Source organism: Aquimarina algiphila (assembly GCF_007489275.1).
In the GTDB taxonomy this organism is placed as follows: domain Bacteria; phylum Bacteroidota; class Bacteroidia; order Flavobacteriales; family Flavobacteriaceae; genus Aquimarina; species Aquimarina algiphila.
Genome location: NZ_VLNR01000019.1, coordinates 1 through 87,193, shown reverse-complemented (window position 1 = coordinate 87,193; position 87,193 = coordinate 1). Strand labels below are relative to the sequence as shown.

71 protein-coding genes and 1 tRNA gene are annotated in these 87,193 nt (G+C 32.9%); 35 read left to right on the top strand and 37 right to left on the bottom strand.

Features of this window, described 5'->3' with window-relative positions:
- Nucleotides 1-285 precede the first annotated feature (285 nt).
- Nucleotides 286-2,670, top strand: coding sequence for a porin family protein (locus tag FOF46_RS11140; RefSeq protein WP_167571795.1), 2,385 nt, complete (start codon nt 286-288; stop codon nt 2,668-2,670).
- Between the two features lie 91 nt (nt 2,671-2,761).
- Here the strand turns inward: FOF46_RS11140 and FOF46_RS11135 are convergent, their stop codons facing one another.
- The 4 genes from FOF46_RS11135 to FOF46_RS11120 form a co-directional block, all read right to left on the bottom strand.
- Nucleotides 2,762-14,890 carry a LysM peptidoglycan-binding domain-containing protein gene (locus FOF46_RS11135; protein WP_143916508.1) on the bottom strand — a complete coding sequence of 4,043 codons (12,129 nt, stop codon included), beginning with the start codon at nt 14,888-14,890 and terminating at the stop codon, nt 2,762-2,764.
- Between the two features lie 35 nt (nt 14,891-14,925).
- Nucleotides 14,926-18,474, bottom strand: a complete 3,549-nt coding sequence (locus tag FOF46_RS11130; protein WP_143916507.1) for a hypothetical protein — start codon at nt 18,472-18,474, stop codon at nt 14,926-14,928.
- 191 nt (nt 18,475-18,665) lie between these two features.
- Nucleotides 18,666-19,361 (bottom strand): hypothetical protein, encoded by a 696-nt coding sequence (locus tag FOF46_RS11125; protein WP_109437767.1) that lies wholly within the window; start codon nt 19,359-19,361, stop codon nt 18,666-18,668.
- A 217-nt stretch (nt 19,362-19,578) separates the two neighbouring features.
- Nucleotides 19,579-20,313, bottom strand: a complete 735-nt coding sequence (locus tag FOF46_RS11120) for a hypothetical protein (RefSeq protein WP_143916506.1) — start codon at nt 20,311-20,313, stop codon at nt 19,579-19,581.
- A 271-nt stretch (nt 20,314-20,584) separates the two neighbouring features.
- Between FOF46_RS11120 and FOF46_RS11115 the strand changes: the two genes are divergently transcribed.
- Nucleotides 20,585-22,255, top strand: a complete 1,671-nt coding sequence (locus tag FOF46_RS11115) for an endonuclease/exonuclease/phosphatase family protein (protein ID WP_143916505.1) — start codon at nt 20,585-20,587, stop codon at nt 22,253-22,255.
- A gap of 279 nt (nt 22,256-22,534) precedes the next feature.
- Here the strand turns inward: FOF46_RS11115 and FOF46_RS11110 are convergent.
- Nucleotides 22,535-22,608, bottom strand: a tRNA-Met gene (locus FOF46_RS11110).
- A gap of 146 nt (nt 22,609-22,754) precedes the next feature.
- Here FOF46_RS11110 and FOF46_RS11105 point away from each other — a divergent pair.
- Both FOF46_RS11105 and FOF46_RS11100 read left to right on the top strand, forming a co-directional pair.
- Entirely contained in the window at nt 22,755-23,147 is a 393-nt protein-coding gene (locus FOF46_RS11105; RefSeq protein WP_109437764.1) for an START-like domain-containing protein, read from the top strand.
- A gap of 64 nt (nt 23,148-23,211) precedes the next feature.
- Nucleotides 23,212-24,060, top strand: coding sequence for an aminotransferase class IV (locus tag FOF46_RS11100; protein ID WP_109437763.1), 849 nt, complete (start codon nt 23,212-23,214; stop codon nt 24,058-24,060).
- On the opposite strand, the gene FOF46_RS11095 is transcribed toward FOF46_RS11100, so the two are convergent.
- From FOF46_RS11095 to FOF46_RS11075, 5 genes are all read right to left on the bottom strand, one after another.
- Nucleotides 24,057-24,617: a YqgE/AlgH family protein gene (locus FOF46_RS11095; RefSeq protein WP_109437762.1), complete on the bottom strand. Its 561-nt coding sequence runs from the start codon at nt 24,615-24,617 to the stop codon at nt 24,057-24,059. The two genes, FOF46_RS11100 and FOF46_RS11095, sit on opposite strands and share 4 nt — an antisense overlap.
- Before the next feature lie 141 nt (nt 24,618-24,758).
- A complete protein-coding gene (locus tag FOF46_RS11090) occupies nt 24,759-25,031 on the bottom strand; it encodes an HU family DNA-binding protein (RefSeq protein ID WP_027413194.1) in 273 nt (90 codons plus the stop codon).
- Nucleotides 25,032-25,219: 188 nt separating this feature from the next.
- Nucleotides 25,220-26,167, bottom strand: coding sequence for a methionyl-tRNA formyltransferase (gene fmt, locus FOF46_RS11085; RefSeq protein ID WP_143916504.1), 948 nt, complete (start codon nt 26,165-26,167; stop codon nt 25,220-25,222).
- Nucleotides 26,168-26,171: 4 nt separating this feature from the next.
- Entirely contained in the window at nt 26,172-28,073 is a 1,902-nt protein-coding gene (locus tag FOF46_RS11080; RefSeq protein WP_333924824.1) for a RecQ family ATP-dependent DNA helicase, read from the bottom strand.
- A 1-nt stretch (nt 28,074) separates the two neighbouring features.
- Complete coding sequence (locus FOF46_RS11075) at nt 28,075-28,632, bottom strand: AAA family ATPase (RefSeq protein ID WP_109437876.1); 558 nt, start codon at nt 28,630-28,632, stop codon at nt 28,075-28,077.
- Nucleotides 28,633-28,908: 276 nt separating this feature from the next.
- Here FOF46_RS11075 and FOF46_RS11070 point away from each other — a divergent pair, with 276 nt between their 5' ends.
- The 7 genes from FOF46_RS11070 to murA all read left to right on the top strand — a co-directional run bounded on the left by FOF46_RS11070 (nt 28,909) and on the right by murA (nt 35,860).
- On the top strand, nt 28,909-29,370 hold the full coding sequence (locus FOF46_RS11070; protein ID WP_109437760.1) for a (2Fe-2S)-binding protein: 462 nt from the start codon (nt 28,909-28,911) through the stop codon (nt 29,368-29,370).
- Between the two features lie 20 nt (nt 29,371-29,390).
- Nucleotides 29,391-31,544 (top strand): xanthine dehydrogenase family protein molybdopterin-binding subunit, encoded by a 2,154-nt coding sequence (locus FOF46_RS11065; protein ID WP_143916503.1) that lies wholly within the window; start codon nt 29,391-29,393, stop codon nt 31,542-31,544.
- Nucleotides 31,545-31,551: 7 nt separating this feature from the next.
- A complete protein-coding gene (locus FOF46_RS11060) occupies nt 31,552-32,613 on the top strand; it encodes an XdhC family protein (RefSeq protein ID WP_143916502.1) in 1,062 nt (353 codons plus the stop codon).
- A complete protein-coding gene (locus FOF46_RS11055; RefSeq protein ID WP_143916501.1) occupies nt 32,591-33,208 on the top strand; it encodes a nucleotidyltransferase family protein in 618 nt (205 codons plus the stop codon). Before FOF46_RS11060 ends, FOF46_RS11055 begins: the two co-directional genes overlap by 23 nt.
- 75 nt (nt 33,209-33,283) lie before the next feature.
- Nucleotides 33,284-33,568 (top strand): DUF493 family protein, encoded by a 285-nt coding sequence (locus FOF46_RS11050; RefSeq protein ID WP_109437756.1) that lies wholly within the window; start codon nt 33,284-33,286, stop codon nt 33,566-33,568.
- A 282-nt stretch (nt 33,569-33,850) separates the two neighbouring features.
- Complete coding sequence (locus FOF46_RS11045) at nt 33,851-34,501, top strand: DUF4290 domain-containing protein (RefSeq protein WP_109437755.1); 651 nt, start codon at nt 33,851-33,853, stop codon at nt 34,499-34,501.
- 45 nt (nt 34,502-34,546) lie between these two features.
- Nucleotides 34,547-35,860 (top strand): UDP-N-acetylglucosamine 1-carboxyvinyltransferase, encoded by a 1,314-nt coding sequence (murA, locus tag FOF46_RS11040; RefSeq protein ID WP_143916500.1) that lies wholly within the window; start codon nt 34,547-34,549, stop codon nt 35,858-35,860.
- A 112-nt stretch (nt 35,861-35,972) separates the two neighbouring features.
- On the opposite strand, the gene FOF46_RS11035 is transcribed toward murA, so the two are convergent.
- From FOF46_RS11035 to FOF46_RS11020, 4 genes are all read right to left on the bottom strand, one after another.
- Nucleotides 35,973-36,824: a hypothetical protein gene (locus FOF46_RS11035; protein WP_143916499.1), complete on the bottom strand. Its 852-nt coding sequence runs from the start codon at nt 36,822-36,824 to the stop codon at nt 35,973-35,975.
- Nucleotides 36,825-36,888: 64 nt separating this feature from the next.
- Nucleotides 36,889-39,492: a hypothetical protein gene (locus FOF46_RS11030; protein WP_208746770.1), complete on the bottom strand. Its 2,604-nt coding sequence runs from the start codon at nt 39,490-39,492 to the stop codon at nt 36,889-36,891.
- Nucleotides 39,493-39,592: 100 nt separating this feature from the next.
- The gene (locus FOF46_RS11025; RefSeq protein ID WP_109437751.1) at nt 39,593-40,378 is read right to left on the bottom strand and encodes a DUF805 domain-containing protein; all 786 of its coding nucleotides are present in this window, start codon (nt 40,376-40,378) and stop codon (nt 39,593-39,595) included.
- Nucleotides 40,379-40,697: 319 nt separating this feature from the next.
- Nucleotides 40,698-42,578, bottom strand: coding sequence for a sensor histidine kinase (locus FOF46_RS11020; RefSeq protein WP_143916497.1), 1,881 nt, complete (start codon nt 42,576-42,578; stop codon nt 40,698-40,700).
- A gap of 261 nt (nt 42,579-42,839) precedes the next feature.
- Between FOF46_RS11020 and FOF46_RS11015 the strand changes: the two genes are divergently transcribed.
- The 11 genes from FOF46_RS11015 (at nt 42,840) to FOF46_RS10965 (ending at nt 53,430) form a co-directional block, all read left to right on the top strand.
- Nucleotides 42,840-43,415 (top strand): Crp/Fnr family transcriptional regulator, encoded by a 576-nt coding sequence (locus FOF46_RS11015; protein WP_109437749.1) that lies wholly within the window; start codon nt 42,840-42,842, stop codon nt 43,413-43,415.
- Nucleotides 43,416-43,589: 174 nt separating this feature from the next.
- Nucleotides 43,590-45,404, top strand: a complete 1,815-nt coding sequence (locus FOF46_RS11010; protein WP_143916496.1) for an acyl-CoA dehydrogenase family protein — start codon at nt 43,590-43,592, stop codon at nt 45,402-45,404.
- Between the two features lie 34 nt (nt 45,405-45,438).
- Complete coding sequence (locus FOF46_RS11005) at nt 45,439-46,215, top strand: SDR family NAD(P)-dependent oxidoreductase (RefSeq protein ID WP_143916495.1); 777 nt, start codon at nt 45,439-45,441, stop codon at nt 46,213-46,215.
- A gap of 56 nt (nt 46,216-46,271) precedes the next feature.
- Nucleotides 46,272-47,495: an acyl-CoA dehydrogenase family protein gene (locus FOF46_RS11000; RefSeq protein WP_109437746.1), complete on the top strand. Its 1,224-nt coding sequence runs from the start codon at nt 46,272-46,274 to the stop codon at nt 47,493-47,495.
- A 79-nt stretch (nt 47,496-47,574) separates the two neighbouring features.
- Nucleotides 47,575-48,627, top strand: a complete 1,053-nt coding sequence (locus tag FOF46_RS10995; protein ID WP_143916494.1) for a phosphotransferase family protein — start codon at nt 47,575-47,577, stop codon at nt 48,625-48,627.
- Nucleotides 48,628-48,663: 36 nt separating this feature from the next.
- Nucleotides 48,664-49,323 carry a transglutaminase-like domain-containing protein gene (locus tag FOF46_RS10990; RefSeq protein ID WP_333968510.1) on the top strand — a complete coding sequence of 220 codons (660 nt, stop codon included), beginning with the start codon at nt 48,664-48,666 and terminating at the stop codon, nt 49,321-49,323.
- Between the two features lie 56 nt (nt 49,324-49,379).
- Nucleotides 49,380-50,135, top strand: a complete 756-nt coding sequence (locus tag FOF46_RS10985) for an SDR family NAD(P)-dependent oxidoreductase (protein ID WP_143916493.1) — start codon at nt 49,380-49,382, stop codon at nt 50,133-50,135.
- A gap of 30 nt (nt 50,136-50,165) precedes the next feature.
- Nucleotides 50,166-51,173, top strand: coding sequence for an NADP-dependent oxidoreductase (locus FOF46_RS10980; RefSeq protein WP_143916492.1), 1,008 nt, complete (start codon nt 50,166-50,168; stop codon nt 51,171-51,173).
- Between the two features lie 20 nt (nt 51,174-51,193).
- Nucleotides 51,194-52,171, top strand: coding sequence for an NADPH:quinone oxidoreductase family protein (locus FOF46_RS10975; RefSeq protein ID WP_109437742.1), 978 nt, complete (start codon nt 51,194-51,196; stop codon nt 52,169-52,171).
- Nucleotides 52,172-52,193: 22 nt separating this feature from the next.
- Complete coding sequence (fabG, locus tag FOF46_RS10970) at nt 52,194-52,931, top strand: 3-oxoacyl-ACP reductase FabG (protein ID WP_143916491.1); 738 nt, start codon at nt 52,194-52,196, stop codon at nt 52,929-52,931.
- A gap of 34 nt (nt 52,932-52,965) precedes the next feature.
- Complete coding sequence (locus FOF46_RS10965; RefSeq protein WP_143916490.1) at nt 52,966-53,430, top strand: MaoC family dehydratase; 465 nt, start codon at nt 52,966-52,968, stop codon at nt 53,428-53,430.
- 90 nt (nt 53,431-53,520) lie between these two features.
- On the opposite strand, the gene FOF46_RS10960 is transcribed toward FOF46_RS10965, so the two are convergent.
- From FOF46_RS10960 to hutH, 6 genes are all read right to left on the bottom strand, one after another.
- Entirely contained in the window at nt 53,521-53,712 is a 192-nt protein-coding gene (locus FOF46_RS10960; protein WP_103068606.1) for a cold-shock protein, read from the bottom strand.
- A 197-nt stretch (nt 53,713-53,909) separates the two neighbouring features.
- Nucleotides 53,910-54,386 (bottom strand): hypothetical protein, encoded by a 477-nt coding sequence (locus tag FOF46_RS10955; RefSeq protein WP_109437739.1) that lies wholly within the window; start codon nt 54,384-54,386, stop codon nt 53,910-53,912.
- A 771-nt stretch (nt 54,387-55,157) separates the two neighbouring features.
- On the bottom strand, nt 55,158-56,111 hold the full coding sequence (hutG, locus tag FOF46_RS10950; protein WP_143916489.1) for a formimidoylglutamase: 954 nt from the start codon (nt 56,109-56,111) through the stop codon (nt 55,158-55,160).
- Between the two features lie 30 nt (nt 56,112-56,141).
- A complete protein-coding gene (locus tag FOF46_RS10945) occupies nt 56,142-58,145 on the bottom strand; it encodes a urocanate hydratase (RefSeq protein WP_143916488.1) in 2,004 nt (667 codons plus the stop codon).
- Between the two features lie 111 nt (nt 58,146-58,256).
- Nucleotides 58,257-59,504: an imidazolonepropionase gene (hutI, locus tag FOF46_RS10940; RefSeq protein ID WP_143916487.1), complete on the bottom strand. Its 1,248-nt coding sequence runs from the start codon at nt 59,502-59,504 to the stop codon at nt 58,257-58,259.
- A gap of 62 nt (nt 59,505-59,566) precedes the next feature.
- On the bottom strand, nt 59,567-61,147 hold the full coding sequence (hutH, locus tag FOF46_RS10935) for a histidine ammonia-lyase (RefSeq protein WP_143916486.1): 1,581 nt from the start codon (nt 61,145-61,147) through the stop codon (nt 59,567-59,569).
- Nucleotides 61,148-61,239: 92 nt separating this feature from the next.
- Here hutH and FOF46_RS10930 point away from each other — a divergent pair, with 92 nt between their 5' ends.
- The gene (locus FOF46_RS10930; RefSeq protein WP_143916485.1) at nt 61,240-62,118 is read left to right on the top strand and encodes a LysR family transcriptional regulator; all 879 of its coding nucleotides are present in this window, start codon (nt 61,240-61,242) and stop codon (nt 62,116-62,118) included.
- 57 nt (nt 62,119-62,175) lie between these two features.
- Here FOF46_RS10930 and FOF46_RS10925 read toward each other — a convergent pair whose 3' ends face one another.
- The 6 genes from FOF46_RS10925 to FOF46_RS10900 form a co-directional block, all read right to left on the bottom strand.
- Complete coding sequence (locus tag FOF46_RS10925; RefSeq protein ID WP_109437734.1) at nt 62,176-62,541, bottom strand: SnoaL-like domain-containing protein; 366 nt, start codon at nt 62,539-62,541, stop codon at nt 62,176-62,178.
- 86 nt (nt 62,542-62,627) lie between these two features.
- A complete protein-coding gene (locus FOF46_RS10920; protein ID WP_143916484.1) occupies nt 62,628-63,935 on the bottom strand; it encodes a cryptochrome/photolyase family protein in 1,308 nt (435 codons plus the stop codon).
- 2 nt (nt 63,936-63,937) lie between these two features.
- Nucleotides 63,938-64,636, bottom strand: a complete 699-nt coding sequence (locus FOF46_RS10915) for an SDR family NAD(P)-dependent oxidoreductase (protein WP_109437732.1) — start codon at nt 64,634-64,636, stop codon at nt 63,938-63,940.
- 10 nt (nt 64,637-64,646) lie between these two features.
- A complete protein-coding gene (locus FOF46_RS10910; RefSeq protein WP_109437731.1) occupies nt 64,647-65,141 on the bottom strand; it encodes an SRPBCC family protein in 495 nt (164 codons plus the stop codon).
- A 78-nt stretch (nt 65,142-65,219) separates the two neighbouring features.
- On the bottom strand, nt 65,220-65,582 hold the full coding sequence (locus FOF46_RS10905) for a hypothetical protein (protein WP_109437730.1): 363 nt from the start codon (nt 65,580-65,582) through the stop codon (nt 65,220-65,222).
- A gap of 87 nt (nt 65,583-65,669) precedes the next feature.
- Nucleotides 65,670-66,329 carry an MIP/aquaporin family protein gene (locus FOF46_RS10900; protein ID WP_109437729.1) on the bottom strand — a complete coding sequence of 220 codons (660 nt, stop codon included), beginning with the start codon at nt 66,327-66,329 and terminating at the stop codon, nt 65,670-65,672.
- Between the two features lie 120 nt (nt 66,330-66,449).
- Between FOF46_RS10900 and FOF46_RS10895 the strand changes: the two genes are divergently transcribed.
- Entirely contained in the window at nt 66,450-67,292 is an 843-nt protein-coding gene (locus tag FOF46_RS10895) for a DUF2911 domain-containing protein (RefSeq protein ID WP_143916483.1), read from the top strand.
- A 162-nt stretch (nt 67,293-67,454) separates the two neighbouring features.
- Here FOF46_RS10895 and FOF46_RS10890 read toward each other — a convergent pair whose 3' ends face one another.
- Both FOF46_RS10890 and FOF46_RS10885 read right to left on the bottom strand, forming a co-directional pair.
- The gene (locus FOF46_RS10890; protein WP_143916482.1) at nt 67,455-68,444 is read right to left on the bottom strand and encodes a hypothetical protein; all 990 of its coding nucleotides are present in this window, start codon (nt 68,442-68,444) and stop codon (nt 67,455-67,457) included.
- Between the two features lie 156 nt (nt 68,445-68,600).
- On the bottom strand, nt 68,601-69,569 hold the full coding sequence (locus FOF46_RS10885; RefSeq protein WP_143916481.1) for a Gfo/Idh/MocA family protein: 969 nt from the start codon (nt 69,567-69,569) through the stop codon (nt 68,601-68,603).
- A 277-nt stretch (nt 69,570-69,846) separates the two neighbouring features.
- Here FOF46_RS10885 and FOF46_RS10880 point away from each other — a divergent pair, with 277 nt between their 5' ends.
- Nucleotides 69,847-70,182 carry a hypothetical protein gene (locus FOF46_RS10880; RefSeq protein WP_109437724.1) on the top strand — a complete coding sequence of 112 codons (336 nt, stop codon included), beginning with the start codon at nt 69,847-69,849 and terminating at the stop codon, nt 70,180-70,182.
- A gap of 15 nt (nt 70,183-70,197) precedes the next feature.
- Here the strand turns inward: FOF46_RS10880 and FOF46_RS10875 are convergent, their stop codons facing one another.
- The 3 genes from FOF46_RS10875 to FOF46_RS10865 all read right to left on the bottom strand — a co-directional run bounded on the left by FOF46_RS10875 (nt 70,198) and on the right by FOF46_RS10865 (nt 76,889).
- On the bottom strand, nt 70,198-71,898 hold the full coding sequence (locus tag FOF46_RS10875) for a sodium:solute symporter family protein (protein WP_143916480.1): 1,701 nt from the start codon (nt 71,896-71,898) through the stop codon (nt 70,198-70,200).
- A gap of 205 nt (nt 71,899-72,103) precedes the next feature.
- Nucleotides 72,104-74,602 carry a PIG-L family deacetylase gene (locus tag FOF46_RS10870; RefSeq protein ID WP_143916479.1) on the bottom strand — a complete coding sequence of 833 codons (2,499 nt, stop codon included), beginning with the start codon at nt 74,600-74,602 and terminating at the stop codon, nt 72,104-72,106.
- Nucleotides 74,603-74,714: 112 nt separating this feature from the next.
- A complete protein-coding gene (locus tag FOF46_RS10865) occupies nt 74,715-76,889 on the bottom strand; it encodes an endonuclease MutS2 (protein ID WP_143916478.1) in 2,175 nt (724 codons plus the stop codon).
- An 88-nt stretch (nt 76,890-76,977) separates the two neighbouring features.
- Between FOF46_RS10865 and FOF46_RS10860 the strand changes: the two genes are divergently transcribed.
- A complete protein-coding gene (locus FOF46_RS10860) occupies nt 76,978-77,643 on the top strand; it encodes a uracil-DNA glycosylase (RefSeq protein WP_109437720.1) in 666 nt (221 codons plus the stop codon).
- A gap of 490 nt (nt 77,644-78,133) precedes the next feature.
- Here FOF46_RS10860 and FOF46_RS10855 read toward each other — a convergent pair whose 3' ends face one another.
- Nucleotides 78,134-78,985: a substrate-binding domain-containing protein gene (locus tag FOF46_RS10855; protein ID WP_109437718.1), complete on the bottom strand. Its 852-nt coding sequence runs from the start codon at nt 78,983-78,985 to the stop codon at nt 78,134-78,136.
- 149 nt (nt 78,986-79,134) lie between these two features.
- Between FOF46_RS10855 and FOF46_RS31485 the strand changes: the two genes are divergently transcribed.
- Nucleotides 79,135-79,281, top strand: a complete 147-nt coding sequence (locus tag FOF46_RS31485; protein WP_167571794.1) for a hypothetical protein — start codon at nt 79,135-79,137, stop codon at nt 79,279-79,281.
- Nucleotides 79,282-79,335: 54 nt separating this feature from the next.
- On the opposite strand, the gene FOF46_RS10850 is transcribed toward FOF46_RS31485, so the two are convergent.
- From FOF46_RS10850 to FOF46_RS10835, 4 genes are read right to left on the bottom strand one after another with little or no spacing between them, the layout of a single operon-like run.
- Nucleotides 79,336-80,208: a nucleoside phosphorylase gene (locus tag FOF46_RS10850; protein WP_143916477.1), complete on the bottom strand. Its 873-nt coding sequence runs from the start codon at nt 80,206-80,208 to the stop codon at nt 79,336-79,338.
- Nucleotide 80,209: 1 nt separating this feature from the next.
- On the bottom strand, nt 80,210-81,148 hold the full coding sequence (locus FOF46_RS10845) for a DUF1835 domain-containing protein (RefSeq protein WP_109437716.1): 939 nt from the start codon (nt 81,146-81,148) through the stop codon (nt 80,210-80,212).
- Nucleotides 81,149-81,167: 19 nt separating this feature from the next.
- On the bottom strand, nt 81,168-81,497 hold the full coding sequence (locus FOF46_RS10840; protein WP_109437715.1) for a translation initiation factor: 330 nt from the start codon (nt 81,495-81,497) through the stop codon (nt 81,168-81,170).
- Between the two features lie 9 nt (nt 81,498-81,506).
- Nucleotides 81,507-82,457: an isopenicillin N synthase family dioxygenase gene (locus FOF46_RS10835; RefSeq protein WP_109437714.1), complete on the bottom strand. Its 951-nt coding sequence runs from the start codon at nt 82,455-82,457 to the stop codon at nt 81,507-81,509.
- 294 nt (nt 82,458-82,751) lie between these two features.
- Between FOF46_RS10835 and FOF46_RS10830 the strand changes: the two genes are divergently transcribed.
- From FOF46_RS10830 to FOF46_RS10810, 6 genes are all read left to right on the top strand, one after another.
- Complete coding sequence (locus tag FOF46_RS10830) at nt 82,752-83,363, top strand: hypothetical protein (RefSeq protein WP_143916476.1); 612 nt, start codon at nt 82,752-82,754, stop codon at nt 83,361-83,363.
- 67 nt (nt 83,364-83,430) lie between these two features.
- A complete protein-coding gene (locus tag FOF46_RS10825) occupies nt 83,431-83,685 on the top strand; it encodes a hypothetical protein (RefSeq protein ID WP_143916475.1) in 255 nt (84 codons plus the stop codon).
- Complete coding sequence (locus tag FOF46_RS10820) at nt 83,660-83,956, top strand: type II toxin-antitoxin system RelE/ParE family toxin (protein WP_143916474.1); 297 nt, start codon at nt 83,660-83,662, stop codon at nt 83,954-83,956. Before FOF46_RS10825 ends, FOF46_RS10820 begins: the two co-directional genes overlap by 26 nt.
- A gap of 424 nt (nt 83,957-84,380) precedes the next feature.
- The gene (locus tag FOF46_RS31480) at nt 84,381-84,542 is read left to right on the top strand and encodes a hypothetical protein (protein ID WP_167571793.1); all 162 of its coding nucleotides are present in this window, start codon (nt 84,381-84,383) and stop codon (nt 84,540-84,542) included.
- Nucleotides 84,505-85,308, top strand: coding sequence for a hypothetical protein (locus FOF46_RS10815; protein WP_143916473.1), 804 nt, complete (start codon nt 84,505-84,507; stop codon nt 85,306-85,308). The genes FOF46_RS31480 and FOF46_RS10815 overlap by 38 nt, the downstream gene beginning before the upstream one ends.
- A gap of 30 nt (nt 85,309-85,338) precedes the next feature.
- Nucleotides 85,339-85,599, top strand: a complete 261-nt coding sequence (locus tag FOF46_RS10810; RefSeq protein WP_143916472.1) for a hypothetical protein — start codon at nt 85,339-85,341, stop codon at nt 85,597-85,599.
- On the opposite strand, the gene FOF46_RS10805 is transcribed toward FOF46_RS10810, so the two are convergent.
- Nucleotides 85,600-86,016: a hypothetical protein gene (locus FOF46_RS10805; RefSeq protein WP_143916471.1), complete on the bottom strand. Its 417-nt coding sequence runs from the start codon at nt 86,014-86,016 to the stop codon at nt 85,600-85,602.
- A gap of 244 nt (nt 86,017-86,260) precedes the next feature.
- On the opposite strand from FOF46_RS10805, the gene FOF46_RS10800 reads away from it, so the two are divergent.
- Nucleotides 86,261-86,533 (top strand): hypothetical protein, encoded by a 273-nt coding sequence (locus FOF46_RS10800; RefSeq protein WP_143916470.1) that lies wholly within the window; start codon nt 86,261-86,263, stop codon nt 86,531-86,533.
- Nucleotides 86,534-86,571: 38 nt separating this feature from the next.
- Nucleotides 86,572-86,925: a hypothetical protein gene (locus tag FOF46_RS10795; protein ID WP_143916469.1), complete on the top strand. Its 354-nt coding sequence runs from the start codon at nt 86,572-86,574 to the stop codon at nt 86,923-86,925.
- Nucleotides 86,926-87,193 lie beyond the last annotated feature (268 nt).

Sequence of the window (87,193 nt, the reverse complement as noted above, 5' to 3'; positions counted from 1 at the left end):
GTGGGGGAATCATTAAGAAAAGGAAAAATTAAAAAGGACTAATAACAAAATTTAACTATTATTGCAAGATCTCTCTTAGTGGCACCATTTGACCGAAATAGGTGGCACAGTCACTCCGAAATAGCCAATAGGCATTTAAGTTGAAAAAATCAATTATAAAAGCATAAGATTTTGTTATTATTATATGTTTTTTTTAGTAAATTCGCGCCTGCAATTTCTTTGTAATGAAGAGATTGAAGGGATTAAGCCTAAATTATTTTGAGTACACCTGCTAATGTTAAGTATTTGAAAAAACTACTACTAGTATTCTTCGGATTACCTTTTTTGACTATCGGTCAAACATTAGACTATGAATCTATAACTCAAAGTAAACCGCTTAAAGTTAGTGGACAAGTATCTGCTACAGGAGTGTATTATAATTCTAATCAAAATAATAACAGAGAACCTTTTACCTATTTTTTACAAGGAGCACTTAATATCAATATCTATAGCTTCTCTATTCCTATTTCCTATAGTTTCTCTAATCAAGGAGAAGATTTAGGATATCAAATACCTTTTGATTTTAATCGTATAAGTATACATCCAAAGTATAAATGGGTAACAGGACATATAGGTAATGTAAATATGACTTTTTCTCCTTATACATTAAGCGGTCATCAGTTTACAGGAGGTGGAGTGGACCTTACACCACCTGGCCCGTTAAAGGTTAGTGCCATGGCTGGTCGTTTGCTCAAAGCAACAAATGATGATGATGACCCCAGAACCATCCCGGCTTTTAATCGAATGGGTTATGGATTGAAAACAAGCTTTGAAAAGGAACGATATAAAATTGGAGTAATAGGGTTTTATGCAAAAGATGATCAAAATTCTATTGATTCAATACCAGAAGTTAAAGGAGTTTTACCACAAGAAAACCTGGTGATAAGTCTGGAAGGAGAGGTTAAACTAGGAAAAAGTTTTAGCCTACAGGCAGAATATGCATCTACAGCGATAACCAAAGATACCAGAGCAGAAGAAGCAGATAATTCAGGGATTTCACCAATAGCAGCAATTTTTAATAACCGTGCCTCTACAGAATATTATAATGCGGTAAAAACTCGCTTAGGATATGCTTTTGGCCGGGTAAATCTAGGTGTGGGATATGAGCGAATCGATCCAGGTTATGAGACGCTTGGAGCATATTTTTTCAATAATGATTTCGAAAATATCACTTTGGATGCTTCTAATACTTTTTTTAGAGATAGATTAACCTTGGCTCTTAATATAGGCTACCAAAGAGATGATCTAGATAATTTAAAAGCTAATAATACAAATCGTACTGTAGGATCATTAAATGCTACACTCTCAGTATCAGAACGATTAAATATTTCTGGATCGTATTCTAATTTTAGTACGTTTACTAATATTAAACCCAATCAATTTGATGAGATTAATGATGGAGATCTTCTAGACGAACAGATTGAAGAGTTGGATTATAAACAGTTGTCTCAAACTGCTACCCTTACCGTTAGTTATGTCCTTTCAAATAAGAAAACCTCACGACAAAACCTTATTACTAATTATACGTTAAATGATGTATCTAATGAACAAGGAGGGATTGTAAGACTTGGAGATGCTTCTACTTTTCATAATATGAATATAGGGCATACCATAGATTTTTCAGAAAGAAACCTTAATATTAGTACTTCTGTAAATGGTACATATAATACCATTGGTAGAGAAGAATCTACTACGTGGGGGCCTACCATAAGTGTTGGGAAAAGGTATTTTGAAAAAACTTTAAACACCAGACTTTCTGCAGGATACAATAGTTCAAATAGTGCAACAGCAAATACTAATGTCACCAATTTTAGGGGATCGGTAACTTATACTTTGAAAGAAAGGCACAATTTTAATCTTAACGCTGTTCAACTGTTTAGAAATGGCGGGAATAGTGGTGGTTTAAGTGAGTTTACTGCTACTTTTGGATACAACTATGCTTTCGGACTTAAGAAACCAAAAATTAACTTCAAGAAGAGAGAAAAGAAGGAGAAAAAACCGAAGGAAGATAATGATTCGATTAAAATTCAATATAGAAAATATCGCTACGAAGGTTTACCAAAAGATATTACCCCTCAACTGTTAAATTTACCAGAAAAAGAGGGATTTGCACATATTATTAAAGATAAAAAAGGAAGGCTAAGTGAATTAGGAGAGCAACTTAAAGAAACTGAAGAAAAAGATAAAAGAGTATATAAAGAAATAGCTATTAGTTATCTTAAAGCGATGGACGAATATCTTGATTTTGCAGAATTTTATAATAAAAAAATCTATGAATCTTACGTTAAACTGGTTAATGAAGCAAGAGAAATAGATCGCCAAATACGAGATGAGTTTACAGTATTGAGTGCCAGAATTAATAGTGCAGAAGAGAAAGATCCAGAAGATCTTGAAAAACAGAAAATACTCGAAAAACGATATGAATCGCATACAGAACTTTTACAATCGTTGTTAAAATGGAATTTGAAGCTTGAGGATATCGAGAACCCAGAAGGTGATATTAAACTGCTCAAAAAGCGTAATGCTTCAAAAGTGTTTACAATGTATCAGAATGAAGTTTCCGAAGAAAAGATCATAAAATTTATTGAAATACGATTAGCGGATTTATTTCATAAAGTGCTCAAAGAATAAGAGTAATTATAATTACTTCAAGATGATCGATATACTGTATTGAAGCAAATACCCTATGCGCTTATTAGCATAGGGTGTTTTTATGTTCAGGTTATCCTAATGCTGGTTTGATATAGTTTAAATTTAAAACCAAATTCGTCAAATGTAATAATGGATATGGTTGTTGAGTCAAATTAGAAAAAATAACTAAATCAAAGTTTAGAATACCACTTACTCTGCTAGGGTTATTGGATTTAAACCAATCATTAATGGCATCTGCCCAACTTTGTAACATTGGATCTAATTCACTTGTCAATTCTACCAAAATAAGGGATTGCATTAATATTGGTAAATTAATCGGGTTTAATCCACTATTAATTTGATAATCATAACTACAAGTCATCTGAAACCGTAAAGATGGTTCTGTGTTTTCTTTTAATAGTGCTTGCATTAATACCTGTAATTGCTCGTATAATGATCTTACCGTAGGAGAACCTTGGTTATTAGGTAAATTAGCAATCTTAATAGTTTGCATATTCGTTATTGTGGGTAACAATGGATTAGAGAATGATAATTCTCCTGTAGTATATACAAACTGTGAATTAATGGTTTTACCAGGAATTAACCCCTCATTACGTGTTAAATACATAGATGTCATCGCATCCTGACGTTGTAAGATATTTAGTTTTGGTAATATAACAGTTCGTTTCTGTATACTTTGTGCCTCATCACTTAATAGCGGTTTCCCATCAGAATCAGTATAATAATAACAAACAATACCATCACAAGTACCTTGTGTCCATAGATGCATAGTGTAATTATCAATATGTATCTCAGGAATACCGACACCACTAGGTGGTTTACCATATACTGTAATGACCTGTACCTGCTCTATGTTTTCTCCAACTTTTAGGCTTTGGCCGGCTTCTCGGATCTGGAAGTCATAAGATAAATCCTCATTTCCTGCTTTGTAGATACGATTGGTGTTGTTAATTAACAATCCACCAGCTTTATTAGCAGATTGAGTGACATTATCGATGAGTTCTGTGAATGAACTAATGGCGATACCGGCATTTGTAAAGAGTTCCTCAGAACTTGAGTTGCTCTCATTATATACCTGGGCATCAATCTTGGTAACCAAAGATTTTAGATCTTTATCTACAGAAGGGTATACCATAATAAACTCTGCAAGAGCATCAAATATATCCATTTCTAGTGCCATTGCCCTGAGATCATTTGTTTTTATATTGAATGCTACGGTACAATAAAGCGTATCCTGGGGATAGTGGAATGGTTGGGAATATTCGAATTCATAATTCCATTCTAACAATTTACTAATATCGGTTGATTCTGGGTTGTTGGCCTCACCTAATTGGTTTACTAAAGAAGGATTTTGAGGGAAAGCTCTTAAAATCATTGGCACTTCAAACCCTCCTAATTCATTTTCTAATGGCATATTTTTGTCTGGTATGACAAAATTTAACCAGGTAGAAGGTGTAAATCCATTAATAGGAGTTGCAATCTGATGTTCTATATTCGTTCCCTTATAATTCAGGTTCAGGTTTATTTTGGATAATACCTCTCCACCTTCACTACGTACAATTTCCGGAGTATTCAATAGAAAAGCTAATGATTGATCATCATTATTCAGCTCAATTTTTGCTGAAGTTATGGTTAACTGGTCTGGTTTGGAGTAACTTACGAAATTAGTTGTTATAGTTAAGGTTTTAGTTCCTTCGATGGGTCTTAAATTAACATCAAGTAAACCATCGCCAATAGTTACGCTGGTATTATTTAGTACAACATTACCAGAAATGGTTAGTACCACACTCTTGGCATCATCATCAAGAATTGCTGATTTTACTGTTAATGGATCTGTAATTGTATAGTTGACGATATTGGTTGCACTAGTTTTATCCAATGGAGCACTAAAATACAAGCTTACTATAGTCAATTTATCTTCAGAAGAAACTGCACCTTCAAACACAGTATTTTGAATGACATTACCAAATAAGTTAGGTGCAGTGTCCACAGGTTTATCTGCCTTAACATTAACATCAAACTGGATACCAGAACTGGTATTGTATAAATTTGATAATTGTGATAGTAATGATTGTAAGAAAGCTTCTTGTATAGCAGAAGCGCTTCCTGTTTCATCTTTGAAAACATGGACCATTAGCATTTTTGTAATTTCTGCCAACGATTCCTTTGTATCTTGTATATTTTTTAGGTTAGTAGCGCCTAATTTTTTATCAATTAACTGTATTGGACCGGTAAATTCGGGTGTGAGAATATCATCAATCGCAGTAAATAACTGACTTACCCACTGATCCATATCAATCTCTGTGAAATCCTTTTGAGAATCTGGTTCAGTACTGATTCCTTTTCCGGTAGTATAGTTATAGATTGAAACTCCATTTCTACTTTCAAGCTTATTAGAAACAGGTCTTGGCGCAAATAACTGAGGTACTCCAGGAGTATTTACCTGATATGAAATAGGTTGTTTATGATCTATTCCTAATCGTACCGCCCATATGGTTCGATCTGATTTTTGTTGGTTGTTGTTCTCTCTATTGGCTCCTGTTGCTATTTTTAGATAATATTGGTTGTCTATAGTCATTATCTCTTCAAAAGCCTCTGCAAATGCATTCAATGCTCTAGAGTTATTGTTACTATCATTAGATGATGGTGCAATTTCAGTTATTACTTTTTTGATACCTCCGGTAGTTTCAAATTCACCCATAACTGCACCTCCAACTCTAGAAATGCTCATATCAAGTGTCAATTCTATAATTTGATCACTAATTACCTGAGCGGGGTCAATAGCAAATTTGAATGTAAAGACCGGAGATGGAGGAGCAACGCTTGTTCCTCCTTGTTTTCGATCTTGTAAGAAATTATAAATAGATGCAATCCAGTCATATACCAAATCAGAATACATAGCATCCCCAACTTCAAAAATCGAATCAAACAAACTGGTTCGCATATTTATAATTATCCCGTTGGGATCTGTAAGTTGATATGCTAATTTTTCATAAACTATAAAGTCGTTTGTTGCTCGTGACAATACTGTAGAGCTAGATTCTTCGCTCATATCAGGGTAGCTGTATGTAGCTTGACCATTAAACGTGGTTTTCTTTGATTCGTTTTGAATGTTTCCTATACCCAAGGTATATTTTACACCTTCAGACATCTCATCTACAGTGAGTACTACCGTTTTTGTATCAGCACCTAATTTTGCATTGTTGATGACCAGATTTGGACTGATTTCATAATTACCTAAAGAAGTTGCTGTAGTAGCATCTAAAGTTTCTGTGAAGGTCAATAGTATCGTGGTATTATCTGTTGCCTTTGCAGAAAGTAATCCATTATACGCAGAGATATCAAAAGTCAACGGAATCTGAATTTCTGCAGTAGTATCTTTGGCTACGATCCATTGCGAAGATACCGAAGGCCATTGGTTAATTCCTAAAATAGCATCAGTATACCCTGTTAATATTGGAGTTTTGTTACTAATATCATCCGACGTACGGGGTGGTTCTGAAATAGTAGTTAATGCAGTATTTCCATAAATATCCATCCACATGAAGTCTGGTTGTACAAGATATCCAATGCCTTTATATGGGCTATTAGAAGTATCTGGTAATCCATTCCTTCCTTTATTTTGCAGTGTATTGGCAAATTTGCTGTATGGCACGGATTGCTGGAACATCCATTTTCCACTAGTATCGGGTTGTTTACCACAACTGTCACCATTATTTGATTTAGGAGCTGTTGGTCCAGTTGGTAAACTTGGTTTACTGGCTTTGAACCAATCATTGTTGATCAATTGAAAACTCAATATAGAAAAATCATTTTGCAAGAAGATTTTTGCATAATCAGGGTCACTATACTTATCTGGTACTTCAGCCGGTTCTATACGTTTACCTTCTAGAGATACTACTCCTGCAGGTACAGCGGCAACACGTGTAATAGGACCACCAATCATTGTTAATTGAGTACCATTAGAAAATAAGTTAACCAATGTACTGTTATAATGTGCCAGAGCAGCTAAATCCATACCATAATACGTAGCAATATCTAGTAATGTTTTACTATTGTCTTCGCCCGAAGTTATTGTTAATAAAGGTAACCTAAGTCCAAAATATAAGGGTAGTACATCCGGCCAGTTAGTCACTAAAGGATTTGCTTTTTTGATAGCATCTGTTGTAGTTCCAAACTTAATTGCAATAGCCTCTAGAGATTCCCCTTGTCCACTACCATCTTGTCCAACCTGATAAGTTCCTTCAGGCACGTCTATTGATAATCCTGCCGTTAGTATAGCGGTCAAATTGTCTTCTACGACGTCTGCAATATTAGTATAGTATTGGTACGCCAAATCACTTAGCGTATCTCCCGTATTAAAAACTACTGTTTTACTTACCGGGTTAGCCTTGGCGTATACAGAACTATTATTAACATTAATAGCTTCTCCTGTAACAAAGGTATTCATATATGGTTGTAATATATTCTGCTCGTCACTTAGTACAGGAGCAGTATACAATACTATCAATGATAGACTGGCCTCTCCTTTATCATTAAAAATATGATCTGGTAAACCGGTACCATTTTCACTATTGTAATAGTATAAATAATATCCTCCATCCCTAGTAATACTGGCTTGCCATAACAAAGTAATCAAGTCTGTTGGTTTGTTTAAAAGATTACTAGCCTCACTATCAATTTGTAATGTTTTCAAAAAAGCTTGTATTGTTGCTGTATCTGGTCTTGTAAAGGTAGATAAATTGGCCTGTGCAACACCTATTGTCAGATCATTTATTGGATCTGTTTGAACACCCGGATTATCGCCATTAGACTGGTTTGGAATATATCCAAAAGCTAATTGATTGATCAGGTTATCATTGTTCTCTAAATAAGTAACCATTTGTTCTAACAATAAAGCATTATTACCATCTGCACCACTAATCTCATAGGTAGTTAATGAAGCTGGACTGTTGTCTACCGGAGGTACTTTTTTGATTGTAAAAGTTACTTGTGTTCCCCAACCATAATTAGTAACTGGCGTCGATTTCATCGCATTCGTTGTAGGATCTACAGCACCTGTTACTACTTCAAATCGAGGTTGCACAGCTCTTCCTGATGGATTTGCGATCTCCATCAAGTTTGCTGGTAATGACCAAATATTTAAAATTTGTGATTCATTTGTCGATCCGTTATAGGGTAACGCAATGGCCGAACCAGCTTTCCATGGACTTACCGTACTAAAGGTATAATGTCCACAGCTATTACTAAACATATCACCTAATCCCAGATGTTGAATTTCCAAATCCAGATAATTCTTAGTTGCATAACTTCTAACCGTATTGATTTGTTCGTAAGATGAAGAATCATCAGTAATCTCTATGATTAAGGTATCTCCCGTTTTCTCAAAACTTATCCATGTAATATCAGATGGGATTGTAAAGGTAATATCATAAGATTCTTTATCAGCTAACGTAGGTAGAGGGAATTGCTGCCCTGTCAAGGCAAATAAACCTGCAGTATCTTGTTCATAAACCAATGTGTCATCTAACCACATCCCCTGATATTTTGGTGTAATACCCGAAGTTGGTAATCGTAAACCTGAAAGATAATAACGTGATGCCATACCAGATAATTGTTGTAATCCACTATCAGCTTGAATCTCTGCAATCAATTTACCAACTTCAAACTGCGGCAGGTCATTTAAGACTAATTGTCCATTATTATCACTACTATTAAATAAATCAATGATAGTATCATTACTTGTAATTGCCAAAGAAATAATACTTACTCCGTATCTTGCAGAGAAAGTAATCAAGGTATCTCCGTCTTGAGTCATCCCTTTAAAATCTGATACTGTTAATACCGAAGATGGCATTAACAACCCTTCTTTTGTTAATATATCTGTGTTCGTTAGTAATTCATCTAAAGTAACATCAAAGTCTTTTGCTAAACTATTCAATGAATTACCGGACTGCACGACAATAGAATCTTTGCCTGCATAATCAACGATAATACCTTCCTGAAGAATTGTGGTATCATTGGCATTTGTGGTTGCCAAAGCTGATGCCGTAACTTGATCGTTATACATCGATTTTTTACTAATATCATCAAAAGTATCACCGGCAATGGTACCATAGGTCGCTTTGTTTACTTCAATTAATTTTCCGGGATTTAAGGTATGTGATTTATTGCTTTCAAATAAATAATCTATTGTGTACCTATAACCAGAACTGAACTGCCCATGAGTATTGATCCAACTTATTATCTCGGCAATGGTTTGCCCTTCCAGGATTTGGTATTGGAATGCACGTAATGCATTTTGCGCATTTTCTACCATTTGTTTAGCTAGTAAAAGGAAATAATCCGAATATATAAAAGTAGCCATCGATTCGGTATCGTTAGTTACAGCGAGAGCATTCTCGAGAGAGAAGTCGTTACTTTGCTTCAACTGAACTGCCAAATCATCAAAATAAATACGTAATTCATCTATATACGTATCACTTAAACTATTATAATCGGCAAAAGCATATTCTAACGATTTATGGCCTTCAAAGGCAGGTAATGTAATAGATAGTTGTGGAATCATAGGAAAGTACGCTGCGTCAGATTCTGTTTCTTGATCAGAAGGATGAGATACAGTCATACTTACTTGTGTATTCAATAGACTATTGATTGCATCTAATGGTATAGGTGCGGTATTATTAGCATTATTTAGATAATCATAAATTTCTTGTAAACGTGTTTCGCTAATAGCTAATTTATCCACATCTTCGGCACTAATACTTCCATTATAGAAAGCTGCAATTACCCATCTAAATACCAATTTCCCAATATATTCAAACGAGGTATCAGGAGTAGTACCCATTGCTTTTTGTTTAGCCGAGTTTGGATCATCTACTGCAGATGCTGTAGATTCTAGGAATAGCATAGCTGAATATACAGCTAATTGATCTGATGGTTTCTTGGCTAAATCACCAGCGATACTAAGTCCAAACCCAATATAACCTGTTAATGGTTGTTTCGTAGCCGGAGCGGTCAAATTGCTCCAGTCTGGATGATCGTTGAAGTTGTCTGTAATAGAGATCAGGAAGGCGTCTGCATTGAATCTAGCCATACGTCTCGGCGATGCATTCATTTTGAGCATGGTCATACTTTCTTTGGTGCCTTCGGTAACCACATGCCATGGTGATGATCCACCTCCGACTTTGATTTCGAATGATTCTCTTAAAGTGAGATCGAAACTGAAACTGATCTTGATTTTGAACAATCCTAAATTAATCTTCACAGAAACAGCTACACTTACTCTGGCAGTAATTCCTAGTAATATGGGTTCGTATGCAGTAATGGTAATATCGGCCAAAATACTCAATAAGACATTTACTTCGGCTTTGATAATCTTGAAGTCAACATAACCATATAGTTTCCCTTGAATACCTACTACTCCTTTAATGCTATAATAATAAGCAGGTGCAATATCAGCTTGATTTCCGTTCTCGGTATTTTCCTCTTGATAAGGATTGAATTTGGCCAAGACTCCTTCTATGATTGTAACTATGGTCAAACTGAATCCAGCAGATAAAATTCCTGCATTAAAATCGTACCCCAATCCAAACTGAATTCCAACACCCAATAATATTACAGGATTGAATGTCCCATTGTCTATTTGGGGCACTTCTGTTGAAGTTGCACTTGATTTTTTACCAAAATACAATCCAGCAGATCCCATTACCGGAATTGGAAACGGAACATAAATAATGGTTTGTAAGGTGAATGATCTTGTAAAATCGGCATCGTACGGAAATCCTAAATCAGCTAGAAAATCACCATTGGTATAGATTTCCATACCAAACACGGGCAAAGTAATATTTACTTGTCCTAACTGTATTTTTCTCATAGCATCAGGAAGCGTAATCTGTGCTTGATATACTCCGACCGAATCACTTATTTTCCTATATAAAATCTGAAAATCCAATCCTTTGAAAATTCTCGCAGGTCCTCCGTTTAATGCTATACGTAAAGCATACAAATTAGGATCATTAAACACGATTTGCATGTCTATAAAATAATCTTTACCCGAATCATCTACCTTGACTACTTCTTTTCCTGAACTTTTCTTATCATCAGATTGTAATTTTAATATTCCAAAATCCATGCCTATCAGCCAAGAACTATTGGGATCAAAAACAATGTTTGGAATTTCTCCAGATTTTGTATCTGGTAGGTCAGCCATTAATTTGATCGCATCCTGAACACTACTCACGTCATTAATACCTGGTATTGTGACATGTTGCCCCATGGCTAGCAATCTAAGGTCGAGGTAGTTGTTCCCTTGCCCTGATGGCGATGGCGTATCTTCAGGTTTGGCAGCATCCCATTTGATTTGATTTGGTGATAATCCTTCTGCTTTATTCTCATTAGTAATCCAGAAGAAATTACCGTCTATAGTGATAAAAACACCATTCTCTGCGGCATCTTTTTTTCCTGCCTGATAATTCAATCCAATTTTTTTGATCTTACAGAATCCGAGATTAATTTCCCCAATATCTATAGCAAAAGAAACTGTTTCGGCTGTAAAATCATATATCAATTCTAGTTTGTTGAGTGGTAAACTGTTTAACAAACTCCAAGGAGCACCTAGTCCAAATTTATATCCTGTTGCCCAACTGATAGCATCTTCAATAATAGATCCCAGACTTACTGATTCGGTAAACTTTAAAGTACCTATCCAATGTTTGGGCTTACCTTTTTCAACTTCTTTTTCGACAATAGTACCTGTAAGATAACCCCATGTAAAACCAAATGTGAGTACATCTGGATTATAATCATAGAATAGCTTCATTTTTATACCGATCCATTCGATGTCGGCATTAAGAGTACAATAATAGCCTACTTTATCATCTGTAGCATCAATGGTAGTAATTGCTTTTTGGGAGCTGATCAATTGTTCGGTTTTCGAATCCGCATTGTTATCACCATAAATTCCATAACCAAATTTTAAATCGGCTTTTATGTTAAGGTTTATAAATGGGATTTTCCAATACCCATCTGTTGCACCACCTATTTCATAATATTTTTTGGTTTCTGAGAAAGAGAAGTTTAACCCTACTAATGAATAATTGTATTCACTTGGAATCTGCCAGTTTGATGGTAATAACTGGTTGGCTAAAGCAGTAAGCTGTAATGGTGTTTCGGTATTCTGCTCTCCTTTAAATATCCACCCACCATCGCTACTGTAATTCGCTGATAATGAGATGGAAAAAGCAGTAGCTCCTTCTCCAAAAGTAAATCCACCAGATAATCCTCCTTGTAATTGAGTGTTTTCGCTTTGTACTTGTACTCCTACCTCGTTAATGGTAATAGATGGTGCACCAGATATAATCTGGAACGTCCAGTCAAAGTTTAAATTAGAAGTTACACTATAATTACCAGTGGTTCCTTCAAAAGAAGCATTAAATTCTGTAATTTCTGGACTATATCCCTGCGGATTGAATACTGTGCCGGGTAAGAACAAGTTAAATAGATCGGTTACTTTGATTACTCCACTGGCAAGTTGTCCTCGGAAAATAGTGTCTGGATAATTCATACTCGTAATAATTACTCCAGCATTGTCACCCGTACCAATAGTAAACTTCCCTTTAGTACTCCATGATGTACTTCGTTTAGCCAATATACCTGGTTCTTGAATTAATACGTTTAGTGTAACACTATCCATATCCAAGCCAGTCATTAATGTTACTTTTTCTGCAGTAGCCATTACAAAACTGACATACTGTATTTTGTTTTCTTTGGTGTTATAAGCCAATTGTAAGTCGGTAACACCAATAGCTGTAAAAGCGTTGAATGGACTAGGTAATGACTGAACAAGATTTACGCCACCTGCCAATTGATAGAATTTTGAAATACTTGCTGGTTCGTCGAAGTGACCTGTTAATTGCCATAATCCATCATTAATAGGTAGTGTAATATCCAAATCCAGATCAAGGCCTTGTAGCATTCCGCCAACACTACCTTGAGCAGGAAGTAAAGAATCTGCTACCTGTAAGGAAATGTAAGGGTTTTCAAATTGTAACCATGGCAATTGTTCTGTTAGCCAATCACCGGTATATTTCATTTTCCAATCAGACACCACATTACCTTCAGGAGCAGTGAATGTTATGGTAAATTCTAATGGAGTATCCTCTAATACACTACTTTTACCATTAACAATGATTTCTGTTGGATTTACAGTCCCTTTGGCTGGAGTTATTGTTGTATTCGTTAAGGTCACTTTTACACCTAATAACCCAGAGATAAAATCAAAGATTGGTCCGGCACTATATACTCCCGGAAACAAATTAAGAATCGTATCAGCATCCAGATTTTCATATAATTTAGTTAATAACGTATCCAAAGGTGTCGAGTCATCCCCATTTTTATTACCAATACTATCATTATTATCGTAAGAACCCTGTTCTAATTGGCTTACACCAGTTGCATATGCTGACTTTGCTATTGCTGAAGCCTTAAGAGAGCTGTTAGCTTCAATAATGCCTTCTGCTTGCAAAATATACCCCAAATAACTACTTGCAATTCTAAACTTATCATTAGCAGGGTTCTGGTAAAAACTTTTAATAGTATTATAATAGGTTTGATATTCGCCTTCTGCCGATTCTTTATATTCTCGAATAAACGCTCCAATAATTTCAGAAGGGTTTTCATTGATTTTGCTTGGCCATGTATAAATTGGAAAATTAATTTTATTGGCAATTTGTTGCATTTTATATACAATAGTAGGGACATACACCACTGGCATATAAATATTGCTATAATCTTCGTATACATCAAAATCAGAATAGCCCAAAAGTGTTGTTGGGTATTGTACATTCCCAGAGTTAGGACGTGCAACATGAAAATAAGGTTGTCCAAATTGTAAGGCCAGATTCCCGGTATTTTGCCCTTCAAAAACAGGAGGCATAGCAGATTTATAAAGTAAATAATTAAATATTGGAGCTGGGACTCTTCCTAGTTGCACAAATAATATTCTGTTTTTGGCACCATTTAGCCATGAATACTTAGCCTTAACATTTATGTCATTGGCTTCCCATACATATTCTATACGTTCACTGGCCTTAACAGAACTTAGATAATTTGAGCGATAAGTATGTGGTTTTAATAATTGTATGATTTGATTACGTTCTTTATCAGATAAGGTTTCGGGTTTGATATTGAACTTTTTGAGCCTATCTAAATCTGGATTTAACTGTGAATTCCAAGTGCTTTCCTGAAAACTAAAATCACCTTCAATCAATTGTGATATTGGAGTTTCTCCTCCACCTGTTCGGTTAGAGAAATTATCCATCGATAATACTACAATTGGTTTTGCCCCTGAACGAATAGAAGTACCTTTCATTTGTGAGGCCATATACCCTGTAATTACTTCAAACATGCGCTCTTCTGGAGGTGGTGCCAGTTCATAATTTCCTTTAGTTCGTATGCTATAGACAGCACCTAAATCATAATTGTCCGTTTTTGAAAGTAAACTTTGCAAGACAGCCACTTGATTAGCATAACCATTTTCCTTATAATAGTTCCAGTCTGGTTCTGGTACGGGTATTTCTTCCCAATATGCTCGTTGCTTAAATGCCCCATAATTCAATAATTTCTGATGGGTTAAGTTGACTGTTTTTTTAGTACTATTCAGAAATTGAATTTCTTCGGGAGTGGTCCATAAATAAGGTTCAAGTCTTAAAAAATAGTTGGTATTTAAGCGTTTTGCTAATTCTGGTGATTTGATGGTACCGTTATCATCTATTTGATCTTCTGCTCCAGTGAAACCTAAATTCACCACAGGATTAGGTGGTGTTTCTTCAGGTTTCCATTCAATAAGTTTTACGGTTGCATTATTAACCTCTCCTTCTGGTTTATTATCCAGTTCTGGTAGTAATTGATATAGTTTTGTAAGTACAGTTTTATCTTTGTCTTCCAGATAATAAACTTCAATTGATCCCTGATATCCATAACCGTTTTTTTCACTACTATTTGTTAATTGATATAATAGGTTTACAGTATTGGTTTGATGCCCATAACCAGGAGCATCTGAAACCCACATCCTAATAGTTGTATTATCCGAACCGTTAAGGTATTTGGTAAACAGTGATAATGAACCTGATAACTGATCTTCTTGCTCGGCTGTTGTGAAGTAGTCTATAATTGCCTTAAATATACTTGAGAAACCCATTAGTGTTGCGTTAAGATGAAACAATCAGTCTTTTATTATTTTGAATCTTTATTATACATTGCATACCAACCCAATCCGGATGCTTTACCATTTGATTTTGGATTACCAAAAAGATAGAATAGTGAGGATCCGTTAGGTGGTATTTTTAACAATCCTAAAAACTTCAGTGCGATTTCTGTAAACATCAATAAGAAGGAGGATTTATTAGTGTCATATGTTAGGCGTATTTGCCCGATAGATAATTTTAGTACTGTTTGCAGACTTATTAATTTAGCACCTCCGCCTGTTCCGGGTAGTGTAATTCCCATAAGTACTGCAGGAGCTGACCCATCGTTTGTAGCTGTGGGATTCCATGCAATGAGTAAGGTAGAAGTTAAACCCACATTACCTGCTAGTTCTCCTGGAGTTCCCATATTGAGTTTATATGTTAACCCTACCCATGAAGAGCCATCGATTGGACTAACTTTTAAATCTGTAATTACGGTAAGGTATCCATTTTGAGAAGGTGGTGAATCCGAACTTCCTTGGGTAAGCCCTTGCAGATTGAGTGCAAAATTCACATAAATGCTATTTGAACGTGGTGTACTTCGCCCTTGATCAAAAGTTATTTGAGAAGTAACAAATGTCATTGTTTTTGGTAATTGCTCTGTTTGTCCTGGAACATACGGTGGAGACACCATATTGATTAATAGATTGTTAAAAATCAATCCCTTATTTGATACATCAGCCCCTTCTACATTTCCAAAAGACAAAATATCAAAATCGGTTGCAGGGTCATCATCACTTGCAGGAATCATCAATTCTTTAAAATCCCAATAACCATTAATAGAAAAATTACTAATAATATTTCCACTAGGATCATTTTGTAGGGTACTGAAATTGACATTTGATATTTCAATTTTATTAATCGCAGGATTATCAAAATAGAATGTATTTACACCATCAGTATTTAGACTGTACAAAGCTTCATTTCCTTTGAACTGAAGAGATCCTTTGAGAATCATGGTGTTGTATTTGTTTCCTCCCGTACCCATATGGTCTACTGGAGTTCCAAAATAATTATTAGTGGTTAACTGTGCATAACTTTGAAAGCTTTTGACAGCTGTATTTTCAAAAAGTACTTTTAGGTTGAGTAAAACAAAATCGTAAGTTTCAGATAAATTAGGCTGTATGGGTTGAGGTGATTCTTGTTGGATAAAATCTGGATCGTTATAATAAATAAGTCCGAACATAGAACTCGGATTATTAATTTCTGGACCGTTACTACCTTTCTCAACAGGTGTAATATTGATTCCTAAATGATGTGCTCTAAATCCAGCCGGATCTCGTACCCCAGATAAGATCCCGGTAAGGTTATCTGGTAATCCCGAAATATCCATTCGCAATACCAGAATACCAGTCCAATTTTCATCCTGAGCTATAGTATTAAAATTACCGAAATATGCTGTGTCTGTTTGATTATAAGCATCTTCGAAATAAGACTGTATCCATTGTGAAACAATGACCAGTTGAGCGTCATCGGGTGGTAAAAGGGTGCCATTATTATCAAGTGTTGATGGTGCGGCAAATGTATCCTTGGCAGTCCATTTTTGCCAGTTTGTAACTAAACTATTTTCAATATCGTTTGGATCATAAAGTTTTCCTTTCTTTCCTTTGACAATAATGATGTTATTATAATCATTATATTTATTTTCTGTACCTGTGTTAGCTTCCATAGTCCAATCTCCTATGAACATTTTATTATGAAATTTAGCACCGGTAGCATCAACATCTGTTGTGCCTAGTTTTTCATTATTGGTAACAACCAAAAACAAATCACTGGTTTGAAAAGCCTGAACTAGGTCTTCAACAGGATCTTCAAAATACATTTTCTCAAAAGAACTTTGGGAAGTTTTTTGATTTTGTGCCAGATAAATAGCGTTCCATATAGGATTATTATTTGACCCTAATAAATTGGCAATAAGACCAGATGGTGTAGTTACATTATTACCGATATCGCTAGCTGCATCTGTTGATTTTAGATACTCTTGTTTAGCTTTAATCTGAGCATCAATAAGTATAGAATTAATATTTTGTTTTCTAATCTGAGAGACAAATAGTTTTTCAAAATTTTCAATTTCTGTTTTACTGAACCCTTCATTACCATCATCAGGCTGAATCGCAGCATATGGGAGCATAGGAAACAACACTGCATCATTGGATTCAAAAGTAAAATTTGGTGTACTATGCTCTAAAAGAGTTGACGCAGCTATTTGCGTATTAGAAAATAACGCTGATCCCTTAGGTTGTGCTACATATGATGGAGTATTGTTTTGATCTCCCGGAGTTATGGTACACCAGGATGTTTGATAATTTGTATTTAGTAAAGAAGCATTTGGGTCTACAGGAGCGGTAACGGGAGAAGATATGGGTAATGGATATACTGGTGCATACGCTGGCTGATTTGTGATGAATCGCAGTCTGTCACCCATATTCCCATTAACCCTAGGTTGCACATTAAAAAATTCTGTCCCTTGTAATCCGCATTGTAAAGGAATGGCAGTATCTGAAGAGGCTCCATCAATAGTAACAATAAAATCACCTTCGGGAGCAAAATGTTTTTGATGTGCATTGGCACTATACAATTCACCATTGGTAAAGGTAAGTCTTGCCTGTAACGATCCGTTATTATTATTTCCTACTGGAATTAACTGAATAGTACTTCCCAAAGTAGTAAAATAAAATGCATTTAAAACAGTTTCACTTTGATCTTTATTTGTTCCTGTAAAATTAAATACTGTTCTTCTTGAGTTATATTGTTCTATTATAGAATGAGAATCTATACGATTGAAAGCCTGATTAAAAACATCGGTAGGATCAATAAAAATATCAAAGCCTATTTGATCTGTTGTTGAAGGGAATTGTCCACTTGCAAAAGGAAAATATTCTGATTTAGCAGTTTGGTTAGGGTTGTTTTCTAATGGAATCAGCATCTGAAACCCCCAGTTAAAATCATTGGATAAAGATCCTCGCTCTATAAATGATGAAAAATTGATATCCCCACGATATTTTCCCGTGAGTGGAATGTTTCCCTCTATAGCATAGGTTATATTTGAATCGGGAGCATCTGGTCCAACAAACAAAATTTTAGCGCTTCCATCTTTAATTCCCAAACTAATAGAGTCATCTGTAGCTGTTAGTTTCATTCCACTTTGAATCTGTAATGAAATGTTGTGAACCAAAGGAATTGGAACCCCTTTAATAATAGAAGAACCATCACCCGCAATAGTCATGAAAATAGTATTTTCAATATAACTAAAGTCGGTAATATCTAATATCCAAATAATATACCGACCAGTTCCCAATAACTTTAAAGCTTCTTTGACAAATTCATCTGTTTTCTCCTTAGTCTCCAGATCAGGAGTATAAGCAGAAAGGATAAAACTTCCATTTAAAGTACTATCTGTTAAGGCTTGAGAAATATCATATCCTTCTAGTTGATTTGAAGGTGGTTGTGGTAGCAAAAATGCAGCAAAACCTTGGTCTGTGTCAGTTGTTTCGGCAACATATAATTGATCATTCAAAGTTGCATTAAAAAAAGCCATATATGCTATTTATATCGGTGAGAAGAGTTCTTAAGGAGATGACAATATGTATTGAACATAATATATCCAATGGATTGCGAATAAAAATTTATTTCACAACATCATAAAACTTTATTGATATTGAGTGCAAAAAGGTGTTGATATTAGATAACACCTTTTTGACTCATTATTATATGTATAATAATATAATATCAGGTAGTTATAGTAGCAGTACAAGACATTGCTGTTTGTACATTTGTCCCACCAGGTCCTGCTTTCCAACCACTTGTGAATAACGCAACAGTGTATATTTGGCCTATTAATATTTGAACACCGTTAATTGCTGCACCTCCTTGACTACTAGGGTTCTGTATAGAGTTTGCAGCGATCGGTGCTTGATCATAAGAAGCATTTCCTGTTTGCCAAATTCCAACCCAAGCTCCATTTTCTTTAGGACTTGCTCCACTTGGTAATTTATAGTTCATAGTTACAGAATCTGTTGCTGCTACCAAATCAGTTAATTCTGGAGTTATGTAAGAAGTCTTTTGATCTGTTGTGATAAAACAAGTAGTACATACATTACCCCATTCTTGACCAGGAGATAATTTGGGACCAACTGCATACCCAACTACATAAGTAACTCCTGGTTGTACAGTAATATTCTCAAATACTTGTGAACCCTGAGAAGTATCTCCTGTAATTTCAACAAAACCATCTGGATTGGGATCATTGTAAGGAATTGAATTTTGATTTCTCCATACAACAAGATAATTTCCATAAGTATCTGGTCGATTACCGGGTAAACCTGTATATTGAACAGAAAGTTGATTACCTACTATTGCATTAATTTCAATTTGTGTTGTTGGATTTTGCACTGCTGTAGCGTTTTGTGCTTCTTTTGTTGACATAATTTATGGTTTTTAGAATATTAATTTGAAGTTAATCGTCTCATTTTCAGTGATTATTCACGTGAAAATAGGGGTAGGAGTTGTTTGCTTTTCAGGCTATTGATCTTTAACTGTATTAAATTTATCAATATGATATGAAAAAAAATATTTCATCATATTTCATCAGATAAAATTGATGCTAAGCATATACTAAAAAAAGTTTTGATGTACAATTGGTTTACCGCATTGTAAATCTAATGATAGAAGCCGCTTGTGATTCTTCACTGCCAACAAAATAGATGAATGTATAGGTCTGACCAATATCCATGGATAAGTTCGTAAGACTTCCCTGATTGATATTAGAATCATCACTTGGTGTTCCTTTTGCTAATGCTTTAGTTAGGTTATATGGAGAGGCTTCACCTTCCCATACACCAAACCAATTATTATAAGTTTTTGGAAGATATCCAGAGAGAGTTTCATACGTAAAACTTATAGAATTCTGATTTACCTCTATCAATTTGATGGAGACCCATCGTTTTTCGAGGGATTTGGTATTTCCATCTAGAGTAGTGCAAGTACAGATTTGTGTTACTTCGGCGCCTACAGAATAACAAACTATATATTTTGTATCAATTGCTATCTTCAAATTTTCTATAACATATGATCCACTTTCTGTAGCATCCTTGGGTAGAAATTGTTCTGCCATTGGAGCGTATTTCCATGGTACTTCAGAGGCTCTCCAAACCCATAATTTGTTTTGAAGCTGTCCAGACTGATTACCTGGTAAGGTTTTGTAAGTAACGGATAAAAGATTGCCTGAGATTTCTGTGATGTCAAGAGATGTGTGATAAGTAGTGTCAGATATTATATTTTTTAATAGTTTTTCTTGAGCGCTTCCTTCTATATTCAATAATAAAAATATCGAAACCAATACTCTATACAATTTTTTATATCGAAGGAAATACTTCACTGATAATGGTATTACTAGTTAGTTATATTGGTAATCGTTTATTCAATAAGAAGCATTGAAGTGTTACTAAAATACTAAAAGATTATATATAGTCTTGTTTGTTTTCTTTTTTAAATACTATACGAATGGTATCGGTATGCCACAATTAAAACAATTTTAACTTAACATAAGCTTAATTGAAGCTTAGTATGTATAAGAATTAAATAAAATAATTTCACTTCAATATAACAGAAAAACTGTTATGCTTAAAACCTAATTAACAATAACAAAAATGAAAAAAAACTATCTATTATTTGGTTTAATAGCATTCTGCTTTTTAGGAGTAGTGGAAGCACAGAATACATTAAAAGTAATGACTTTTAACAAATTGTTTACTACTAGTAACAATGCTGTGTTAGATGTTATACAATCTTCTGGAGCAGATATTATTGGTATACAAGAATCGTATGGAGCTGCACAAAGTGTAGCTAACTCTTTAGGGTTTTATTATTATAGTTATAGCCGTAGTGAGGTTATTATTTCTCGTTACCCTATTACATCTACAAATTCTTCTGGTATCCAGGTAACATTACCCAGCGGTTTAAAAATTTATGTGTTTAATGCACATTTGACATCTTATCCATACGGACCTTATGATATTCGAGATAGAGAAATTACATCAGAATCACAAGCTATTAACTCATCTAATAGAGCTCGTTCTTCTGAAATGATCGGGATAATCAATACTATTCAAAGTTGGGTACCTGCGGGGGCTCCTGTTTTTTTTACTGGTGATTTTAATGAGCCAAGTCATTTGGATTGGACTCAACGTGCTGTAGATGCTGGAATTCATGCGATGAAAATAGCTTGGCCTACGAGTAAACGAGCGACTATTATTGGAATGAAAGATTCATGGCGCTCATTGTACCCAAATGAAGTGTCGAAACCAGGAAATACTTGGACTCCAAACAAGTCTTCTAATGAGGTATATGACCGAATTGATATCATTTACCACCGAGGGAACGATATTACAGTTACAAAAGCTGTGCGATTTGGTCCAACAGGGGATGAGGCAGAATTAAATTTAAATGGTTATGCTAGTGACCATCGTGCAATGATGGCGACATATACCTTGCCAGAACCAGTCGGAAGCGATGTGAGTTATGGTGATAATCTACTTCAGCAGTCTAGCGCTGAACAAAATAGCCTAGATGCCTGGACTCAGGTATCAGGTAATCAAAAACGTGTTCAAGGTGGACAAAATGGTTATCCAAATGCTAAGAATGGAAGCTATATCTTTTGGTTAGGTAATTCAAGTACAGGGGAAATCTATCAAGATGTTAATGTAGAACAATATGCAGATTCTATAGATGCTGGTAGACAGTTTTTCTTATTCAATGGTTTTGTGAGGTCATATAGTGGCAATGATATAAGCAGAATTAAAGTAGAATATAGAAATGATAATAATAAAGTATTAAGTTTTTTTGATAGTGATTGGAAAAGGAATAGCAATAACTGGGAGCAAATAAATGAAGAAAGAATTGCTCCTTCTGGTACACGTAAAGTTAGAGTGATTTTATTGAGTCAACGAAATAGTGGAAGGTCAAATGATGGTTATTTTGATGATTTAAGTCTTAAAACAGGAACTAATAATAGTAATACTTTTGCCATTTTAAATAATAAACAGGATAATCAAAAAGGAGATGTTGTAAATTCTCAGGAAAAAATAATATATAACTTTTGGCCTAACCCAACCACCGATTATATTTATTTGACCTCAAAGGAAAAAATTAGTGGAGAACTGTCAATTACAAATATGAACGGTAGAATTATGAAAAAAGCTTATTTAGGTACTGAATCAAATTTTAAGATACCAATTTTAGATCTTCCAAAAGGACTTTATATGCTTCAATTGAAAGATAAAACAAGCTCTATTTATACGAAGCGAATCATGATTGAATAACGATATGAAGCACACAAACTGACTTTTATTTACAAACAGTCTCATTTGAGACTGCTATTTTTTGTAATAGTATAACAAAATTGATAGGTAGATTTTTAATAAATTCTTCTTTATTGCAAGAATTTCTACAAAGAATTCTTCCTGTTTTGATTTATTAGAATGTTTAAAAATATAGAAAAACCACACTTAATTGATTAAAACTCTTTTGGTGGCATTGAGTATAAAAAGTGTTTGAAAAAAAATAAGCCCTTTAAAATAAAGGGCTTAAGTGAATTAGTGTAGCGAGAGGGGGGCACGATCCCCCGACCTCTGGGTTATGAATCCAACGCTCTAACCAGCTGAGCTACCTCGCCAAATAGATGCTACATCATTTTAATTCGGGTGCAAATATAAAAACAAAAAACATTGGTGCAAACAATTATGCATAATTAATTTTTTTTTCAATGTACTTTTAAAGTCGACAATTAATCTATATATTGGCTTACCAACAATTAATGATATGTCTGAAAAAACAAAATATGAAATTGAATTTGTGGTACAGTCATCACCGCAACTATTATATCAATATATATCTACACCTTCTGGACTTTCAGAGTGGTTTGCTGATAATGTAAATTCCAGAGGAGAACTATTTACATTTATTTGGGATGATTCTGAAGAAGAAGCAAAACTTTTAAGTAGAAAAAGTGGCGAAAGAATTAAATTTAGGTGGGTAGAAGATGAAGAGGAAGGAAATGATTATTTTTTTGAATTACGAATTCAAGTAGATGAAATAACCAAAGATGTTTCCCTAATGGTTACTGATTATTCTGAAGATGATGAAATGGATGAAAATAAGATGCTTTGGGATAACATGATCGGTAATTTAAAACATGTTTTAGGTTCTGCATAAATCTTTATTTTTATAATACAAATTTTATACACCCATAAAAAATCAAATTTATGGGACTTTTTTTATGGTTAATATAGACGGACAATTGGTAGAGGATGATAAGGCCGTATTGGCTATTAGTAATAGAGGGTATGCGTATGGAGATGCTCTATTTGAAACCATTAGGGTTAATTCTGGAGTAATTTTATTTTGGGAAGATCACTATTTTAGATTAATGGCTTCAATGCGCATCTTGAGAATGCAAATACCAATGCAGTTTACCCCAGAATTTCTAGAAAAAGAAATTATTAATCTGGTGACAGAAAATGGATTAATGAATTCTTCTGTAAGAGTGAAACTTATTGTAAATAGAGTTTCTGGAGGGTTATATACTCCTTCATCCAATGAGATAGAATATAATATTTCTGTAGTTAAGTTAAACTCCAATTTTTATACTTTAGCTGATCAGACATATGAAGTTACACTTTTTAAAGATCACCATGTAGTAACAGATCTTCTCTCAACGTTAAAATCAAATAATAAATTGGTTAATATTCTTGGCGGAATTTTTGCGGAAGAGAACGGTTTTGATAATTGTTTATTAATAAATTCTAATAAAATGATTATTGAAGCTTTAAATGGAAATTTATTTTTGGTAAAAGGAAATGTGATAAAGACACCTCCTTTATCTGATGGATGCTTAAGAGGAATTCTTAGGACTCAACTAATACGTATCCTTGAAAAATTACCAGAATATACTGTAGAAGAATCTTCTATTTCACCTTTTGAACTTCAAAAAGCAGATGAATTATTTATTACTAATGTAATTACAGGAATTTTACCAATAACGAAGTTCAGAAAAAAAGAGTATGATTCAAAGATTAGTAAAAGATTATTGGGGATATTAAATACCAGAATTAGATTAGGAGATTAATTATAGGTAGGATTTTCTGGAGCATTAGACCAAAGCATATACTCCCCACCAAGTTCAATCATTTTTTCTTTCCAGAAAGTGTCATAAGATTTTCCGAAAATATTTTTCTGATAACTATTCTCAACAATTACCCATGAATTAGCTTCAAGTTCTTGATTAAGTTGTTTAGAATCCCAACCAGAATATCCTAGAAAAAATCGAATTTCATTAGGTGTAATTTTGTCTTTGGCGATAAGTTCAGACACAATGGTAAAATCCCCTCCCCAATAAATACCACAGGATATCTCAACACTGTTAGGAATTAAGTCGGGTACTTTATGAATAAAATATAGATTATCTTGTTCTACAGGACCTCCATTATAGATCTTAAAATCTACTTCGATCTCTGGAACGAGATCGGCAAGTAAATAATCAAGAGGTTTATTCATTATAAAACCAATTGATCCTTGCTCACTATGATCCGCTAAAAGTACAACCGAACGGTTAAAGGAAACATCTCCAATAATAGAAGGCTCAGCAATTAATAAATGTCCTTTAGAGGGTTGAAGGGATATCATACAATAGATTTTCTTTATCTTAAAGCTAAATAATTATTTCTAATAATCAAAGTAGTTATGTCTTTTTTGCCAAAAAAAACTTAAAAAAAGCATAAAAAAAGCCCCCATGTGGGAGCTTTTAAATGATATCGAAAGAACTGATTAGTTAACTGAACTTGATAAATCAGCACCAGCCTTAAACTTCACAACGTTTTTAGCAGCGATTTTGATAGTTTTACCAGTTTGAGGATTTCTACCTTCTCTTGCAGCTCTTTTAGAAACTGACCAAGATCCAAATCCAACTAAAGAAACACGTCCTCCTTTTTTAAGAGTACCTTCAACGTTTCCTAAGAAAGATTCTAAGGCTTTTTTAGCCGCTGCTTTAGTGATTCCAGCATCAGCTGCCATTGCATCGATTAATTCTGTTTTGTTCATAATTCTGTTTTTAAATTAATTGTTGGTTAAACCAATCTTTTATGTTAAACGCTCTACAAATTTATACGGATTTATGATTCATGCAAGGATTAGCCCAGTAAATACAGGGATTTGTTGATAACTAAGGGTGATTGTTAATAAACAATGTTGTTTTCTATGAATTTTCAAACCCTTACTATACTTAGGCTCTAGCACATTTTTGCATCTCTATAAAAAACATAACCATTTAATAGTGCTTTAGATTCCATTGCTTTTTTACCAGGAAGTTGAAGTTTATTTATAATAATATAACCTCCTTTTACAGATACTTTAATATCAGAATCTTCTACAATGATTTTTCCTATATCATTATTGTGAACCTCTTCTACAGGATTTGCATCGTATATTTTTATGTTTTCAGAAATTCCTTTATTATATAGTTGACACCAGGCAGAAGGATAAGGACTTAATCCTCTTATAAGGTTATTAATGGTGTATATATCTTTTTCCCAGTTAATCTTTGTGTTTTCTCGATTTAGTTTATAAGCGGTCTTAAAAGCGGTGTCTTTAGGTTGTGGTTTTACAATTATTGTATCACTTTCTATTGCTTTTATAGTAGTTAATACCAATTTAGCTCCCTTTGTCATCAACTTATCATGTAGTGATCCCGCAGAATCATTATTTTTTATTGTTACCTCCTCTTGAAAAATAACATGACCTGTATCTATCTTTTCATCAATAAAAAAAGTAGTTATCCCTGTTTTTTTCTCTCCATTAATAATTGCCCAATTAATCGGAGCAGCTCCTCTATAATCGGGAAGAAGGGATGCGTGTAAATTAAAAGTGCCATATTCTGGCATATTCCACACGACTTTTGGTAACATCCTAAAAGCTACCACAATATTTAGGTTGGCATTTAATGATTTTAATTCTTCAATAAAATGCTCGTCTTTTAAATTAGTTGGTTGCAATACCTTTAAGTTTTTTGATATGGCATATTCTTTCACCGCAGAAGCTTTAAGTTTTCTTCCTCGTCCGGCAGGTCTATCAGGAGCGGTAATAACTCCAACGACATCATATTCGTTTTCTATAATAGTTTTTAAGGTTTCAACGGCAAAATCCGGTGTCCCCATAAATAGGATTCGTAAGTTTCTCATTATTTTATACTAATTGATAGTTGTTATCGTGGTTGATTTTTATAATACTATGTTCATTCATTTCCCGCAATACTTGTAAAATTAATTTTTCGGGATATGTTAAATGGGATATCAAATCTCTTGAAGATAAGTCTTTTCCTTGTAAAAGAAGGATAATATCATCTTGTATTTTCTTAACATTTATAGGTGATACATTCTTTTTCTTATTGGTACAGAAGTTACATAATCCACAATCTACAGTATTTTCTTCTCCAAAATAACTTAATAACAGCCGACTACTACATTTACTTTTATTTTCTGTAAACTTTAATATAGCTTCTACTTTTTTAATTTTAGAAGTATTTTGATCAATAAGATGTTTGCTAACTCTATTGATTGTGCGATCATCTTCTCTGGGTACTAAAAAAATAATTTCTGCATCAGAAAGAGTATGAGTAAATTCAATTAATTCAGCATCTTTTAGCTTATTTAGAGTTTCGATAACTACTGTTTCTGAAGTATTTACTTTTGAAGAAATTAATGGTATGTTAATAGCTATTTCTTCATCAAAAATACCGCCATACGTTCTTAAGATTGCTTTAGTAATGTATTCATATTCTGTATTGTTTTTTAAAAAATCCAGAAGATAATTCCCTGTAGTAAGAACCTGAACACTGCTTTTTTTGGTAAATCTTTGTGTGAATCTTATTACTCCGCAACGATCCAGGAATTGTAATGCGTTATACGTGATTAGTGTATGAAGTTCATATGTTTTGCAGAATGTGTTAAAATCAAAATCATGAACAGTTTGCTCACCTTCTCCGTAAGGAATTCGGAAATAACTACAGAGTTTTCGATATACAAGCTTAACTGCATTGACATCGGGTAATATTTTTATAAATTGATTGTGTAAACGATGAGTGTCATTTTCGTTTTTTAAAAGAAATGCTAATGAAGGTAAGCCATCACGACCAGCTCTTCCAGCTTCTTGAAAATAACTCTCTATACTTTCTGGGACCGTATAATGAATTACGGTTCGTACATTTGGTTTGTCAATTCCCATACCAAATGCATTTGTAGCTACCATTACTCTGATTTCCTCATTCAACCATTGATTAAAACGTTTTGTTTTCTCTGTAGCGTCTACACCACCATGATAATATGTTGAAGAAAAACCGCTAGCATTAAGAAAATCACTAATCTCAATTGCAGATTTTCGATTTCTTACATAGACTATAGATGTTCCAGGATGTTTTTTAAGAATCTGAGTAAGTTTAAAATTCTTGTCTAATACATGCTCTATTAGATATCCCAGATTAGATCTAAAAAAAGATTGTTTAAATATCTTTGGTTGAAAAAGATCCAATGAAGTAATGATATCATCAACAACTTCTACTGTTGCAGAGGCTGTTAAAGCTATCATAGGTACAGCAGGATGAATTGTTCTAAGAATCTCTATTTTTTTATATGAAGGTCTAAAATCATTTCCCCATTGTGAAATACAATGAGCCTCATCTACAGCAATGAGGTTTATATTCATTTGTTTTAATCGTTCTTGGACGATATCTTGTTGAAGACGCTCTGGGGACAGATATAAAAATTTATAATTGCCATAAATACAGTTATCAAGCAAAGTGTCAAGTTCAGAATATTTAATTCCGCTGGTTAACGCTATTGACTTAATGCCTTTTTTCTGAAGATGTTGTACCTGATCTTGCATCAATGCAATTAAAGGAGAAATTACAACACAAATACCTTCTTTTAGTAGGGCAGGTATTTGAAAACAAATTGATTTTCCTCCTCCGGTAGGTAATAAAGCAAATGTATCGTGACCTTCTAGTACCGAATTGATAATCTTTTCCTGAAGAGGTTTAAAAGTATCATATTTCCAGTATTGTTGTAATATTTGAAGAGGAGATTTTATCAATCTATATGCTTTTTTTAAGAATAAAGTCTAAACGTTCTTTAACACTTCCAAAAGGAACTTCTATACAATCATACCCTAATCGATTATAAACATCTTTTAAATGATGATGAATTTCTTGTGCTTGCTCATAACTTTCATATCGTTCATCATCAGAGATATAAATTTCTTTCCATGGAGGTAATAGAAAAATAATATCATACATGTGATGTTTACATGCATTAACGAAATCGTCATTATAGGATTGATCAAAATAATCCATATAGGCTAAAACATCTGGTATTCCTCTATCATAAAAAAGAATATCATCTTTTTTTGATGTTGCATCTGTGAATTGTTGTATTCTGCCTTTAAGAATTTGCAGGTTAAACTCATGAGGGTCAGATACAGATACAATTGGATTTGAAGCAAAGGTAGTTGATTGATCTTTTTCTTTTGCTTCTTGGGTCATTGCTCTTATAACTTCATGAAAGCAAAAATAATTAGCTTCTTCCAGTTTAACGATAACAGAAGTTTTTCCTGTACCCGGACCTCCGGTAATTACAATTCTTTTTTTAGCCAAATCAATATTTTTATACAAATTTCGGAATTATAAAAGGATTTTTAAAAGAAGTTCTTCAAAGTTTTTGTAGTTGTATGTAACCGTACTTTATAATAAATGGATAAAACACATCATTCCAAACCGATATTAAGATCCAAATCTTTAAGGTTATTAATATTAATATAAAGGTCTGTTAAAGTTGATTTTGTCAAAGCTAATTTTTAGTACTTTCAATAGCAATTCATGTAATATTGCTTTATTTAGACTAGTTAAAAACAAATCCTAAAACTTAAACTCATGCCAGTTTATAATTTAAAAGTAAATGGTCAGTCTCATACTGTTGAGGCAGATCAAGATACACCTCTTTTATGGGTGTTAAGAGATCACCTGGATATGGTTGGAACCAAATTTGGCTGTGGTATTGGCCAATGTGGAGCATGTACCATACATGTCGATGGATCTGCAACAAGAAGTTGTTTGCTTCAGGTTTCGATGGTTGAAGATATGGAAATTACTACAATTGAAGGGCTATCTGATGATGCTTCACATCCAGTGCAACAGGCATGGAAAGAAGTTGATGTTCCACAATGCGGTTATTGTCAGGCGGGACAAATGATGTCTGCCGCAGCTTTTCTATCTCAGAATTCTAACCCAAATAAATCTGAAATAAGAGATGCTATGAGTGGTAATATTTGTAGGTGTGCATCATACAATAGAATTGAAAAAGCCGTAGAGGTTGCTGCTAGTAAACTGAGTTAACCCATTTAAATCTTCACAAAATGAAAAATAATATATCACCTTCCTTTAGTAGAAGGTCTTTTATAAAGACTTCAGCATTAGCTGGAGGCGGAATGTTAATTGGGTTTAATCTATTTCAGTCATGCAAACCTGAAGCAACTCCACCAGTAGATATTTCTCAGCTAAATTTTAATGACTTTAATGCCTTTATCAAAATAGCAGATAATGGTATGGTTACTATTTTTTCTCCAAATCCAGAAATAGGTCAAGGAGTTAAAACATCCATGCCGATGCTTATTGCAGAAGAATTGGATGTTTCTTGGGAGAATGTTCATGTTGAGCAAGGAGCTCTGGATACCAAGAATTTTACTCGACAAGTGGCTGGAGGAAGCCAATCCATACGACATGGATGGGAACCATTGCGCCAAACAGGAGCAACGGCAAGACAGATGTTAATTAATGCAGCTGCAGCACAATGGGGAGTTAATGCATCAGAATGTAAAACAGAAAATGGAGTAATTAGTAATGCAAATGGTGATAAATTGGGCTATGGAGAAGTAGTTAAAGTTGCTGCTACTCTCGAAGTGCCAGAAAATGTCACGCTAAAAGATCCTAAGAATTTTAGTGTAATAGGAAAAGATACTCCTAATGTAGATATTGATAAGATTACTACAGGAAAACCACTTTATGGATTAGACTATAAGGAAGAAGGAATGGTATATGCTTCTGTATTAAGACCTCCTTCTTTTGGCAAAAAGCTTGTAGATTTTGATGATACTAATACCAAAGCGGTATCAGGAGTGCAGGATGTAGTTAAATTTGGGGATAAAATTGCTGTTTTAGCAACTTCTACCTGGGCAGCGATGAAAGGTAAAAAAGCTTTGGAAGCAAATTGGACATCTGATTCAAAATTAGAAAGCACAGAAGAGCATGATAAAATCTTAAAGAGCCTTTTAGAAGGTTCTGAGTTTAATACATTAAGGGCGGATGGAGATGTGAAAAAAGCATTTGCAGAAGCTGACCAAGTAATTGAACGAACTTACGAATCTCCATTTTTACCACATAATTGTATGGAACCTATGAATTTCTTTGCAGATGTTACTCCAGAGAAAGTTCGCTTGGTAGGACCTATACAAACTCCTGCAGGAACGGCAAAAAGAGTTGCAGATTTGTTAGAGCGAGATGTAGAAGATGTTTCTGTAGAAATGACTAGAATGGGAGGTGGTTTTGGTAGAAGATTATATGGCGATTTTGCACTGGAAGCAGCAGAAATATCTAAAATTTCTCAAAAACCTGTTAAAGTAGTATACTCCAGAGAAGATGATATGTCAGCTGGGATATATAGACCTGCCATAAAATATAAAATCAGTGCATCTGTTAAGGATAATAAAATTACAGGTTATCACCTTAAAGAAGCCTCTATTAATTCGAATATGTATGGACTGATACCTAATTTTTTCCCTGCTGGAGCTGTTGAAAATTATCAGGTAGATGTAGCAAATTATGATAGTAAAATTACTACGGGAGCGTGGCGTGCACCGTATACTAACTTTTTATCTTTTGCAGAGCAAAGTTTCTTTGATGAATTGGCAGAAGTATTAGAAGTTGATCGTATACAACTTCGTTTGGATTTATTACAAAAAGTAAAAGGAACCACAGATGAAAGGATTCAATATTCTCCAGAACGATTAGAAAATGTAATTAAAGTTGCTGTAGATAAATCAGGATGGGGCAATAAAAAGGAAGGTGTTTATCAAGGGTTTAGTGCGTATTATTGTCACAATACACATGTTGCAGAAGTAGCAGATGTTGTATTGGAGAATGATATTCCGGTAGTCAAAAAAGTTACTTGCGTAGTAGATTGTGGCATTGTGGTTAATCCTCTAGGAGCAAAAAACCAAATAGAAGGTGGAGTAATTGATGGAGTAGGTCATGCCATGTATGGAGACTTTTCTTTCAAAGACGGAACTCCCCAGGATACGAACTTTAATACATATCGTTTAATTCGTATTAATGAAACTCCAGTAGTTGAAACTCATTTTATAGAAAGTGATATTGCACCAACAGGATTAGGAGAACCTACGTTACCTCCTGCAGGAGCAGCAGTTGCGAATGCAATAAAAGCAGCTAAGGGAATACGTTTATATAAGCAACCTTTCATTAAGAATATGAATACCAAAGCTCCTTTGGGATAGTACTTTTATGACACACGAATTTAAAGAAATAATAGAATGCTACTATAAAGCCAGGCAGCAGGGTATTCCTGCTGTTATGGCAACTGTAGTTGATGTAGAAGGCTCTTCATATAGAAGGCCAGGGGTTGGGATGCTTATACTCGAAAACGGTACAGTGACTGGAGCTGTAAGTGGTGGATGTGTGGAGAAAGAAGTATTGCGACAAGCACAATCTGTATTTAAAACAGGATCTCCCAAAGTAATGACTTATGACGGGAAATATCGTTTAGGTTGTGAGGGTTTGTTGTATATTTTGATAGAACGTTTTGAGATGGACAATTTTGGTATAGAAGCTGTTCAAAAACATTTAAAATCCAGAACGCCTTTTGAAATAAAATCAAGGTATTCAAAAGCAGAAAAAAATCTCTCTATGATGGGATCTGTTGTTTTGTTTAAAGAAAATCAAGAATTTGTTTTTTCAAATAAAGTAAATACGAGAATAGATGCATCTTTTGATTTTTTTCAAAGAGAAATACAACCATGTTTCAGGTTAGTGATTATTGGTACAGAGCATGATGCGGTTAAATTAGGTCAATTAGCATCTATGACAGGATGGGAGGTTGAAATTATAGGTTCTCCACATCATCCTAAACATCTTAAAGATTTTCCTGGTGTGACACGAGTAATTAATGCTACACCAGAAGAGTTGTGTCTTGATAATATAGATGATCAAACAGCTATTGTCTTAATGACTCATAACTTTGCTAAAGATTTGTTATACCTTCAAGCGATAAAAGATACTCAACCAGTATATATTGGATTATTGGGTCCTGCAAGACGTCGGGAGAAATTACTTTCTGCATTTATAGAATATTTTCCAGAAGTTGCTGATGAATTTCTGGATTCGATCCATGGGCCAGCTGGTTTAAATCTGGGAGCAGAGACACCACAAGAAATAGCAATTTCAATTATTGCTGAAGTTTTAGCTACAATAAGAAATCAAACTCCAATTCCATTACAAGAAAAAAAAGGAGCAATTCATGATGATCCTAAAAGGAAAAGTATAAATGTCGTTTCTACTCGAATCTAAAATAGCTCATGTTATACTTGCTGCAGGATCTTCTAGTAGGATGGGAGAACCAAAACAATTATTAGCTTGGGGAGAGACCACATTGATTGGGCATGCTATACAGCAAGGAATGATGTTGGAAAACGTAAAAACATATGTTGTTTTAGGAGCACATTATGATCAAATCTACCCAACGGTTAAAGAATTTCCGATAACTATACTTAAAAATGAAAATTGGCAATTAGGGATGGGGAGCTCTATTCGTTTGGTAATTGAAGCTCTCGAACGAGACATTTTGACATATTCAGCCATTTTAATTTCCCTAGTTGATCAGCCTTTACTTGATGCAAAACATCTTAATAGATTGATCATAGAATCTAATCAAAACCCTAATATGATTATAGCTACAGATCTAAATGAAATAATAGGAGTCCCAGCGATTATCACAAAACAATATTTTAAAGAATTATTACAGTTAAAAGAGGATTTTGGAGCACGATATATAATCAAAAAACATATCAATAATGTACAAACTATTTCTGCTCGTGGTAAAGGGTATGATGTTGATACTCAAGAAGAATATAACACCTTGTTGAAAAGTAACTTCCCTTCTTAAAAATGAAGTGGAAGAGTATTCTTTTTGTATGTGATAAACTGTATCTTTGGCCTGAATTTTGCATTTAAGCAGCATATGAAAGATCAAGAAGAATTTTACAAAAAATTGAAAGTGCAATTGGCGGATACAGCACTTTGGCCAACCGCTTATTTATATAAGTTCATTGTACCAACTGACACTATAAAAATAGGACAAATTGAAACCATTTTTGATAACCTTGGAGCTGTAATTACTACAAAAAAATCTAAAAATGGAAAATATACAAGTGTATCGATTAATGTACGAATGAAAAACCCAGATCAGGTAATTACTAAATATAAAGAAGTTGCTGTTAAAGTAGAAGGTGTAATTTCACTTTAAGAAATATGGTTTCCTGTTAAGTTTAAATTAAAAAGGAGATAAAAATTCTTAAAGTAGATTATAGAGCCTGTTATCGGTAAATAAATTTAGTATTGACCATAACTTACTTGTTTTATTTTAGTATTTTGCGGAACAAAATATAGAATAGTCTATAAAATAATCAATTGTCAAATAGAAGTTTATATGTGTATTACATATAATTACTCTTCAGGAAATCTAGATGATATCACTTATACATATTGATTTTTAAAACTATTTCTACACAATTTTTACATACATTTTATGGATATTAACACTTTAGAATATAACACCGAGCGCGAAAAGCTCATTATACCAGAATATGGTCGTCATTTACAAAAAATGATCAATCATGCAATTGCTATTGAGGATAGAGAAGAACGTAATAAGGTCGCTAAGTCTATTATAGCAGTAATGGGAAACCTACAACCACATCTTAGAGATGTACCAGATTTCCAACATAAATTATGGGATCAATTATTTATAATGAGTGATTTTAAACTTGATGTTGATACTCCTTTTCCTGTACTAACAAAAGAAAAATTACAAGAGAGACCAGAACCTCTTAAGTATCCTCAAAATTTCCCTAAGTATCGTTTTTACGGAAATAATATAAAAAGAATGATCGATGTTGCGAATGGCTGGGAAGAAGGAGATTTAAAAAATGCTCTTACCATGACTATTGCGAATCATATGAAAAAATGCTACTTGAACTGGAATAAGGATACTGTCGAAGATAGCGCGATTTTTAACCATCTTTTCGAATTAAGCGAAGGTAAAATCAATTTAAAAGGAAGTAATGAAGATTTAACAGATTCATCTAATCTTTTAAGAGGGAAAAAGAAAAAACATAATACCAATAGCGGTGGTAAAAAGAATTATCGAGGCAATAATCGCGGAAAGAAACGCTACTAAATCTTTACCAACTACCAATTATTAACCACTAATTATTACAAGTACATGGGGACTTTTCAGATCGAAGGAGGCCATCAGCTTAAAGGGGAAATTACACCTCAAGGAGCAAAAAATGAAGCCTTACAAATTCTTTGTGCAGTATTATTAACTCCAGAAGAAGTTATAATTTCTAATATACCTGATATACGAGATGTCAATAAACTTATTGAAATCCTAAGAAATCTTGGTGTAAAAATCAAAAAACTGGGAAAAGGAGAATACTCCTTTAAGAGTGATGAACTTAAACTTGAATATCTAGAGAGTGAACGCTTTAAAAAAGAAGGAAGTGGGCTAAGAGGATCTATTATGATTGTTGGACCTTTATTAGCTAGGTTTGGTAAAGGATATATTCCTAGGCCAGGTGGTGATAAAATAGGGAGAAGACGATTAGATACTCATTTTGAAGGGTTTATTAACCTCGGGGCAGAGTTTAGATATAATAAAGAAGAACGATTTTATGGTGTAGAAGCGCCAGAAGGTTTAACAGGGACGTATATGTTACTTGATGAAGCTTCTGTAACCGGGACAGCAAATATTGTAATGGCAGCTGTTTTGGCTAAAGGAACGACAACGATCTATAATGCTGCTTGCGAACCTTATTTGCAACAATTGTGTAAAATGCTGAATAGCATGGGAGCAAAAATCGAAGGAGTAGGTTCGAACTTACTAACCATCGAAGGTGTTACAGAAATGGTTGGATGTACCCATAGAATATTACCAGATATGATTGAAATTGGATCTTGGATAGGTTTAGCAGCAATGACCAAAAGTGAGATTACAATTAAAAATGTAAGTTGGGATAATCTTGGATTGATACCGAATACGTTTAGAAAATTGGGTATTACATTAGAACAAGTAGGAGATGATATTTATATTCCGGCACATAACAATGGATATCAGATAGAAAGTTATATAGATGGATCATTTATGACAATTGCTGATGCACCATGGCCTGGATTTACACCCGATTTATTAAGTATTGTATTGGTTGTAGCTACACAGGCTAGAGGAGAGGTAATGGTACATCAAAAGATGTTTGAAAGTCGTTTGTTCTTTGTTGATAAGTTAATCGATATGGGAGCAAAAATTATATTATGTGACCCTCATAGAGCGACAATTATTGGTCATGATTTTAAGTCCACATTAAAAGCTACAACTATGGTTTCTCCAGATATTAGAGCTGGAATTTCTTTGTTGATTGCAGCGCTGAGCGCAAAGGGAACATCAATAATTCATAATATTGAGCAAATAGATAGAGGGTATGAGAATATTGATGAACGTTTAAGAGCAATTGGTGCAAAAATCACCCGAATGGAATAATAAATTATAGTTCAAAAGATAATAAACAACATATCCCTTTTTTATAGCATTTAAAAAAGGGATATGTCGTTTTATCCAAATGCTGGAAATCTATAGAATATTCTTGAAAAGTTTAGTTTTCATATTTGTGTATGAAATGATATTCTTCTCCATTGGTATATGAACCATATATAGCATTAAAACTACCATTAGAAACCCCTTTTTCCTCGGCTAACCTATTTTTATCATCATAAGTAGAAAGATAAAATTCAATTAAATGATTGTTTGCTGCTCTAACTTCCATTTTTATCAGGTTTTTATTAAAATCATATTCTCTTGAGATGTTATATTCACTTTCTCCTGCTCTAAAATCTCTATGTACCTCTTTAAGAGTTAGTCCTTTTTCAATCTCATAAGTATGTTCAGATAATAGATTACCATTTTCATTAACATCTTCAATATTTACAACTTCATCGGCATGATTATAGGTTTCTTTTCTAATGACAATTAAATTGTTGTCACCGTCATAGATTTTGATTTCATTACATTTGTTAACCGTATCATATTCAGAAAATTGGCTCTCAATGAGTTTTTCGTTTTGATAAAATTTACTCACATAATTTTTTCCCTTAGTTTCAGTTACCAATCTATTTACTTCTTCTCCGTCTTGATAGGTTGTTTTTACATGTCCAGATTCTGAGTATTCTGTGATAACTTTTTCATATAGATCAGTTCCAAAGAAGAAATTTCTTTCAGTATTTCTTCCATTTTTATCATATATAAGTTCTAATCTGTTTAATTCATTACCATCACTAAGATCAATTTCTTCGACAAGTAGACCTAAATCGTTAAACGTTATTTTTTTCTCTGCATGTGGATTAGCTTGGTAATCTTTGTAATAGATAACTTCATTCTTGGAGTTGTATACTTCTTCGTAAACGAGAGTTTGTTCATCTTCTATAACTTTGTATGTGAGTTTTTTCATTAGATTTTTGATTATGATGAGTAACTTAAATTAAGTGTTTCTTTGATTATAGGTTGCTATAATTTTATTGATCTTTTTTTTCTGTTTGAGTCTCTTCTTCACTGCTAATTTCGTCCTCATTCTCTTTTTCAATGATTTCCTCTCCTTCAGCATTATATTTTTTATCTAAATAGTACAAACCATTCATATCTGGTTTATAGTGCAATTCGGCAGCGCCATCTGATGCTTCAATCGGTTCTTTATTTTCATCATAGTATTTAATACTATGAATAAGACCAGAAATAGCCCTGGTATATTCATATATAGCCACCCCATAACTATTAGATTTTAGTGCATTATCGGTTCCATACATACTTTCCTTGGTAATAAAATGTGAATCATCAAAGATATATTTGATACTATGGTATCCATCAGGTCCTATAACAGGCTTTTGATACTTGTTAAAGTAAGAGAATTTTGTAATATAACCAGCTTGATTTAAAACTCTTTGTTCTGAAAAAACACCTTGCCAATCGTTTGTAGGTCGATCATATTGATTGTAATTACGGTATCCAATGTATCGATGAAGATCATCATATAAATACTCAATTGCACTTACCCCATTATAATTATTTGTTCTTCTATTTTTGGAGTTATAGTAAATTCTTCGAATTTCTTTACCATACTCACTATACTTTGAAACTGTTTTTGACACACCATTAATAGGCTGATTTCTGATATTAAATCCTAGCACTAATGTGTCTTTACCTTTTTTATCATAATAAAATCTTGTTCTAAATACGTCGTCATAAAGAGCAGGTTTCATATGTTTATCGTAATTTAAACGCTCAACAAGCATATTGTCTTTGTTAAAATTGAAAAGCTTATAGGCAACATTTTGCTCTCCATTTGCTAATTGATCATTTACATTATAATAGGTGGTTTTTGTTCTATTATTTTGATTATCGTATTCCCAACGCACTATTGCTATATCTTTACTAAATGGTTTTAGATTACCAATAGAATCTAATCCTGCTTTTTTAATTAAATTTCCTCTATTATCATAAGAATAAGAAAGTGTTTCGATTCCTTCTTCAGAAGTAGCAAAACATTTTTGCGAATCCATAAAAACCTCTTTTATGGTATGACCGCCCTTATTTGTATGTCTTTTTGTTACGGCCACACCATGGCCATTGTTAAAAATATTATTAAATGCATCTGTATTGTAAGTATAGTAAATAGAGTCGTTATCATATTCATATTTTAAAGCTCCATTTTTAACATCGTCAAATACTAGTACATAATTAGGATGGTATTTAGCTTTAAACAGAATTCTATTTTTTGTATCATAATCGATTACTTCATGAAAATAATCATCATAGCCTGTAGTTGGTAACTCATTGGCATTATATCGTTTTACACTTGTGGTATTGTCATTTAAATCGTTTGTATATTCATAAGTACAAATACTATTTTTATTTTCAATAAGATCTCCATTTTGATCCAGGTTGACTGATTTTTCTAAATTCCCTCGTTCATCATATATATAATGTATGTTGTATTCATCAAGATGAGTTGCAAAGTTTCCTTCTTTATTGTATAATCTTACCCTTTTTATTTTATGATATTCATCAAGAACGTAATCATAAACAGAGATATAATCTTTGTCATTTATAGGATTGTTTTTATCATCAAAAGCCTCTATTTTTACCGTTCTTCCTTGAGTGTCAAATGCTCTTCTTTCGTGATGTGCTCCATCTCTATTTGTAATATGTTTACCATCAATATCATAATATGTAGCATATAAATTATTGTTTTTTGGGTTTCTTTTCCACAATATTTTATGTACAGCTTTATAAATGACAGGAGTGTTGTTTGAATCAAAATAGGAGATTGTCATATCCTTATTAATATTCCAATGTACCTTGCTAATGGTGCGTTTTAATTTAGTATTATAACTATGATCAGCATTATAATAATGCATCTCCAAAGAATTATCTGTTGGGCGAGTGATTTTGGTTATTGCAGTTTCAAAATATCCTCCATTGATTAATTTTCCATTACTGTAAAATTTTATAATTACTTCATTATCTTTTCTTATTACCTGGTAACATTTACCATATTTACGATTTATATCACTAACAGGATATGCAGTGAGAGTTTTATGTTCTAATGTATGGTATATGTGTTTAAAATACTCTGTGTCTTTTTTGATATAATTTTGATAGCTTAGGATATCTGGATTTTGATAATATGCTGTCTGACGAAGAAGGCCATCAATTTTTAACTCCCAATAGCGTTGCTGTTGTTGATTTGTGTTGTGTTCTGAGATACTATCATATACTTCTTGCATACTATCTCGTTTAATCTCATATTTTTCGTAGATATGATTTAACTCTGATTTTGATATTTTTTTTCGCCCTTTTTTTACAATTTCTTTACGCATTAATCGAGCATAATATTCTGTTATATTAAAATGATATTGCTCATGCTTTAACAATTGTTGGTCATATAAAGTATCTAATAGCCGTTCGGATTGATTGGGATCCATATATGCATATACTTTAGAATCTGTTGATGTAATTCGATTTGGACAATAAATCTCTGAATAGACAGAAGCATCAAAACCGTCCTGCATATCAGATACAATTTCAAAATCTGTCCATACCAAATTGCGATCAGACCACATAATTGATTCTTTTAAAACAATCCTGTTGATGTAGCCAAAAAAAATAATTAACCCAAGTAATAATAAAGAAGTATAAGAGTAGTATTTTGGTTTCAAATGTTCAATATTTTATAATTTCTGAATTGTTTCTTTCGTCATTACTAACTTCATTTTTAAAATATCGAGGATAGATCAAAAAAGGAATGTATGTGATTCCCGTAATTAGGAGTATAAGAAAGATTCCGGATACAATAGTATCAACACTGAAATCTAAATTTAGAAAGACCAAATTATATAGTTGAATAAGAACATAAATGATAATTGCGTACATCACTCTATGTCTAAAAAGATAAGGCTTTAAATTAGGTAAAGCACTTCTTTTATGACTAAGAACTAACAATAGGAAGTAACATGGTATAAAAGAGAATCCAATGAGTAATAACCGAATTCCTTCTAATTGTATGTAATTCTTAATAATAATAGCGAATAGAGTGTTAAGTAAAGCTATACATAATAATTCATTACCAATATCAAGGATAGTTCTGTTTTTGGGTAAGGCAACTTTAAATTGAAAAGGTTTTTTTGGAGTAGTAGGAATATGGTTTTCTTTTGGGTTATACCCATATCTATTATTTCCATCTTGTCCCTCTCCAAAAATCATGATCAGTCCATAAAAAGGAATTAATTGAAAAAAGCCACTACTACCGAGGTCATGACAACGTTTAGTTCCTTGTGCAATTATAAACCAATACCCAGGTAAAATAATTAAGAAGAATAAAGACTCTGCTTCATCAAAAACTTCAATTATCATTCCCATCATAAAAAAAGCAGCCAAAAATATAATATAACTCAAACCATATTCGAGTCTACGGATTCTTCCCGAGAAGGAAAAAGGATTTCTAAACATAAACTAAGGGCATTAGGTATATTGCGAATATAAAATTTTCTTTATAAACATAAAATCAACGAATTAGCTATTTACTTTTGATAAGGAGAACTTATAAAAGTATACAAGTATGTGTTGTAAAAGAATAAAATGTTACCATGCCTCTAATTTTATATGTACTGATTTTATAATTTTCTTTTCTAAAATATTTGAATTTCAATACATATGAATCTTTGTATTATGAAGTGACGGCTATAATATCCTTGAGTTATTACTTTTTTTGAAGGATAATTTAACCTAAAGTTTTTGAATTAAGTAGTACGGTTTTTTTAAGTATTATTCAATTTTTGGAAAAAGGGATAGTGAAGTAGAACGTAGAACCCATACCTTTTTTGCTTTCTAACCAAATTTTACCGTCCAACATTTCAACATAAGCTTTTGCAATTGATAATCCTATACCAGCACCTTCTAGAGCATAACGATCTTCTTCTATATCTGCTTGAACGAACCGATCAAAAATTGCTTTTTGACGATTTTTAGCAATACCAATACCCGTGTCTTTTACATAAAAAAGTAAATTTTCACCTTCTTTTTGGTATCCTAATTCGACACCACCTTCACTAGTATACTTTATTGCGTTCTTCATCAAATTGTTTAAAATTGTATGAAGTTTTTCATTATCTGTATTGATGCTGGCGTCTTCTGTCGATAGTCCATTGGATAGTGATAAAATAATACTTTTTTTATCTGTTAATGGTTTAAAGGCGGTATATAATTTATGAGTTTGTTCATTGATATTAATAGTATCAATAGATATTTTTACCTGACCGGCTTCTATTCTAGAAATATCAATAATATCTCTAATGATGTTTAGCATTCGGGCCCCACTTTCTTTGATTAAATCTAAGTAGAGTTGTTGTTCGTCACCAGATAATTTAGGTTCATTTAGTAGTTCTGCAAGACCGAGTATACCATTCATTGGTGTACGGATTTCATGGCTCATGTTTGCCAAAAAAGCAGATTTAAGCCTGTCACTTTCTTCTGCTTTATCTTTTAATCTGCTTAATTCGAGTTCATATAATTTAATCTCAGTGATATCGGTTATTGTTCCTACGTATCCAATAATTTGGTTATTCTCATTATATTCTGGAATCGCTTGGCCTAATACCCAAATAACAGAGCCGTCAGGTTTAAGAAATCTATATTCTGCGTCAGAAGCTTCTCTTTTATCAGCAGCGTTATACCAGCCTTTTTTTAATTTTTTTCGATCATCAGGATGAACGGCATTTAACCATCCATCATCCAATGCATCTTTTTCCGATATTCCAGAGATATCGCACCATTTTGGATTTACAAACGTAGTTTTACCATCAGCAAGAGTCATAAAAATACCTACAGGGACAAGATTAGTTAATGTGTGATACCTACTTTCTGTAAGTTGAACGGCTTTTTCGGCTACCTCAAATTTCTGTTTATAAGTTAGAGAATGAAAAATATCTTTGAAAGTTATATAATTAGTTTGATACTCTTCTTTTTCAAAATATTTTAAATAAATCGTAAAAATGATACTATAAAAAATTGCCATGAAATTTTTGGAGGCGAGTCCAGAATATAAAATCTTTTCAATATCCTTAAAAAACCTAAATGATCCCAAGGTGAAAAAGATAGCATCAAAACTTAAGACCAACACCATTGTTATTAATATCCGAAAGAACAGATTTGAAGTACGTTTAGAGATATATTCAAACAAAAAAATAATCAATATAGAATCTAGATAAAGTATACCTGTCCCAATGAATAGTACAAGCACACTGGTATAGAAAAAATCAGTAGAAACGTCAAAAGGATTATAATTGTTAGCGCCTTCAATATTCATTCTAAAGGAAAGTAAAAGAAAGCACAACACAGCATTGGCAATAACTAAAGCATATATTAATTTTCTGGCAGTAATAGCATCTTCTTTGATGTAAATTAGCAGTATTGAAAAAAGTGTAGCAGAAAATAAAACCGATGAACCCGGTGAAACTACAATAAGATCTGATATTTCAAAATAGAGTGTACTTGCCAGAAAAACTTGTATAAATTGAAATAATCCTAGTGAAGTAAATAAAATCCCTAAGCCAATCATAGTTCGTAACCGAAACAGAAGTAAAATAAGGAAAGCAACAACAAACCCTTGAAATAGAAAAATTAATATTTGATAAAAATTAAGTGTATCCATAGGGGGTAAGCACTACATGGGATGGGGTATTTGATATCCTTCCTTATGCTGGTGCATATAGGTTTTAATTAGCTACCCTAAAGCTACGAACAATTGTTAAGTTTTTTTTACGGTAAAACCGTAAAATTGACTACATGGATAGAGCGGTCTTATGTTAGGTTTTTAAACATTACTCTAATATTTAATTTATCTAATAGATTGGTAGTTTACTTTTGCAAATCAATAAATATTTTGTTCTTTCGTTGAAGAGATAATAATAATTTGGAAGACTTAAAAAAGAAAATAAGATCATTTACAGAGGTATGCGATTCTGATATGGAGTTTGGACTTCGGTTTTTTAGAAAGAAAACTTTTAAAAAAGGCGCGTTTCTATTAAAACCAGATCAATATATTGGAGATTTTTATTTTATGAAAGAAGGTTGTGTCTCTTATTATACAGTAGAACAGGGTACTACTAGAGTCATGGAGTTTTTTACCGAAGGCTATTTCTTTACTGATCTATATGCTTATATACAAGAAATTCCTTCTGTAGCTTATCTAGAAGCATTAGAAGATATCACGGTATATACCATTTCAAAAACAGATCAACAGAAGGTGTTTGATCATTCACATCAGCTAGAGCGTTTTGGTAGATTGTCAATGCAACGAACATTCGTAATTAATTTTCAGCGTATCAATCAACATAGAAACCTTACTAATCAGGAAAGATACTTGGAGTTATTAAAAAAACGCCCTACACTTTTCCAAAGAGTCCCACAATATTTAATTGCCTCATACCTTGGACTAACACCAGTTGGACTTTCAAAAATAAGAAAGCGATTAAGCGAGAAAGGATAATTTTTTAGTTCATGAGGATTAAGATGGTCTTATTCGTAATAAAATATTAGATATGGTATAAAAAGTTAAGAGTATCTAAAATTTGATATTTATTAAACAGGTTTAATTAGAATTTCTTAAATATTACCGAACTTTAGTGAAGAATTAGTATTCAATTTCTAAAAACTTCACACAATGGCTAATGAATATATTGATATAGAAACGCTTAAGTATCTTTTATATGATGTACATGAGTTAGAAGATGTAGTAAGACAAGATCGCTTTAAAGATCATGATAAAGAATCTCTAAATATGTTTATAGACTCGGTTAAAGAGTTTTCTGACAGAGAATTATTTCCATATATCAAAGAGATGGATGAACATCCTGCCTATTATGAAGATGGTAAAGTTATCGTTCATAAGCAGGTGGATGTTATAATGAAAAAAAGCGGAGAAATGGGACTTATCTCTGGGACTTTTGATTATGATGCAGGTGGGTTACAATTGCCAATGATGGTATATACAGCTTCGGCTTTTATTCAAGATGCTGCTAATAATCATTTACCAGGATATTTAGGTCTCACTATAGGCTCTGCTGAGTTAATTGTACATTTTGGGAATGCTAATCTTAATGAGATCTATGTACCTAAGATGCTTTCTGGAGCGTGGGGAGGAACCATGTGTCTTACAGAACCACAAGCTGGAAGTTCTTTATCTGATGTTGTGACTAAAGCCATACCATCTGATAAAGGTCATTATAAGATTTCTGGACAAAAAATATTTATCTCTGGAGGAGACCATCAATATGCAGAAAATATGGTGCATTTGGTGTTGGCTAGAATAGAAGGAGCTCCTCAGGGAACCAAAGGAATATCATTATTTGTTGTTCCTAAAAAACGACCAGACAAAAACGGTGACCTTACACCAAATGATGTAACGACAGTGGCAGATTTTCAGAAAATGGGTCAACGAGGATATTGTACAACTCATCTTGGTTTTGGTGATAAAGATGATTGTCACGGTTGGTTGGTTGGAGAAGCACATCAAGGATTAAAATATATGTTTATGATGATGAATGCAGCTCGAATAGCGGTCGGTAGAGGAGCTGCTGCGATTACAATGGCGGCATATCAAGCTTCATTACAATATGCAAAAGAGCGTCCGCAAGGAAGAAAATTAGCAAGCGATGGAAAGAAAAACCCAGAACAAGGACAAACCTTAATTATAAATCATCCAGATGTACGAAGGATGTTATTGTTACAAAAGGCTGTTGCAGAAGGTTCTCTAAGTTTGGTGCTTCTTGCTTCAAAGTATTTTGACCTTAAAGAAACACTTCAGGATAAAGACGAAAAAGAGAAATATGGATTACTATTAGAATTGATTATTCCTATGGTAAAGACATATCCATCAGAAATGGGAGCACAAGCCGTATCTAATGGAGTACAAGTATTAGGAGGATATGGATTTTGTTCAGATTTTATATTACAACAATACCATAGAGATATTCGTATATTTTCTATCTATGAAGGAACCACAGGAATTCAGTCACAAGATCTATTAGGTAGAAAACTACTTATGGAGAATGGTAAAGCCCTCAAATTATTAACTAATGAGATTATGCAAACCATAGAGCAGGCTTCTAAATATGATGAACTAAAGAAGTATGCTGCAAAACTTGGAGATAAATTACAATTGGCACAAAAAGTAATAGGGTTCTTAATAGGTTTTGCTCAAAAAGGAGATTATGAACGTTTCTTGTCTGATGCTACCCCCTTTATGGAATTCTTTAGTAATATAACAATGGGATGGGTATGGTTAGATATCGCATGTCATTCTAAAAATGCATTAATAACGGCTCAGAAAAAGTATACTGAGGAATTTTATGAAAGTAAGATTCATACTATGAAATTCTATTTTAAATATGAATTACCAAAAACTAATGGTCTTGCAGATATTCTTATGAATGAAGAAATTCTCACTATAGCAGGAGAGCAAGAAGTTTTTAATTAAGTCGTTTAATTTTTAAATACCATAATAACCCATAATGGATAGTATAAAAAAATCATTTCATCTAGAAGGGAAGGTAGCTATTATAACTGGTTCTAGTAAAGGAATAGGAAAAGCTATAGCACAAGGTTTGGCTGAGCATGGCGCTAAGGTCGTTATAAGTAGTAGAAGTCAGGATGCTGTAGATGAAGTTGCATCAGAATTTAAATCAGCAGGTTTAGAAGCAATAGGAATAGCATGTCATATAGGAAAAGCAGATCAAAGAGAGCATCTAATTCAAAAAACAACAGCGCATTTTGGAGGTGTTGATATTTTGGTAAATAATGCTGCTATAAATCCAATATATGGACCTATTGAAGATGCAGAGGAAGGTGTTTTTGATAAGATTATGGATATTAATGTTAAAGCGCCATGGGCATTATCCAATTTGACCTTACCTTCTATGAAAGAAAGAGGAGGAGGGAGTATTATCAATATAGCCTCGGTAGAGGCCTTACATCCGGGCGCAGGCCTAGGGTTGTATAGTACCAGTAAAGCAGCTTTATTAATGTTGACAAAGAATCAAGCAAAAGAATGGGGACAATATGGTGTTCGTGCAAATGTAATTTGTCCGGGACTGATTAAAACCAAATTTAGTGCAGCATTATGGCAAAATGAAAAATTGCTTCAAAAAATAGAAAAGACGTTACCTACTTCTCGGATGGGTATGCCAAATGAAATGTCGGGAATAGTATGTTTATTGGCTTCAGATGCTGGATCGTATATGACAGGTAGTGTTTATAATGCAGATGGAGGATACATGATAGCAGGCTGATTGCCAAATATTCTTTCCGAAAAAGAAGGATCTTACCCATTTAAATATTGTAAAGCATGAATTTCGAGTATTCAGAAAAAATAACCTCACTTCAACAAAAACTTACTGCTTTTTTTGAAGAGCACATTCTCCCAGTAGAAAAGGAAGTGAGCACTTTTGTTTATGACCCCAATAACCGTTGGCAACGTTGGTCAGGCATGAATGAATTAAAAATAAAGGCCAAGGAAGCTGGGTTATGGAATCTTTTTTTACCAAAAAATTATGGGAGCTTAAGTCCTGGTTTATCCAATTTAGAATATGCACCTTTGGCAGAAATCATGGGGCGCGTTCTATGGTCATCAGAAGTATTTAATTGTAATGCTCCTGATACAGGAAATATGGAAGTCTTGGCAAAATATGGTTCTTCTCATCAGCAAGAACAATGGTTAAAACCTTTAATGAACGGAGATATTCGCTCTGCTTTTCTGATGACAGAACCACAAGTGGCTTCTTCTGATGCTACAAATATTGAAACTTCAATCAGACGAGATGGAAATGATTATGTGATTAATGGTCGTAAATGGTGGTCCTCTGGGGGGATGGACCCTCACTGTAAGATCGCTATTGTAATGGGCAAAACAGATCCGGAAGCAGCAAGGCATCAACAACAGAGTATGATTTTGGTTCCTATGGATACTCCTGGATTAAAAATTATTCGACCTCTATCTGTATTTGGATTTTATGATTCTCCAGAAGGACATGCCGAAATTTTACTTGAGAATGTAAGAGTGCCTAAAGAAAACCTGATTCTTGGTGAAGGAAGAGGTTTTGAGATTGCCCAGGGGCGTTTAGGGCCAGGTAGAATTCATCATTGTATGAGGTTGATAGGAATGGCACAAAGAGCTTTGGAGTTGATGTCAAAAAGAGCTTCAGAACGTATTGCTTTTGGTAAGACATTTAAAGATTATAGTAGTATACGCCAAGAGATTGCACTATCACAATGTGAAGTAGAACAGGCAAGATTATTAACTCTTTCTGCAGCTGATAAAATGGATAAAGCAGGAAATAAAGTATCAAAAGACTTAATTGCAATGATCAAAATTGTAGCACCCAATATGGCATTAAAAGTTATAGATAGAGCTATGCAAATTCATGGTGGTATGGGAGTTGGGCCTGATACTCCATTAGCACATTTCTTTGTAGCAGCACGTATGCTTCGCCTTGCAGACGGCCCTGATGAGGTGCATATGTATCAACTGGGTAAAAGTGTGATCAATACCTATGCAGAAAAGAAGATATAGATTTAAAATGATATACAAATAAAAAACCAAATTGTTAGTCTAAAGCAGCATGTCGAATACCTTTAATTAATCTAACACAATGCAAAACGTACGTAAAGGAGAAGAATTAAACGAGAAAACGTTAAAAATGTTTCTTCAGAAAGAAGGGCTTATAGATAGTCATCAAAGCGATTGGCAAGTAACTCAATTTACACATGGGTATTCTAACCTTACTTATTTGCTACAAATTGAGAGTAAAGAATATGTACTACGTCGCCCTCCTTTTGGAGCCATAAAAAGAGGTCATGATATGGGACGTGAATTTAAAGTGCAATCGGGTATCTACGTGACTTTCCCCAAAGTTCCAAAAATGTTTGCATTTACTGATGATGAAAGTATTCTTGGAAGTCCATTCTATATTATGGAAAAAATAGATGGTATTATCCTTAATGTTAATGAAGCTAAAAAAAGAAATATTTCTCCAGATAGTTTTAAGACTATTGCAGATTCTTGGTTAGATACGTTTGTGGCACTTCATGCGATAGATTACAAAACTGTCGGACTTGAAGATCTTGGAAAACCTGATGGATATGTACAACGTCAGGTCTTGAATTGGGGGAAACAGTATCTAAAAGCAGCTACCGATGATGTTCCCGCAGCTGAAAAAGTAATGCGATGGATGGAGGAAAATCAGCCAAAAATATATCGACACAGTTTAGTTCATAATGATTTTAAGTATGATAATGTTGTTTTTAAAGATGATAGCTGGAAAGAAGTAATAGCAGTATTAGATTGGGAAATGGCTACCCTTGGTGACCCTTTAATGGACTTAGGAACGTCATTGGGGTATTGGACAATGGCAACAGATCATCCTTTTGTTCAGCAAGGAATTCCGTCACCAACAATTATGGATGGTAATCCAGGAAGAAGTGAGATTGTAGCACTATATATTCAAAAAAGTGGAAGAGATGTGGATCACTTAGTGTTTTACTATGTATTTGGCCTTTTTAAAATAGCAGTAATCGCACAACAGATTTATTACAGATATAACAAAGGTTTAACGACAGATCCTCGTTTTGCACAATTAAATAAGGCAGCCGAGTTACTTTGTAATCTAGCCTTACAAGCGATTCAGAAAAATAAAATAGATTAATAAGAATATTAACTTTATTGATGTTACAACCCTTAGATGAAGTTTAAAAAAGAAGAAAAAATGGATTATTTAGCTTCTACATATTATTTTGATTATGAAACTGATAAAATTCAGGAGCTAGTCAAAGAATTTAAAACTGATACGTTAACTCCAAAAGAAAAAGCTATTGGACTATATCTTAAAATAAGAGATGAATGGAGGTATGATCCATATCAGATAAGTCTTATAAAAGAAGGGTATATAGCAAGTAATATTGCACAAAGACCAAAAGGCCATTGTGTGGATAAATCTATCCTTTTGATAGCGTGTTTGAGAGCAGTAAAAATACCAGCAAGAATTCATCTGGCAAAAGTGAAAAACCATATCGGAGTAGAACGATTAATAGAAAAATTCGGGACAAATGAATTGACTCCTCACGGAATGGTAAATGTATTTCTTGATGGTAAATGGTTGAAAGTATCACCCGCTTTTAATAAAGCATTATGCAGAAAATGTAATGTAGCTCCTCTTGATTTTGATGGAGAAAATGACTCTATGTTTCAGGAATTCAATAACGCAGGAAATGTTTTTATGGAATATCTTGATGATTATGGCCATTTTGAAGATGTACCCCTTGATTTTATTTTTAATAATATGAAAGAACATTATCCTGCAATTATAGATCAATATGAAGGGTTAGAAGAGATTAAATTATAAAAGTATATTGCTGTAAATGTTTAAATAAAAAGACTATTGATTTTAATTTTAAGGATATGGAAGTAAAAGATAAAATAGTAATTGTGACCGGTGCTGGTTCTGGTATTGGTGCTGCAACGGCTAAACATTTTGCCAAACATCAAGCTATAGTCGTAGTTTCTGATATTAAGGAAGAAAAAGCACAAAAAATTGCCAAAGAGATCCTTGAACAAGGAAGTGATGCAACAGTAATAGCAGCTAATGTAACTCAGATTGATGAGGTAGAACAACTTATTACCAAAACCGTATCAAAATATGGGCGATTAGACATAATGGTAAATAACGCCGGGATTGGCCCAAAACATATGACGAGAACAGCAGATTATACCTTAGAAGATTGGGATAGCGTGATTGCTGTGAACCAAACTGGAGTTTTTTATTGTATGAAATCAGCATTAAAACAGATGGTAAAGCAAGGAGGGGGAAACATTGTAAATATAGCCTCTTTAGCAGGTTTAAAAGCTTCGCTTAATAACCTGTCATATTGTGCAAGTAAATTTGCAGTGGTTGGTATGACAAAATCTGCTGCCTTAGAATATGCAACAAAGAATATCCGTATTAATGCTGTATGTCCTGGGTATACAGAATCTGCTTTATTAGATAAATTGCTTTCTGTTCGACCAGATATGGATCAACGATTAAAAAGTGTAATTCCAATGAAACGATATGGTCAAGCAGAGGAAATTGCTGATGCCGTGGTTTGGTTAGCTTCGGATAACACAAAATTTATTACAGGACAAACAATAACCTTAGACGGAGGAACTTCATTATAAAAATATACTTGACTAACTACAAAAGAAAAAATTATGAATAGACAATTGATATTTAAGAAACGCCCAGTAGGTCTTCCTGCTTCTGATACTTGGGAATTACAATCTAATCCCATTCCAGAGCTTAAAGAAGGAGAAGTGCTTATTCAGCAACATTATGTATCGTTAGATCCGGCGATGCGTGGTTGGATGAATGATGCCAAATCATATATAGAACCTATACAAATTGATGATGTTATGAGAGCTGGCTCTGTGGGTAAAGTTATTAAAGTAAATAATCACCCAAAGTACAAAGAAGGAGATTATTTAACTGGTTGGGGTGGTGTACAGCAATATGTAGTAACGAATGGTGAGAATTGGTACCCTGTTGATCCAAATTTAGCTCCTTTGCCTATGTATATAGGGACGTTGGGAATGCCAGGAATGACAGCATATTTTGGAATTTTGGAGGCAGGGAAAATTAAAGAAGGTGATATTGTATTGGTTTCAGGAGCGGCAGGAGCTGTTGGAAGTATTGTTGGGCAGATTGCTAAAATAAAAGGATGCCGTGTTATTGGTATTGCAGGAGGTAAAGAAAAATGTAAATATCTTATTGATGAGTTGGGGTTTGATAGTGCTATTGATTATAAATCAGAGAATATATACGAAGCCCTAAAACGTGAATGTCCAAAAGGGCTTGATGTGTATTTTGATAATGTTGGAGGAGAAATTTTAGATGCAGCTTTAAGTCGATTACGTCTTAATGCTCGTGTTATTATCTGTGGGGCTATTTCGCAATATAATAATAAAGAAGCTATAAAAGGACCAGCGAATTATTTATCATTATTGGTTAATCGTGCAACTATGCAAGGGATATTAGTAATGGATTATGCTAAAGATTATGCTAAAGCCGCTATGCAAATGGGAGGATGGATTGCACAAGGAAAATTAAAAAGTAAAGAAGATATTTATGATGGTATAGAAAACTTTCATGAAACGTTTTTGCGATTGTTTTCTGGAGATAAGAAAGGGAAATTAGTATTAAAGGTAATTGAAGAATAGAGGTTATAAAAATAAACTAGATGAAAGCTATTGTTTGTAAACAATTCGGTCCTCCTTCAGCATTAGTGTTTGAAGAATTAGATGATTTAACTCCCAAAGAAAACGAAGTTATTGTTCAGGTAAAAGCTTGCGGAGTCAATTTTCCAGATACATTAATTATTCAAGGGTTATATCAATTTAAACCAGAGTTACCTTTCACTCCAGGAAGTGATATTGCAGGAATTGTAAAAGAAGTAGGAGCAAACATCACTCATGTAAAATCAGGAGATGAAGTTTTTGGATTTGTAATGCATGGTGGATATGCAGAAGAGGTAGCTGTTCCTGGAAATGCATGTTTTAAGAAGCCACCTATGATGGATTTCCCTATTGCCGCTTCTTTTATGATGGCATATGGCACCTCTTATCATGCATTAAAAGACAGAGCTGATCTTCAATCAGGAGAAACACTTTTGGTATTAGGAGCCTCAGGAGGTGTGGGTTTGGCAGCGGTAGAATTAGGGAAGCTTATGGGAGCAAAAGTAATTGCAGCGGCTTCTAATGATCAAAAACTACAGTTGTGTGCAGCATATGGAGCCGATGAAATTATAAATTATACAGATAAAGACCTGAAATTAAAAATTAAAGAATTAACAAACGGAAAAGGAGTTGATGTCATATATGATCCGGTTGGAGGAGAATATTCTGAAATGGCTATTCGCGGAATGGCTTGGGATGGGCGTTATTTGGTAGTAGGTTTTGCTGCAGGAAGTATCCCTAAGATACCGCTTAATCTTGCTCTTTTAAAAGGTTGCTCAATTGTCGGTGTTTTTTGGGGGAGTTTTGCTGTAAAAACCCCTAAAAAGAATATGCAAAATACTATGGAACTTATGCAGTGGCATGCAGAAGGTAAGCTAAAACCTCATATTCATAAAATTTACCCTTTAGAGGATTCGTCAAGTGCATTAAAAGCAATGATAAATAGAGAGGTTAAAGGTAAGATAGTTATACAATGCTCTTAGTATGAGTTAAAAGATAATAAAAATGAGATTAAAAAATAAAGTAGCAATAGTTACAGGAGGAGCTAGAGGAATAGGAAAGGCCGTTTCTGATTTATTTGCAAAACAAGGAGCAATAGTAATTATTTGGGATCTGTTGGCAGATGGTGAGAAAACGGCTAAAGAAATTAGCGAAAAAGGAAATACAGCCGAATTTACTAAAATTTCGGTAACAGATAAGGTTGCGATAGAAAAAGAAGCCGAAAGGATTTTTAAAGCTTATGGTAAGATTGATATTTTAATTAATAATGCTGGTATTACCAAGGATCGTACATTACATAATATAAGTGAATCAGAATGGGATGCTGTGATTGAGGTGAATTTAAAAGGCGTTTTTCTTTGTACTCAAGTCATCTCGAAGTATATGAAAGACACAAACTATGGTCGTATTGTTTCTGCTGCTTCTAATGTAGGTTTACGAGGTAATTTTGGACAAACAAATTATTCGGCTACAAAAGCAGGTGTCATTGCTATGTCCAAAACTTGGACTGTAGAGCTTGGAAAATATGGTATTACCGCCAATGCGTTAGCCCCGGGTTTTACACTCACAGAAATGACAGAACAAATTCCTGAAGAGCATCTGGAAGGAATTAAAAAGCAAATACCATTACAAAAAGCAGCTACTCCAATGGATATAGCGCATGGATATTTGTATTTGGCATCAGATGAAGCTTCTTATGTTTCAGGTATTTGTTTGACAATTGATGGGGGAGTTTCAAGATGATTTGAAACTAATGTTCTTCAAGTAATTCAATAATATGGGAAAATTAAAGTGTAAAAATTTCGAAGATTTTAAAAAGAATGAAGGCAAACCATTACCAACAGGTAATTGGGTACTAGTCACTCAAGAAATGATCAATACTTTTGCAGAAGCCACCCAGGATTTTCAATGGGTACATGTTGATGTTAAAAGAACAGCAAAAGAATCTCCTTTTAAGAAACCAATTGCCCATGGATTTCTATCTGTCTCTTTGCTTTCAAAAATGCTTATGGACCTTGTTATTGTAGAAAGTTTGGTTATGGGAGTAAACTATGGTCTAAATAAAGTACGTTTTCCTCACCCGGTGCCTGTTGATAGCCGTTTACGACTGCATAGTAAAATAACTAAAATTGAAGCGTATGGTACTAATGGGTTGAAAATCACATGGGGGTGTTCAGTCGAAATTGAGAATATAGAAAAACCAGCCTGTGTTGCCGAATTTGTATCACTTATGTTTGAATAAGTTAGGTATTTGATAGAAATAAATCATTTAGAATAAAAAAACCTGTCAAATCAGACAGGTTTAATACTTTAAAAAATCAAATAGTATATCTTATAATACTTTCACGTTTACCGCGTTCAATCCTTTTTTACCTTCTTGCAAATCAAATTCAACTGCGTCTCCTTCACGAATTTCGTCAATTAATCCTGAGATGTGTACAAAATGTTCTTTGTTTGAATCTTCTTCTGTAATGAATCCAAACCCTTTTGCATCATTGAAGAATTTTACTGTTCCTTTGTTCATTGTGATAATTTAAATTAGTTAATAAGAGACAAAGATAATACCAAATACTTAAATGATCATTACTTAATGCTCTTTAGTTGTTAATTCTAAACACAAATCTAGATCATTTATTATTTGTAACATGATAAAAATGAATCATTTTAGAAATAATTGATTATTACACTTAACAATTGTATGGTTAGTGCTCTGTGTAATATTTAGAAGTAAAGATTCTGCAATTCTAATTTATAATCATATTGAAGATCTTCATGTAATAAGGTTATTTTTTTTTTGATCGATGCTATTTCTCGGTTATGAATATTCATGAGAACAGAATTGCTTGTTATAGAAGGTTCGAAATCTTTGAGTTTTTTACAGAAATAAAGAAGTAGTTCTATTTCGGTTTCTTTATTCTTTGAGTATCGAATATATTTTTTAATTGTACGTAAAATTTTACGAACGCTTTTTTTGATAAAATAATATGATGTTATATTGATTATTGTGAATTGTTCATCTACCTCATTTTTCACATTCTCGATATATTGATCCTCATTTCCAGATTCAAATAATAAATAAGTAAGTAACTCTTTATTTTCTTTTTTAAATCTCGATAGCCTAAGACATAGTTCTATCAGATCTTGGTGAGAACATTCATTTAGTTCTGTTTTAATCTCTTTAACGGTGGCAGATTTCATGTTTGCAATTTAGACAAAAGTTTGAATTTGTTTATAAATGCTTTTTTACACTTTTTTGTTAACTGATTGATTTGTAAACCCTTGATGAGCAGTAGTTAACGGGGTTATCAACATAGTTATTAACATTAAAAGTGAGTTTTTACCTTCTAATATTTTTATTTTTGATAATAAAAATGTTTTTTATCGTTGTTTTATTTAATTTCAACAAATTATTAACAAATAATAAACATTTTTCTTGTATTATTGTTAATAAGTGATTATGTTAGTGCTAGTTAACCTTAAATCACATCGTCATGAATCACTTTTATTCAACATTCGGGCTCAATTTTATGAGTATCGTTAATTTTTTGAAAGAACTCCCCCAAGCTTCTAGCTATGCGATTCGTAAGTAATAATAAGAATAGATTTTTCTTAAATAAGCTTATCGTACTTTGCTTTGGTACCGTTTATAAGCATTTTTAAGATACAGTAGAAAGTTTTGTTTTTTTTGCCCTAAAAACCCTTCATCTCGCATATTTGAAGGGTTATTTTTATATGAAAAAGGAGTAGGTGGGAGAAGATTAATAGATGCCCTACTATTTGATTATATGGTAAACCAATCAATATCCCAATGCAGTATTGGTATCTTCTTTAAAAATTAGATATAAGGCATGTTTTTCTCCAATATATTTTATTTGAGTTCCTGAGATTTGAAATTCGGTATTAGAGAGTTGTTTGTGTAATTATTTCTCTTCGGTCTTTATTGCTTTTGGATAGTCTCTGTTGTAAAAATTATTCATCAATCATACACTCTATAATATGATTAACTAACCTGGATGCTAATCGAGCAGTACAATTATCAATGTCATATTTTGGATTAAATTCTACAATATCGGCACTAATTAGTTTTGTAGAGTTACAAATCCATTTTATAGTTTCCATTGCGATATCAACAGAAAAACCAAATGGAGAAGGTGCACTAACTCCAGGAGCAAGAGCAGAAGAAAAACCATCTAGATCTATAGTAAGATATATGTAATCCACTTTTGCAATAAAATTTTGAACTACTGTAGCTATGTTATTTTTGTTTTGAATTGTATATTCTGTGTTCTCTAGATATTGAACATTTAATTCGTTAGCAATTTTATAAAGCTCTTTGTTATTTGAGGCTTTTTGGATTCCCAGGCACAAATAATTGAATGAATCATTTTCTTTTGAAATTTGATAGAAAGGAGTTCCAGAAGTGCCTTGATTTGTAGTTTTTCTAAGATCGAAATGTGCGTCGAGATTTATGATTCCAATTTTTTTATTTGGAAATTGCTTTTTGATTCCATTATAGTGGGCATAAGCTAAATCATGACCTCCTCCCAAAATAATGGGAAAATTTTGATGTTGTAAAAGTGAAGCAATAATGTTTGAAGTCTCTAGTTGTGTATCTTCAAGATTTCCTTGTTCACAAGTAATATTGCCTACATCGAGAATATCTATTTGATCATTAAAATGATTAGAAAGTGTTGCCAACATCTTTCTTATATGATCAGGGCCTTTTACAGCGCCAATTCTTCCGTGATTTCTTTTGACACCTTCATCGCAAGTATATCCTAAAAGAGTAAAAGATTGTTTCTTGGGTTTTGATAGTATCTCGTTTTCAAGGTTAACACATTTTATTTTTTCATGTAGGTATAATTGATCATCAGAGATACGACCGGTCCAAAGTGTTGTATCAGTTTTTTTATAGTTTTTCATCTTAAATTCTATTATGATTTGATCAATCTTTTATATAATATCAGATAGTACTTCGTCTTCGACAATGTTGGGTAGTGTAACTTTCAGTTGTGGAGTACGTTTCATTTCTCTTTTTATAGCAAATAATGCTTCTTCGTTACGCGCCCAGCTTCTTCTTGAAATTCCGTTATTTACATCATAAAATAACATACGCTCTAATTTTTCTGAAGCTTCATTAGATCCATCCAGTAATAGTCCAAATCCTCCATTAATAACTTCTCCCCAGCCAACACCACCACCGTTATGAATAGAAACCCATGTGGCTCCTCTAAAACTATCTCCAATTACATTATGAATTGCCATATCTGCGGTAAATTTACTACCATCATAAATATTACTGGTTTCCCGATATGGGGAGTCTGTACCACTAACATCATGATGATCTCTTCCCAGAACTACAGGTGCTGATATTTCTCCAGTTTGTATTGCTGTATTAAAAGCTTGAGCTATTTTGATCCTACCTTCTGCATCTGCGTATAAAATACGAGCTTGAGACCCAACCACAAGTTTATTTTGTTTTGCTTCTCTTATCCATGTGATATTATCTTGCATTTGTTGTTGTATTTCTGGAGGAGAAACTTTTTTAATAGATTCCATTACAGTAAGTGCAATCTGATCAGTTTTGTCCAGATCTTCTGATTTGCCCGATGTACATACCCATCTAAATGGACCAAATCCATAATCAAAGCACATGGGGCCCAAAATATCCTGAACATAAGAAGGGTATTTAAAATCAATACCATTTTTTGCCATGACGTCAGAACCTGCTCTGGAGGCTTCAAGCAAGAATGCGTTACCATAATCAAAGAAATAAGTTCCTTTGGAGGTGTGTTTGTTTATAGCTTCAGTATGGCGACGTAATGATTTCTGAACTTCGGTTTTAAAAGCTTCAGGGTTAGTGCTAATCATCTCATTAGCATCGTTATAACTTAACCCCGCAGGATAGTATCCTCCAGACCATGGATTATGTAAAGACGTTTGATCTGAACCTAATTGGATATGAATGTTTTCTTCATAAAACCGTTCCCAAACATCAACAACATTGCCTTGATATGCAATAGAAACGATTTCTTGACTATGTATAGCTTTTCTTATTCTGGTTACTAAATCAGTCAGATCATCAATAATTTCATCTACCCAACCTTGTTCATGACGTTTTTTTGCAGCTTTTGGATTAACTTCGGCACAAATCGTAATACAACCTGCAATATTTCCTGCTTTAGGTTGAGCACCACTCATGCCTCCTAATCCTGAGGTCAAAAATATTTTGCCTGCGGGAGTTTCATTGGGTTGTAATGTTTTTCTAAATGCATTCATTACAGTAATGGTTGTACCGTGAACGATCCCTTGCGGACCAATGTACATATAGCTGCCTGCTGTCATTTGTCCATATTGAGTTACGCCAAGAGCATTATATTTTTCCCAATCATCGGGTTTAGAGTAATTAGGAATCATCATACCGTTAGTAACAACCACTCGGGGAGCATCTTTAGAAGAAGGGAATAATCCCATAGGGTGACCAGAATACATATGCAATGTTTGTTTCTCGGTCATGGTGGCGAGGTATTGCATAGTCAGTACATATTGAGCCCAATTTTGAAAAACAGCTCCATTACCACCATAAGTAATTAACTCATATGGATGTTGTGCTACTAAAGGGTCTAAGTTGTTTTGAATCATGAGCATGATTCCGCTTGCTTGTTTAGTTTGTGCGGGATATTCATCAATGGGACGGGCATGCATCGCATATTCGGGAATGAAGCGATACATATAGATACGACCAAATTCATTTAACTCTTCTAAAAACTCGTTTGCCAGTTCTTGATGCCAATGATTAGGGAAATATCGCAGCGCATTTTTAAGAGCTAGCTTTTTTTCTTCTTTAGATAGGATTTGCTTCCGTTTTGGAGCGCGACTAATGTTTTGATTAAAAGACTTTTTAGTAGGTAATATCTTTGGAATTCCTTGAAGTACTTGTTCTTTAAAAGTTGCCATGATGTATTCGAATTAGATGTGCCGTGATATTTATCAAAGTAGAAATATGATATGCTTTATTATAAGTATTCCTCAATTCTTCTAGATATCGACCTCACATAAAAATTAAATTTATTGTTGATATACCAAGTCTCCTTTTTTCCATACTTGAGATGGGGTTAGCTTACCTTGGTGGTAAAAAATTTCGTTAAAATGGTCTGTCTGAAATAGGTTAAAATCTGCCAACATACCAGGAACCAGTCTTCCTCGATCGGTTAGATTAAGTGCTGCTGCAGCTCTAGAAGTTATCCCAGCTAGAAGTTCAGCATTGCTCAATTTTTCAAAGGTGCCAAGAATACATGCCTGCATTAATAAATCCCCCATGGGTGCTGAACCAGGATTCCAATCACTGGCTATGGCCAAAGCTCCTCCCGCATTTAAAATCTTTCTTGCTGGAGTAAAATCGCACCCAAGACCTATAGAAGCTCCTGGTAAGGCTACAGAAATAACATCGCTTTTTGCTAACATATCAATTTCGTTTTGAGTACTTGCTTCGAGATGATCTGCACTAATAGCACCAGTTTTTATTGCGACTTCGCTACCCCCTGGAGTAAACTGATCTGCATGAACTGTAATATCAAAATTCATGGCTTTTGCTTTTTTAAAGTACGGATAGATATCAGAAGCCAGGAAAGCACTTTGTTCTACAAATGCATCAATACGATTTGTGAGTTTTTCTGATTTTAGTATGGGAAATAATGAATTACTAATTTCTTCAAGGTATGCAATATGATTACCATTAAAATCTTTTGGAAGTATGTGTGCGGCAAGACATGTAGAGATTAAATCAGCTTTAGTAGTATTATTAGCATTTTGTATAGCACGTAGCATTTTCAATTCTTCCTCTATAGATAATCCATATCCACTTTTCACTTCAACCGTGGTAATTCCATTTTTTAATAAACTATTTGCTCTTTGTACTACTCCTTCAGTGAGTTGTTCTTGTTTTGCTGATCTGGTTTGAGTTACGGTGTCCCATATACCACCACCAGTTTTGGCAATTTCCAAATATGACTTTCCAGAATTTCTCATAGCATAATCTCTGGCTCTAGACCCAGAAAAACAGATATGGGTATGACAATCTATAAATCCAGGAATGCAGGTATACTTTGAAGATAATGCTATAAGCTCTGTTTGTGATGGGTTGATTTCATTTTTGAGATCAGAAAATGCACCAATAGTATCAATTTTATCTCCTTTGATTAAGATTCCAGCTTCCTTTATAATCATAAGGTCTTCATCTTTTATTGAGCCCTTATGATTAGATTTTTCTAATGATACAAGCTGAGTAATTGGACCTATTAATTTGTATTCCTTCATGTTGTTTTTTTATTATATAACTTATTGTTTATCATGTGATAGAACAACAAGGTGATACATTTTTAATATACTTCAAATTCGTTAGAAAATTGAGTCTCTAATGATAATTTTTCTTTTTGCGAAACTTGATTAGCAACTTCGATGATGGTTTTGTTTTTAATCATTTCAATTCCTTTTTCAATATCATCGGCAAATACACGGTCTTTATCAGCAAAAGGCACTATCGTTCTTATTTTTTTATGAATTTCATCTAGGATTATTCCAGATTTTAGTGGTTTTCTAAATTCAAATGCTTGTGCGGCTGTTAACAATTCTATGGCTAATATTTTCTCTAGATTATCAAGTACCCGTAACGCTTTTCTTCCTCCAATTGATCCCATGCTTACATGATCTTCTTGCCCTAGAGAAGTAGGAATGCTATCTGCACTAGAGGGAAAACATAACCCTTTATTTTCACTTGCAAGAGCAGCTGTAGTATACTGTAGTATCATATATCCAGAATTGATTCCTGTATCTTCCATCAATAATTTAGGAACACCGGGGGAGTTGCCTTCTAAAGCCAGATATATTCTTCGATCAGAAATACTGCCAATTTCTGAGGTGGCTAAACAAGCATAATCGATTGCCATAGCAAGAGGTTGCCCATGAAAACTACCTCCGCTTATTGTGAGATCTTCATTTATAATTATTGGATTGTCAGTCACAGAATTTAACTCTACCTCGAGAAGTTCTTTTAGATGCAACCAAGCATTTCTGGAAGCTCCGTGTACCTGAGGTATGCATCGTAATGAATATGGATCCTGGACACGATCACAATCTGTATGATCTTCCATAATTTCTGAACCTTTAAGCATTGATTTTACTCTGGAAGCAACATGAATATTACCTTTAAAAGGTCTTAATTGATGTAATTCTTTATAAAAAGGTTTTATAGAACCTTGTAAGCCTTCTATCATCATTGCTCCGATAATATCGGCTTGTGAAAGACAGTTATGTAGTTTTGCTATAACCTGTACTGCATGGGCTGCAATAAATTGCGTTCCGTTTATTAAAGCTAAACCTTCCTTTGGACCTAAGTCAAGTGGTTGTTTTCCAGTTTTTTTAAATAATTCTGCTGTAGATATGATCTCTTTTTTATGCGATACTTTTCCTAAACCAATTAAAGGTAAAAATAGGTGAGAGAGCGGAGCAAGATCACCAGATGCCCCAACTGATCCCTGACTTGGGACAATAGGAATAATATCATTATCAATATGGTATAATATTCTATCCAAAGTTTCTTCTGCAATACCAGAATATCCTTTTGATAAAGACTGGACTTTTAAAATTAGCATGAGTTTAGCAATTTCTAAATCAATAGGTTCTCCAACGCCAACACTATGACTTTGTAGAATATTATTTTGCAGAATATTGGTCTCTTCTTTTGAAATTTTTGTCGTACATAAAGGACCAAAACCAGTGTTAATACCATAAACTGGATCTCCTTTTTCAACAATATTTTCGACTACACGTCTGCTTTGTTGGATTTTTGCACGAGATGATTGTGAGATTATACCTTTTATTTCTCCTTGAGCAATTTTTATTGCGATTCCTGCTGTTAGGTAATCTTCTCCGTATGAAAAATGGTGTTTTGTATCTGACATAGCTATATTTCTAAACGTTATAGATAGATACTACTAAATTAATATCTATTTTTGATAATTAGAAATACTTATTTAATCAATTATTAATAACCATGAGTTATCAATTAGAACTCCGTCATTTTACTTATTTTTTGGCTGTTGCCGAAGAATTACATTTCAGAAAAGCTGCTGATAGATTGTTTATTTCTCAGCCTGGACTGAGTAGACAGATCAAGCAAATGGAAGAAATCATTGGAGTTACTCTTTTTATTAGGAATAAAAGAAAAGTAAGTTTAACAGTTGCTGGTCAATATCTTAAAAAGGAACTAGATTATATTTTTAATCATATTGATTTTACGATTAAACAAACTCGTCTTATAGATAAAGGAAGTGATGGTGAAATACGTATTGGTTTTCTTGGTTCTGCTATGCAAACTGTAATTCCGGAGTTATTGATACGGGCTAATGCTACGTATCCGGATATACAATTTAGTTTAGAAGAAATGTCTAATCATTTTCAAGTGGATGCTATAGAAAAAGATCAATTAGATCTAGGTTTTGTTAGGCTGGCCAGGGTACCTAAAGATATAGAGATGAAAACAGTGCATACAGACACTTTTTCATTAGCTCTGCCAATACATCATAAATTAGATGCTAAAACGTTCACAAGTGTCAAGCAAGTATCAGATGAACACTTTATTCTATTCTCATCTGATTATAGTTCATTGTATTATGATAAGATCATGAGTATTTGTGAAGATAAAGGTTTTACGCCTAAAGTTTCTCATAAATCAGTGCACGCACAAACAATATTTAAGTTAGTAGAAAGTGGGCTAGGAGTAGCTATTGTTCCTACTTCATTACAGCAAGGTTTTAATTTTGAAGTGAAGTTTCTTGAAATTCCTAAGATATCACAACGAGCTGAACTTTCTATTATTTGGAAGAAAGATAACCGAAACCCAGCGTTAAAGCGTATTATGAAGTTTTTATAAATCAAAAAGGCCAAACTTGATCATGTATGACCTTTTTGATTATTGTAATGCGGTTGCTTAGTTTGGTATTGAATAAAAAAACTGTTCTTCTGTAATTTTGCCATTATCAACTTGATAAACACATACTTCTTCAATTTGCATACGCCCTTGTTCTTTAAAGGTGCAGTCCATTTTCATAGAACAACTAAAATGATTTTCTGCAACAAGAGGATCTGATATTTCTCCACCATGAAATTCTTCAACTGAAGCATACCAGTCTTCACTTTTTTTAAGTACTGCATCTATACCAGAGGTTATAGAGTTTGGCATTCCTTGCATTTCTTTACTCACAACATTTTGAGCATACAATTCATTAATAGCTTGCATATTTTCTCCTAGTCTACATAGTTCGACCAGACGAGTGGCTACTTGCTGAGTATTCATTGGTATAAAGTTTTAAGGTTATTAATAATAGAATAAAATACAAAAAACTTTTATCCAAAGGTTGTAAAGAAATGTTATATTTAGTTTTAGCCTACGGCTTCTTTGTAAATTTTTAAACAACGTTCACGAGCCACCTTATGATCTACTATAGGTGGTGGATAGCTAAATTCATTAAGATCTTTTACCCAGGTATTAATATACATAAGTTGTTTGTCAAATTTGGTAATCTGAGTAGTGGGATTAAAAATTCTAAAATAAGGAGCAGCATCTACGCCAGATCCCGCAGCCCATTGCCAATTCCCTACATTGGCAGACATATCATAATCCAATAGTTTTTCTGCAAAATATGCTTCTCCCCAACGCCAATCAATTAGCAAATGTTTGCATAAAAAACTAGCAACAACCATTCTAACCCGATTGTGCATATATCCAGTGGTGTTAAGTTGACGCATTCCTGCATCTACAAGAGGGTACCCTGTTTGTCCTAAAGTCCAACTTTTAAACTCTTGTTCATTATTTCTCCAATCAATTCGATCATATTTGGGTCTGAAAGCAGCATCTTTGGTATGAGGGTAGTGCCAAAGAATTTGCATAAAAAACTCTCTCCAAATTAATTCTGACCAAAAGATTTCATTCTCTTCTGCAATTGCTTTTTTTATAATAGTTCTAATTCCTACAGTTCCAAAACGTAAATGAGGACCTATTTTTGATGTCCCATTATGATTTGACGGGAAATTTCTGGTAGCTTCGTAGTTTTGAATTAAGTTTGAAGAAGTATCATAATCAGGTACTATGATTGATGATTTTATAAACCCCAATTCTTCTAGTGTTGTATTGGGAAGATTGGTATTCTTAATCAGATTATGAAGATAGTTTGTTGTATTATGAATTTTTAGTCTAACCGGGTCAAATACTTCTTTCCATTTGTTCTTATACGGGGTGTATACTACATATGGCTTACCATCAGCCTTTACAATTTCATCTTTTTCAAAAATTACCTGATCTTTATAATGGTAGAATTTGATATTGTTGCGCTGTAAAATATTTTTAACATCAGTGTCTCTTTTTTTTGCATAGGGTTCATAATCTTCATTAGAGAATACTTGTTGTATGTCATATTGAGCAATTAATTTTTCAAAAATGATTTTAGGAGTACCCATATAAATAGCCAAAGAACTTTTGTGTTTATCTTGAAGATCTTGTCGTATTTTTTGTAAAGTTTCAAAAATAAAGGTGACTCTAGCATCATTTTTTGGTAGTCGCTCTAATATATGTGTATCAAAAATGAAAATTGGTAAAACTGGATAATCACTTTTTAACGCTTTAAGAAGTCCAATATTATCATCTAATCTAAGATCACGTCTAAACCAAAAAACAGCAATTTTTTTGCTCATTATTAATGTATATTTAAAGTAGACATACCACCATCTACACCAATGACTTGACCAGTAATCCAGCTGCTATCATCGCTCAATAAAAACCCAGCGATATTTGCAATATCTTCAGCTTGACCAACACGTTTCATAGGATGCCTGTTATCCATTAACTCTTTCTTCTTTTCATTTCCTAATAATCGCTTAGCCAATGGAGTGTCTGTAAGAGAGGGAGCAATGACATTAACTCTAAATTGCGGAGCATATTCTGCGGCTAAAGCTTTTGCAAATCCCTCTATAGCCCCTTTTGCAGCAGCAATACTAGTATGAAAAGGCATACCAACTTTTACAGCTACGGTACTAAAGAATACTAAACTTGCCTGTTCAGAGTTTTTGAGTTTTGGAAGTATGGTATGTATGATTTTAACTAAAAACATGAAATTAATTTGCATATCCTCCTCAAAAACTTTTGGAGTAAGCATTTTAAAAGGTTTTAGGTTTATACTACCTGGGCAATATACAAATCCATCTATCCTATCAGGAAGAACGGTAATATCAATTTCATCGGATGAAGCGTCATATGGAATATGAGTTACCTCTAAATTCCCTAAGTTTTCTGAGGTTCTTGAAGCAATAAAAATGTTATGTTGATCATACAGTTTTAGAGCTATTTCGAAACCAATTCCATGACTTCCTCCAATAAGTAAAATATTTTTTCTCATTATTTTGGTTTTAAGCAAATAAGATTTGAGTAGTGTTTTCTGTTTTTAGAGATCCAAATAATTCAATTAATTTCTTTTCTCGATATTTAAAAATCTCTTCGAGTTTTGGTTTTACCAAAAATGGATGTACAAGTTGGCCTAGTATACCAAAAGGTACTTTGTAATCGATAATATCTTCCATTTCTACGCCACCAGGAATTTCTTTAAGAAAATGTTTGTGATGCCATAAAGCATAGGGACCAAAACGTTGTTCATCGACAAAGTATTGTTTGTCTTTTACATGAGTTATTTCTGTGACCCATTTATTTTTTATTCCAGAGATAGGAGTGACTATATATTGAATTATTTGCCCAGAATACATTTGGCGGTCGGCACCAGACAAAATTTCAAACCCCATGTAATCAGGAGTAATAGTTTTAAGATTTCGCGGATCTGATAAAAAATCCCAAGCTTGTTCTATAGAGATGGGAAGGTTTTGTTTTGCTTTTAGGGTATAAATTTTCATAGTAGTACAATTATTACATTGTAAAAGTACGATGATTTTGTTTAATAAAAAACCCTAAAAAGTTAAACAAAATTAAATTTAGTTTATAAAATAACCTTCAGCCCAAGATTTTGCTTCTTCTAAAGTGGTGAAAAAAGCAAATGATTTATCATATAACTTTTGTTGTATAAGTGCTATATCACGTTCAGTTTTTTCTTTAGATACAATTGCCAACCCTCTCATATTTGAAGGTTGCCCTTGCCGAAATACTTCATCAGAAACTTCATGACGAAACTTCCTATTAGTAATCATAATGAAATCTTTAGATTTATAATAAGATTTAATTTCTTCCCGAACAATATTTGCTTTGTCTAGGGTAAGGAGTACATCTTTAAAAATGGTAACAATCACAAAAGAATTGTAAAATTCCAGCTCATAAAACTTTTCACAATTTAAACTCATCTATATATTTACTTCACTTTTTGGTAAAGATATGCTAAAACGAATTAATTTGTGTTAGGTGGTATATGCTAAAATAATGATTAGAGCTTAACAATCACTACAACAATTATCGGGTTTTACTAATTTACAGGTTAAAACGGCAAGTAATGCGCCAAAAACGGGTGCTATAAAATAGAGCCATTGGTGCTCCCAATGTCCTGATAGTAAAGCAGGGGCTAATGATCTTGCTGGATTCATAGAAGCATTGGTTATTGGCCCTGCAAACATAGCCTCTAGTAAGACAACACCTCCAATTGCCATTCCGGCCATGGTTCCTGTTTCTTTTGAACCAGTAGAAACATTGATGATAACCACCATTAGAAAATAGGTAAGTAACAATTCTAAGATAAAAGCTCTAAAGTCATCTATTTTGGGTAAAGTGCCTCCAAGAAATTCACTTTCTGGAAATAGAAACGCCAAAATACTACTGGCTATTATGGCTCCTATACATTGTGCGATTATGTATTTTGGAACTTTTTTCCACTCAAATTTTTTAGCATAGGCAAAAGCGATAGTAACAGCAGGGTTAAAATGAGCACCAGATATCTCACCAAAAGCATATATCATAGCCATTACAATCAATCCCCATGTAATTGCTATACCTACATGTGATACATCTCCTCCTGTAACTTCATTAATAGTCATAGCTCCAGTACCGCAAAATACCATGCTAAAAGTTCCTATAGCTTCTGAAATATATTTTCTCATTCTGATCCAAAAATGAAGACAAATATACTATTCCTTATTTTAAGTTTTTGTTAACTTTTTATGTAGGTGTAATTCTTATTTTCGTTATCGGTAATTCTAAAACAAACTAAACTATACACAATGAAAAAGATTGTCTTATTTCTTTCTGCGGCTTTACTATCTTTAGGGATTGAAGCTCAGGTAAAAGCACCACAACCGAGTCCTACTTCTAAAATAGAACAGGTCATAGGATTAACAGATGTTGCTGTAGAATATTCACGCCCAAGTATGCGTGGAAGAGCTATTTTTGGAAATTTAGTACCTTATGACAAACTTTGGAGAACAGGGGCTAATAAAAATACTCAAATTACTTTTGGTGATGATGTAAAAGTTGGAGGTAAAGAACTTAAAAAAGGAACTTATGCCATTTTTACAAAACCAGGTAAAGAGACTTGGGAGGTAATTTTTTATAGTGATGCTAACAATTGGGGAACTCCTAGAAAATGGGATGATACAAAAGTAGCAGCAAAAACTTCAGTAAAAGCAAATACCATCCCGATGAATGTAGAGACATTTACAATCATGTTTAGTGATTTTAAAATGGATTCTGCAGTTATGAATTTTATTTGGGAAAATACAGAAGCTGCAATTACTATAGAAACTCCTGCAAAGGCACAAACAGTTGCTAGTATTGAGAAAACTATGGCTGGTCCTACTGATGGAGATCATTATCAGGCGGCTACTTTCTATAAAGAGACTGGAGATGTTGCTAAAGCTATAGAGCATATAGAGAAAGCAATTTCTATTCGTAAAGAGCCTGCTTTTTGGTATCATAGACAACAATCTTTGATCTATGCTAAAGGAGGAGATAAAGCGGGGGCAATAAAAGCAGCTAAAACTTCGTTAGAATTAGCAGAGAAGGCAGGAAATGCTGACTATGTAAAATTAAATAAAGACTCCCTTGCAGAGTGGGGAGCTAAATAAACACTCTTTTTCACACACAAATCATTTAAGAAGCGTTCCGTATTTTCGGAACGCTTTTTTAATCTATATGAACTATAAGAAGAGGATATCTTCCATATTTTTTTGAAGAGTTGGGACGTTTTTAGCACTAATTACTAAATTTGGTCTTTTTAGTTCCTGCTTTTATCTTATAAACTCCATATGAGCCATACGATTACCTTCAGAAATGATCATTTGTGTATTAGACACTTTATTTATTTTAAATGCAGCCAATTTTTGTTTTGTATTCTCTTTTTTTTCAAAAATTGTTATATTTTGAGTTTCTGCATTATATTCCCAAAAAGCTTTCTTTTCAGTTCCATTGATAACTAATTTTAAGGCTCCATTAGTTTCAAATTGATATTGTTCTCCTGAATGAGAAACTAATACTCGATTGTTTTCAATAATTTTTGTAACCTCCCAGGTGCCAACTATATTTGATTTGTTGATAGTTTTTGAGGGATCATTTTTAATGGATTGTTTAGGATGAGCTTCTCTTTCGAATAAAGCATGATATTCTTTGTTTTTAACACCTAATTGTGTTTTTACCCCTTTTTCTCCTCGATATAAAATAACATCAACTTTTTGGTTTTTTAGAAATGGTATGTTAATACTTAAGATATTACTTTGAGGATCGAATTTCCATTGACTTTTGTATAAAGTTTCTTGTTCACCTATGTTTCCAATACTAACATTGCCATTAATAGATAAATCCATCCATATGTTTGTAAATTCAGATTCTGATTCTTTAAGTATCTTCCAGTGACCGACGAACTCTTCTCTTTTTGTAATTCGGTTAAGAATCCACTTGCCTCGCTTTCCAGGTTTATTAAACTGCATTTGATTTTTAGATTGCTCCAGAATTTCATAATAATTTCCATCTTCTTTAGCATCCAACGATTCTTTAAAATATAATCGTTCTAATTTTGAATTGTACTCCCAAAACATTTCTTGACCATCAATAAAAACTTTTCCTGTGTCCAGGAAGAATAAAGTATTCCAAAATTTCATTTCTACTTCTTCATAGTCTTGAGGTAATGACATTTTCCATATCCCAGTAAAATTTTCTTTTTGTGAAAATATAGTTAATGATGTAAAGCAAATGAATAATGTGAGAATAGTCTTTTTTGACATGATATATTATTTTTTGATACGGACAGTTTGAATATATCCTTGTTTCAAACCGGTCAAACAAATATGAAATATTTTATCATGTCATTAATCACGATTTTCCGTAAAAAAAAATACCCTGAAAACAGGGTATTGATATGGTATAAATATATTTCTGTTTTAATCATAGTGTAATCCGATTTTGTTCCTGACACTGTCTAATAGTTTAATGAGTTGAAGACTTTTTTCAAAAGTCATTACTGTGCTTTCTATTCGATTTTGTGCTAACATTTCCTGTACATGTATAGCTTCAAAACTATAACCATTGGTATCTCCAGGAAATTCAATCGTTTTTGTAGTTCCATTTTTGGTGATAGAAACAGAAGAAGGTTCATGAAACCTGCTATTAATACTAATCGTTCCTTGTTCAAATTCTAAAATTGCTTCTGTGTTGGTTTGTTGTGTTATTGCACTGAATAAGGATGCGGTTACATTGTCTTTATAATGAAGTTGCATAGAACAGGTATCATCAACACCTGTTTCTCCAAAGGTTGCTTTGGCATCGATTTCTTCAGGATATCCTAAAATACTTAATGCGGCAAATAAAGGATAGATACCAACATCAAGAAGGCTTCCTCCTCCTAATTTTTTATTAAACATTCTACCATTAGGGTCAAAACTACTAACAAAACCAAAATCTGCTTTTAAGCTCTTAATAGCACCTAATTCTTTAGATTTTACAAGATCTAATACATATTGATAATGGGGAAGGAAGTAGGTCCAGAGTGCTTCCATAAGGAATACTTGATTTTCTTTTGCTACAGTAATCATCTCTGTTACTTGAGCAATATTCATGGCAAATGGTTTTTCACATAAAACCGCTTTTTTATGATGAAGACACATTAAAGTATTTTCAAAATGAAAAACATGAGGAGTGGCAATATATATAACGTCAACATCAGGGTTTAATACCAATTCCTCATAGCTTCCATAACAACTAAACGCACCATAGGTCTTTCCAAAGTCTTTGGCTTTTACCAGATCACGACTTGCAACAGCATGTAATACTGAATTAGGAATCGTGATTAAATCTTCTGCAAATTTATGTGCTATTTTTCCACAACCAATAATTCCCCATTTTATACTCATATCTTTACTTGTATGATTTTTATATTAATCTAATTAAGTTCAAAAATAATTAAAACACTTCACTTTATTTTTATTTATTGCGTATTGATTTTTAAGAATAAGAATTTGAAGATTTTGTATTAAAACTTGCACGAAACTTTCTTTTTTTTAATTTAGCGTAATTATGTTTTATTTTTTTTGAAGTAAATGTAAATATCTTATAATGAGGGTTTTTTGCTAGGTTTTTTAACTTCATTTCTCTATATTTAGAGAACTCTCTAATTAAAACCTGACCTTTATGAAAACCCAAAACTTTACAAAAACACGTTCAAGCAGACAACCACATTCTTCAAGATTAAATCTTTTAAAAAGTGAAGTGTCCAGAACACTTTCTAAATTACATTCTTATCGTTGTGAACCCTGTACTCCTGATATGCATGAGCAATATTTGGAACTCAATGACAGCGGAAATAAATTAAAGCAAGCAGTTGATAAAATCGAATTATTAGTTGAGGAATCTGCTGTACGTTTTTCAATAGAAATAGGTGATGAAATTAATAGTGTTATGAAAAAATACAACACTTTCGAAAAAAAATTCTCTTCGTATTTGACAGAGTCAGTTCTTCATCATTAATTTTTACTTTTTTAATTATTCGTGTGTAGGTGTATTATTTGTTGGAATAAATAATTGAAGTATTATGGCTAATAACATTACTATACCACAACCAAGGGCGTTAAGCCAGAGAAATGGAAGCCAATCTTGCCACCATACAAATATGATTACTATTTGGGTAATCAATGCGGCTATAAAGGTGGCGTTACTTTTTACGAATTTTATAAAGAATGCTAATAAGAATATTCCTAATACATTGCCATAAAATATAGAACCAATAATATTTACTAATTGAATTAGATTATCAAATAAGCTAGCAAAACATGCTACTATGATGGCTAAAAGACCCCAGGTTAGTGTGAAAAATTTTGAAGCAGATACATAATGTTGCTCGCTTTTTTCTTGCTTTACATTTCGCTTATACAGATCAATTGCCGTAGTAGAAGCTAAAGCATTGAGTTCTGAAGCTGTAGAAGACATAGCTGCTGATAGAATAACTGCAAGTAAGAGTCCTATTAACCCTCTAGGGAGGTTATTTAATATAAAATGAATAAAGACATAATCTTTATCATTTGTCTCAACCGTTACATCTGCTTTTTTTATTAGTTCTTTTGCGGCTTCACGAGTTTCTTTTTCTGAAATGTTAAGCTCTTGAATTAATTTTTTATGACCTGCATTTTTTGTGTTTCCAGATTCTTGATCTGCAAGATATCCTTTGATTATAGCATCTTTTGAATCATGAATTTCTGAAAGCTTATTTTCTAATTGAGTGTACTCCTCTGCATATTGAGAGTTTGTGATGGCTTCTTTACTTTTAGGATTAAAATTAAGAGGAGACGCATTAAACTGATAAAAAACAAATACCATAATACCAACAAGCAAAATGAAAAATTGCATTGGTACTTTTAAGAGGCCATTAAACAATAGTCCAAGTTGACTTTCTTTGATAGATTTACCGGTTAAATATCGTTGTACTTGACTTTGATCTGTCCCGAAGTAGGAGAGGGCCAAAAATGTTCCTCCAATAATTCCGCTCCAAAATGTATATCGATTATCAAGGTCGAAAGAAAAATCAAGAATTTCCATTTTACCACTGGCACCTGCAATATCAAGAGCATTAGAGAAGGTAATTCCTTCGGGGAGATAACTGATGATAATAAAAAAAGCAATCAGCATACCAATAAAAATAATACCCATCTGTTGTTTTTGAGTAATATTAACAGCCTTGGTTCCTCCAGAAACAGTATAAATAATAACTAAAATACCAATTATAATATTTAAAGTAGTGAGATCCCATCCTAATACAGATGATAATATGATGGCGGGAGCAAAAATAGTTATCCCTGCAGCTAAACCTCTTTGAATTAAAAATAAAATAGCAGTTAGACTTCTTGTTTTTAGGTCAAACCGACTTTCTAAATATTCATATGCTGTGTAAACATTTAATCTATGATAAATAGGAATAAAAACCATACAAATTACAATCATAGCAATAGGTACCCCAAAGTAAAATTGAACAAACCCCATACCATCATGAAAAGCTTGTCCAGGAGCAGAAAGAAAAGTAATAGCACTTGCTTGAGTGGCCATTACAGATAATCCTATGGTCCACCAGTGTGCATCATTACCACCGCGTATGTAATCTTTTACATTTTTACTGCCTTTTGTTTTCCAGGCTCCATATAATACAATGAATAATAAAGTTCCTAGTAGTACGATCCAATCGACGGTTTGCATAAAAATTGATTGATTAAATTAGTTTGAATTGATGAAGTTGCTCTTAATAGAGAATTATGATGAATACATATTTGTAATGAGATAGAACAGTATAATATAAATTGCATTAGCAATAAGTACTGCTGTATACAATTTTTTCCATTTTGCTTTTTTTGTTGTTTCCTCCATATCAATTTTTCTTAATTTTATGGTTGTAATTTGATGCTTATTTTCCTAATGATAACATATTAGCAAAAAGACGATATGCACCAGATACTCCTGCTGGAAATTCTCTAAAAAAGCTTAATCCAGTATATACATAATATCCCTTTCCGTATTTTGCAACTAATAAAGGGCCTTTCTTTTCTGACTCTCCTTTATCATTAGCCGAAAGGATTGCAGTATATTCTTTTGACCATTCATTAGGGAAGTATAATCCACGTTCCTGTACCCAACCATTAAAATCTTCGGAAGTAATTTTATTTGGTGAGTTTAAAACTTGATGATCTGGTGCTAAGAATGTAATTTTTGCATTTTCATCGGTTACCCGATCTCTAGATAATTTTAAAGGATAAGGACCTAGATTGTCAGTTACTTTTAATCTTCGGTTTGTATTATATTGAATAACAAGATTTCCTCCATTTTTTACATAATTTAATAAATGCTCTTGCTTGAATTTTAATTGATCTATAGTATTATAAGCTCTAATTCCCACAACAATGGCATCAAATGATTTTAATGCTTCTGCCGATATGGATTCAGGGTTTATAGTAGTCACTTTATACCCAATTTGTCTTAAACTCTCGGGAACAACATCACCTGCTCCTTCTATATATCCTATATTTTGCCCTTTCTTTTGTATATCTAAACGAACAACTTTAGTCTCAGAAGGCATTACAACAGTTTGTTCAGGAATATGTTCATATGATATAGTAACTATTTCATTACTATATGTGGTTCCATTTACCTTAACTTTTGGTGAAATATATCCCTCGCTTTGATTTTTAGGAGCAGTTAATGTAAAAACAACGGTTTTTTCCTCTCCTTTTTGGGTTAAACTAAAGTTTATTGTTTCAGGTGATACTTGCCAACCTTCGGGGTAAGAAAGAGAAACGACACCACTAATATTAGGCGCTCCTGTTTTTATAGCTACAGGAATTTGTTTTGAAGGTCCATTTGCATAAATGATAACTTTATCCTTAATACTTGCAGAAACCGCAGGGATAATTTCAAAAGGTTTGTATACTTCACCTTTTACAGGATCATTAGTTTTAAAAACGATATCCTTCTCATATGCGATAGCAACTCCATTAATTTCAATGTTGAAAACTGCCTTAATTTGATGATTCGTTTCTGGTGTACCAATTAATTTTTGGTCAGTAACAGTATACATTCCCAATGAACCTTTTTCTTTCAACCAATACGCACTGGTGTATTTGGCATCTGCAGTAACTTTTCCATCTAATTTGTACGTTTTTCTTATATTGTTTTCTAAACTGATTCCGGGAGTTTCTGTAATCCCTAATGTTGCAATTTTTATAGATTTTAATGCAATTGGAGCCGAACTACGATTAATAGCCTCAATGTCTATTGTTATCTTACTGTTTCTTGTAGCATTAGATTCTTTTGAAACTGCCTCTAGATAGAGACCAGAAACACCTGCTATAATATCCTTTATTTCTTTGGATTTAATTGATTTCCAATGAGTATCTTCTAATTGTTCTATTAATTGATATGCTTTTACTAATTGTGAAATTGAAGCAGAAGGGTTATTAAAATCAAACCTGTTTTCAACTTCATATAGAATATCACCTATAGCTTTGCCTCCCTTAACGCGATTCCAGGAAGTATCAATTCCTTCAAAAATATTGGTTTTGTCTTTTGGTAATTCTCCTTTTATTAATTCTATATATTCTGTTTGACTTCCTCTGGTACCTGTACTTCCAAACCCTTGAGATTTATGTTGACTTCTACTTAAAGAAGCAATTTCTGGATTAGAAAGGCCTAATGTTGGATAATACACTCCAGTTTCAAAATCTAATAAATTAGTTTTGTCTGCTTTTTCAAAATTTTCTCTGCTTCCATAAAACCACCAGGAAGTATTAAAAAATAACCGTTTAGGTTGCCATGTACTTACATGTTCTAATTGATTAGGATATACAGTTTTATCAGCAACCAAATCAAAAGCTTCAACACTTAACATTGCAGAAGAGGTGTGATGACCATGTGTTGACCCAGGGGTTCTATGGTTAAAACGATTAATAATTACATCTGGTCTGAATTTACGCATTGCCCATACTACATCACTTAGTACTTCTTTTTTATCCCAGATGGCAAGAGTCTCGTCGGGATGTTTTGAATATCCAAAATCATTTGCCCGTGAAAACATTTGGCTTCCTCCATCTGTTCTTCGTGCAGCTAATAATTCTTGTGTTCTAATTACACCTAGTAATTCTCTTATTTCTGGACCAATAAGGTTTTGACCTCCATCACCACGAGTCAGTGATAAGTAAGCTGTACGCGCTTTTACCTTATTTGACATATAGGAAATAAGTCTTGTGTTTTCATCATCTGGATGAGCTGCAACATATAATACAGAACCTAAAAAGTTAAGTTTTTTAATAGCTTCATGAATTTCTACTGCATTGGGTTTTTTAGGTTGTTGCGCTATGGCAAGAAGAGGGAATGTAATACTAATACTGATTACAAGAAGTAATTTTCGCATGATTATGGTAGCAATTTTTAACTAATAAATCCAAATATATAAAGATAAAATTCTCAGGATTGTGGTTTAAGGATACTTTAACAAGGAGAATGACTTTAGATAGGTTATGGTATCATTTCTTTTTTCGTTCTACAAATTCTAATTGATCGACGGCAACATTGGTGGTGAAAATCCCATAATTCACTACTGCTTTTCCCTTTTCTAAAGTGTCAATTGTACCTACAGATTTGCCATCAATCATTCGTACTCTATCACCAATTTTCAAAGTAATTTTAGGTTTTGATTCAAGTATTTTTTCTTCCTTTTTTTTCTCTTCTTTTTTTCTTTCCCTAATGACTTTAACCTTTTCTTTTACTTCTTTGACTACCTTTTGTTCTTTTACTTTTTCTATGTGTCTTTGTTTGGAGCTTTGTTTTTTTCGTTTGGAATTTTCTACTTCAACGATTTTTATAAATTCATTAATGAGTTCCTTTTTTTTCTTGTTGTTAAAGTATTTTTGGTTTAAATCATCTATTTTCTGACCTAAATATATCATACGTTGATTACTATCATATAATTCCTGATAACTTTCGAGTTTACGTTGGATACGATCATTGATCTTTTCTAAACGTTCTTTTTCTTCCTCAGTCTTTTGTTCTTTTGTTTTAAGGGTAGAAGTTGTCTTTTGTAATTTAGATCTTTCTTTTTGAAGATTGGCAATACTTTTGTCAAAACGAATTTTGCCTCTTTCTACTTTTTTCTTTGCTTTATTAATTAGGCTATAAGGAATTCCGTTTTTTTGTGCGACTTCAAATGTAAACGAACTTCCTGCTTCACCAAGATATAACTTGAATAGAGGTTCTAAGGTTTTTGCATCAAACAACATATTGGCATTACTCATATTTGGTAACTCATTAGCAAGCATTTTTAAATTTGCATAGTGCGTTGTAATGATTCCAAAAGATTTTTTTTCATAAAAAACTTCTAAAAAAGCTTCAGCCAAAGCACCTCCTAGTTCAGGATCACTTCCTGTACCAAATTCATCAATAAGAAATAAAGTTCTATCGTTACATTTTCGAAGAAAATAGTTCATGTTTTTTAAACGATAACTATATGTACTAAGGTGATTTTCTATAGATTGATTATCTCCAATATCGGTTAAGATAACATCAAATAAACACATTCTACTATATTCATGAACAGGAATAAGCATACCACTCTGTAGCATAATTTGTAATAAACCAATGGTTTTTAAGGTAATACTTTTACCACCTGCATTAGGACCCGAGATTACAATGATCTGATTGTTTTGATCTAGAGAAATGGTCTGGGGAAATGTTTTTTCTCCTTTTGTTTTGTTGTTGATATATAATAATGGATGATAGGCATCTTTAAGTGTTAATTCGCGATCATTGGTTATTTTGGGTAAAACAGCATTTAATCTTTCTGCATATTTGGCTTTTGCGGATACGATATCTACATCACTTAGATATTCTTGATATTCTTGTAATAATTCTATAAAAGGCCGTAATTTATCGGTAAGACTTTTCAATATTTTTACGATTTCTTCTCGCTCCTCATATTTTAGATTGCTAAGTTCCCGACTAAACCGTAACGTTGCTTCTGGTTCTATGTAAACAATGCTTCCGGTTTTTGAGTTCCCCATAATAGCACCTTTGACTTTACGACGATACATGGCAGTTACAGCAAGAACTCTTCGGTTATCTACAACACTTTCTTTAATCTCATCAAGATATCCCAGACTATTATATCGAGATAGATCTTTACCAAAACTTCCATTTAATTTTCCTTGAACGCTGTTAATCTCCCTTCTAAGCCCTAAAAGGGTAGGAGAAGCATTATCTTTAATCTCACCGAATTTGTCAACCACAACTTCGATTAGATTAATTATTTCTTTAGTTAATTGTACTTGTGAAGATGTTTTGTGAAGAGATGGATATAATTCTGAATATTTTTTAAAAAAAAGTAATAAATCATTTACAGTAGTACTTATAGAAATAAGTCTTTTTAGATTTAGCGCTTCTAAAAAAGTATTTTCTATACTCAACAATTGAATCTCTTTGTTGATGCTATCAAATCCATGATTAGGAATACGAGCATCATTTAAGAAAGAAGCTTTATATTCTGATACTTCTTGCAAAGCTATATGAAGTTGTTCTTTGGTTTTTAAAGGGACAATTTGCAATGCCTTTGATTTACCTAAATCAGTATTACACTGTTCTTCAATATGATTGAGAACAGTATTGAATTCAAGATCGTCTAGTGTTTTTTTAGAAATACGAATCATACTTTTTTTTACCCGATTTTTGGGTTATCTTCCATCGATTTTAAAACGAAGCAAAAGTACACATTTGCAATAATTTTTTAATGACTATATGAATGTAAATATTGAAAAGGGCTGGAATGATGAATTAAAAAGCGAATTTGAAGAGCCTTATTTTGTAGAATTAGCAAATTTTGTAAAAACAGAATATAAACAATATACATGTTACCCTAAGGGTTCTGAGATTTTTGCAGCCTTTGATCATTGTGGATTTAATGATGTTAAGGTGGTTATTATCGGTCAAGATCCTTATCATGGAGTTGGACAAGCTAATGGTTTATGTTTTTCGGTAAATAATGAAGTTGCAGCACCACCTTCATTAATTAATATTTTCAAAGAAATTGAAACTGATTTAGGTATACCTTTTTCATCTAATGTTAATTTAGAACGCTGGGCAAAACAGGGGGTTTTGCTTTTAAATGCTACATTAACCGTAAGAGCTCATCAGGCTGGATCTCATCAAAATAAAGGTTGGGAGAAGTTTACAGATGCTGTAATTCAAAAGATATCTGATAAAAAGGAAAATGTTGTTTTTTTGTTATGGGGAGGGTATGCTAAGAAAAAAGGAGCTAAAATTGATAGATCTAAACATTGCGTTTTATCCAGTGGTCATCCTTCTCCATTAAGTGCAAACAGAGGGTATTGGTTCGGAAATAAACACTTTAGCTCGACTAATGCATATTTAGAAAATACCAATCAAAATAAAATTAATTGGTAAATTTTATTTATGCGGCGTTAGGTATTTTAGAAGATTCCGACTTATCTGATGGTTGATCAGATATTGAATTAATCTGAACTTTTTCAGTTCCAGATTTCTTTTTGTCTGATCCAGTTGAATGTGTACTTAACTTAAGTAGAATAAAGTTAAATGTAACAAGAGCTGCTAATATTATTAAAAAAGTTACCATAAAAGATTTGTTAGTTAACTATTAGATACATGAAACCTTAAAAGGTTGCGTGCACATTAATAATTAGTTCATATCATTGGGGTAGGCTCGGCAAATGTACAAAAATATTTTATGTAAGCGTGTGCTCCCCATATAGTTATTTAATATTTCATTATTTTCTAAATATTGATAAAGTATTTAGTGTATCCTTTATTTTAAATCTTAATTCTTTAAAAGATTCTTTATTTAGTAACGTTTCATTTTTATTAAACCCTACTAGGATTATCTTAAAAATGTCAAAATAACTGTTAATATATCTATTTATATGCTGTATAGTAGTTCTTCTGGGGTGTATTTTTTGTCAATAATACCTAAACTAAGTAAATGATTTTGGATTTTTAATAGTGTATCACTTTTAATGTTAGATTGACTCCATTCTGTGATTTGAAGCCATTTTTGGATGTCTTCCAGCTTTTGATCATACCTAAGAGCAAGTGTTTTATCAATACTTGGAATATGTTTGAAATCTGTAGTAGTAGTATTTATAATATCGAGAATAGTTTTTATCTCTTCTTTTTTTGAAGTAAGTATTTCTTCTCTAACGGCAATCACAAAACAAGGCCAGGGAGTAGGGCAGTCTGCAATTCTCCTAAAAGTTCCGTTGTCGACCAAAGGTTTTGTGGTAAAGTGTTCCCACATAAAATAATCAGCACTTCCTTTAGTTAATGCTTCTACAGCGCCTTCAAGATTTTTTATAACTTCAAATTGAAGATCAGAAGTTTCCCATCCTTGATTTTCGGCATTTACATAGGCCATTAAATGCGAGCCAGAACCATATCGGCTAATAGCTGCTTTCGTGTTTTTTAATTCAGAAAGATTTGTGTATTTTGAATGAGCACCCACATGAATTCCCCATATTAGAGGAGTTTGTATATAGGTTTGTACAATCTTACTGGGATTACCAGCGATAATATCTTTTATAATACCTTCTGAGAGGATAATGGCAATGTCTATGTCTTTGTTTCTGAGTGCTTCACACATCGCGCCTGTGCCTCCTGGGTAAGATGTCCATTCTAGATCAATATTTTTTTTCGAATAACTGTTATCTTCTATACTTAGATGCCAAGGTAAATTAAAATGCTCAGGAACACCTCCTATTTTGATTGTATTCATATCTCTTAAAAAGTTGAAAAATGTGTATTTTATCGATTTTATTTGTTTTTTAACGATAAAATGAATTCTATTTTGTATGTTTGTTCTGTTGTTTTTCCAGAGAAAAATATATTTGAATAAGTTTTAACCCAAAATAAAACAATATTGCTATGAAAAAGAATTTTTTAAAAAATAAAAATGCGTATGTAAAGGTTGCAAAACCAAAAAATAATTCTCTAGAGAATGGGATTGTAGTCTTTATTGCGGTATTGTTACTTACCAATTTATTAATTAGCCTCAAAATCTTATTTGGTTAAATACTTATGAAAAAGAATTAAAAAAAAGGGAAGATATAGGTCTTCCCTTTTTTATTACATCGTTACCAGCTTATTTAGTGTATGTTGTATTAGTTCATCAACAATCTTTTTTGGATTTTGGCTGAACTCTCCTGTAGCTCGATTTGCTAATATAGCGTTCATAGATACTGCCTTGTGACCTAATAGTTTAGCCATTCCGTAAATGCCGGCAGTTTCCATTTCTAAATTGGTTATTTTTTTATTTTCATAAGAAAAAGAAGCCATTTTATCATTGAGCTCCTTATCTTGAATAGGCAACCTTAAAATTCTTCCTTGAGGTCCATAAAAGCCTACATTGGTAACTGTAACCCCTTTATGTGCTAAATCACTTACCATATGATTTCCAAGTTTTTCATCAAATGATACAGTATAAGGTAGTGATTTGTTTTTATCCCAATGGAGATGTTTTATTAATGCTGTTGAAATTTCTGGTGATTGAATATGGTGACTATCATAAAAATGTAATAAGCTGTCAAATCCAACGGCTATTTCAGAAACTATAAAACTGTCTATGGGGATATTTGATTGTATAGCTCCCGAAGTTCCTATTCTGATTATTTGTAATGCTTTATGTTTTTTCTTGATTTCTCGAGTATTAAAATCTATATTGACCAAAGCATCTAATTCATTAAACACAATATCAATATTATCTGTGCCAATACCTGTAGAGATAACCGTAAGTCTCTGACCTTTATATACTCCTGTTTGCGTATGAAATTCTCGTTTACTGACTTTATGTTCAATTTTGTCAAAGTACTTGGTAACATGTGGAACTCGATCAGGGTCCCCAACGGTAATAACTGTGTCAGCTATATGCTCGGGTTTTAAGTTTAGATGGTATATACTACCATCTGGATTGAGAATTAATTCAGATTCGGCTATTGCCATATTATAATTTTAAGAGTGTATGTGATTCATCGTTGTATAGGTAGTCATATTTTTTAACTCCTCCGTAATGCCAATCTAATATCTGTGTATTATAAAAATTCTTTTTATGTTGTAATGCCAGTTTCCCTCTTTCTGATAGTAAGAGGCGATCTTTTGTTTGATCTAAAAATTGAAAAAGTCTTGCGAGTACACGTTTCATTTGCATATCTCCATACCCATAATATCCTTGGTATTCTAAAGCATACCCCATGAGTTGCTTAATGTTTTTGATTTGATACTGATCTATCATTTCAAGAATGTTATGCTCTAAAACGTTAAGACCTGTAAGCATATTTGGGAAGCGTTGTAAGTGTGCTCTCAGGCATATTGATAAATACTCAAAAGAAGAGTGTTTTTTGATTTGCCCAACTATTTTTTGAGGTTTTGACTCACAATACAAAGTCCATATGTGAGAAGCAAGCTCTAGGTCATCTTCATTTAAAAGGACTTTATTTTGGTAATGTTTTTTCAGTTGTATGTCAGGCAATTCACAGAGTCCAAATAATTTTTTTTCATGCTCGATTCTTCCGCTACAAACTAAATATACAGGAATGTTGTGAACACCTTTTCGAAGTAATAAACTAATTGCAGCAATCATATTGATATGACAAAATAGATCGTATTCGAACCATAAAATTATTTCATCATATGTTGTTAATTGATCTGTTTTTTTTAGTTGAGAAATGAACTTCTCTTCGTATTCAGAAGAATCAATTCGATAGTATTTTTTTAAAAAAGCTTTCCGTTTTTTTATAGACTGCTCTGTTTCTATTTCTATAACTGTTGGTCCTTCACAAAACATCTCACGCCAGGTTAAAAAATCTCCTGTCACAAGGTTTAGTTCCTTCATTCTTTGGGTAAGACTATCCCCGTTAGTAATATGTAATGTGTTTATGCTCAAAATAGTTAGTGTTAGCTTATTATCCTCCTACACGTTTTACCTTAAACCCTTTGTCTTTAAGGATACTCATAATTTGATCTCTATAATCTCCTTGTATGATAATAGCATCATTTTTAAAGCTTCCACCAACGCTTAATCGAGTTTTTAATTCCTTTGCAAGTTTTTTAAAATCTTCATCAGCACCAGTATATCCTTCTAGTATAGTAATAGGTTTACCTTTTCGTTTTTCATACTTGCATATAATAGGATCTTCTTGCATCCAGATTTGATCCTTGTCATCCTTAATTATTTCTTCTTTTTCTGGTTGATGATCAGGGAATAAATTTTTTAATTGATCTTGTAAATCCATGTGATGAAACTATTTTTTTATGAGACCAATCTCAACTAATCTCTGATGTAAGAAATCACCAGCTGTGATATCTTCATATTGCTTTGGGTTATCTTTAGTAATACATTCTTCAAGGCAATTCAATTTCATGTCGCTTCTAGGATGCATAAAGAAAGGAATAGAATACCTTGGGTTACTCCATTGTTCTTTGGGAGGGTTTATTACCTTATGAATTGTAGAGCGAAGTTTATTATTAGTATGTCTTTCTAGCATGTCGCCGACGTTAATTACCAATTCGTCTTCTTGAGGAATGGCATCAATCCATTCTCCATCTTTACGCTGTACTTGGAGTCCACCAGTTGATGCTCCCATTAATAAAGTTATTAAATTAATATCTCCATGCGCACCTGCTCTAACTGCTCCTTTGGGTTCTTCTTTTATTGGAGGGTAATGGATAGGTCGTAATATGCTATTGCCATTACTGGCCCAATGATCAAAATAATACTCGTCCAATCCGATATATAAAGCTAATGCTCTTAAAACATAAATTCCGGTTTTTTCCAGCATTCGATATGCTTGCATTCCGGTTTCATTAAAATCTTTAAGTTCATTGACTGTTACATTAGGAGGGTATTCTTCGGTTAAGTTAGCATCTGCATCCGGTTCTTGTCCAAAATGCCAAAATTCTTTTAAATCCCCTTCCTTTTTTCCTTTAGCATGCTCTTTCCCAAATGAGGTATAGCCGCGTTGTCCACCTAATCCTTCAATTTCATATTTTTCTTTAGTATCAATGGGTAGAGCAAAAAAAGCTTTAACTTCTTTATATAAATTCTCGACAAGCATTTCGCTTAAAAAGTGATTTTTTAAGGCTACAAAACCTATTTCTTCGTACGCTTTTCCTATTTCGTTGACAAATTTTTGTTTACGTGATGGATCATCAGATAAAAAATCAGCCAAATCTACACTTGGTATATTATTCATTGGATTTAATCTTTGTGTCTTAATAGTACTAAAATAGTTGTATTTGGTTAAAAATACCTAATAGTACTGCAAATTTATTTACAGTTATAAAATATCGGTCAAATTAATTAATTATGTCTGTGTAATCCCTAATTCACAGTAAATTTAATTAATTCATAGAACTGTTTGAACGAAATTAACAACTACTAAACGTTAATTTTTGTATAATAATCTGTTTATTAGGTAAATAGATTTGGTTAAATAAGAAAACTTGCAAAACACTTGCAAAGGAATTCAGTCGTATATAACAAATCGATGGAAAAGCAAGTTAGTATTTTTTTATTATGGTTAACCTTTTTAACTGTCATCTTATTTTCTTGTTCTGCTCAAGAAGAAGAAACCGATACTTTATTAGAAGAAATTAAATTATCTGAGTGTAATTATAGTCTGGTACCTGGAACTGAAATTATAAAGTCTAAGTTAAAATTTTTATCATCAACACAAATTTTTGACAGTCGAAAAAAACAAGGAGTAGCTAGTGTCTTTTTTGCGGTTGAATATGATGGTCAGGATTATAATTTAAATTTTCATACCGAGTCAAACATATTTGATAACTATTTAGGGCTTCAGGATTCATACATAAAGAATCATGAGGTTATTATTAACTTTTATTTCCAAGATTTAGAAAAACCAATTAGAGGTGTTGCTTCAAATGTAGATTTGATTGAGAGCAGAGATCTCAGGAAGTCAGATTCTTTTATGGGATATACTTTTAGCATAGAAAATGTAAATAATGATTTACTAGAGAGTTTAAATGATAAAAAGCTTATTAAATTTTCTATATATGAAGATATGTTTGGTATTTATTCTTCTTATCGCAAGGATGTATCAAAAGAGATAAAGTGTGTAACATTTGCTAAAAACTAATTTTCTGTAAATACAATTTGTAATTTATTCGTTATATTTACGCAATTAATACGTATAATTTAATATTATGATACGAAAAGAGTTACACCTAAAAGAAGATATAGTGAAGGCTTTAGAAAAGGAAGCAAAGAAACAAAATCGTAGTTTGAAAAATTATTTAGAAAACTTAGCTATTCAACAGGTTAAACGATTAGAAGTCCCATCAAAGGAATATACTGATATGATGGATAACTTACTTGATCGTTTTGAAAATAAAGAAATTGAATTCTCATCTATAGAAGAAGTATTAAATCGTAATGGAATATCAGATTCAAGTAGCTAAAGAAGCGGAAAAAGACTTATCAATTGCCATATGCCATTATAAAATATCTGGATTAGAGCGAGAGTTTATTGAGGATTTCTTATATCAAATAAGCTATTTAAAAAGTAATCCTCATCTTTTTCAGATACGATATAGAAATGTAAGAAAGTTACATTTTAATGTGTTCAATTATTCTATACATTACTTAATAAAAGGAAATATAGTTTACATATTACGTATACTTAGTCATAGACAAGAATACCTGAATAAACCAAATGCTTTAAAAAAATAAATTTACTTTTTTTTACAAGTATTTAACTCTTAGTTGTGATTTTATTTCTAAATTTGGGTAATCCTACCCATTATGGAAAAACATATTTTTAGAAAATCTATATAGAATTCTAAGTTTTTATATTGTTAAATGTGTTTTTTACAAATAAATATATAAGATCATTAAGAATACAGAATACAGAAAATTGAAAGCTAGTTATAACGGTAACCCGTATCATAGTTGTGTTTTTTGATAAAAATTTGTGGTTTTACCGTAACCAGATATGTTAATAGAGGGTTATATTTGTAACATAAAATTAAACAACACACGCTTATATGATATATAATTACTATTGTTAACAATACGTTCACTAACTATTTTTTTAAAAGCTTTTTTTTGGAAGGAATACATTTTAATTTTGTAATAAACCAAAATAGGAGTTAAGATGAAAAAAATATTAGTATTATCTGCAATAGTATTCGGAATGTCATTAGTAAGTAGTTGTGAAGCCACAGACTTAAATGAAGAAATTTACGAATCAGAATTACAGCTCACCGACCCGGGAGACGATGGAACCATCGACCCAGGAGAAGACGATAGGTACTAAAATATTTGCCATTATAAAGGGTGTAATTGCTTTTCTAGTAGTTACACTTTCTTTATTCCATATTTTCTTAGAGCCAAAATCTAAAGCTCAATTAGATTATGCGCCTAAATATAAAGAAGAGGTAAGAAGATTAGACAGTTTACAACTTCACTACATTACCCAATTAGAAAATAAAGAAATAAATGCAGATCAATATGTACTTATTGCTAAACAACATCTTGCATCCTATGAGCCTTCACTTAAAAAAATATCATCAGTAAGAAGAAGTTTAGCTCAGGAGCATTCTTTTAGGGGTAGATCTAGTTTACATTTTTGGTTATTTGTTTTTGGATTGGTGATTGCTTTGTTTTTCTTCAGCTGTAAATCCTTAAAAGACGATTTTTCAAGAGGTAGCACTTTTAAATTTCATTTTGTATCGCTCACTGGCATCTTGGTATCAGGATTTTGGTTTATCCACCTTATTTTCCTTACACAAAAAGACTTTACGCAAAATAATTATATAGCAGCAATCTTATTTGGAGCTTTATTATTTAGTGTCTTTGTTTACTTTCTGGTTAAATATTACACGTATAAAGATGATATAATTTACAAGCAGCTTTGGTTCATTGAAAAAGTTAAGACCACTTATTTTTATAATATGTCAATTAAGGCTAAATATGCTGAAAAACATAAAACCTCAATTCCATCAAGTCATAATGTGAAAAATGTAGATGAAACTATTGATGATTTTCAAAAGGATCTCAATGAATTAATAACGGATGTTTAGGCTACTATATTAAATATAAACAAAATTTAAATGTTAAAGAAATTTATAGATTTATTCAAAAGAAGGAGATATTTGGAGCAAACTAGGCGAAGTGTTTTAACTAGAGATGATAAAAGAGTTATTAAAGAAGATATCTCTAAAATTAAGGATGAAGTAACTCAAGTGAGAAGAAGAAGAATTGAGTTAAAGGTATTTAAAGAGGTTTTAGAGGATGATAATAGAAAATATTCTGAAAGCGAAATTAATTATTTATATAATTCAATCATTAAACAAAAGCAATTTGAAAAGTAATCATGTTTGGTTTTTGTTTATTGATTCTTTAATCATTTTTTTTATTTCTTCTTCTTCTTTAGATAAGTTTTCCTTCTCTTTTTCTAAATTTAATAGAGCAACATTCTTTTCCATTAATAATCTATAGTTTTCATTCTTCATTAATTCACTATTATTCTCGTATAAAAACTTAGTCAATTCTTCTAAATCTTCATGACTTACTTTTTGAGTATCCTCTATCATTGAACCTTTGCCTGCTAATAACCATTTTAAATTAAGGTCGGGGTAATTCTCTACTATTGATTCTAGTTTGTCAACTCCAATGCTTTTAGATATGCTATTTACATAGCTATTAGACGCGTTTATTGAATTTTCAAATTGTCTGATGGCTAGTTTCTTATAAGATATATATTCCTTAAGTCTTTTTTTTACACTCATATTCAAGGTGTTAGTCTAAAATTAATGTTAAATTATGGTAATTCTCTAATTTTATTAGAGAATTTCTCTATGTTTGTATAACGATACAACAATTGCAATACAAATATATGGAATCTACTGCACATAAATCAAATGTAAATACGGTAAAGCCGTACAATATAACAAAAGATAAACAAATACAAGATTATTTTAAAACTTCTGATCATAAGTTTAATAGAAAATTATTCTGTCAAAATACTTGTAAATGAGCATTCAACAGGAAGCATTAGCAATATACAACAAGATGCCAGTAGGCACAAAGGAGCTTGTCGCTAAAGAAATGGGGGGTAGTAAGTGGTATTTGCCGAATCGAATATCTAATATCCGAACTCCAAAAACTATGCTCTTAAAGTTGGCGGGGGTTTGTTATAGAATAAGTGAGGAACACAAAGAAAGAACGATAAGGCATAATGATGAGATTCAAAAGAATGCTATAAATTTTATTAAAAAGTATTCTGATGAAATCAAAAAAAAATGAAGGGTTAAAAGGTTGGTAAAACGATTATAGAGACAAGAATGGAGAAGAAAAATAAAGAAATACTAGATGATATTGCTGATAGTACTTCGGTAACGATTGGTCAAGTTAAAGAGGTGCTAAAAGTTTTTTTTAGGGAAAACGATCTAATTGTTGCTCCAAAAGCAGAATTACAAAGTGAGATCGCAAGAAAACAAGTTGCGTACTTGCGTAAAAAGTTTCTCTCTGTAGGTGAGGTTATGGATGGTAATTTTTTTCCAAAAATAAAAACTGCAGATACAATATATAAATGGCTTAAATCTGGTAAACTTAAAGAAGGTCAAGATTGGTTTTTTGATAAAAAAGGTCGAAAAGTAATTATGACTTCTTATTTAAAAAAACAAATAAACTTTTAAAACCCAAAAATATGATTTTCACAATTATAGTAATGACATTAATACTAATAGGCCTTATGATTTTGGTCTATCAAAAAGAACAATATCATAAAAACGTAAAATTCTAATTATGGAAACAATAGAAGATTTACAATCGCAATTAAACAGGGCAAAAGCCCAACTTGACCAGTTATGTACTTCTTATCATTTTACAGAAAGAGATGTGCAGGATCTTGCGCCACAAATGGCTTTAAAAATTAGAACGCTTCAAAAACAGTATAACCATGCA

Coding starts and splice junctions, on each gene's coding strand:
- FOF46_RS10900 (WP_109437729.1), bottom strand. CDS start 66,329: ATGAGAAAATATATTTCAGAAGCTATAGGAACTTTTAGCATGGTATTT.
- FOF46_RS11125 (WP_109437767.1), bottom strand. CDS start 19,361: ATGTCAACAAAAGAAGCACAAAACGCTACAGCAGTGCAAAATCCAACA.
- FOF46_RS10945 (WP_143916488.1), bottom strand. CDS start 58,145: ATGGCAACTTTTAAAGAACAAGTACTTCAAGGAATTCCAAAGATATTA.
- FOF46_RS10830 (WP_143916476.1), top strand. CDS start 82,752: ATGGAAAAGCAAGTTAGTATTTTTTTATTATGGTTAACCTTTTTAACT.
- FOF46_RS10895 (WP_143916483.1), top strand. CDS start 66,450: ATGAAAAAGATTGTCTTATTTCTTTCTGCGGCTTTACTATCTTTAGGG.
- FOF46_RS10975 (WP_109437742.1), top strand. CDS start 51,194: ATGAAAGCTATTGTTTGTAAACAATTCGGTCCTCCTTCAGCATTAGTG.
- murA (WP_143916500.1), top strand. CDS start 34,547: ATGGGGACTTTTCAGATCGAAGGAGGCCATCAGCTTAAAGGGGAAATT.
- FOF46_RS11130 (WP_143916507.1), bottom strand. CDS start 18,474: ATGGCTTTTTTTAATGCAACTTTGAATGATCAATTATATGTTGCCGAA.
- FOF46_RS11005 (WP_143916495.1), top strand. CDS start 45,439: ATGGATAGTATAAAAAAATCATTTCATCTAGAAGGGAAGGTAGCTATT.
- FOF46_RS10835 (WP_109437714.1), bottom strand. CDS start 82,457: ATGAATAATATACCAAGTGTAGATTTGGCTGATTTTTTATCTGATGAT.
- FOF46_RS31485 (WP_167571794.1), top strand. CDS start 79,135: ATGAAAAAGAATTTTTTAAAAAATAAAAATGCGTATGTAAAGGTTGCA.
- FOF46_RS11065 (WP_143916503.1), top strand. CDS start 29,391: ATGAAAAATAATATATCACCTTCCTTTAGTAGAAGGTCTTTTATAAAG.
- FOF46_RS10820 (WP_143916474.1), top strand. CDS start 83,660: ATGGAATATCAGATTCAAGTAGCTAAAGAAGCGGAAAAAGACTTATCA.
- FOF46_RS11035 (WP_143916499.1), bottom strand. CDS start 36,824: ATGAAAAAACTCACATACAAAGTTATAGAAGATGAACAAACTCTCGTT.
- FOF46_RS11025 (WP_109437751.1), bottom strand. CDS start 40,378: ATGTTTAGAAATCCTTTTTCCTTCTCGGGAAGAATCCGTAGACTCGAA.
- fmt (WP_143916504.1), bottom strand. CDS start 26,167: ATGAGAAACTTACGAATCCTATTTATGGGGACACCGGATTTTGCCGTT.
- FOF46_RS10800 (WP_143916470.1), top strand. CDS start 86,261: ATGAGCATTCAACAGGAAGCATTAGCAATATACAACAAGATGCCAGTA.
- FOF46_RS10875 (WP_143916480.1), bottom strand. CDS start 71,898: ATGCAAACCGTCGATTGGATCGTACTACTAGGAACTTTATTATTCATT.
- FOF46_RS11020 (WP_143916497.1), bottom strand. CDS start 42,578: ATGGATACACTTAATTTTTATCAAATATTAATTTTTCTATTTCAAGGG.
- FOF46_RS10965 (WP_143916490.1), top strand. CDS start 52,966: ATGGGAAAATTAAAGTGTAAAAATTTCGAAGATTTTAAAAAGAATGAA.
- FOF46_RS10915 (WP_109437732.1), bottom strand. CDS start 64,636: ATGAGAAAAAATATTTTACTTATTGGAGGAAGTCATGGAATTGGTTTC.
- FOF46_RS10795 (WP_143916469.1), top strand. CDS start 86,572: ATGGAGAAGAAAAATAAAGAAATACTAGATGATATTGCTGATAGTACT.
- FOF46_RS10880 (WP_109437724.1), top strand. CDS start 69,847: ATGAAAACCCAAAACTTTACAAAAACACGTTCAAGCAGACAACCACAT.
- FOF46_RS11045 (WP_109437755.1), top strand. CDS start 33,851: ATGGATATTAACACTTTAGAATATAACACCGAGCGCGAAAAGCTCATT.
- FOF46_RS10920 (WP_143916484.1), bottom strand. CDS start 63,935: ATGAGCAAAAAAATTGCTGTTTTTTGGTTTAGACGTGATCTTAGATTA.
- FOF46_RS10985 (WP_143916493.1), top strand. CDS start 49,380: ATGGAAGTAAAAGATAAAATAGTAATTGTGACCGGTGCTGGTTCTGGT.
- FOF46_RS11090 (WP_027413194.1), bottom strand. CDS start 25,031: ATGAACAAAACAGAATTAATCGATGCAATGGCAGCTGATGCTGGAATC.
- FOF46_RS10805 (WP_143916471.1), bottom strand. CDS start 86,016: ATGAGTGTAAAAAAAAGACTTAAGGAATATATATCTTATAAGAAACTA.
- FOF46_RS11115 (WP_143916505.1), top strand. CDS start 20,585: ATGAAAAAAAACTATCTATTATTTGGTTTAATAGCATTCTGCTTTTTA.
- FOF46_RS11070 (WP_109437760.1), top strand. CDS start 28,909: ATGCCAGTTTATAATTTAAAAGTAAATGGTCAGTCTCATACTGTTGAG.
- FOF46_RS11135 (WP_143916508.1), bottom strand. CDS start 14,890: ATGGGTTTCTCAAGTATATTTAAGGCAATTATAGACTACTTCACAACA.
- FOF46_RS10960 (WP_103068606.1), bottom strand. CDS start 53,712: ATGAACAAAGGAACAGTAAAATTCTTCAATGATGCAAAAGGGTTTGGA.
- FOF46_RS31480 (WP_167571793.1), top strand. CDS start 84,381: ATGAAAAAAATATTAGTATTATCTGCAATAGTATTCGGAATGTCATTA.
- FOF46_RS11055 (WP_143916501.1), top strand. CDS start 32,591: ATGTCGTTTCTACTCGAATCTAAAATAGCTCATGTTATACTTGCTGCA.
- FOF46_RS11060 (WP_143916502.1), top strand. CDS start 31,552: ATGACACACGAATTTAAAGAAATAATAGAATGCTACTATAAAGCCAGG.
- FOF46_RS11050 (WP_109437756.1), top strand. CDS start 33,284: ATGAAAGATCAAGAAGAATTTTACAAAAAATTGAAAGTGCAATTGGCG.
- FOF46_RS10865 (WP_143916478.1), bottom strand. CDS start 76,889: ATGATTCGTATTTCTAAAAAAACACTAGACGATCTTGAATTCAATACT.
- FOF46_RS10995 (WP_143916494.1), top strand. CDS start 47,575: ATGCAAAACGTACGTAAAGGAGAAGAATTAAACGAGAAAACGTTAAAA.
- FOF46_RS10825 (WP_143916475.1), top strand. CDS start 83,431: ATGATACGAAAAGAGTTACACCTAAAAGAAGATATAGTGAAGGCTTTA.
- FOF46_RS10850 (WP_143916477.1), bottom strand. CDS start 80,208: ATGGCAATAGCCGAATCTGAATTAATTCTCAATCCAGATGGTAGTATA.
- FOF46_RS10855 (WP_109437718.1), bottom strand. CDS start 78,985: ATGAATACAATCAAAATAGGAGGTGTTCCTGAGCATTTTAATTTACCT.
- FOF46_RS10815 (WP_143916473.1), top strand. CDS start 84,505: ATGGAACCATCGACCCAGGAGAAGACGATAGGTACTAAAATATTTGCC.
- FOF46_RS10885 (WP_143916481.1), bottom strand. CDS start 69,569: ATGAGTATAAAATGGGGAATTATTGGTTGTGGAAAAATAGCACATAAA.
- hutG (WP_143916489.1), bottom strand. CDS start 56,111: ATGAAAAACTATAAAAAAACTGATACAACACTTTGGACCGGTCGTATC.
- FOF46_RS10905 (WP_109437730.1), bottom strand. CDS start 65,582: ATGAGTTTAAATTGTGAAAAGTTTTATGAGCTGGAATTTTACAATTCT.
- FOF46_RS10925 (WP_109437734.1), bottom strand. CDS start 62,541: ATGAATACTCAGCAAGTAGCCACTCGTCTGGTCGAACTATGTAGACTA.
- FOF46_RS11095 (WP_109437762.1), bottom strand. CDS start 24,617: ATGATATCCCTTCAACCCTCTAAAGGACATTTATTAATTGCTGAGCCT.
- fabG (WP_143916491.1), top strand. CDS start 52,194: ATGAGATTAAAAAATAAAGTAGCAATAGTTACAGGAGGAGCTAGAGGA.
- hutI (WP_143916487.1), bottom strand. CDS start 59,504: ATGAAGGAATACAAATTAATAGGTCCAATTACTCAGCTTGTATCATTA.
- FOF46_RS10890 (WP_143916482.1), bottom strand. CDS start 68,444: ATGTCAAAAAAGACTATTCTCACATTATTCATTTGCTTTACATCATTA.
- FOF46_RS10810 (WP_143916472.1), top strand. CDS start 85,339: ATGTTAAAGAAATTTATAGATTTATTCAAAAGAAGGAGATATTTGGAG.
- hutH (WP_143916486.1), bottom strand. CDS start 61,147: ATGTCAGATACAAAACACCATTTTTCATACGGAGAAGATTACCTAACA.
- FOF46_RS10860 (WP_109437720.1), top strand. CDS start 76,978: ATGAATGTAAATATTGAAAAGGGCTGGAATGATGAATTAAAAAGCGAA.
- FOF46_RS10955 (WP_109437739.1), bottom strand. CDS start 54,386: ATGAAATCTGCCACCGTTAAAGAGATTAAAACAGAACTAAATGAATGT.
- FOF46_RS10840 (WP_109437715.1), bottom strand. CDS start 81,497: ATGGATTTACAAGATCAATTAAAAAATTTATTCCCTGATCATCAACCA.
- FOF46_RS11010 (WP_143916496.1), top strand. CDS start 43,590: ATGGCTAATGAATATATTGATATAGAAACGCTTAAGTATCTTTTATAT.
- FOF46_RS11105 (WP_109437764.1), top strand. CDS start 22,755: ATGTCTGAAAAAACAAAATATGAAATTGAATTTGTGGTACAGTCATCA.
- FOF46_RS10870 (WP_143916479.1), bottom strand. CDS start 74,602: ATGCGAAAATTACTTCTTGTAATCAGTATTAGTATTACATTCCCTCTT.
- FOF46_RS11000 (WP_109437746.1), top strand. CDS start 46,272: ATGAATTTCGAGTATTCAGAAAAAATAACCTCACTTCAACAAAAACTT.
- FOF46_RS10990 (WP_333968510.1), top strand. CDS start 48,664: ATGAAGTTTAAAAAAGAAGAAAAAATGGATTATTTAGCTTCTACATAT.
- FOF46_RS10910 (WP_109437731.1), bottom strand. CDS start 65,141: ATGAAAATTTATACCCTAAAAGCAAAACAAAACCTTCCCATCTCTATA.
- FOF46_RS11030 (WP_208746770.1), bottom strand. CDS start 39,492: ATGTGGTCTGATCGCAATTTGGTATGGACAGATTTTGAAATTGTATCT.
- FOF46_RS11100 (WP_109437763.1), top strand. CDS start 23,212: ATGGTTAATATAGACGGACAATTGGTAGAGGATGATAAGGCCGTATTG.
- FOF46_RS10930 (WP_143916485.1), top strand. CDS start 61,240: ATGAGTTATCAATTAGAACTCCGTCATTTTACTTATTTTTTGGCTGTT.